Below are 115,343 nucleotides of genomic sequence, written 5' to 3' on the forward strand. Positions count from 1 at the left end.
CCTCCGACGGTCAGCCGGACAGCAGGGGAACATGGGTCAATTCTCAGTGGAAATTTATACACTCCCCGGGTCACATCTCAGTGCAACTCAACACATAACTTCTGCTGGAAGTCTGTTAGCAGCACCGTGCGCCCATTTATCGTCACCTCATGCGCGGCGGCCGACGCGAGTTCTTCAACGATAAGAGCGAAGGGGAGGCTAGGCTGTGCAGATTCAACGTCTGCACGCGTACCAATGGATGGGAAGTTTCCAAGACGCATGAGCACGACGCGCAGGGCTTGGTCCAAAGGCACCTGTTCGGTGCCAAACAGATCGTAAGCACAAGTCGCTATTCTGAAGGCTGCGCGTCGATGATCTACCATTTCCGAACACGCTAGGATAGCCGCGGAACGCATCAATCGCGTAGCATCCGCAATGTCCGCGGGGCCGTCGTCGACGCCGCTTATCTCTTTGGTGAGCCACGCGAGCTCGATGCGAAGCGATGCGTCGTGAAAGCGGGGATTTTCCCAAATTTTGTCAGCCAGTTCCTGCATCATGGCAGCCAGCCAATCCGAGCTTGAAAGAGGTCGCGAAAGTCTTGGACGGCTGGAAGTGGGAAGAAGAAGAGCTCCACATCCTGAGAGCCCAATCCTGCCGCCTCGAACACAGCGGCGACCTTTGGAGCCACCACTTGAAGCTGCTCCCTAGCCAGCGATCGGAAGGCATCCTCGGCGCCCAGGTCGCCAGCGGCGCTGGCCTTTTGAAAACCATCGAAATCAAAGCCGATCAGGCAGGTGATAACGTCTTTTCGCTCGTTATATTCCTCCTCATGCGGATCCAGATATCGCAGAAGGGCATGCTTGGCGTCAGCGTCCAACCCTGTGAAATCAATATTTCGCTGAACAAGTTGCAGCTCGTGGTCAAGTTCATCCGGCTTCAAAGATTTTGCGATCGATTTCGCGGCGGCGGTTAACGCTGCGCCGACGTCACCGTACATTTTCGCCTCTCCCCAGTAGAGGAATAGCCTCGCTGTCTCAGGGCAGTAGCGAACATGGACCCCGTCCGCGCCGTGAACGGGCATCTGCGGATTGGTTTTCAAGGTCATTTTCGCAATGACCTGTGGGGCGCCTAAAACCCATTCTGTCAGCAGATACAGCAGTAGCTCGCCGGCCTCGCCGTTCCGGTTTGTCGCCTTGTGTGCCTTTATGAAAAGCTTGGTGGCGGAATCGTTGAGTTGTGTGGTTTTAACTAGGAGATCATCGAACGGCAGTGTCGACTGCAGCGCTCTCACTGCGTCGATTTCCTTTCGAGTTAGCGCGAAAGGTGTCAGGTGAAGCCATGCCAGCTCGACCAGTTCCTGAACCGTGGTTTTGCCTTGCCGGAAGGCGGGAAAATGCAGTCGAAGTGTGATGCCTGAGCACTCACACGACACCTCATGCTGCAGCTCCCTTATCCTCGGCCCTAGTTTTGAATAGTCCCGGCGAAGAGCAGCGAGAACGGCATCTAAGTCTGGGTTTTCGGCTTCTACGCTTTTCTGAATCAAAATACCCCCGGTGGATCTTACCCCACCGATAAGCCTAGCGCTAGATTACGATAAAGTAAGTAGAAATTTAGCCTAAGGCGACGCTGCGGGTGGCTGGCAGAGGGGTGGTTCAGAACGCTAGGTTAGCCTAGGACTGCATCGTGGTAACTATGCGAAGGCTGCTCATAGGGCTGTCAACACCAGACTTCGAACGACCATCGTGGAGCAGCTATAGCTCTGCTAAGCGAAACTCGGCTCTTCCGTGGTGGTCGCTGGTAAGCCAACTGACCGGGGGGTCCCATGTTTAGCCGTTCACTGTCACTAGCGGTTCGGTGAGCGAAGGGCGACTTTCAGGGTGGTCAAAAGAGCCGCTGAACGGCGGCTAAGTCGGCGGCAACGGAAGGTACAGTCGCTCCCACTCTGCGTCCAGAATCGCACTGTCACGCTCCGGACCCAACAGTCCCGAATGTCCCAGCCCCGGACGTTCACAATTATTTTGAGACCGCCGTAATTCGCTGAAATCCTTCATTCTGTGGCGGACGATCGCCTGGATGATTTAATGCTTGAGTCATTTATGAGCTCGCGAAAGCGAGCTTGTAGGACTTGGGCGCAGCCAAGATCATTATGAGATTAAAGTGTAGTTAGCCGGGGCGCGCACATTTCTATTTTCATTTTTGCTAAACTGACAGTGCGTCAGGCAATCTTTGGCATTGGCGTTTAAGCTCCCACTTGCTGACCACCGCCGTCGCGATGGCATTGCCTAGTACGTTCGTGGCCGTGCGGCCCATGTCCATGAAGTGATCGACGGCAAGGATGAAGGCGATGCCTTCCACCGGCAGGTCGAACTGCCCCAGCGTCGCCGCGACGACGACCAGCGATGCGCGGGGTACGGCGGCGATGCCCTTGCTGGTCACCATCAGCACCAGCAGGATCGTGATCTGCGTCATGATCGGCAGGTCGATACCGTAAGCCTGCGCGATGAACAGCGTGGCGAAAGTGGCGTACATCATCGAACCGTCGAGGTTGAAGCTGTACCCCAGCGGCAGGATGAAGCTATAGATGCGCCGGGGTACGCCGAACCGGTCAAGCTGCTCGAGCATCTTGGGGTAGGCGGCCTCTGACGACGCGGTGGAGAAGGCCAGCAGCACCGGTTCGCGCACATAGCGCAGCAAGGCGAATATCCGCCGTCTCAGAAACAGACTGCCCGCGCAGATCAGCAGCAACCATAGAGAACCCAGCGCGAGGTAGAACGATCCGACAAGCCTGCCGAAAGTGACCAGCACGCCAATCCCTTCGGTGGTCACCGCTGCCGCCAGCGCGCCGAATACGGCCAGCGGGGCCATCCGCATGACATAGCCGGTGACTGTCAGCATCATCTTCACCATCGCTTCGATCAGCGTAACGATGGGCTTGCCGTCCTCTCCGATCGCGGTGAGCGCTACGCCCACGAAGATCGAGAAGACGACGATCTGCAGGATCGAGTTCTCCGCCATTGCCCCGACCATGGAGGTGGGGAAGACGTGCAGCACGAAGTCGCGGAAATTCAGCGCCTGCGCATCGACCGCTGCCGCGCCGCCGGTGCGGATCAGATGCAACCCTTCGCCGGGAGCCAGCAGGTTCACCAGAACAAGGCCCAGCGCCAGCGACAGGAGGCTGGCCGTCAGGAACCACGCCATCGCCCGCCCGCCTATGCGGCCCAGCGCCTTGCTGTCTCCCATATGCGCCATGCCTGCCACTAACGTGGAGAACACCAGCGGGGCGATGATCATCTTGATCAGATGCAGGAACACATCGGCAAGAAGGTGGAAGTAGCCCGCGACCTCCTTAGCCGTTTCGGGCGTGTCGCCGACAAGTTGGTTTGCGGCAAATCCCGCGCAGACGCCGGAAACCATCCCGGCGACGATGAAAGTCGTCAGGCGACGTGACATAGGCAATTCTCTTTGGAAGAGGGGGTGTTCAGAACCCAAAAAAAGACCCGGTTCCACCGAAGTGGGCGGAACCGGGGTCAGGATGGGTCCGGTCAGTTCTTTGCGGCAGGGGCGTTGCGGTAATCCAGCGAAGGCGCCTTATCGCCGAGCAGCGAGTGGTAGACGAAGTCTGCACCGCGCCGTTCGTCCAGTTCCTTCTTCGCTGCGGCCAGCGTTTCCGGGCTTTGGAACAGCTGCGCGGCAGTCAGGGCCAGAGTCTTGCTGGCGACTTCGGCGCCCTTGGTGCCGATGCTGGTGCCGCTGGCGGCAACGGCCTGCCAGCTATGCGGCGGCGTACCGGGCACCCAGGTGCCGGTAGAAAGGCCCGCGGTGGGCGTGGTGTAGCTGACGTCGCCGACGTCCGTGGAGGCGGACATGATCTCGCCGCTGGAATAGGGCGCGACGCCCGATGCCTGCTTGCGGCCACCCTTTGGCAGCGTGGTGGCGATCTTGTCGATGAACGCCTGTTCCTCAGCCGTGAATGTGGGCAGCGGAACCTGCTTCAGGTTGTCGTACATCATGTGGCCTAGCGTATCGTTGGGCAACAGATCGAAGGTGCCGCCGATCTGGTCGTATTCCACGGTGGTGCCCGTGCCCAGCGCGGCGCCTTCAGCGGCCTTCTTCACGCGCTCCATGATATCGGAGACCTGCTGCTGGTCAGGGTGACGCACGTAGTAATAAACCTCTGCCGTATCCGGCACGACGTTGGGCGCCTTGCCGCCATCGGTGATGACGTAGTGAATGCGCGTTTCCTGCGGAACGTGTTCGCGCATCATGTTGACCATGTTGTCCATCGCCTCCACCCCATCGAGTGCGGAGCGGCCACGCTCGGGCGCAGCGGCGGCGTGGGAAGCGAGGCCGTGGAAGCGGAACTTGGCGCTGACGTTGGCAAGGGCATGGCCCTGCATCGCGCTATAGCCATCACCTGCGTGCCAGTGCAGCATGGCCGAAACGTCCTTGGTCAGACCCGAACGCACGAGGAAGACTTTGCCCGAACCGCCTTCTTCGGCGGGCGCACCGTAGACGCGCAATTCGCCCTTGATGCCGTGAGCGGCCATCCAGTTCTTGGTGGCGATGGCAGCCGCCACCGAAGCCGCGCCGAACAGATTGTGCCCACAGGCATGACCGGCGATACCGTCGATCACATGACGTTCCGGCTCTGCCGCCTGGGCAAGCCCCGGAAGGGCATCGTATTCGGCCAGAATGCCGATGACCGGACCGTCCCCGTTCTTGTAGCTGGCGATGAAGGCGGTTGGCATTCCAGCGACACCGGCAGTCACCTTGAAGCCCGCAGCCTTCAGGTCCTTTTGCAGCAGGCCAGAGCTTTTCGTCTCCTGAAACCCGACTTCGGCCCAGGACCAGATCTGCAGCGCGTTGCGCGCCATCGCGGGCGATCCGCGATCGACTTCGGCAAGGATCGCCTTGCGGTCGGCATCGGCCAGCGGTTCGGCCAGAGCGGGGGTGGCGGCCAGAAGTGCGGAAAGAGAGAGCAAGGCGGTACGAAGGCGGGTTTTCATCGGGCTACATCCTCGTCGAAAGGGCACATCGAAAGAGTTCCTGCGCGGATCTGAAGGCGATCCGCGCAGGTGGTCAGGGGATCAGCGCTTGCCGAACGACATGCGCAGCTGGGCACCGAACACGCGCGGCTCATTGTAGACGAGCGTGGTCGACGTCACCGAAGGCGTGACGACGCCACCGGCAGCAGCATAAGTTACGTCGAAGAGGTTGCGCACGAAGAATCCGAGGTCGATGCCACGATCTTCGATGTTGTTGAAGTCCAGCTTCAGGTTGACGGTGTCGTAAGCCTTCTGGATGCCGTTGGTGTCCAGCGGGCGCTCCACGTACCAGACCTTGGTGCTGTGGAACCAGTTGGCGTTGAACACCATCTCGGCGAAGTTGCCCAGATAGGTCGCATAACGCGCGCCGCCGCCGATGGTCCACTTGGGCGTGTACGAGAATTTGTTGTTCACCGGGTTGTTGCCCAGCAGCGGGATGAAAGCCGCTGGTGCGTCGTACTCGTCGTACTTGGCATCGGTGTAGGCGCCGAAGCCGGACAGCGTGAAGCCGCTGGTCGGCGTGATCGAGAAGTCGAACTCGGTGCCCTTGATCGTCGCCTTGGCGGCGTTGATGATCAGGCTGCCGGGATCGTTGGCGGGGTTGCCGTCACCATCGAAGTCCGCACCGGGGAAGATCGAGCGCTGGATGTTGTTATACTTGCTGGTGTAGGCCGCGATGTTGAAGCGACCCTTCACGCCGCCCAGCTCCCAGCTGCTCTTGATGCCCGCTTCGTAGTCGGTGACCTTTTCCGGCTTGAACGTCTCGAAACCGTCGAAGTAAGGCGACATGCCGCTCTGGTTGAACCCTGCCGAGCGGTAGCCGCGACGGTTGGTGATGTAGAGGAACAGGTCGTCGTTGACCTTATAGTCGAAGCCCAGAGTCCAAGTCGGCGCCTTGGAGCTTTCCGAACCGGTCTTGCCGCCGCGCGCGGCGCAGGCGTCAGGGCCGATGCGATTCGCCGTGTCCAATGCCGCGACCGAGCAACCGCTGGACTTGTCCCAAGTGTAGCGGAAGCCGCCGTTGAAGCGCAGACCTTCCGCGAAACCGCCGAAGGCATAGCCGATCTGGCCGAACAGCGCCTTGCTGCTGGAGGTGTTGTAGTTTTCGTTGAAAGTGAAGGTGCGGCCCGGAATCACGGCGGAGTAAGTAGCGCTGCCGTTCACGCCGGTCGGGTCGCTCTTGAGGTAGAAGGCGCCTACGATCCAGTCCAGACGATCGTTCAGCAGTGAGCCGAGGATCTGGAACTCGTTGGAAAGCTGCTCGACGTCGGTGCTGGAAACGCCGTCATAGAGGCGCAGATACGTGCCATCCATGTCGCGGGCCGCAGCAACCTTGCTGCGGCGATAGCCGAAGATGTCCTTGAAGGTGACGTCGCCCACTTCCAGTTCGGTGGTGTTGGCCACGCCCCAGAAGGTGCGGTGCGAATAGGGAACGATGCTGGTGCTGACATCGCGAACGCCTGCGGCCTGCTGTTCTGCAAAGGCAATGTCGATGTCGCAACCGGCCACGCCGCAATCGAAGTACGGACGGTTCGCAGCCGTGCGCGCAGTGCCGCCACCGCTGACGGCAGGGTTCGGGTAGACGCCGTTGAGCACGGTGCCAGTGCCGTTTTCACGGGCGCGATACCAGTCGAAAACGGTGGTGTTCTTCAGCCCGTTGATCGGCTCCAGCAGCAGCGAGGCGCGGAAAGCGTCGTTGTGGCGATCGTCAAGGTCGCCGCCGAGGCCGTGGTTCTTGGTGTAACCGTCACGGCGCGCGATCTGGCCTGCAACGCGCAGCGCTACGTGATCGGCCACGATCGGCAGGTTCACCGCGCCTTCGAAGGTCGTCTCGTTGTAGGAGCCGAGCGTGATCTGGCCGTAGCCTGCAAGGTCGTAATCGGGCGCGACGGGGTACAGCAGCAGCGCGCCGCCCGTGGTGTTGCGGCCGAACAGGGTGCCCTGCGGACCCTTCAGGACCTGAATCGAGCTGATGTCGAACGTCGGCACGATGCTGCCCTCGTTCGGCAGCGGCACGTCGGCAAAGTACGTCACGACCGAAGGAGCCGACGCGCCTGCCGTCGCGCGGCGCTGGCCGCGAATGACGATGGAGGGCGTATCGCGCGAGGTCTGCGGGGCGACGTTCAGGCCCGGCGTCGTGTACGTCAGGTCCTGCGTGCTGACGACGGCCTTTTCGCGCAGCATTTCGGAGTTGAACGCGGTGACCGAGACGGGGACGGTCTGGGCGCTTTCCTCACGGCGGCGCGCGGTGACGACGATATCGCCGCCGGGCTGGTCGAGCGATTGAGCCTGCGCTTCCGACTGGGCATTGGCAGGCGTGGCGATGGCGAGAACGGTGGACGCGAGAAGCAGAGCCGACAGGCTGCGACAGGTCATTTTTTGTTACCCCATGTTTATGTCGACCTGTCCCTGATTTGCAGGCCGATATGTGCAAGACGCAGCCGATCGCGGATCATTCGCTTTGTATGAAAAAATATTCCGGGTGACGGCGATGGGGCGCGGCGGCTAAGGAAGCCGGGCATTCGACACGGAAGGCCGGACTCATTTTCTCGCTTCGCAGGACATCGCCGAACAGGCAGGAGCAGGCTCGTACCCACGCTCCGGACTTGTCTTCGCATGTGCCTGCCTTGCGCCGGTACATCGCCAAGCGTGCGCAGCCGGGGGATGTGGACGATCTGGTGCAGGACGTGCTGGTGCGCATGCATGTGCGCGGGCAGGCCGATCCCGTCGCCAATGTGGAAGGCTATCTGTTTCAGGTTGCCGCCAGCGTCCTGACGGACCGCGCCCGCCGCGATACCGTGCGGCATCGCGGTGCCCATCACGAATTGACCGAAGCCGTCCATCCCATCGACGAACTGACGCCCGAACGTGTGCTGCGCGGGCGTGAGGATGTGGACCGGCTGGCCAATGCGCTTGAGGAAATGCCCGAGATGACGCGCGATGCTTTCGTGCTCCATCGGTTCGAGGAAATGTCCTACGACGCGATCGGGGAGCATCTGGGCATCTCGAGCAGCGCGGTGGGGCGCCACATCATGAAAGCGGTGCGGTTTCTGGCGGCGAGGGATCTGCCGTGACCAAGGCGGTAGACCCCCGGCCTTTCGACGCGCACGCGCTGGAAAAGATCGATTCCCCCGAAGCGACGGCGGCGGCCTATTTCAGTATCTTCCGCTCACCCCGCGCGACGGAGCGGGATTACGAAGACTTCGAAAGCTGGCACGCCCGTGACGAGGCGAACCGCATCGCGTGGGCCAGCGTCGAGCGGGCGTGGGAAGGCTCTGCCGCGATGCGCACCGAGGCGCGCGTTCTGGAAATCCGTGAGCGTGCGCTGGCCAACCGCCGTGGCCGCAAGGCGTGGGTACGCCCTGCGATGGCGGCCTGTCTGGCGCTGGCGCTGGTCGGCGGCGTGGTGGCTGTTCAGCGGCACCGCGAAGCCTCTGCCCCGGTGGCGCAGGTGGTTGCCGATAGCCTTGTCATCTCCACCGGTGTGGGGCAGCAGAGCACGTTCCGCATGACGGACGGCTCCGTGATCACCGCCAATACCGCCACCGCGCTGACCGTGGCGGAAAGCGATACGCGCCGCAGCACCACGATCCGCGAAGGCGAGGCATTCTTCGAAGTCGCCAAAAACCCGCGCAAGCCGTTCACGGTGACGGCGGGCGGAGTGACGGTGACGGCACTCGGCACCCAGTTCGCAGTGCGCACGGTCGGGGGCAGGGTGGACGTAACGCTCGCCGAAGGGCACGTCCGCGTCGACATGACCGCAGCCGATGGCCGTGCCGCGCAGTCCACGGTGCTACAGCCCGGACAGGAACTGGTCTGGAACGGTCGCAGTTATCGCACCGCCGCGGTGGAAGTGGAGCGTCGGCTTGCATGGCGCAGCGGCGTTATCGATTTCGACCGCGTGCCGCTGGCGCAGGCCGTGGCGGAGATCAATCGCTACAGTCCGCAGGAGATCATCGTCTCCAGCCCGGCGATCGCCGGCCACCCCATCAGCGGCACGTTCCGCATCGGCGTGACGCGCGGTTTCCTTCAAAGCCTGGAACTGGCAGGGGTCGCGCGCGTGGAGAACGAAAGCGCTACCCGCGCAGAGCTTGTCGCGCCGTAAACGGCGTTTTTCACTCAAAACTGTAGCGAATACGCACGCCGATCGTGCGCGGCGGCCCCGGAATGATCGTTGCGGCGGTATAGGCCGGGTTCAGCGTACCGCCGCCGCTGGCGTAGAAACGGTCCGTCAGATTGCGCCCCCAAAGCTCGAAATCGACAGGAATCTCGCCGGGTTTGCGCCATGTCACGCTGGCGCCCAGCAGTCCGTAGGCGGATTGGCGGGCGAAGGCTTCGGTGGGCCGCTCGGTCAGACGGACGCTGCTAACGTAGGCATAATTGGCGCTTAACCCCACGCTACCGAGTGCTTGTGGCAGCATGATCTCGTGTGACAGTGCCAGCGACCCACTAAAGGACGGCGTGTAAGTAAACCGGTTGTGCAATGGGTCGCTACCCAGCAAAGCAGTCAGCGCAGCAGGTGCATCGATCCGGGTATAGCGCGCATCGATCCACGATCCGGTCAGCGTCAGGTGAGTCCGCACCCCCAGATCGAGCGAGAGGTCACCGTCCAGCCCCACAATCCGGGCTTTGGCGCTGTTGATGTAAAGCGTCAGCGGATCGGTCGCCAGATCGTCGTCGCCATCGAAATTGACGTCGGGAAACAGTGCGCGCTGCACGTCGTCATAGAGGCCTAGGTAACCCGCCACGGCATACGAACCGCTGATTCCGGCCAGATTGATGCGCCCTTTCGCCCCCAGTTCGAAGTCCGTCAGCGTTTCAGGTTTGAAGGTCTGGAAACCCGTCAGCGTCCCACCCAGCGCAGGCGTATTGTAGCCACCGGACCGGAAAGCGCGGCGACTGGTGAGGTAGACGCTATGCTCCCCGAACTTGGAGGTCAGGGCCAAAGTCCAGGTCATTCGCCCCGACCGGGCCTGCGCGCTGGTGCCTCCTTCATCAAGGCATTCCCGCTCGGACAGCGGCGCGGCGGTGGCAGACCGCAAGGCGCAACCGCTGCTCCGCTCTCCCGTGTAGCGCAGCCCCGCATCGGCGGTGGTATGCGCCGCTATCGGCATGGTGATCTGCCCGAAAATGGCAGCGCTGCGGAACGTCTGGTAACTGACCGCGTGCGACGGAGGGTTGTCTGGCCGGGTCAGGCGAGAGACGGTCTGGACCACCGGCCCGTCTGGCGCGCTCTCCAGATAGAAAGCTCCGGCAATGTAGCGCAATTTCCCGGTGCGGCCCTGAACCTGAAGTTCTTCGGTCCATTGCCGCAATTGCGCGGAACTGATGGAATCGTTGATCGGCAGCGGCGTCCCGTCGCCGTCGAGGGCATAGTTCATGCGGGTCGTGCGAAGGCCGACGATGTTGCGGACCAGAAGATCGCCGTCGCCGTATTCCGTCACGTTGCCAATGCCCCGGAACCGGCGCTGGAATTGCGGAGCTACGCTGGACTGCGACGTGCGCTGCCCCAGCGTTTTCTGCAAATTGAGGTAACTGTCGATGTCGCAGGCCCCGGCGCCGCAGTCGAAGTAAGGCGCGTTCTGCGCATTGCGCACGCTGCCGCCGCTGTAGACCCCGGTGAGGATCAGTGCTGCGCCCAACTCGTCAGCGTTCAACAGATCGAACGTCGTCGTCGAGCGCAACGGACCATCGGGATCGAACCGCAGTATGGCTCGCATCGCATCGCTGTGGGCGGTGTCGGTGCGCTCACCGGAATGCAGCCGAGTATAGCCGCTCCGCCGCGCCCGCTGGCCGGAAACGCGAAGGGTCAGGCTTTGTGAGAGAGGCACTTCAACGGCGCCTTCCAGCCGGGTCAGCCCGTAATCTCCCGCCTCACCCTCGATATAGGACGGCACACCAGAGCTGGGCTGCACTGACCGCAGCAGGACTGCACCGCTTGTCGCATTGCGACCGAACAGAGTGCCTTGCGGACCGCGCAGCACTTCTGCCGATGCCATATCGAACAAAGGCGAAAGCGCGGCCTGATTGGGCAGGGGCACTTCGTCCTGATAGACCAAGAGCGGCAGGCGATTTTCGTCGCTGATCGATCGGCGCTGGCCGCGCATCACCAGAAGCGGAGTGGCGCTGCTGGTCTGCCCGGTAGCGACGAAGCCGGGGGTGATCCGTGCCAGATCGGCCAGCGTTCGGACCGCTCTCTGTTCCATCGCCATACGGTCGAGGTGATTGACCAGCAGCGGCACATCCAGATCGCGCTCCGGACGGCGACGCGCGGAAACGAGGATTTCCGGTGCATTCTCGACCGGAAGCGAGGACGCCCGCTGTGTTTTGCGTATGCCCGGTTGGACTTTGACGATTAGGTAGACGCCGGGCGCCACGGCGCGGATGGATAGCCCCATGCCCTCGATCATCCGGGCGAGCGCTTCGTCTGCCGGAACGTGGCCATGGACGGCGTGAGTGCGTCGCCGCTCCGCTCCCGGCGCGTTCAGCAGGACTTCGACTGCAGCTTGCCGCCCCAGAATGGCGATTGCGCGGGACAGCGGCTGCGCTGGAACGTCCAGCTCAGGCGCTTGCGTTCGCGCACTGACCCCCGACGAAGTAAGAACTGCGACCGCACCGATGGCTTTCGCGATGCAAGCACGCAACCCGATGTTTTCCCGGCAATTGAATTATAGAATTTCCCTGTTGGCGCGACGCTATCGGGCTTGCCGCTTCGCTTCAAGGGAAAGCCAAGGCAGCGGCCAAAAAACCACCTTAGTTTTCTAAACGATCTATCCGACTGCATAATCCTTAGGCAGATATTTTCCTGGCGTTCGATGGATTAGCTGGCCCAGAGAAAACCGTCGTTCGCGATCATCAGCACGAAACGCCGCTCAGTCTCACGACCTTCTGACCGCTCTCGTCCCAAAGCTGGTCATTCAAGTCGACTTTTTATCGATGAACGGCAGAGAAATTTTGACGGGGCTAGCCGGAGCTGAGGGACAACCTGTGTTCCGTTTTGCAGTGTTCCCGAATGCCGAATGCGCTTCGCTAATGTTGAGTGTGATGGAAAATTATGAGACAGAATGAAACAACTAGACAGTCAGAAAAATATCCTTCAATCATGTCCTGGCGCCGGACGAATTATGTTGTTTGAGTGCGAGTGGTTAGATGTGTGGGAATTTAGTCTGGGCTTGGATTAAAAGTGAATTTGTATCAAAGTGTTAATACTTAAAATACAAATCCCACCCTCTCCGCCAAGAGCCACTGCGACGCGCAGTTACCTACAACGACATCGGTATTCGCTGCAAGGCCGCTTCCGCGACATGGTCCCGGTGCGTTTGCCGGCGGAGATGCGGCATTATTCGGCACCTAGGTCCCTCAGCATGACGATATGACCTGGCGCGTGCTTCGTGAAGGCAGGCGGGGGTGCCGCCTTTCGATGTCGCTGGGCGCTTGCGGGAAATCGTGCTATCGGGGCGGCGCTGATGTCGCTCTAAACGGATATTGGACCGTTCAGTCGGCTTCCTCGTTCCATAGTCGCTGCAAGAGCCAGGGGCCGCGTCCTGTCGACGTTGGTCTTTCGACGCTACGAACAAGGATCGGTCCATGATCTCCGGCAACGCTGGGTTTTCAATGCAGAGCTTCATGGCCGCTGCGGTCGATCGGTCGCCGGCGTGATCTCGCAGCTGCAGGCATCAGCGGCACTTTCAACCGAGCGCGGCGCGTCTGCGCTTTCGCTAACCACTTTCAAATCGGGTAAGGCATAATGGCAGCATACAAGGAACCAGGGGTTGAGGCCCGCCGCAAGGCCGCGAACGAGGCGCGCGCGAAAGCGCTTGCAGCCTTGAAGGCGAAGCCGCCGATCGATCCGGCCGTCCAGGCGGAACGCATCGCCAAGGCAGAGGCCCGCGAACAGGCCCAGGCCGAGAAGCGCAAGGCGGACAAGGAAAAGCGTGAACGCGCCGCAGCGCTCAAGGCCGAGCAGGCCGCCGCAGCAGCACCGCCGACCGAAGCAGAGCGCAAGGCCGCTCGCGATGCGCGATATGCAGCGCGCAAGGCACGCCGGAACTGACACGGTAAATGCATGATTTTTCCCCGTGCGGCACCGGAGCTTTCCGGTGACCGCCGTCAGTCTTGATCTTCTTCCCGGCGACGAACTGATCGACGTTGCCCATGTCCCGAACGGAGACCGCTTGCGGCTTGTCCGCAATGGCGAGGATTTCGTCATCCTGCTCGACCATCACGAGTTGATGAGCACGGACCTCTACGCATCGGAAGAAGCACTGGCGACGATGGCCTGCGAGCGCATGGGCGTACGCCCGGCGCCGCAGTGGCTCATCGGGGGCTACGGCATGGGCTTCACCCTGCGGGCCGCACTGGCGGTGCTGGGCGAGGACGCGAGCGTGACGATCGCCGAAATCGTGCCGGAAATCATCGCCTGGGCCAGGGGACCGATGGGAGCCTGGACCGGGGGATGCCTGGACGATGATCGCGTCCGGCTCGTCCAGGACGATGTCGCCATCCTGATCGACGCGGCGGATTGCGCTTACGATGCGATCCTTCTCGACGTCGACAACGGCCCGGAAGGGCTGACGCGCCGGGTCAACGACTGGCTCTATTCGTGCAGGGGCCTCCAGTCTGCGATGACGGCGCTCACGCCCGGGGGTATCCTGGCCATATGGTCGGCCACGCCCGATGCCGAATTTGCGGCGCTGCTGGTCCAGATGGGGTTCGCGGTGACGGTCGTGCCCGTGGAAGCGCGCACCGGCGACACGATCGGCGGTGACGATCTGGAGCACGTCATCCTGTTTGCCCAGAAGGCGGCCTGAACGCTCGTTTGAAAATGCCCATGCGGGCATTTCACGACCCGGCAGCCTTATGGCCGCATCGGCATTTATGCTGGACGAAAAGCGTGCAAGTCATGCACGCAAGTTCGACCTGTGCAGACGATGAGGATGAAGCAATGGCCATGAGCACTTCTCGCCGCTTTCTCTATTCGGGCCTTGCCCTTCTTGCCGGTGGAGGCCTGGCGCTGCCCGCCAGCGCCCAGGCAAGTCTCGAAGGGGCCGGGCAGACTTCCACGCTCGATTGCGGCGGCGGTACCGCCGAGATCACCGGGTCGCAGAACCGCGTCACCGTTGAAGGGGCATGCACTCGTCTCGTGGTCGAAGGATCGGGCAATGTCGTCACGGCCGCACTGGCCGAGAAGGCCACGATCAGCGTGGTGGGCAGCAGCAACCGGATCAGCTGGCGCGCGCCGGGCAAGGCCGCGCCGAGGGTAAGCAACACCGGTGTGGGCAACAGCGTCAGTCGCGCCAACTAGGCCGGGCAGGCAGCGCGCGGAGTGAGGGCCGACAGCTCAGGCTCCGGGCTGGTGTTTCCGAACATTTCCCGCATGTTTCAACAGCATGCTGAGCGATAAATATTCCAGCCAATCCGCTATTGCGAGTGACTCGCGATAGCGGATTGGCTATCCGCCCCTGCGAATCAGGGAGCGACCCAGTGAAAACCAGTCTGTTGAATTCTGTCGGCGCCGTGGGCGCCGCCATCTTTTCCTTATGCCCGGCGCAGGCCTGGGCCGACGAGGCGGCCGATGCCGCAAACGAGCGAGGGCCGGAAATCGTCGTCCTCGGCAAGAGCTATGGCGAGGAAGTCGGCAAGATGGTCACGCCGCTCAAGGACATTCCCAATACCGTCACGCTGGTCGACCGGGAGCAGATCCAGGCGCAGAACCTCTTCACGCTGGAAGATGCGCTCACCGCCACGCCCGGCATCACCGTCACCGGCGTCGGCAGCGAGGATCCCTCCTACATGTCTCGCGGCTTCGCGATCAGCAATTACCTGATCGACGGCACGCCGACCCTGTCTTTCGGCTTCCCCTCGGTCGTCCCCGACCTGTTCGCCTATGACCGGCTCGAAGTGCTGCGCGGTCCCGCGGGGCTGTTCAGCGGTTCCGGCAATCCGGCGGGCAGTATCAACCTGGTGCGCAAGCGTCCGCTGGACGAGCTGAAGCTGCAGGGCTCGCTCGGCTATGGCAGCTACCAGAACTTCCGCGGCGAGATCGACGTCTCGGCGCCGCTGGCAAAGGGCGTGGCCGTGCGTGCAGGCGCCATGGTGCAGGACCAGGACCAGTTCTTCGACGTGGCGCATCGCAACCGCGTGACCGCGTTCGGCGTCGGCAAGATCGATATCGGCGAGCGTACGACTTTCACCTTCGGCGCTACTTACGACCGTTTCAAGCCGGCCATCCAGTCGGGCCTGCCGGGCCTGATCGGCGGGGCGGACGGCAGCGACGGCCAGTTGCTCGACATTCGCCGCTCCACTTACCTCGGTGCTGACTGGAACCGCTTCAAGTCCGACATCTGGTCAGCCTTCGCGGACATTACTCACGAAATCAGCGACCGCTGGACGATCCGCGCCAGCGCGCTCTACACCGACGTCGAGCGCGTCGACGTCTACAGCTATATCGGCAACCAGCCGATCACGGAAACCAACGGGCTTACGAACCATATCGCCTATCGCGGCGACAGCTTCATGAAGTCGCATTCGTTCGATTTCAACGCCGTGGGCAGCTTCCCGGCTTTCGGGCGCGAGCAAACGCTGATCCTGGGCTTCGACTATCAGGACAGCTCCTATCAGTCCTACGGCACGCGCCTTTCGAACTATGCCCGGATCGACGTCTACAATCCGGTTTCCCCGCTGGAGCCGCCGCTGGATCCCTACAAGCCTTCGCCCCCTTACCCGGTGCAAGGCGGCACGGGACAGACGGTCACGCAGAACCTGAGCGCAAGCGACACGCGGATCGCGCAGTTCGGCGCCTATGGCCAGATGCGCTTCAGCCCGGTCGAGGGCCTGACCGCGATCGGCGGCGGACGCCTGACCTGGTGGGATACCGATACCCAGACCCTGCTGCCGACGCTGGGCCGCAAGGGCGGCTATTCCATCGACGCGCGCTTCACGCCTTATGCCGGCCTGGTCTGGGATGCGACGCGCGAATGGAACATCTATGCCTCCTATGCGGACAGCTTCACGCCGCAGGCCGCGCCCGCGGGCAGGACCCGTCCCGATGGCCAGCAGGTCGAGCCGCTGGTCGGTGCGCAGTACGAACTGGGCACCAAGCTCTCGCTGATGAACGACCGGCTTCTGCTTTCCGCGGCGGCGTACCAGATCGAACAGACCAACCGCCTGTTCAACGATCCTGACGATGCCGGTGTCGTGCTGCAGATCGGCAAAGTCCGCGCGCGCGGGTTCGAGGCCGAGGCGGCCGGGGAAATCCTGCCGGGCTGGCGCATCAACGGCGGCTACAGCTATACCCGCACCAAGTATCTCGAAGACGCCAACGCCAGCTTCGAAGGCCTGCCGCTGGTGCCGATCATTCCGAAGCACTCAGTCAAGGTCTTCACCAATTACAAGGCGCCGGCAGGCGCGCTGGCCGGGCTCAGCCTGGGCGGCGGCCTGACCTGGTTCAGTTCCACTTATGGCGGCAATCCGGCAACCTTCAACGCAGCCGGCGCGCTCGTCACCCGCTCTTCCATCGTGCGGCAGGGCGCCTATGCGGTGGTCGACTTGCGCGCGGGCTATGAGTTCGACGAGCGCATCTCCCTGTCGGTCAACGTCAACAATGTGCTCGACAAGACGTATTATGCGCGCATCTCCTCCACCGGACGCGGCAACTATTTCGGCACGCCGCGCACGGTCTTCGCCACGCTTCGCTTCGCCTATCCCTGAGCCCATCCTTCAACAAGGAGTTCGATCATGAAAGCCAAGTACCTGGCCCCGCTAGCGCTGGCCATTCTCGCGCCGTCCGTGCAGGCCCACGAGGTCTGGATCGAACGCGACGGCACCGGTCCCGCGCGGATCTACCTGGGTGAACCCGAGGAAGTCCTTCCCCCCGAAGGCGATCCCGAGTTCGACCATCTCAAGGCGCCCAAGCTCGTCCCCGCCAGCAAGGCGCCGATGACGCGCAAGGCCGGCTATCTCGAAGTGGCGGTGCCTGCGGGCGACGTGCGCGCGCAGGATGACAGTGTCTTCGATCCCTGGGGCGAAGAAGGCAAAAAGGAAGCCGTGGCCTATTACGCCCGCGCCGGCCGCGCCGATGCCCGCGCGGTCATGCCCTTCGAAATCGCCCCTGCCAGTGCCGGAGCCGATCGCTTCGTGGTCGTGCGTGACGGCAAGCCCGTGGCCGGGGCCGAAGTCACGGTGATCTCGCCGGACAAGTGGAAGAAGTCGCTCAAGACCGATGCCCAGGGCGTGGTCGCCGTGCCGGTGCGCGGGAAGGGGCGCTATCTGCTGACGGCCTCGCAGAAGGATGAAGGCGCCTTCGAAACCTCGGTCGGCAAAGTGGCCGTGCTGCACCGCATCGCCACGACCAGCTTCCTGGTCGATTGACCGGAACGACAAAAACGCCGCGGGGAGGCTTGCTCCCCGCGGCGTTTTTCGTCGTCAGGCCTTTCCGCCGGAGCGGAAACGGCGCCGAAGGAAACCTAGATTTCGTGACCGATGCGCTGTTCGGTCATGATCTTCCACCCGGTCATGAACAGGGCGCCGGCGAGCGGGCCGATCACGATGCCGCTGAGGCCCACCAGTTCGATCCCGCCCAGCGTCGTCACCAGCACCAGCCAGTCCGGAATGCCGGTGTCCCGGCCCACCAGCATGGGCCGCAGGACATTGTCGGCCAGGCCGATGACCAGCACGCCCGAACCGACGACCACGGCGCCCTGCCAGATCGCGCCGGTGGCCAGGAGGTAGACCGCGACCGGGGCCCAGATGATGGCCGGGCCGATGGCGGGCAGCAGGGCGGCAATGGCCATGAGCAGGCCCCAGAGCAGGGCGGCGGGCAGGCCCACGATGGCGAAAGTGATGGCGCCCAGCGCGCCTTGCGCCAGGGCGACCAGGCCGCTGCCCTTGATCGTCGCCCGCACCACGATCACGAAACGCTCCGACAGGCGGCGCGCCACGTTGAGTTCGAGCGGGAGCGCGCGCACCACGGCAGGGCCGATCTTCTCGCCGTCGCGCAGCAGGAAGAACGTCACGTAGAGGCCCACGCCGAAGGCGAGGATGAAGGACGCGGCATTGGCGCCGATCGCCAGCGCGCGGCTGGCGATCACGCTGACGCTGTTGCTCACCGCCTCGCTGATGCGGGCCTGGGCGCGCTCGAAGGAGTTGAAGCCGAAGCCGTCGATCTGTTCCTGGATCCGGAAGGGAAGGGCGTCGTGGATCTTCTGGAAATATTCCGCGAAGTTGATCTGTCCGTCGCGCATCTGGGCGTAGACGCCGGCGGCCTGTTCGACGACCAGGCTGGTGATGATCAGCGCCGGGATCACGACCGCCACGGAAATGACCAGCAGCGTGAGGGCCGCGGCAAGGTTGCGGCGCTCGGGCCAGCGGGCGAGCAGGCGCTGGAACAGCGGCTGGAACAGCAGCGCGGCCAGCGCGGCCCAGAGCAGGGCGCCGATGAAGCTCGACACCACGAGGGTGAGGGCGATGGTGATCGCGGCCAGGAAGAGGATCAAGCCCCCGTTCTCGACGCGCGCCCGGTTCATGGTCATTTCTGGAATTGCCCCTGTCGAAATTCGTCACGCGTCGAAACGCGCCGTTCCGCGCTTTGCTCCGCCGCCTTGCCGCCTGTCAATTCAGGCAAGCGGCAACGGCGGGCGCGTCAGGCATATTTGTACGGACCGCCGCTGGCGAGCGCGGCCTGATAAGCGGGGCGGGCGTGGATCCTGTCGAGCCAGGCCATCGTCGCGGGCCGGGCATCGTCCAGCCCGCCACGGCTGCGCGCGGCTTCCAGCGGGAAGCTCATCATGACATCCGCCGCGGTGAATGCGCTGCCGGCGAACCATTCGCGGCGCGACAGTTCCTGCTCCACGAAGTCGAGGTGAACGTCGATCATCGGTTGCAGCCGCTTCTGGGCATGGCGCCCGAGGATAGGGATCTGGCCGAGCACCAGCTTGACCAGTAGCGGCGGCATAAGCGAACCTTCGGCATAGTGCAGGAAGTGGCGATAGTGCAGCGCATCCTCGCGGTCCTGCGGCGGGCCAAGGCGGCCACCGGCCTTTTCCGTGAGATATTCGATGATCGCGCCGGTCTCGGCGACCGTGCGGGAGGCCTGCCCTGCGCCTCCGTCCTCGACAGGCGCGTCATCGACGATCACGGGCGATTTGCCGAGCGGATGGACTTTGCGAAGGCTGGGGGGCGCCAGCATCGTCTTCTCGTCGCGCTTATATCGGCGGACCGCATAAGGCAGCCCCAGCTCTTCCAGCAGCCAGAGGACACGCTGGGAGCGCGAGTTTTCAAGGTGATGGACAGTAATCATGCCGGACGTAACGCGGAAACCGGCAACAAGGTCCCGGGAGCGGGCCTTTGAAAGGGACAAGGCCCGCCTGGCGCCATCGAAATGGAGCGCAGGCGGCCTTGTAAGGGGTCAGGGCTTTTCGGTGCCCGGAGCGCCCGGCTTCGGCGCCTTGCCGTCTTCGATGCGGCCTTCGTTACGAAGATCGCGGCCTTCCTGGGCCTTTTCCTGGCTTTCGGGCGACTTGCCGTGCTCGAAGGCTTCTTCCTTCACGTAGCCGGCGGCTTCCTTTGCTTGGCCCTTGATGCTCATTTCTCTCTCCTGGCGTTTCTGGTCACGAAGGACCGTGACCATAGGAAAGCGCGCGAGAAGCCGATTGGCTCCTGTGGGCATAAGTGCTCAGACCAGGCCGAAACCGCGCGCCGCCCACACCGGGCCGGCATGCCCGCTGGCCGGGCCGATCCTCAGAGCTGCGCGGCGTAGAGCGCGGGCCGGCCTTCGACATTGGCGCGATAGACCAGCCAGCGCCCATCCGGCGTGAAGTGCTCGTTCGGCTCCAGGGTATAGCCCTGGCGGGAGAGGTCGACGATCCTCTCGCTTTTCAGCGATCCGGTCGCGATCAGGCGGTCTCCGTCCAGCGTCTCGGCGGCTTCGGGGGAAGGGTCCGGCACGGGGCGGAACAGGCTGATGAACTTGCCCGCATCGTTGCCGTCCCCGGCGACGACCGTGCCGTCCGGGGATGTGAGGTAGTGGTAGGATCCCTGGTCGGCCGCGACCTTGTACCAGGTGCGGCGTGCAGGACCTTTCGCCGCATCCCGGCCTGCGCCGATCTCGTGGCGGGCGAGCCAGAGCATGCCGCCGCGGGGCATCTGCAGGTCGTACCAGATCGCCTTGCCGTCGCTCGACCAGTATTCGTGCCCGGCGATCTCGCCCTGCATCGTGCGGTGGTGGATCCGGGTGAGATCGCTGCCGTCGGTGCGGATGGTCCAGATGCGATCGACCTTGTGCCAGGGCCCCTCGTGGCAGAACATCATCAGCGCCGGATCGGTGGGGGAGAACTGGACGTGGTTGAGCCAGTCGGTGGCGCGGTGAATGCTGCGGCTGGCGCCCGTGGCGATATCGAGCGTGAAGATCTCCATCGGCACTTTCGCGGCCAGCCGGGCGTCCATCCAGCGCGCCTTGGCTTCGGCGAAAGGCAGCGGGCGGCCCTGCGCGTCGGTACCGGAATAAGTCGGTGAGCCGGTCTTCGGATCGCGCCGGCCCTGCGCGGCGATCGCCGGCGGCGGAGGCGCCAGTTCGCGGTGGCCGGCGAGCAGCGTATCGTCGGCATTGATGGATTCGATGCGGCCGCCGGGCATGCTGGCGACCTGCCGCGACTTGCCGGTGTCCAGGTCCAGCATCCAGACGGTGAAAGGTCCCTCGCCATCGTCGCTGCCGGCCGGGCGGGTGGTGTAATAGGCCGTCGCGCGGGTATGGCCGGTGAAGAGCAGGCGGTCCACCTTGCCCCGGAACACCAGCCTGGTGGACCAGTCGCGGGTGGAGGCCGTGCGAATGCCTTCCGGCGTCAGGTAGACCATGCGGTCCCCGCCGGGCGTGAAGGCGTTGTAATTGAAGTAGAGGCCATAGACGCCGGGCCGGTCGTCCACCCGGACGATGCGGTGCCCGGTGACCGGATCGACCCATTCGCGCGGGCCGGGTCCAGCCGATGCCGATGCCGATCCCGATCCCGATCCCGATCCCGATCCCGATCCCGATGCTGACGCTGGCGCTGACGCCGCGAATATCAGGGCGGCGCCCGCTGCGCCCGCCACGAGTGCCGACAGGGCTCTGTTCATCCTCATCTCCGTTCCATTTTGCGAAGTGGAATACCGGATATCGGGATCATGGCAAGCGTCGCGCCGGTGAGAGGCGGGCCGAAAAGGGTCCGGCCCCGGTCGTATTTGGGGACGACCGGGGCCGGAGGCTGGGCGGAAGGAACGCCGTGCGCCTTGGGGGCGCGGGGTTGGGGTGGGGCGGCGTTCCTTGCGCGGCCACCGGACCGGCTGGGGCGCCGGTCCGGTGGCCGTTTCCAGCCTTGCTCAGGCGTGGGCGATCACCAGCCGATGGTGACCGATCCGCGCAAGGCGAGGTCGACATGGCCGTGGCGATCCTCGGCCGAGAGTTCGCCGCCCATGGTCAGGCCCAGCGTGCCGCCCACTGCGCGCAGGCGGGCGAACCAGCCGCTGGTGGCCTCGTCGCCGTCGAGCGTGAAGTTCTGGCCACCGGCGAAGTGGGCGGTGGTCGATCCGATGCCGCCGCTGACGATTTCGCGCCAGCCGCCCTCGGTCTCGACGCGGAACCAGTTCTCGTCGCGGCTCTGCATGCCCATGAAGTCGATGCCGAGGGTCAGGCCGCCGTTGACGCCCAGTTCGTCACTGGTGCGCGAAGCCACCGTGAGGTCGAGCGCCTTGCCGCCGCCGTTCTCGGTATAGCCGTCTTCCTTCAGGCGCACGTAGTCGACCGAGACGGCGGGACGGTAGAAGAAGTGGCTGCCGCCGCCCTCCCACGAGGCGCCGCCCGCTGCGGTCACGAACGTGCCGTTCCACTTGCCCTTGATCGTGCGGTTGACGTTCTCGGTACCGATCGCGCCGATGAACTGGCGCTCGCTGTCGTAGTTCGAACGGCCCACGGAGGCGCGGCCGAAGCCCTGGACCGCGCCGAACTGGCCGCGCCAGTGACCGGCGAATTCGAACGAGTTCGACTTGATCTCGCTGGTGCCGCCGCTGGTGTGGCGGTTCCACAAGTACGAGAACGTGCCGCCGAACCGGCCGAGCCCGGTGAGGTACTCCGCGCCCAGCGACATGGCGTAGCCTTGCAGGTTGTAGGCCGCGGTGCTGCCCGCGTTCTTGTCGCTGCCCCAGAACGAGAGGTTCATCGTCGTGCTGAACCGGCCTTCGCCCCAGACCGGGTTGACCGGGTCCATGAGCTGGCGCGCGAGCGTGCGTGCGCCGAGGCTGATGCCTTCGAACGCACCGCCCGCGTGGTCGGGCAGCATCTGGCCCACGCTCTGGCGGAACTGGTCGCCATTGGTGATGCCCAGGAACACGTCCTCGATCTTCTCGTCCTGGCTGAGGGCTGTGAAGATCGCATTGTAGGCCGTCGCCTGAGAGCGGTTGAGGCCCAGTTCGGCCACGGTGCGGCGGGCAATGTCCACCACCAGGGTATTGGCAGCGGCGGTATCGTTCAGCGTGGCCTTGAACATGTAGGGCACGAGATCGGTCGCGGCCTTCAGCGTGTCGCGGCCCTGGATCGTGCCGGCAGTGAGCACCTGGTAGCTGCCTTCGGCGGTCGAGACGTCGGCCAGCTTGATCGAGAGCTTGGCCCCGTCCGCGAAGGAGGCGGTACCGGCGACGTTATAGGCCGAGCCCTGGCCCGGTGCCTTGTTCAGCGTCACCGCAAGGACGCCGTCCTTGCCGACTTCGAGCGACCCGATCGAAGCCGGCGTTTTCACGTCGAGCGTGCCGCCGGTGATTTTGACCGCGAGATTGCCGGCATTCGCCAGCGCGCCCGAGAACACCGAAGTGCCTGCAAGGGCGAGCGTATCGGTGCCGCCGCCGAAGTCCGCCGTGCCGACGAAGCGCGACGATCCCGCCAGGGTCATGCTGTCCGATCCGGCGCCGAATGTGACGTTGCCGGTCTGCACGGCATCGCCCGAAAGCGAGAGGGTGTTGTTGCCGCCGCCGAACGCGACGTTGCCGGTCACCGTGCCGTCGGCGATGTCGACCACGTCGTTGCCGCCGCCCAGCAGGATGTCGCCGACGATCGAGGGGGCGGTGAAGCCCGCGCCCACCTGGGTCTGCTTCACCGTCACGCTGCCGGCCGCCCTGGAGAGGTCGATGGCGATGTTCCTGCCCGATCCCGCCTTGGCGCCGGTGGCCGAGATGGCGCCGCTGTTCTCGACGAGGGCCAGCGTGCCGCTGGCATCGCTGATGGCGGTGGCCGAACCGTTCTCGTTGACCGCGGCTGCCTTGATCGTGCCGGAGTTGCGCAAGATGGGGAGGCTGGCGCCGGCGTCGATGCGGACGGCGACGGCCTGGGCGCCCGAGGCGCTGATGGTGCCGGCGTTCTGGATCAGCGGCGTGCTCGCCCCCGCGCCGAGGCGCAGGGCGGTGGCGGCGGCGTCCTTGGAAGTCGCGGCGACCGAGCCGTTGATGCCGATCCCGCCCGCGATGGTCACGTTGCCGCCAAGGCCGCCGATGGCCAGGCCGTTGCCGTCGATGCCGGTGTAGAGGCCGTGCCCTTCGACGGTGCCGTCGATCTGGAGGCCGTACTTGCTGGCCGTGGCCGCAACCGGGCCGATGGCGATATCCCTGCCGGTCGCGCCGATCACCATGGCTGGCGCCTTGCCGTAGCTGGAGACCTTGGCCGCGCCTTCGGCGGCGTCGGGAATGCCGTCGCCATCCTCGTCGGCATTGTTGGGATCGCTGTCCTTGGGCGCCACGGCCAGGACGATGCCGCCGGTCACATTGCCCGCAACGACGATCGCGGAGCCGCCCTGCAGCAGGTCGTCGGCGTCGAGCTTGGAAGGATCGGCGGGCGGGGTAGGATAGCGGTAGCCGGTCGAGACGATCGAACCCTGCACCACCATCGCGCCGTTGACGTCGCCGCCGAACTGCGCGCCGATGGCGTTCTTGCCCTGGGCCTGGACCGAGCCGGCGAGGCGGACGTTGCCGTCGATCTGGCCGGTCTTCACGCCGATCGCGTTGTCGCCCAGCACGCTGGTCTTGCCGTCATGGGTGAAATTGCCGGTGAGCTTGCCGCCCAGCGAAACGCCTGCGGAATCGTTGCCCTCGATGGTGATCGTGCCGCTCTGGGTGATCTTGCCGATGTGATCGCCTTCAGTGCGGATGCCGATCCTGTTCGAGCCGAGCGCGAAGGGACCGTCGAGATCGCCGTCCTTGTCGTCGTCGGTCGGGGTATAGGGCTCGTCCAGCGTGATCGTGCCGGTGTTGACGATGTCGCCCGTGGTCCCGGCATTGGCGACGATGCCGCGCGCGCCGTTGGCATTGGTGACGGTCAGGGCGCCGGCATTGGCGACGTTGTTGTTGCTGTCCATCGTCACGGCCGTGCCGCCGGTCAGCACGACCGAGCCGTCCTTGGTCACGTTGATCGCGTCGGCCGCACCGGCCTTGATCGTCGAGGTGAGCAGCGGCGTGGTCTTCTTGGTCGTCACGTCTTCGGCGTGGGCGGCAGTCGCCAGTGCGAAAAGCGCGGTGGAAGCAAGCAGGTAGCGAGGCATCTTCGTCCCTTCAGGTCGTATTGACACCTGAGACGGAGACACTCGCCGGCAGCCTTGGAAAAAAGTTTCGCTTCCCGTCTGCGCTTGCCCCGCCCGTCAGCAGGGGAGGCGGGATTCCGGCGATGGCCGGTGCGCGGATCGTGCCGTCAGAACTGCGCGTCGAGACCCAGGCGCAAGGTGCGCGGACGCAGCGGCGTCACCTGCTCGCGGCCGGTACTGAACGGCGTGCCGAGCGAGAAGCGGTTGCCCTGGACATCGGCGAGGTTGGTCACGCTCAGGGTGAGGCCGTAAGCGGGCGTGCCGAAGCGCATGTCGAACCCGCTGTCGACGTAGTTGCCTTGGGGTGCGCCCAGTTCCGGCCCGATGCCGAGGCGCGAGCGGCCGATGTAATTGACCCAGCCGTTGGCGTTGATGGCCCAGTCTCCGTCCCGGAACCCGCCAAGCTCATGCGTCCATGCCAGGGCCGAATGGCCGGCGAACCGGGCGATGTTCGGCACCTGCATGCCCCGCGCGGACACGTAGCGCAGGACGTCAGCCCGCGAGAGCGTGGCCGCTGCCAGGCCGACCGGCGCCAGCACGTATTGCACCAGCGCCGCGGACGGTTCGTCCACTTTGCTCTCGTTCCAGGTCGCGCCCAGTTCCACGCGCAGGCCGGGCGCGAGCAGCACGCCGCCCGAGATGCTGGCGGACCAGACGCGGCCGTCGCCGATGTTCGCCGTGCTGGGCAGGCCGGAGCCGTCGATGAAGTCCGCCTGGATGTCCCGCCAGCGCGTGTAGGAAAGGCTGAGCGCCATGTCGAACGGACTGGCGCCGGCGCGGCCGTGGCGGGCACCGACTTCGAACGTGCCGGTGCGGTCGCTCTGGAAACGGCGCACGGCATTGCTCTCGATCGCGAAGCCGCCGGGGCGGAAACCCTCCTGGTAGCGCAAGTAGAGCGAATCTTCCGGCGAGAAACGGGCGTTCAGCGCGAAGGAGGGCAGGAAAGTGCTCATCGTGCGCTTTGCCGTCACGCCTGAGGCGGCGAGCGCCATGGTGGTGGCCATGGCGATATCCTCCCCGTCGCCGCCGAGCCGCGAGCGGGTGAGGCGGCCGCCGCCGGTCGCCGTCAGCGGACCGGCCAGATGCAGGCTGGCCTCGCCGTAGAGCGTGAATTCGTCGATGGTGTTGCGCACCCCCGTCGCTGCCTTGCGCACCGAGAAGGCCGGGCTCTGGAAGTCGCGATTGAGGGTGGTGCGGTTGTGGGTGTAGCTGGCGCCGAGCAGCCAGCCGAAGCCGTGCCGCTCGCTCTGCCAGAGGCGCGTTTCGTGCACGATCATGCGGGTATCGTTGGTCTGCGAGAACAGCCGCGGATCGCCGCCGGGCTCGCTGGCGTCATAATGCTCGTGCAGGTCCTGCGCGACGATCCCGGTGGTCGACCGCAGATTCACCGCGCCGATCCGGCCCGAGACCACGAACTGGCCGAGGGCATAGTCCGCCCTTGAGCCTTCGGGCACCCGCGCCGAGCTTTCCAGCGGCTTGCCGTCCCGGTCCGCATATTGGCTGTCGTCGGCCTCAGTGGTCTGGGCCAGCGCGAGCAGGTCCATCGTCCAGTCGGGCGCGATCCGGGCGCGCAGGGCCACTTTGCCGCCCAGCACGTTGGAACGGTTGACGTTGGTACGGCCGAGCAGTGGCTTGTCGATGTACCCGCCGGAGGTGGAGCTGTCCAAGGTGGCACGCAGGGCCACGCTCTCGCCCGCGAGCGGCAGATTGACCGTTGCACTGGCATCGGCACCGGGCGTGCCGTGCTGCGTCAACGAGCCGCCCAGGATCACCGTGCCGCCCGTTTCCCCCATGACCGGGGCATGAGGCACCAGACGGATGATCCCGCCCAGGGAGCCGGCGCCGTAGAGCGTGCCCTGCGGTCCTTCGAGCACTTCCACGCGGGCAAGGTCGGACAGGCGAAGGTCCGGGTCCGGCGCATTGTAGGTCAGCCGCATGTCGCCCAGGTACTGGCCGACGGTGGCCTGGGTCGGGCCGGTGAAGCTGGAATCGGCGATGCCGCGGATGAACAGCTTGTTGCGCCCGCTGCCGAGATGCGTCGAGGACACGGTCGCCAGCTGGCGGGTCAACTTCTCCGTCCCGCCCACGCCGCCCGATTCCAGCGCCTTGCCGTCAAGGATCGCGAGTTGGCCGGGCACATCCTCCACCCGCAAGTCGCGCTTGGTGGCCTGGACGACGATCGGCTCGCCGCGCGTTTCGACAGGGGCGGAGGGCGCTGCGGTTCGGGCTGCCTCGCGAGGCGGGCGGGCGAGGGGCGCTGCGGGCCGCGCGGCTTCGAGCCGCCAGGCCGAGGGACCGACCGGAACGGCGCGTGCCCCGGCCGCGCGGGCAAGCCGGTTCAGCGCCTCGGCCACGGGCATGCGCCCCCGCAGTGCGGGGATCGGGCGGCGGGCGATCGCCGGATCGGCGATGACGATGCTGGTGCCGGTCTGGCGCGCCAGTTCGACGACGGCTTCGCTCGCCGTGCCGGCGCGCGTCAGCACGTCGGCATCGCGCGCCAAGGCAGTCGCAGGCATGGCCGCGAGGGCCGCCAGAAGCCACGCCGCACCCTTCACGATCAGCGCACGCCGATCACCCAGCGCGGTTCGGCGCCGTCCGGCCGTTCGGCGCGGACCTCGACGCCCAGCAGCGGGCCGAGGGCGGCAGGGTCCTTGCGCAGCGGTGCCACCAGCAGCGAACCGGAAACCTGCCGCTCGGCGCTGCCGGGCGCCACGCGGTAGTCCACGCCTGTCGCGCGGGCGAGATCGGCGGCCACGGCGCCGAGCGCGGTATCCTGGAAGGTCACCCGCCCGCCCCGCCATTCGCCCACTTGCTCCGGCGCGATCTTGCCCAGCGTATAGTCGCCGGACCGGCCGCGCCGCTGGAGGATCTCGCCCGGGGCGATGCGCAGGTCCTGCGCTTCGGGATTGAACTGGACGGCGCCTTCCGACACCGCCACGCTGAGGTCGCCGCTCTGGCTGCGCACGTCGAAGACGGTGCCGACGTCGACGAGGGTGTCCTTGCCCACCGTCACGCGGAACGGCCTGGCCTCGTCGTGGCGGACGGTGAAGAGCGCCTGGCCGCTTTCGAGCCGGGCGAAACGCGGGTCCTTGCGGTCGAACGCCATCGCGGTGCCGCCGGCAAGATCCACCCGCGTCTGCGCGTCGAGCACGACGGTGCGGACCTGGCCCGGTGCGGTCTCGATTCGGTAGAGGTCGCGGCTGCCGGCCTGCCACATCCACAGGCCCGCGACGAGCGCCAGCGACGCGGCCAGCGCGCCGCCGATCCACGGCCGCGCCGACCGGCGCGGCGCGGCGCCTGTCGGAACGGGCGCTTCGCCTCCATCGTCATTGGCCGGCGCGGCGGCGATCAGTTCGGTCCCGTCCAGAACGGACGCGGCGATCCGGTCGTAAGCGGCGGCATGGGCGGGGTTCTCGTCGAGCCAGCGCGTGAAGCCTTCCCAGTCCTCGAAGGCCGGATCGCCGGCGCGCACGGCCCAGTCGAGCGCCTCCGCCCGGATCTTGTCGTCTTCACTCATCGCGCGCTCCTTCTGCGGCGAAGACGGAGACGATGGGCGACGGCCTTGTTGTTCCGAGGCTGCCGGTCCCAGGCTCGTCGGTCTCAGGCCTTTCGGTCTCAGGCCTCATCGCTGCGTTCCTTCCATTGGGCGAGCGCCCGATAAGCGATGCGCAAGTCGCTTTCCACGGTGCTGACGCTGATGCCGAATGCGGCCGCGATCTGCTTCTGCGCCATGCCGTCTATCCGGTGGCTGCGGAAAATGGCCGAGACGCGCGGGCCCAGGCTTTCGAGCAGGGAGAGCACGCGCCCGGCTTCCTGCGCGGCGGCAAGGCGGCGTTCGGCGGAAGGTTCGGGCGAGGCGCCGGCGTCGTCTGCATTCGCGTCCGTCCAGTCGCGCTCACGCGTGCCGGATTGCCGGGCGGAGCGGAAGCGGTCGATCATCAGGAGGTCGGCGGTGCGGAACAGATAGGACAGCGGCGAGGCGACAGGGCCGGGGCTGCTGCGCGAGATCTTCAGCCACACTTCCTGGACGATGTCTTCCGCCGAATCCCCGGCGCCGCGCGCGCGCAGGAAGTGCAGCAGCTTGTCCCGATTCTCGAGAAAGGCGGCTTCCAGGCCCGATCGGGAGGGGGAAGGGGGTGAGGAGGGAGGCATGGTCGCGGTTTTCGCGGCGACAGATAGACTGTCCGCAGCCTCGGGGAAAGCCTCTGGCGCGCAAGGCCGGCGGGTGCGCGGCCCGGGCGCTGGGCCGTCCCGTCAGCGGTGCGCGGCGGCGGAAGCGCGGGATTGGATGGCGCGATCGGTGAACAGGGCCAAGGCCGCCATGGCGCCGCCGGTGAGGCCCGCGGTTCCCATGGCGATGATGACCGGCTGCGCCATGTCGGCGAAGCGGTTGGCGCGGTCCTGGAAGGGTTCGAGAAGGCGGGTCATGGCAGGGTCTTTCGCGGCGTTGGTGGCGAGATCTGTTTCCTCCCTTTCGGCCGTTCAGGGTATTGGGATAAGTTGGTTCGTCTTGTTCCAGTTTCTTGAAGGGTCGCGCCTTGCCTCGCGTCGACGGCGCTGCACGTCAACAGATGCGCGCATGTGTGCTATTGCAAGTCGATAGCAATAATAGTAGTCGCGCCGCTATGTTTGCCGCTGCTGCCTTGCTCCCGGTTCCGATCGATGCCTCCCGCGTCGCCGCACCCGGACGTGGCCGCAGCAGGCGTCTTTCATGCGGAGCGGCGCATGGTGCGTTGAGAGTATTCGCGCCGCAGGCCGCGCAATGTGCGACACTGGCTTTCCCGGATGCCGGGCCAAGTCTGGCTTTCGGGCGTGAAAATGCAATTGCGTTGCAAGCCCGGCGAACCGGGCTACTAGGCGAAACCTCCAAGCCCATGATCCCTTTTCGCCTCTCCCGGCACCGGGCGCTTGCGCCTGCGATTGCATCTGCTATGCGCCGCCAGCGCGCGCATGGCGTGCGGAGGGGCGGCGGCTCAGTCGGTTCCGTAGCGATGCGGAATGCTTCCGGCCCCGCTGAAAGCCTTGACTCTGCGGGCTCGCGCCTGTTTGGGCCCACATGTGAGCTTAGCCACTCTACCACCCGAGGAATGAATTGATGAGCGACGGTCAGGCCGTGATGCCCACTCTTGAACCCACGACGGCCCTTTCGGTCGAGGAAGTTCTCAGCGTCCGCCACTGGAACGAGCACCTGTTCAGCTTCACGATGTCGCGCCCGGCATCGTTCCGCTTCCGCTCCGGCGAGTTCGTCATGCTCGGCCTCCAGGGCGAGAAGCGCCCGCTGCTGCGCGCCTATTCGATCGCCAGTCCTTCGTGGGCCGAGGAAATCGAGTTCCTCTCGATCAAGGTGCCGGACGGCCCGCTGACCTCGCGCCTGCAGCTCGTGCAGCCGGGCGACCAGATCTATCTCGGCCGCAAGCCCACCGGCACGCTCGTCACGGACGCGCTGCTGCCGGGCAAGCGCCTGTTCATGCTTTCGACTGGCACCGGCCTCGCGCCGTTCATGTCGCTGATCCGCGACCCCGACGTCTATGACCTCTATGACGAGATCGTCGTCGTCCACTGCGTCCGCCGCGTCAGCGACCTGGCCTACCGCGAGGAACTGGAAAGCCAGCTGGCCGAAGATCCGCTGGTGGCCGAGCAGGCGCTGGTGCAGCTGACTTATGTGCCCACCGTCACGCGCGAACCCTTCCATACCAGCGGCCGCATCGGCGCGCTGGTGGAAAGCGGCCGCATGTTCGAAGGTCTGAAGGGCGATGCGCGCTTCAACCCCGAGACCGACCGCGTGATGCTCTGCGGCTCGATGGACATGATCAAGGACTTCTCGGCCGACCTCGAATCCTGGGGCTTCACCGAGGGTTCGAATGCCAAGCCGGGCGACTTCGTCATCGAACGTGCGTTCGTAGGTTAAGGAAGCCCCGGCTTCTTCCGTGGCTGTCACGCTTGGTCTATGATCGAGCGTGACACTTTACGGACGGCAGGGTGCTACCTATATACCGACCGGTATGAAATGTTCGGCCCCCACTACGACTCGCGGTCGTCCGCGTGAGTTCGACCCCGAAGAGGCGCTGACGGCGGCGCTTCGGGTGTTCTGGCAGCGCGGCTACGAAGGCGCGTCGATGGCCGAGCTGACCGAGGCCATGGGCATCACCAAGCCTAGCCTCTATGCCTGCTTCGGCAACAAGGAAGCGCTCTTCAAGAAGGCGCTCGACCTCTATGAGCGCGACAAGCTGGCCTATGTCGGCAAGGCGCTGGAAGCCGCCACCGCGCGCGGCGTGGCCGAGCGGCTGCTGGAAGGGGCGATCACCACCCATTGCGGCGGCAGCGATCCGCATGGCTGCCTGGGTGTGATGTCCACCGTCACTTGCACGATGGAAGATCCCTCGATCCGCAACTTCGTCACCGAACGTCGGATCGCCACCGAGGAAGCGCTCATCGAACGCTTCGAACGCGGGAAGACCGAGGGCGATCTGCCCGACACGGTCGATCCGCGCTGCCTGGCCCAATGCCTGACCACGGTGCTCCAGGGCATGTCCGTCAAGGCCCAGGGCGGTTCCTGTGCGCAGGAATTGAAGGGCGTCGTCGATACCTACCTGACGATGTGGCCGGGCCGTTAAGCGGCTTAAGCGCCGAATTCGCGCGCTTTCCCGGGTCATCCTGAACGTGTGTCAGGATGACGCCGCGTAAACGGGCCCTTCGAAAAAATCTCATTCAACCGGCGTTCAGGCCTTGAAATGAGCACTTTCGAACAAATCTTACCAAGCGGTACAGAAAGTCGCTTGACGGGATACTGCACCGCAATATATACCGCTTGGTACAGAACGAGGTAACCCGACTCGCCGCTTGAGGGAGTAGCGGGGGCCAAGTTCCCAAGGGTCCGGTCAACCGGGCCTCCCCTCGGTGCCGCCTGTCCCCGCAGGTGACTCCTAGAATACGAACCTGTGCAGAAGACGTTTTCGGAAGTGCGATTCCGGGGAGTGTCCTTCTGCGTCTCAAGACTTTCCGACGCCCCTTGCGCCGGAGAACCCCGGCGCGCGCCCTTTTTCCCCTCCTGTCCCGAGGGCGCGTGCCGGGCACTTTCCAGGGAGCACGAATCATGGCCTTCATCGACTTTTCCGATGCGGCGCTCCAGGCGCTGCCCGTAACCCGCCCCATTCCCGAGACGCCCCTTGGCGCCGTGTCCGAAATCCTCTCGCGCTTCGAGCGCAGGATCGTCGAACTGGCGCGGGGAGATGGTCTCGAAACGCTCCGGCCGCAGCGCAAGCGCGGCTGGTTCGCCCGCCTGATCTTCGGCCCGCAGCCGCCTTCGCCCACGCTCGCCAACGAGGAGCTGGAAGCGCTGCGCCGCCTGGCGGTCCAGGCCTGGCATCATGGCTACACGCTGCCCGCTTCCGTCATGAAGGAAGCCCGCGCGGCCGGCCACAGCGAAGCCAAGATCGGCGCCGTCATCGATTTTATCGGGCGCTCCCGCGCCCCGTTCCGGAGGCTTGCCGCGTGAATTTCCCCGTATCCCCAGAAACCCTCGCCGCGGCGGAAGCGGAAGCCGAGCTTCCGCGCAGCCGCCCGCGAGGCCGCCCGTCCCGCGGGCGCCAGGCCGCCATTGCCGCCATCGCGCTGGTCGCGGTGGCGGGCATCGGCTGGAAAACCTTCAGTCACTCCGAAGCCGACGCGGCGCCGATGGCGCCTGCCGTCGTCCAGGCCGCCAATCCGCTGATGCGCGACGTGACCGAGTGGGACGACTATGTCGGCCGCTTCGCACCCAGCAAGTCGGTGGAAGTGCGCCCGCGTGTCTCGGGCGCGATCACGCAGCTGTTCTTCAAGGACGGCGATTTCGTCCGCGAAGGGCAGCCGCTGTTCACCGTCGATCCGCGTCCTTACCGCGCCTCGCTGGCCGAGGCGCAGGCCGAAGTGGCCTCCGCCCAGAGCGCGCTCGTCCTTGCGAAATCGGACTATGCCCGCGTCGCCGGCTTGAAGGGTGACGAGGCCATGGCCGCCAGCGAAGTCGACCAGCTTCGCGCCAAGGTCCGCGCTGCCACTGCCGCGCTCGCAGGGGCCGAGGCCCGGGTGCGCCAGCGTTCGCTCGACGTCGAGTTCGCCACCGTGCGCGCCCCGATCTCGGGCCGGATTTCCGATCGCCGCGTGGACGTGGGCAACCTCGTCTCGGGCGAGAACGGCACCGGCGCCACGCTGCTGACCACGATCAATGCCGTCAGCCCGATCTACTTCACATTCGATGCCTCCGAAGCGCTGTTCCTCAAGACCCAGCGCGAGAAGGCCGAGCACAAGGACGCCGCCAACGTCCAGGTCCGCCTCCAGGACGAGGCGGCCTATCGCTGGAACGGCAAGCTGGACTTCACCGACAACGGGCTCGACCCGCGCTCGGGCACGATCCGCGTGCGCGCCGTGCTCGACAATCCCGATGGCTTCCTGACGCCGGGCATGTTCGGCAACATGCGTCTGGCCGAAGGCGGCACGGTCAAGGCCATGCTGGTGCCCGACGATGCGATCCAGTCCGACCAGGCGCGCAAGGTGGTGCTGACGGTGGGCAAGGACAGCGTGGTGGCGGCCAAGCCGGTCGAACTCGGCCCGCTGGTGGACGGCCTTCGCGTCATCCGCTCGGGCCTTGCCCCCACGGACCGCGTCGTCATCTCCAACTACCAGGCCGCCATTGCCGGCGCCAAGGTCAATACCCGCCGCGGCCAGATCGCGGCGGACCCCAAGGCGGCCAGTGCCGTCTCCGGTCCCAGCGCGCCCGTTGCCGCGCAGGCCACGCTCGCCAACTGACATTCACCCATCGGGGGAGCGGTCCTCGACCTGAGTGACCGCTCCCCGTGACAGGGGCATATTCCCATGCGATTTTCCCGGTTCTTCATCGACCGGCCGATCTTCGCAGGCGTCATCGCGGTGATCCTCACCGTGGTGGGTGCGCTTGCGTTCTTCGGCCTGCCGGTCAGCCAATATCCCGACATCGTCCCCCCGACGGTGACGGTGACCGCCCAATATCCCGGCGCTTCCGCCGAAACCGTCGCCGACACCGTGGCCGCTCCCATCGAGCAGGAAATCAACGGCGTCGACGACATGCTCTACATGTCCTCGCAGTCGACCGGCGACGGCAAGGTGACCATCACCGTCACCTTCAAGATCGGCACCGACCTCGATGCCGCGCAGGTTCTCGTGCAGAACCGTGTCGCCATTGCCGAACCGCGTCTTCCCGACGCGGTGCGCGCGATGGGCGTGGTGACGCGCAAGACCTCGCCCGAATTCCTGATGGTCGTGAACCTGCAGTCGCCCGACGGCACGTTCAACCGTGACTACCTGTCGAACTATGCCCTCACGCAGGTCAAGGACCGCCTCTCGCGCCTGAACGGCGTGGGTGACGTGCAGCTGTTCGGCTCGCGCGACTACGGCATGCGCATCTGGATCGATCCCACCAAGGCCGCCGCCATGAACCTGACGGCGGGCGAGATCGTCGCCGCGCTCAAGGCCCAGAACGTGCAGGTCTCCTCCGGTGCGATCGGCGCGCCGCCGTATGATCGCGGCAATGCCTATCAGGTCGGCGTCGAGATGCAGGGCCGCCTGACCACGCCCGAGCAGTTCGGCGACATCGTCGTGCGCACCGATGCCGAAGGCCGCCAGGTCCGCGTGCGTGACGTGGCGCGCGTGGAACTGGGCGCGCAGGACTACACCACCAACACCTACCTTTCCGGCAAGCCCACGGTGGTGATCGCCGTGCTGCAACGTCCGGGCTCGAACGCGCTCGACGCCGCCAAGGCCGTGCGCGCCGAGATGGACGACGTGGCCACGCACTTCCCCAAGGGCCTCGAATACTCCGTCATCTACAATCCCACCGAGTTCATCGGCCAGTCGATCGACGCGGTGTACCACACCCTGTTCGAGGCGGTGATCCTCGTCGTCCTCGTCATCCTCGTCTTCCTCCAGAACTGGCGCGCCGCCGTCATTCCGATCATCGCCATCCCGGTCTCGCTGGTCGGCACCGCGATCATGCTCGCGGCGGTCGGATACTCGCTCAACAACCTCTCGCTGTTCGGGCTGGTGCTCGCCATCGGCATCGTCGTCGACGACGCGATCGTCGTGGTCGAGAACGTGGAGCGCTACATCGAGGAGGGCATGTCTCCGCTGGAGGCCGCCCGCCGCTCGATGGACGAAGTGACGGGCGCGCTGATCGCCATCGTCCTGGTGCTCTGCGCGGTCTTCGTGCCGACGCTGTTCATCACCGGCATGTCGGGCCAGTTCTACAAGCAGTTCGCCGTCACCATCACCACCGCCACGGTGATCTCGCTGGTGCTGTCGCTCACGCTGTCTCCGGCCCTGGCGGCGATGCTGCTGAAGGAACGCCATGCCCTGCCAGAGGGCGCCCCGCGCTGGAAGCGGACGCTGCAAGGCGCCGCGGACAGGTTCAACCACGGCTTCGAACGCATGAGCGAGGGCTATGCCCGCCTTACGCTCACCCTGGTGAAGCGCCCGGTGAAGATGATGGCGGGCTATGCCGCGCTCATCGCCGCCACCGTGGGCCTGTTCTGGGCGACGCCTGCGGGCTTCATCCCGAACCAGGACCAGGGCTACTTCCTCGCCGCGATCTTCCTGCCGCCGGGCTCCTCGCTCAACCGCACGGACGAAGTGACGCAGGAAGTCGCCAAGCGCATCCTGCCGGTGAAGGGCCTGCGCGGCGCGGTGATGTTCGCCGGCTTCCACGGTCCCTCGCAGACCGCCGCGCCGGACGCCGCCGCCATCTACTTCCCCTTCAAGAGCTTCGAGGAGCGGAAAGCTCTCGGCGTGACCTATGAAGGGATCATGGCCCAGGCCCAGGCCGCGATGCAGGGCTACGACAAGGCGCAGGTCCTGCTGATCCCGCCGCCGACCATCAACGGCATCGTCCCCCCGGGCGGCTACCGCATGGTCGTGGAGGACAAGGAAGGGCGCGGTCTGGCTGAGCTTCAGAAGGCTGCCGGCGCGCTGATCGCCAAGGCCAACCAGGCCCCCGAACTGAGCCAGGTCTATACCTTGTTCACCATGAACACCCCGCGCGTCTTCGCCGACGTCGACCGCCGCAAGGCCGACATGCTGGGCGTCTCTCCCGCCAAGGTCTTCGAGGCGATGCAGGTCTATCTCGGATCGTCCTACATCAACGATTTCAACCTGTTGGGACGCACTTATCGCGTCACCGCGCAGGCCGATGCCGAGCATCGCGGATCGACGGCGGACATCGCCAACCTCCAGACCCGCTCGGACTCGGGTGCGATGGTGCCGGTCGGCTCGGTCGCGACCTTCAAGGACCAGACCGGACCCTACCGCGTGGTGCGCTACAACCTGCACCCGGCGGTGGAAATCGACGGCAGCTACGGCAAGGGCTACTCCTCGGGCCAGTCGCTGGCGACGATGGAGAAGATCGCAGGCGAAACCCTGCCTTCGGGCTACGGCACCGAGTGGACGGGTATCGCCTATCAGCAGGCCACCGCAGGCAATACCGCCGGCGTGGTGTTCGGCATGGCCGTGCTCTTCGTCTTCCTGGTGCTCGCCGCCCAGTACGAGAGCCTGACCCTGCCGCTGGCGATCATCCTGATCGTGCCGATGTGCCTCTTCGCGGCGATGCTCGGCGTGAATCTCAGGGGGATGGACAACAATATCCTCACCCAGATCGGTCTGGTCGTGCTGATTGCCCTTGCCGCCAAGAACGCGATCCTCGTGGTCGAATTCGCCAAGCAGGCTGAAGAGGAACGGGGTTATTCGCCGGTGGAGGCAGCCGTCTACGCGGCCCGCACCCGCCTGCGCCCGATCCTGATGACCTCGCTGGCCTTCATCCTCGGCACGGTGCCGCTGGTGATCGCCAAGGGTGCGGGCGCTGAGCTTCGCCAGGCGCTGGGCACGGCGGTGTTCTTCGGAATGACCGGCGTCACCGCCTTCGGCCTGTTGTTCACGCCTACCTTCTATGTCGTCTGCCGCAAGCTGGCGGCCTCCCTGCGGCGCAAGCCTGCAGCGGGTCATCACGCCAGCCACGCGGTCGTGCCGGCGGAATGAAAGGACGCAAGATGTCCCTGAATATCAAATCCCTGGTCGCGGGACTTCTCGCCGCGACCACCCTCTCGGCCTGCGCCGTCGGACCCGACTATGTCGCGCCGACGCCGCCGGCCCAGGCCGCGGCGCCCTTCGTGGGCGTCCAGACCGCCGAAGTCACGGCCGCCGCGCCGGACGATACCTGGTGGCGGCTCTACAACGACCCGGTGCTTGACGGCCTGGTGACCGATGCCCTGGCCGCCAATACCGATGTGCGGGTGGCCGTGGCGCGGATCGAGAAGGCCCGCGCCAGCCTGCGCGGCGCCCGCTCGGACCGCCTGCCGCAGACCGACGTCAGCGCCAGCGGGACATATGGCCGCGTTTCCGAAGCGCAGGCTCTTCCCGGTTTCGATCGGGAAGGGCGCCGCGTGGATGGCCAGCTTGCGGTCAGCTACGAACTCGACCTGTTCGGCCGCGTTTCGCGCGGGGTCGAGGCCTCCCGCGGCGATCTCGGCGCCGCGCAGGAGGATGCCGATGCGGTGCGGGTGACGGTCGTCGCCGATACCGTGCGCGCCTATGTCGATGCCACCAGCGCCGCCGACCAGCTTGGGGTTGCGCAGCGCACGGTGGAGCTGCTCGACCGTTCGGCGCGCATCACCAATGCCCGCTTTGAGCGCGGCCTCAACGAGAAGCTCGACGTGATCCGCGTCACTCAGCTTCGCGAGCAGCAGGCGGCGATGATCCCGAGCCTTCAGGCTGCCCGCGATGCGGCGCTGTTCCGCCTCGCGACCCTGACCGGGCGCACTCCGCAGGACCTGCCCGAGGCGGCGCGGACCCGCACCACCACGCCGGACGTGAGCAGCCCGATTCCCGTGGGAGACGGCGCCACCCTGCTGGCGCGCCGTCCCGACGTGAAGGCGGCCGAGCGCCGTCTTGCGGCGGACACCGCCCGCGTGGGCGTGGCCACGGCCGATCTCTATCCCAAGATCACGCTGGGCGGATCGATCGGCACCACGGCAGTCGGCGCGACCGACATCTTCGGCGGCGGACCGCTGCGCTGGCTGCTCGGGCCGATGATTTCCTGGGCTTTCCCCAACCAGGAAGCGATCCGTTCGCGGATCGGCGGGGCCAAGGCCGATGCCAAGGCCGATCTTGCCAGTTTCGACGGCACCGTGCTGCGCGCGCTGGAGGAAACCGAGACGGCGCTTTCGGCCTATCGCAACGCTCTGCTGCGCAAGGCGCGCCTCGCCTCGGCCCGGGATGCGGCGGAGCGGGCGGCGAACGTCAGTCTGGCGCGCGAGACCAGGGGTCAGATCGATGCGCTCGACGTGCTCGACGCCCAGCGCACGCTGGCCCAGTCCGAAGCCGACTATGCAGCGGCGACCCGCGCCGTGGCCTTCGCGCAAGTGGACTTGTTCCGGGCGCTGGGCGGTAGCTGGCAGGAAACCTGACGGGCTTCGCGGCCCAAACGAAAGGGGGCGGCAAGGTGATGCCTTGCCGCCCCCTTTTCGTATCGGCCGTTACGGTCAGCGCGAGCCGAACGCGTAGCGCACGTTGATGCCGAATTCGCGCGGGGCCGTGGTGGTCACGCCGGTATACGTGCTCGTGGCCGTGGCGCCCGTCGGGCCGGTGAAGACCGGGCGGCCGGTGGCGGGGTTGAACTGGCCCGCGAAGCCAAGCTGCTGATAGGCCGTGAACAGCGGGTTGGTGCGGGTGAGCGTCTTCGTCGTGTCGAAGACGTTCTTGGCGTAGAGACCGATTTCCCATGCCCCGTCGCCCGAGCGCAGGCCCGCGAAGAGGTTCACCAGGGCATAGTCGCTCACGTCGTCCCAGGCGTTGCCGGGATCGCCCTGCGACTTGCCGGTGTAAGTCAGGAGGCCGCGAAGGTAGGCATCGTTGCCGCCGAAGGCCGGGAACGAATATTCGCTCTGCACGGTGGCCGAGAAGGGCGCCATGAACGAGGCCCGCTGCGAGACGTTGCAGGCGGCGATGTTGTTGGCGCCGACAGCGGCCTGGAGGTCCGCCAGCGAGGGCGCGCTGGTGGTCGCATCGGGCACGCCATCGCCGTCCAGATCGTTGCACGGCACGCTGCCGCCCTTGATCTTGCCCAGCGAGTAGCTGGCCGAGGCGTTCAAGGTCCAGCCCTGCGTAATGTCGAACGAGACGTCGCCTTCGACACCGTTGACCTCAACCGGCACGGCGCCGACGAAGTTGAAGTTGTTGACCTGCTGGGCCAGCCCGGTGACCGCACCCGTGGTGGGATCGCGCAGGGCGACGGTGTTGACGTAGAACACACCCGAACCCGGCACGCGGTAGGGGTAGTTCTTGAACTTCTGGTGGTAGCCGGTGAGGTTGAAGCGCAGGCGGCCGTCCATGAGCGTGGACTTCAGGCCGATTTCATAGGATTCCGAGGTTTCGGCCGGCAGGTGAAGGAACGAGTTTTCCAGCGGCGAAGGGGTGATGTTGAAATCGCCCACGACATTGATGCCGGGCCGCCAGGAGCTGCCGGTGGCGGCGTAGATCATCAGGTCAGGCGTGAAGTTGTGCTTGATCGACCCGCTGTAGATCCACTTCTTCGCCTTCTGCGCATTGTTGGAGATCGTGGCGCCGTTGACGATCAGCTGGCTCTCGTCCTTGTAATCGATATGACGCGCGCCCCCCGAGATTTCGGTAGCATCGCCGATATGCACGGTGAGGTTGCCGAAGATCGACTGTTCGTGAGTCTTGCCCTGGCTGGTGATCGGCGTCTGCACGACTTGCGCAATGCCGCCGCCGAAGGCCGCGGGCAGGGCCACGATCGTCGGGTTGGTCAGGTCCGTATGCGGCTTGTTGTGGCTGTCGAAGAAGCCGGCCACATAGTCGACCATGCCGAACAGGCGCGCTTCGTTCTGCAGCCGGACTTCATGCGATTCCGAGGTGGAGCGGGTATCGGTGATCTGGTCGACATTGCCGGCAAAGGCGTTGCCCTTGTCGAAGTTCTCCGTCGAGTGGATCTTCTGGGTATAGTACTGGCCCTGATAGATCAGGCGCTGGCCCCAGCCGCTGGCTTCCGCGCGCCAGTTGTAGACATCGAAGGCCTGGTTGACGAGGCGCGGGCTCTCGTAGTTCGAGAGGCGGTCCTTCGACGAGATGTAGACCGGGCTGGGTGTGGCGTCCGGATTGACCTCCGAGAAGGAGGCGATCTGGTCGTAGCTGCGCTGGTCGCGGTCGAGGCGCTGGTACATGCCTTCGAAGCGGAGCCAGTCGGTGGGCGTGACGAGGCCGGAAATACGGCCGCTCTTGGTGCGCGACCAGGGATCGCGGTTGGTGTAGATCGAGCGGACGCGGTCCAGCTCGTTCTCATCCCAGACGCCGGCGGCGCGGATCGCGGCGATGCCCTCGATCACGGGGATGTTAAGGCCGGCCTTGATGTTCTGCGTGCCGATGTCGTTGGCCGTCATGTCCACGAAACCGCCCAGCGAATAGAGGTCGGGCTTCTTGGTGGTGACGGTGATCGAACCCGAGGGCGAGGCGCGGCCGCGCAGCGTGCCCTGGGGGCCGCGCTGCACTTCGATCTGGCCGATGTCGTACATCTGCTGCAGCACGATGCCGGCAGTGATCGGCGCGTCGTTCATGTAGAATTCGACGGTGGGGTTGTTGCCGCTGGCGTTCACGTCGAAGTTGACGCCGCGCATCTTGGCGTTGCCGCCGATGCCGTTGGCATTGGTGTCGAGCTGGAGACCCGGCGCCAGCGTCGAAACTTCCTTGAAGTCACGCAAGTTGAGCTTGCCGATCTCGTCGGCGGTGACGGTGTCGATCACGGCGGGAACGTCCTGCACGTCTTCGTCGCGGCGACGGGCCTGGACGATGATGACGTTGGCTTCGTTGGCCGACACCGCATCGGGCGCTTCCTGGGCCAGGGCAGGGGCAACCCACCCCAGGCCGCACATACCCGACAGGCCCGCCGAACACAGCATCAGCTGCTTGAACGCACGCATTGACTCTCCCTCCGATTTCTTTGCTCTTGATTGGGAGAATGGGTGCTTGCGCGAGGCCCTTTTTGTCAAATGAAATGGCTTCATTTCTGACAAACTACGGCATGGCGTTATTTGAACACTCGCCCAAATTCTCGCGAAGCCGCTGAAATCGCCCGATTCGCTCTTGTGCCGGGGTCTGGTCGGGCTTGGGAGATTGTCCGCCGCAACGAAAAGGGGGCGCCGAAGCGCCCCCTTGCCGATCGATAGGGTGGCTGGCCGCCGAAAGCGGCCCGCCATGGGCAGCCGATCAGTTACGGCTGGCCAGTTCCTTGTTCAGCCAGAGCGCCGCCAGGGTGGCGATCGCGCCGGAGAGCAGGTAGCCGCCCGAAGCGATCAGGCCCCAGTGGCTGGACAGCAGCAACGCCGCCAGCGGGGCGAAGCCGGCGCCGAACAGCCAGGCCAGATCGCTCGTGAGCGCCGAGCCGGTGTAGCGATGCTCGCTGGCGAAGGCCGAGGCGACGACGCCCGAGGACTGCCCGAAAGCGAGGCCGAGCAGGATGAAGCCGATGATCATGAAGGCGATTTCGCCTGCCGGACCGGCATCGAGGAGCTGCGGCGCGAAGCCCGAGAACACCGCGATGGCGACGGCGCAGCTGCCCAGCAGGTTACGGCGTCCGAAGCGGTCGGCAATGCGCCCCGAAGCGATCACCGCGACGACGCCGAAGGCGGCCGCGAGCGCTTCGATCAGCAGGAAGCTGATCGGCGAATCGGGCGTGAAGAGGAACACCCACGAGAGCGGGAACACGGTGACCATGTGGAACAGCGCGAAGCTGGCGAGCGGGGCGAAAGCGCCCAGAACGATGGTCTTCCACTCGTTGCGGAGGGTGGCGCCGACGCTGACCGGCTGAAGGTCGCGGCTGGCGAACAGGTTCTCGAACTCTTCGGTGACGACGATGCGAAGGCGCGCGAAGAGCGCGACGACGTTGATCGCGAAAGCCACGAAGAAGGGATAGCGCCAGCCCCAGTCGAGGAAGTCGGCGGCGGGGAGGGCGGCGATCATGAAGGCGAAGAGCGTGGAGGCCACGATCAGGCCGAACGGCGCGCCGAGCTGCGGGATCATCGCATACCAGCCGCGCTTGTGCTCGGGCGCGTTCAGCGCGAGCAGCGAGGCCAGGCCGTCCCAGGTGCCGCCAAGGGCGAAGCCCTGGCCCAGACGGAACAGGCAGAGCAGGACGATCGCGGTGTTTCCGGCCGATTCATACGAAGGCAGGAACGCGATCGCCGCGGTGGAGCCGCCGAGCATGAACAGTGCGATCGTCAGCTTGGTGCCGCGGCCATAGGCGCGGTCGACCGCCATGAAGATCAGCGAGCCGAACGGGCGGGCCACGAAGGCCAGCGCGAAGACCGCGAAGGAATAGAGCGTGCCGGTCAGCGCGTCGACGAAGGGGAAGAACAGCTTCGGGAACACCAGCACCGAGGCGATGGCGTAAACGAAGAAGTCAAAGAACTCCGACGTTCGGCCGATGATCACGCCGATGGCGATTTCACCGGGCGACGGCTGGTGATGCTCCTTGAACGTCGGCAGGCCCAGGGCTTCGCGGGGCTGGGGGATGCTGGTCATTTCGATTCTGCGGCCTTCGTTTCGGGTCCGCGCGCGGCCGGCCCTGGATAAAGCCTGCCGGATGCGGACGAATCAAGGCGGGCGCGCGAAACGCCCGGCTACATGGTGAGGCCCTATCGTCATTGATGGCCGTCAAGGGGATTGGACAAAATGTCCTATGTTCGCACTCGCGGCATGAGCCTAGGCGCTCCACCCATGCGCCCACCCGAGTCCAGACCGAAGCCGCGGCAGCTGACCGCGCTCGCCAAAGTCCTTGCCGCCTTGTCCCTGACTGGCGCGCTTTCCGCTTGTAACACCGTCGTGCTGAACCCGGCCGGCGATGTCGCGCGTCAGCAGGGTGACCTCGTCGTCATCTCCACGCTGCTGATGCTGCTGATCATCGTCCCGGTCATGGCTGCGACGGTCCTGTTCGCGTGGCGTTATCGCGCGTCGAACAAGGAGGCTGTCTATCAGCCGGACTGGGATCACTCGACCCAGCTCGAACTGCTGATCTGGACGGCCCCGCTGCTGATCATCATCTGCCTGGGTGCGCTGACCTGGGTGACCACCCACCTTCTCGATCCCTACCGCACCATCGGCCGCATCGACGCCACCACCCCGGTAGCCGCCAATGCCAAGCCGCTGGAAGTCGAAGTCGTCGCGCTCGACTGGAAGTGGCTGTTCATCTATCCCGAGCAGGGCGTGGCCACCGTCAACGAGCTGGTCGTGCCGACCGGCCGTCCGCTCCAGTTCAAGATCACCTCTTCGAGCGTGATGAACTCCTTCTACGTGCCCGCCATGGCCGGCCAGATCTACGCGATGCCGGGCATGGAAACGCGCCTGCACGCCGTGGTCAACAAGCCGATCGAAACCGTCGGCTTCTCGGCCAACTACTCTGGCGCCGGCTTCTCCAACATGCGCTTCGCCACGCATGCCGTCACCGAGGCGGACTTCGCCAAGTGGACGGCCGACGTGAAGGCCGGTACGCCTGCCACGAACGGCGAGACCGGCGGCAATCTTGACCGCGCCGCCTATCTCGAGCTTGAAAAGCCGAGCGAGAAGGTCCCGGCCACGCGCTACGCCACCGTCGCGCCCAACCTCTACGACGCGATCGTCGACATGTGCGTCGAGCCCGGCAAGATGTGCATGAGCGAAATGATGGCGCTCGACGCGCGGGGCGGCCTCGGCAAGGCCGGCATCCGCAACGTCGAGATGCTCGCTTACGACAAGCACGGCCGCGAAGCTGCAGCCACGGCCAATGCCAACCCGAACGCGGCCATCCAGCGCGAGCTGGCCTGGGTTCGCGCGCTCTGCCGCCAGATGCCGGGCTCCGCGCCCGACAAGACGGTCAAGGCGCCCGCCAACCTGCGTTCGCTGACCGGTGCCGGCATGGCGGCCCCGCAGTCGCTGCCGCTCTTCGGCAAGGACGAGCAGGCGCTCTCCGCACCGAAGGGCGAGCCTGTGGCCGCCAACGAAGCCGCGCACTCCTCTCAGATTTCCCGGAACTGATAGAACAATGGAAGTTGTAGACCATTCGCACTGGAGCCCGCTATTGGGCCGCCTGTGGTGGGACGCCATGCCACAGGAACCGATCGTGCTCGCCACGTTCGTCGTCGTCGCCCTTGGCGGCGCGGCGCTGGTGGCGGCGCTGACCTACTTCAAGCTCTGGGGCTATCTCTGGAAGGAGTGGTTCACCAGCGTGGACCACAAGAAGATCGGCATCATGTACATGATTCTGGGTCTCATCATGTTCCTGCGCGGCTTCGCCGACGCGGTCATGATGCGTATCCAGCAGTCGATCGCCTTCAACGGCAACGAGGGCTACCTCAACGCCCATCACTACGACCAGATCTTCACCGCCCACGGCGTGATCATGATCTTCTTCGTGGCGATGCCTTTCGTCACCGGCCTGATGAACTACATCGTGCCGCTGCAGATCGGCGCGCGAGACGTCAGCTTCCCGTTCCTGAACAACTTCAGCTTCTGGATGACGACGGCAGGCGCCGTGCTGGTCATGGCCTCGCTGTTCATCGGTGAGTTCGCGCAGACCGGCTGGCTGGCCTATCCGCCGCTGTCCAACCTGGCCTACAGCCCGTGGGTCGGCGTAGACTACTATATATGGGCCTTGCAGATCGCCGGTGTCGGCACCTTGCTCTCGGGCGTCAACCTGATCGCCACCATCGTCAAGATGCGCGCGCCGGGCATGACTATGATGCGCATGCCGATCTTCACCTGGACCGCGCTCTGCACCAACATCCTGATCGTCGCCGCCTTCCCGGTGCTGACGGCCGTGATGACCATGCTCACCGTCGACCGCTACCTGGGCTTCAACTTCTTCACTAACGACTTCGGCGGCTCGCCGATGATGTACGTGAACCTGATCTGGATCTGGGGTCACCCGGAAGTCTACATCCTCATCCTGCCCCTGTTCGGCGTCTTCTCCGAAGTCACCGCCACCTTCAGCGGCAAGCGCCTGTTCGGCTACTCGTCGATGGTCTACGCGACGCTGGTCATCACTATCCTCTCGTACCTCGTCTGGCTGCACCACTTCTTCACGATGGGTTCGGGCGCGAGCGTCAACTCGTTCTTCGGCATCACCACGATGGTGATCTCGATCCCGACCGGCGCGAAGCTCTTCAACTGGCTGTTCACGATGTACCGTGGCCGCATCCGGTTCGACCTGCCCATGATGTGGACGGTGGCCTTCATGCTCACCTTCACCATCGGCGGCATGACCGGCGTGCTCCTCGCGGTGCCGCCTGCCGACTTCGTGCTCCACAACTCGCTGTTCCTGATCGCCCACTTCCACAACGTCATCATCGGCGGCGTGCTGTTCGGCATCTTCGCGGCGATCAACTTCTGGTGGCCCAAGGCCTTCGGTTTCCGCCTGAACGAATTCTGGGGCAAGGTCAGCTTCTGGCTCTGGGTCCCGGGCTTCTGGTTCGCCTTCATGCCGCTCTACATCCTCGGCCTGATGGGCGTGACCCGCCGCATGCGCGTGTTCGACGATCCGTCGATCCAGATCTTCTTCATCATCGCCGCCTTCGGCGCCCTGATGATTGCAGGCGGCATCGGTGCCATGCTCGTCCAGTTCGCCGTGTCGATCTGGAAGCGTGAGGAACTGAAGGACGAAACGGGCGATCCGTGGAACGGCCGTACCCTGGAATGGTCGACCTCGTCGCCGCCGCCGGAGTACAACTTCGCCTTCACGCCGATCGTCCACGACATCGACGCCTGGGAAGACATGAAGCGCTGCGGCGTGGAGCGTCCGACCACCGGCTACCGTCCGATCCACATGCCCAAGGGCACCGGAACGGGCCTGATCCTGGCCGGCCTGTCGACCGTCCTCGGCTTCGCGATGATCTGGTACATCTGGTGGCTCGCAGCCGTGTCGTTCCTCGGCGTGATCGGCTACGCGATCTTCCATACCTTCAACTACAAGCGCGATTACCACATCCCGGTCGAGACGGTCGAAGCGACCGAGGCCGCGCGTACGCGCCAGCTTGCAGCCGCAGGAGCCTGATCGATGACTGCGACTGCAATCAAGACGGAACTGTCCCAGCCGCAACTTCAGGCCGCCTTCTACGACCTGAACGAGCACGACCATCCCGAAGGCGGCAGCACCATGCTGGGCTTCTGGATGTACCTGATGAGCGACTGCCTCATCTTCGCGATGCTGTTCGCCGCTTACGGTGTGCTCGGCGGCAGCTTCGCGGCAGGGCCGGGACCGAAGGACCTGTTCGAACTGCCGCTGGTGGCGGTGAACACGGCGATGCTGCTGTTCTCCTCGATCACCTACGGCTTCGCCATGCTCGCCATGGAAAAGGACAAGAAGGGCGCGACGCAGCTCTGGCTGCTCGTGACCGCCGTGTTCGGCGCCTCGTTCCTCGCGATCGAACTCTACGAATTCGCCAACCTCATCCATGAGGGCGCGACGCCGATGCGCTCGGGCTTCCTCACCGCGTTCTTCTCGCTGGTGGGCACGCACGGCCTTCACGTCACGTTCGGCCTGGTCTGGCTGTTCACGCTGGTCGTCCAGATCGGCAAGAAGGGCCTGATCCCGGCCAACAAGCGCCGCCTGATGTGCCTTTCGCTGTTCTGGCACTTCCTCGACGTGATCTGGATCGGCGTCTTCACCTTTGTCTATCTCATGGGAATGCTGTGATGAGCGACCACGTTCACCCCAACCACCATCTCGACGACGATCACGGCAGCCACGGTTCGCTCCGCGACTACGTGATCGGCTTCATCCTCTCGGTCATCCTCACCGCCATTCCGTTCTGGCTGGTGATGACCGGCGCGATCGCCGACAAGTCGACCACGGCCCTGGTCGTCATGGCTTTCGCCGCGGTGCAGATCGTGGTCCACATGATCTACTTCCTGCACATGAACACGAAGGCCGAGAACGGCTGGACAGTCATGGCGCTGATCTTCACGATCGTCATTCTCGTGATCACGCTTTCCGGCTCGCTTTGGGTGATGTACCACCTGAACCACAACATGATGCCGATGACCGCCCACGACATGGGCCAGTTGCCCTGACTCTCGTCGTGATCGAGGCGAAATGAACGATACCAACCTGACCGAAGCAATGCGGACAGTAACGGATCAAGCGGAAGCGCGGCGGCCCTGGGGGCTCGCCGCGTTTCTGTTGCTGGCCTTCGCGATGTTCGCGGCGCTCGGCGTGTGGCAGGTGCAGCGCATGCACTGGAAACACGCGCTGATCGCCCGTGTCGAGGCCCGCATCCATGCGCCTCCGGTCGCAGTTCCTGACGATGCGCGCTTGAACGACGCCGGCGCGACCGGCGAGGGCAGACGCGATCTCGATTACCTGCGGGTGAGGATTTCCGGCAGCTACGAGGCGGGGGCAACCTCGCTCGTGCGGGCGGCCACCGAACTCGGCACCGGCTACTGGACCATGACGCCGATCAGGACCGCCGAGGGTCGGCAGGTCTGGATCAATCGCGGCTTCGTGCCCGCCGGTACCCGGCGGGAGGCCGCTGCGGCCACGACCCCGCCGGGCCCCGTCGAAGTAACCGGCCTGCTTCGCCCCACCGAGCCGGGCGGCAGCGTGCTCCAGTCCAACCAGCCCGCCGCCGACCGCTGGTATTCGCGCGATGTGAAGGCGCTGGCGCGGGTGCGCGGGATCGGCGCGGTCGCACCGGCCTTCATCGACGCGCAAGTCGAGCAGGCCGCCCCGGTGGAGGGCCTGCGCCCGGTACCCGGTCTCACCCAGGTCCACTTCCCCGACAGCCACCTGAGCTATGCGCTGACGTGGTTCGCCATGGCGGCCATGTCGGTCATGGCGCTGATCTTCGTCTGGCGGCGCGGGCGATGGACCGCCTGATAGAGCTGTTCGCCCCGCACGGACTGCCCGGAGGATCGGCCAGCCGCGCCAATGTCGTGCTGCTCACCCAGCTTCGCTGGACGGCGGTCTTCGGCCAGCTGGCGACGATCGTGATCGTGTCGCAAGGGCTGGGCGTCAAGCTGGAGCTGGCGCCGCTGCTGCTGGCGCCGCTGCTGCTGATCGTGGTCAACCTTGCCTCCGCCAGCGTGGTGCTGCGGCGGCGGGACTTCACGCAAGGCGAGCTGTTCTCCGCGCTGATGGTGGACGTGATCGCGCTCTGCTGGCAGCTTTACCACAGCGGCGGCGCGACCAATCCCTTCACTTTCCTGTTCCTGCTCCAGATCGTGATCGCCGCGGTGATCCTCGACTTGCGCTGGAGTTCGCTGGTCGCGATCAATGCCTGCCTCTGCATGCTGCTGCTGACCTATTTCTACGTGCCGCTGCAATTGCCCGAGCGCTACGCCCAGCATCCCTTCGAACTCTACATCTACGGCAGCCTGTTCTGCTTCGTGCTGGCGGCGGTGCTGCTGATCGTCTTCGTGGCGCGACTGGACTTCACACGGCGCGAGAGCGACGCCAAGATCGCCGCGCTGCGCCAGCAGGCGGTGGAGGAAGACCATATTATCCGCATGGGCCTGCTCGCATCGGGCGCGGCGCATGAACTGGGCACGCCGCTGTCGTCGATCTCGGTGATCCTGGGCGACTGGGCGCGCCAGCCGGGCATTGCCGACGATCCCGACATGGCGGCCGACCTCGCCGACGTGCGCCGCGAATTGGCGCGCTGCAAGAACATCGTCAGCGGCATCCTGATGTCGGCCGGCGAGATCCGCGGCATCGACCCGGCCGTCACGACCCTGCGCGGCTTCCTGGGCGAGATCGTGGAGGAATGGCGCGCCCGCATGCCCGGCGAACTGCGCTTCATCGACCGCATCGAGGAAGACCGCTCGATCGTGTCCGATCCCGGCCTGCGGCAGGTGATCGGCAACGTGATCGACAATGCCGTGGAAGTCTCGCCCGGCCTCGTCGTGATCGAGGCGCGGGTGGACCATGGCGGGCTGGTCCTGACCGTCAGCGATCGTGGACCCGGCTTCGCGCCCGACATGCTGCCGCGGGTCGGCCAGCCTTATGCCTCGACCAAGGGGCGCGACGGCGGGGGGCTGGGGCTGTTCCTGGTCGTCAACGTGATCCGCAAGCTCGGCGGCAAGGTTGCGGTCGACAATCTCGCCGATGGCGGGGCAAGGGTGCAACTTGCGATTCCCCTTGCTACACTGGCCTACGAGCCCAGGAAGGGCGAGGATACAGCCGGGGCATGATGACGGAAACAGTTGCGAACGAGCCCGGCGGTGCCAGCTTGCTGATCGTCGAGGACGATCCCACTTTCGCGCGCACCTTGCGCCGGTCCTTCGAGCGGCGCGGCTACCGCGTCAGTTCGGCGGGCAGCCCGGACGAGGCCGAGACGCTGAGCGTGGACGAAGTCTTCGATTATGCCGTGGTCGATCTCAAGCTCGGGGCATCCTCGGGGCTGGCCGTGGTGCAGTCTCTCCACGCCCGCTCGCCGGGAACCCGCATCGTCGTGCTGACAGGCTATGCTTCGATCGCGACCGCGGTGGAGGCGATCAAGCTCGGCGCCTCGCACTATCTGGCCAAGCCTTCTAACACCGACGACATCGAGGCCGCCTTCACCAGCGGCGAGGGCGATGCGAGTGTGCCGGTCGACGGCCGGCGCAGTTCGATCAAGACGCTGGAGTGGGAATATATCCACCGCACCCTCGTCGAATGCGAATTCAACATCTCCGAGGCCGCCCGCCGCCTCGGCCTCCATCGCCGCACGCTCGCGCGCAAGCTGGAGAAGCGGCAGATCTAGGGCGCGTTGATCGCGTCGCGGAACCGGGCTCGCCGTCCCGGCCCTTTCAGGTTCCGTTTCTCGACAGCAGCAGCAATCCGTTCGGCGGGAGGGCGGCCAGGAGAGCGGCGAAGTCGAAGCCGCCGCAGGGTCCAGCAGGGCCGACGAGAGGAACACTGAATGACGGACGAACCCGCTTCCTCCCTGCCGCTGGCGCGCATGCCGGCCATCGATCCCCGCGCCCTGATGACCTTTCGCATCGTCTGCGAGACCGGCTCGATCAGTGCCGCCGCGCGGATGCTGAACCTTTCGCAGCCCTCCGTCTCCAACACCATCGCCCTGCTGGAGCGGCGGCTCGGCGTCGTCCTGTTCGAGCGGCGGCGTGGCGGCATCGTGCTCACCCGGGAGGGGGAAGTGCTGCGCCGCCCGGCAGAGGCCATGGCGCGGCTGCTGTCCGACGCGGTGAGCGATGTCGAGCATGCGCGCCATCGCATAGCGGGGCCGCTGCGGATCGGCGGCACGCCCGGTGCACTGCTCACGCTGCTGCCCGGCGCGATCTTGCGCGTCGAGCAGGCCGTGGGCGACTTTGCGCTGAGCGCGGTGGAGCGGCCCGACGAGCAATTGCTGGACATGTTGCGCAAGGGTGAGATCGAACTGGCCTTCGTCACCACCCGCATCCAGAACGTGCCTTCCGATGTCGAGGAAGTGACCTCTGCCCGCGATCCCTTCGCGCTCATCGTCGGTCCGCGCCATGCGGACCTGGGCGACAGCGTGTCCCTGCGCGATGTCGAGCATTATCCCTGGGTCCTGCCCGAGGCGCGCGGCGCCTTTCGCCGGCAGGTCGACGCGCTGTTCATCGCCGCGGGCGTCTCGGTGCCGCGCACCACGATCCGCTGCGATTCGCTGCTCACCACCCGCGCCATCGTGCGCGAGACGGACCGCGTCACGGTGCTTCCGCGCACGGTGGCGCTCGACGGCGCATCCGACGGATCGATCCGGGCCATCGCCATCAAGGAAGCCGTGTTCGAACGCAGCGTCGGCGTGCTGCGCCTCGCTCGGCGGAGGCTCTCTTCTTTGGCGGAAGCCATGCTGGAGGCCTTGCCCGTCGTTCCATAGTTTGCGCCTATGGCAAATAGAAAACTCATTATTTTACTTGAGGGCCAATAGGGGGCAAAACCTCTCTCAAGCCGGCAACCGGCCGAACGACAAAGCGCGGGAGAGAGAGCGATGCGGACCCTGATCCGCCAGGTTTCCATTTTCGACGGCACCGGCTCCGCGCCGCAGGCCGGTGCGGTGCTGATCGAGGGCGAGCGCATCCAGCGCGTGGCCCTTGGCGCAGACGCGCTGGCGGGGGAAGCGGCCGACACCGTGATCGATGGCCACGGCATGACGCTGATGCCCGGCCTGGTCGACTCCCACACGCACCTCACCTGGGGGTCGTCGGTCGAGAAGATCTATCACCAGTTCATCCTCCCGGCCGACGAGCTGAAAGTCGCTGCCTGGCGCAATGCGCGGGTGCTGCTGGACCACGGCTTCACCTCGATCTACTCGGCCGGCGCGCTGGGCGACATGATCGAACCGGAACTGGCGCAGGCCATTGCCGCCGGCGAGACGCCCGGGCCGCGCATGGTGCCCTCCACCCTCGAACGCAGCCCGGAAGGCGATGAAGGCATCGACACCGGCGACGTGTTCAACGGGCGCGGGCCCGAGGCGATGCGCAATTTCGTGGCCTACTGCAAGGACGAGGGCGTCCAATCGATCAAGCTGGTGGTTTCCGGAGAGGACGCGCTCAAGCCGAACTCGGCGATGGACGTGCTCTACACCCGCGAGGAACTGGAAGCCGCCGGAGAGGCCGCGCGCGATGCCGGCCTGTGGATCGCCGCGCATACTTATTCCCCCGAGGCCATCGGCCTCGCGCTCGATGCCGGCGCGCGCGTGCTCTACCACTGCTCCTTCGCGGATGACGCCACCGTCGATCGCATGGCGGCCGACAAGGACAAGTTCTTCTACGCACCCGGTCCCGGCGTCTCCATCGCCGCGATCGAGGCCAATCCGCCGCCGCATGTCGACATGACGCACATGAAGGCCAGCGCCAACGTCCGCATGGGCCTGGAAGGCAAGCTGGTGCCCGAACTCAAGGCACGCGGCGTGCGCATCCTGACCGGCGGCGACTATGGCTTCCCGTTCAATCCGCATGGCCGCAACGCCCGCGATCTGGAGCACTTCGTCCAGCATTACGGCTTCACGGCTGCCGAGGCGCTGCGCTCCGCCACCCAGTATGGCGGCGAGCTGATGGGGCTTGAGGTCGGGCTGGTGAAGGAAGGCTGGCTGGCCGACCTGCTGCTGGTCGACGGCGATCCCACGGCGGACGTCGCGATCCTGCAGGACAAGGACCGGCTGAAGATGATCATGAAGGGCGGCGTGCTCCATAAGGCGCCTGCCGAGATCGAACCGAGCTGAAGACCAGGTTTATTAAGGGCTTACAAGATGTCGTACGACGTGGTTGTCGTAGGCTGCGGCCCTGTGGGCGCGCTGGCTGCGAACCTTCTCGGCCTGAAAGGGCTCAACGTGCTGGTTCTCGAACGGGAACTGGAACACTATCCGCTGCCGCGCGCGGTCCATCTCGATCATGAGATGATGCGGCTGTTCCAGTCGGCCGGGGTGATCGATCGGGTGGAAGGCGACATGATCGCCACCGACGGCCACCTGCATGTCGGCGCCGACCACGGGGTGATCCGCTACATGGGCACCGTGGGCAAGCCGCGCCCGTTTGGCTGGGCCAACGACTACTTCTTCTACCAGCCCGAACTCGAAGCGCACTTGCGCGAAGGCTTTGCAGGCAGGGACAACGTCGAACTCGTGCTCGGCGCTACGTTCCTCGGCCTGACGCAGGACGAGCGCGGCGTCACCGTCGACTATAGCGAAGACGGTGAAACGCGCAGGGCCTCGGCCCGCTGGGTGATTGCCTGCGACGGCGCCCGCAGTTCGGTCCGCAAGGCGCTGGGCGTCGGACTGGACGATCTCGATTTCGAGGAGCCCTGGCTCGTCGTCGACGCCGAGGTCGAAGGGCCGGTCGCGTTCCCGCCGCTCTCCGGCGTGCCCGAGGGGGCGGACCTCCAGCGCCTCTCGGTGATGATGTGCGATCCCTCGCGCCCCGCCACCGTGGTTCCCGGCCGCCGCGACCACCGTCGGTGGGAGTTCATGCTGCTTCCCGGTGAAGACGATGTCGCGATGTCGGCACCGGATAAGGTGGCCGAACTCGTCGGTGCGTGGATGGCCGATGTGCCGCACAGGATCGTGCGCGCCGCGACTTATCGTTTCCACGGCCTCGTCGCGCACCAGTGGCAGGTCGGGAACGTGTTCCTCGCCGGTGACGCCGCGCACCAGACGCCGCCGTTCTTCGGGCAGGGCATGTGCCATGGCCTGCGCGATGTCGCCAATCTGGCGTGGAAGATGGACGCAGTGGCCAACCACGGCGCCGACGCTGCGGTGCTCGATAGCTACCAGCCCGAGCGCGACCCGCATGTCCGCGCGGTGATCGGTGCTGCCGTTGCCGCCGGGCGCTACATCTGCGAACTCGATCCCGCCGAGGCCTCTGCGCGCGATGCCCGCATCCGCGAGGAAGCGCGGCAGAAGTCCGGCGAGACCGCGCATGACCTGATCCCGGCGATTGCCGAGGGCGTGGTGCTGCCCGGCACGACCGGCGCGGGTGCGCGCTTCGTGCAGCCGGTGCTCGCCGATGGCCGCAAGCTCGACGACCTTACCGGCGGCGACTGGCGCCTGTTCGTCCGCGACGATGCGGTGCCGGGCAGCGTAGAGGGCGTAACCCGCATCGCCGCCAGCACCTTGCCGGACAATGGCGCGGTGACCGCATGGCTGGATGACCACGGCGTCGATGCCGTGCTGATCCGCCCCGACCACTACGTCTTCGGAACCGCCAGCCACAGCGCCGAAGACCTGCTTGCCGCCCGCGCGGCGCAGCTTTTCAGCCATCAGGAGCTTGCCGCATGACTCTCACGCTGGCTCAGGCCCAGACCATCGTTACCGCCACGCTTGCCGAAGCGCGCGCCCGGGGTGCCAAGCAGCTCGCGGTGATCGTGCTCGACGCAGGCGCCCACCCGGTCGCCTTCGCGCGCGAGGACGGGGCGAGCCTCTACCGCTTCGATATCGCCAAGGCCAAGGCCGAAGGCGCCGTGGGCATGGATGCGGACACCGCCGTCCTGGCCGAGCGGGCCAAGGGGAATCCGGTGTTCTTTCAAAGCGTCACCGCTGCCGTCGGCGGCCGCATCGCGTTCTCCCCGGGTGGGGTGGTGATCCGCGATGCCGCCGGCACTTTGATCGGCGCCGTCGGCGTCAGCGGTGACACCGGCGAGTGTGATGCCGACTGCGCCCGCGCCGGCATCCGCGCGGCGGGGCTCTCTCAGGAGACAGAAGCATGAAACTGCGCAGCATCGAACTGGCGCTACCCGATCCGGCCGCCGCCGCCGCGTTCATGACCGAAATCTGGGGCATGGCCGCCGCTGAACCCAAAGGCGATACGCAGTACCTGCGCGGCTCCGGCCCGTTTCCCTACCTCGTCGCGTTCGAGAAGTCGGAGGACGAATTCGTCCGCTCCACCACGTTCGTCTGCACCGCCGAGGAACTGGAAGCCCTGAAAGCCCGCGTCGCTGCCGCCGGATGGACTGCCAGCCCGACCACCAGCGAAGATCTCGGCGGCGGGCAAGGCGTGCTGGTCGAACTGCCCGAAGGCACGATCCTGCGCTTCCTCGTCGATGCTACCGAAGTCGAACCGATCGCCGGGCGCGATCTGCCGGTGAAGCTCACTCACGTCGTTTTCAACGCCGCCGATGCCGAAGCCTGCGGCGATGCGGTAGAGGATGTGCTGGGCTTCCGCGTGTCGGACCGCACCAAGGGCATGGTCTTCGTGCGCTGCAACGACAGCCACCACTCCACCGCCTTTGCCCGCGCCGGCTTCGCCTCGCTCAACCATGTCGCCTTCGAGATGGAGGACATGGACGCGGTGATGCGCGGTATCGGCCGCTTGCGCGATCATGCGCTGGTGCCCGCCTGGGGCCCCGGCCGCCACGGGCCTGGCGCCAATGTCTACGCCTACTTCATCGCCCCGTTCGGCCCGGTGATCGAATTCTCGACCGCCGTGGAGAAAGTGCCGGAGGACTACAAGGTCGGCGCGCCGGACGACTGGACTTGGCCTGCGGGTCGCATCGACCAGTGGGGCATCTCCGACAAGGATTTCGATGGCCTTCGCCGCGCCGAGGAACGCTTCCGCTTCCGCCGCGACTGGGAAGCCGCACCGCTCTGACTATTTGACCGCCACCGCGCGAGACGCGGGGGCAGGGGAGACTACGCATGAACCGTTACATCAGCTTCGAACGTCCCGATGGCAGCAAGAGCTTCGGCCGCCTCGAAGGGGACAAGGTGATCGATCTCGGCGCATCCGGCGCGGACGCATGGCTGAAGGACGTGCTGGCAGGCGACCTTGCCGCGCTGCCCGCGACGGGCGCGTTCGCCGCGGATGCCGTGAGCCTGCTGCCGGTCGTGCCGAACCCGGAAAAGATCCTCTGCGTCGGCCTCAACTACGCCAGCCACGTTGCCGAAACCGGCCGCGAGCAGAAGGAACACCCGGCGATCTTCACCCGCTGGGCCGACAGCCTGATCGCCGATGGCGAGCCTATGGTCCGCCCGCCCGAAAGCGAACGCTTCGACTACGAGGGCGAACTCGCCGTCATCATCGGCAAGGGCGGCCGCCGCATCGCGCCCGAGAACGCATGGGAGCACGTTGCCGGTTTTGCGCCGTTCAACGATGGCTCGATCCGCGACTGGCAGCGCCACAACATCCAGTTCACGCCGGGCAAGACCTGGCCCGGCACCGGCGGCTTCGGCCCTTCGATGGTGGCCGCTTCGGACGTGGAAGACCTCGCCTCGCAGCGCGTGCAGACCCGCGTGAACGGCGAACTGGTGCAGGACCAGCCGGTGTCCGACATGATCTGGGATATCCCCACGGTCATCGCCTATTGCTCGACTTTCACCGACCTCAAGCCCGGCGATGTGATCGCCACCGGCACCCCGGGCGGCGTCGGCGACAAGCGCAAGCCCCCGCTCTACCTCAAGGCCGGCGACACGGTCGAAGTGTCCGTGGGCGTGATCGGCACCCTTTCCAACCCCGTCATCGACGAGACCTGACGGGTCGCATCCATAAAATTGGCCATAAAAACCGGCTATAAACAATCAGTTTGGGGAGAGACCAATATGAACACCATCAGCAAGTTCAGCCTGCTTTCCGGCATCGCCCTGGGCGCCGTCAGCGTTTCCGCCCAGGCCCAGGAGGCCCCTCAGGCCGCCGCGCCTCAGGCAGCCGAGGCCCCGCAGGTTTCCGGCACCGACATCATCGTCACCGCCCAGCGCCGCGCGGAGAAGGTGACCGAGGTTCCTATCTCGATCACCGTCGCCAATGCCGCGCAGCTTGAGCGCCAGCAGGTCAACACCGTCAATGACCTGGCCCGGATCGCCCCAAGCCTCGAAATCCAGCAGGCCCCCGGACAGAACACCGGCGGCGGCGGCTCGGTCCGCGGCATCGGCACGCAGACTTTCTCGCCTGGAGCAGTCGCCTCGGTGGGCGTGGTGGTCGACCAGGTCAGCCAGGGTAACGCGAACATCTCGGACCTGTTCGACATCGCCCGCGTCGAAGTGCTCAAGGGGCCGCAGGGTACGCTGTTCGGTTTGACGACTTCTGCCGGCGTTATCAACATCACCACGAACCGCCCGGAATTCGGCGCCTTCTCCGCTCGCATCCGCACCGAACTGTCGGATGCCGGTACTGCCGGTTCCAAGTATGGCAACCAGGTCGTGCAGGGGCTGGTCAACATTCCACTCGCCGCGAATGCGGCGCTGCGCGTCTCGGGCGTCGCCAACTTGCGGCAGGGCGTGAATCGCAATGCCACCACGGGTGAGCTTAACGATACCGATCGCTACGGTGTGCGCGGGCGACTGCTCTGGGAGCCCAGCGATCGCGTCACAGTCAACCTGATCGGCGATTATTCCCAGACGCGCTACGAGAACGGCGGCGATTTCTTTACTTTCGTCAAGACCGGCGGTCCCGGCACGTTCCTCGGCGGCGCGGGCTTCGATCCGGTTGGTATCACCGACCGACTGGCGAGCTGCGGCGTGACGCCGGGTGAGGGCAATCGCAACTACTGCACCGATGAAAGCTATGTCGGAAAGAGCAAGAACTACGGCGGTTCGGTCCAGGTCGATTACGAAGCGGATCCGTTCACGCTGACCTCGATCACTGCCTTGCGCAAATCGAGCGAGAGCGGTTACGGCGCCGCCTCCAACGTATTCCGCGGCGATCCGCTGGAGCTTCAGGTCCATAACGATCCCGTCAATCGCGACCTCAGCCTGTTCACACAGGAATTCCGCGTAAGTTCCGCGGCAGGACAGCCAATCGAATATACCGCCGGCGCCTTCTATTCGAACCAGAAACAAACGCGCGATCCGGAGACCGTTCGCGTTACCCTCATTCCGGCGCCGAACGTTGTCATTCCCATCGTAACCACCACGACGCCGCAATTGACCATCCGCGACGAATCGCTGGCCTTCTTCGGCCAGGTGACCGGCCATGTCAGCGACCAGTTCCGCCTTATCGGCGGCGTACGCTACACGACCGACCGCCTGTCGCTCGATTCTTTCGACACCGCCGGAGCGGTCTCCGATCGCACTGTGCTGGACGTGGCCAAGTGGTCATGGCGCCTGGGCGCGCAATACGACATTACCGGCTCGACGATGGCCTACGCCACGGTTTCGCGCGGGTTCAAGGGCGGCCAGATCGCGGTTCCCACTGCAGCCAGCCCTTACGTGGTCCTGCCGGAAATCCCCACGTCCTACGAGGCCGGCGTCAAGTCGACGCTGTTCGGTGGCTGGGTTGCCGATCTCAGCGTGTTCTACATGAAGATCGACAACTTCCAGGCGCAGAGCTGCACGGTCGATGCCAATGCCATCATCTCGTGCGACCAGACCAATATCAACGGCGTGAAGACCCGCGGCGCCGAACTGAACTTCTTCGGCAAAGTGTTCGACGGCCTCTCGCTCAACACCGGCTTCATCTATTCGAAGGCTACTTATCCGAAGAACTTCCTCGGCACCGACGGCACCGATATCGGCGGCAGCCAGTTGGCCTATGCGCCGCGCTACAAGTTCACGCTCTCGGGCCAGTACGACATGCCGTTGGGCGAGAACTTCGGCGGGTTCCTGGCTGTCGACACCGTTTGGAAGTCGCGCATTCGCTACGAGGCCAATTCGGTCGCGGATACGACCTTCCGGCCGCACTGGCTCGTCGGTGGGCGGATCGGCGTAAAGACCGCGGATGATCGCTACACCGTCGCGGTCTTCGCACGGAACCTGTTCAACGTCCACGAACCTTCGCTGATGCAGAGCGACTTCCCCTATAACGGTGCCGAAAATATCGGCGCGATCTACGGGCCTCAGTCCTACCGGAACATCGGCATCAGCCTCGACGCCAAGTTCTGATCGGGAACGCCGGGCGCGGCAGCGGCTGCGCCCGGCACCATTTCTGCGAACGAGAAAGGGCAATATGCAGAGGCATTTCAATCCCGATCGCCTGCTGCGACGCGAGCAGCTCCTCAGCGCGGCGATCAATGCGGTGCTGAGCGCGGCCTTCTTCGCGCTGGTCTTCGGTATCGGTGACCGCGCGCTTACCATGGCCGCGCCCGACAGCTTCGCGCTCGATTTCCTGCCGCAGGGGGCGATGGTCTCGCTCATGGCGTCGCTCGTGCCTGCGCTCGCAATGCGCGGCCGCCTGCGCAAGAGCGATTTTCTCCGGCAGGGACGCGACCCCTCCGGTGGCAGGATCGTGGCCGCTACCGCAAAGGGCGTCTTACTCGGCCTGTCCAGCGGCGCGCTGCTTTTCGCCCTGGCGCGGCTGGGGCCTCTGGCACATGTACCAAGCTACCCGGCGCTGGCCTTCAAGATCCTCTACGGCGCGGGGCTGGGTGCCGTCTGTACCCGATTGGCGTTGACCGGCCTGTTCGAAGGCGTGTTCAGGGAGCGAACGACATGAAGGGCACGATTGCGCAGCTGGACACGCGGCTGGGGCCGGATGTCGTTGCAGCCGTCCGTGCGCTTTACGAGCCGGAGCAGGCGCCCCTCGCCGCCGAGATCGCGCCGGTCGCGCTCGACTGCGCCTATGGTCCCGATCCCCGCAACCGCCTCGACCTCTATGGCCAGGGAGGCGATCCCCGTCCGGTCGTGCTGTTCGTTCATGGCGGGGGCTTCCTCGTTGGCGACAAAGGTGGACAAGCGGGCGCCGGCGAAAGCGGTTGGACCAATGCCCATGTCGGGCGCTGGGCGGCCGCGAACGGGCTGATCGGCGCGGTGATGAACTACCGCCTCGCGCCTGCGCACATGTGGCCTTCGGGCGCGGAGGACGTGAGCCTCGCGGTCGAGTGGCTGCGCGCGAACGTGGCCGGGCATGGCGGCGATCCGGACCGGATCTTCCTGCTCGGCACTTCGGCGGGCGCGGTCCATGTCTCGGCCTTTCTGAAAGCGCGCGAGGATCACGGCAAGCTGGTGCGCGGGGCCGCGCTGCTTTCGGGGCTCTATGGGTTCACACCGCTGGATGAGCGCGACATGCTCTATTACGGCCCGCAGGATTGCTACGACTTGCGCATGCCGATGGGCGCGGTGATGGCGACCAGCCTGCCGCTCATGGTCGCCTGCGCCGAGTTCGACCCGCCGCGCTTCCAGGCCGAATGGGCCAGCCTCCTGCAAGCCCGCCTCGGCCGCCACGGCCATCTGCCGCGCGCGCACTACGCCTCCGGGCACAACCACTATTCGATGGCCATGCATCTCGGTACGTCCGACCGCCGGCTGTCCGACGAACTGCTTTCCTTCTTCGCCGACCATTCCTGAGGGGCATCCGATGACCAAGATTGCGAATCTCGACCGCCGAAGCCTGCTCGCCGCTGGAGCACTTGCCGCCGCCGCGCCGGTCATGGCACGCGCCGCCGCGAAGCGTCCAGACCCGGCCTTCCCCAAGGGCTTCCTCTGGGGCGCGGCCACCGCGCCGCACCAGATCGAAGGCAACAATGTCGCGTCCGACCTCTGGTTCGTCGAAAACCAGAAGCCGACCATCTTCGCAGAGCCTTCGGGCGACGCCGTGAACAGCCTGGAACTTTGGGCGACCGATCTGGATATCGTGAAGTCGCTGGGCCTCACCTCCTACCGCTTCGGCGTGGAATGGGCGCGGATCGAACCGGAGAAGGGCCTGTTCTCGCAGGCCATGCTCGATCACTACAAGCGGATCGTCGAAGGCTGCCACGCCCGCGGCCTGGCCCCGCTGGTGACTTTCAACCACTTCACCGCGCCGCGCTGGTTCAGCGCGCAGGGCGGCTGGAGCAACCCGGAATCCGCCCAGCTCTTCGGCCGCTACTGCGACAAGGTGGCTCGCGCGATCGGTGCCGACATCGCCATGGCCATGACGCTGAACGAGCCGAATATCCTGCTCATCCTCAAGAACATCCTGCCCCCGCCGGTATGGGACATGCAGCGCCAGACTCTGGAGGCCGCCACCAAGCGGCTCGGCGTCGAGCGTTTCCTCTGCGCCAATGTCGCCGGGCGCGAGGACGTGGATGTCATCGTCCGGGGCCAGATGGCCGGGCACAAGGCCGCCCGCGCCGCGATCAAGGCCGTGCGCGGCGATCTGCCGGTGGGCTTCACGCTCTCGGTGCTGGACGACCAGGCTTCCGGCAAGAACTCGATGCGCGACAAGGTCCGCGCCGAGCTTTACGGCGACTGGCTGGAGATCGCCAAGGGCGACGACTTCATCGGCGTGCAGAACTACGAACGCGCGGTCTGGAACGACAAGGGCCGCCTGCCCGCGCCGGATAGCGCCGATCGCAACTGGTCCGGCACCGAAGTCTGGGCGCCGTCGCTGGCGGGCGCGGTGCGCTATGTCCACGCCGCGACCAAGGTTCCGGTGCTGGTTTCCGAACACGGCGTCGGCACCGAGGACGATACGCTGCGCGCGCGCTTCATTCCAGCGGCGCTCGAGGGGCTGAAGCAGGCGATGGACGACGGCGTGCCGGTGCTTGGCTACATGCACTGGTCGCTGCTGGACAATTACGAGTGGATCTTCGGCTACAAGCCGCGCTTCGGCCTGTGCAGCGTGGATCGCACCACGTTCGCCCGCACGCCCAAGCCGAGCGCTGCGGTGCTGGGCGGGATTGCGAAGCGGAATTCACTTTGAACGCCTGCACTTCGTAATCGGGAGCGCAGCGAAGCAATCCAGGGCGGCTCGGCGCGGCTCTGGATTGCCGCGTCGGCTTCGCCTCCTCGCAATGACGAGGAACATGGCATGCTGCCTTATCGGGCTGGCGTGCCATTTTCGTCAGGAGACCATCGAACGCGGCGCCGCCCGCAACGGTAAGCCGCGCACCAAGCCCGCCAAATTCCGAGGGCCTGGGGGATCATCCCCCAGGCCTTCTTCCTGCCTTCAGGCTATAATCACCTTCACCCCGAGATCCCGCAGTCGATCCGCCATGTCCTGCGGGATCCCTTCATCGGTGACGATGGTATCCACTTCGTCCAACCCGCAGACGATCGCGCCCGACGAGGAGCGGAACTTCGAGCTGTCGACGAGGAGCACGACTTCCTCCGCACGGTCCATGAACCGGCGCTCGGCGGCGACCAGGATCACGTCCTGTTGCATCACCCCCTGCGGGCCTACCGCCGCCGCGCCCATGAACAGCTTGGGCGCGTGGAAGCGCGGCATCGAGTCTTCGCCCGCCGGGGCCAGGACGATGTTCTGCTCGCGAAACACCGTGCCCGAGGGCAGCAGCACGCGCGTGCCCGTCTGGGGAAGCAGGGCGTGGACGATGTGCAGCGAGTTGGTGAGCACCTGCATGTCCAGCCCGTCGAGATAGGGGCACATCTGGAGCGTGGTGGTGCCCCCGTCGATCATGATCCCCTCGCTCGGCCGGCAGAGCCTGGCCGCGGCGCGGCCGATGGCCTGCTTGGCGGGCAGGTGCTGGGTGATGGACTGCTCGAAAGGCGTGCCCGCCAGACCCAGGGGGTTCTCCGGCTTGTCGTCTTCCGGCAGCTTGGCGCCGCCATGGACGCGCTGGATGCGGCCGGATTCCTCCAGCCGCGTCAGGTCGCGCCGGATCGTTGCGGGCGAGGCGTCGAGCTGGGCTTCGAGAGCGCGATAGCTCACGAAGCCCGTGTCGGCGACGGCCTCCAGTATCAGGCGTTCGCGTTCCTCGGCGTGCATGCGACTTGTGCTTCCTTCTGGGGAGCCAGGCCGGGATTGGCCTGTTCCGCTTCGAGCTGTTCCAGCGACTTGCCTTCGTTGCGAGGCGCCCAGAGTGCGCCGATGATCCCGCTGATGACAAGGAAGCCGGTAAGAATCCAGGCCAGGTTCGTAAAGCCCGTGGCATTGAGCATGGGCACGAAGAAGCTGAACACGCCCAGGGAGATACGCACGATGGCGAAGCAGACGCCCTGCGCGGTGGAGCGCAGCATCGTCGGGAACATCTCCGAGCTCCAGAGCTGGAAGAAGCTCTGCGCGCCGAAACCGCCGCCGAACTGGAGCAGGAACACATAGAGCAGGGCCACCGGGATCGTCAGCGGCAGGATGGCCAGGAGCATCATGCCCGCGATCTGGATCACGGCCGAGATGATGAACAGCGTGCGCTGGTTCACCTTGTCCGACAGGCGCATGAACACGAACGTGACCGAGATCATGGCGACGAAGAACGAGACCGCCTGGATGGCGACGCTCTGCGCCTGGGTGGCCGCGCCCATGGTGCGCAGGATGTAGGGGAAGAAGAAGCCGTTGGTGCCGGCCCAGAGGTTCCAGAACCCGTACATGCCCACGAGGCCGAGGATCGAAGTGAGATACTTGCCCTTGAACAGCGAGGAGAAGGGCGGGCGCTTCACGTCCGATTTCTGCGCCTCCACCCAGCGCTCCGATTCCTTCATCTTCGAGCGCAGCAGGGTGAGGCCCAGCGCGATCACCACGAGATGGGCGAAGACGATCCGCGCGCCCAGCACGCCGAGCGAGGTTAGCGCCAGGCTCATCAGCAGGACCACGACCGGGCCGAGATACCACAGCGCCTGCGCCACGCCGGAATGCTTGCCGCGCTTGTTGTCCGGCGCCTGCTCGGCGATCAGCGACCAGCTGGCGGGAATGTCCGCGCCCACGGCGAGGCCGACGATCAGGAAGCCGACGACGATCATCCAGGGCGCCACCGCGAAGACCAGCATCGACATGCCGAGCGCGTAGATCAGCATGTCCCACTGGTAGATCTTCTTGCGGCCCAGCTTGTCGCAGAGCCAGCCCCCGATCAGCGCGCCCACGCCCGCGCCGATGGCGTTGGGGCCGAAGGCGGCGATCAGGCCGACGAAGTCGTTGGAGAGGTGATAGCTCTCCTGCCACAGCGCGAGCGCGGCGGAGCCGGCGACGATCGAGCCGGCGTCGATATAGTTGGCAAGGCCGGCGAGTATGGTGTTGCGCCAGTTGTCCTCTTGCTCTGCGGTTTCCGTCATTGTCAGGTCCCTCCCGCCAGGATCGTTCTGTCGATCTCTGCGATTTTCGTCGTGCCGGTGAGCGCCATGGCGACGCGCATCTCGGCCTCGATCAATTTGAGCATCTTGGTGACGCCGGCTTCGCCGCCTGCGGCAAGCGCCCAGGCCCAGGCCCGGCCGAGCAGCACGCCCTTGGCGCCGAGCGCGAGCATGCGCACCACGTCGAGGCCGGAGCGGATGCCGCCGTCGGCCAGCACGGTCATGCGGTCTCCCACGGCGTCGGCGATGGGCGGCAGGGCGCGGGCGCTCGACAGCACGCCGTCGAGCTGGCGGCCGCCGTGGTTGGAAACGACCAGGCCGTCAGCGCCAAGCGCGGCGGCTTCCTTCGCATCCTCGGGGTCGAGAATGCCCTTGATGACCAGCGGCCCCTTCCATTCCGAGCGGATGAAATCGAGATCGCGCCAGTTGATCGAAGGGTCGAAGTTGTTCCGCATCCAGGCGAAGAAGTCCTCGATGCCGGTCCGTCCCTGAAGCACCGGGGCGACATTGCCGAGCGTGTGCGGGCGGCCGTGGATGCCGACGTCCCAGGCCCATGCGGGCCGCGCGGCAGCCTGCGCGAAGCGCCAGGCCGCGCCTTTCAGGCCGCCGGTTCCGGCCAGGCCGGTGTGATAGTCGCGGTAGCGGCTGCCCGGCACCGGCATGTCGACGGTGAAGACCAGCGTGGAACAGCCCGCCTCGACTGCTTTCGCCAGCAGGTCCTTCATAAAGGCGCGGTCGCGGATCATGTAGAGCTGGAACCAGAAGGGCTTGGCCGCCGCCGATGCCACTTCGCCGATGGTGCAGGCGCCCACGGTGGAAAGCGTGAAGGGAATGCCCGCCTTATCCGCCGCGCGCACCGCCTGGCACTCGCCGCGCCGGGCGTTGAGGCCGGCAAGGCCGATCGGCGCGAGCGCGACCGGCAGGGCCAGCTTCTGGCCGAACAGCTCGGTCGAGAGGTCGAGCTGCGACACGTCGCGCAGCACCCGCTGGCGCAGGGCGAGGTCGGCGAGGTCGGAGACGTTCCGCCGCAAGGTGGCTTCGGCATAGGAGCCGCCGTCGATATATTCGAACAGGAAGCGCGGCAGGCGGCGGCGGGCGGCCTCGCGGAAATCGGGGATCGAGGCGGTGATCATCAGGCAAGTTCCCGCATATGCGCGCGCCATTTCGCGCGGTAGGCGGCAAGATCGCCTTCGAGCGGCGCGACCCGGCGCAGGCCGCCTTGCGCCTGCAGCAGCGGATTGATGAGCCGCAGGGCGCCGAACGACACGTCGTTATGAGCGTTGGCCACATAGACTTCGGTGTCGGGGCGCAGTGCCGCCAGAGCGCGCACGAAGACTTCGGCATCGGCGAAGCGGCCCTCGATCAGCAGCCGCTCCTTCGAGCCGATCAGGTCGAGCGAAGTATCCGCCACCATTGCGGCATAGAGGCAGATCGCGGCGCGGCGGGCGTACCAGGTTCCCGCCCATTCCTCGGGCTTGTCGACCCATTCGGCGGTGCCGTGAGGGAAGGGGCCGAAGCCCGGCGCCAGAGTGGGCATCATCATCGTGCCGCGCGCGAGCAGGCCGGGCACGGCCTCCATGAGCCGGGGCTGGTCGGGGCGGATGTCGACGCGGCGGGTGTCGATCTGGATGATCGATTCGATCTCGCGCCCGCCCATGAAGCGCGCGGAAGGTACCGGCCAGCCATAGGCGTCGACATTGACCAGGGTGTCGCGCGCCTCGGGCAGCGCGGCGATGGAGAACGTCTCGGCGGCGAGGCGCATGGCGATGAACCAGGTGCCGGTGGAGAGAATCGTGGCTTCCTGCCGTGCAATCTCGGCGAAACCGCGGGCGGCGAGCAGGGCGGCGTTCGAATCGTGGAGGCCCGCGAGCACTTGCGCCGTGGCGGGCAGGCCGGTTTCGGCGGCGATATCCGCGCGGAGAGTGCCCACCACGTCGCTCGCCTTGACGACCGGCGCGAAGCGTTCGGCCCAGCCGAACCGTTCGGACATGGGCGAGAACCGGGCATCGGCGGGGCACCAGAGGTCGGTGTGGCAGCCCAGGCTGGTCACTTCGCTGGCGGTGCGGCCGGTGAGGAACCAGGCCCAGTACTGCGCCCAGGGCACCAGCGTGGCGCGGGCCATTTCCTCGGGGAACCGCCGCGACATCCAGTAGACCTGCGTGCCCAGATTGAGACCGTCGGGCAGGGCAGGCGAGCCGGTAAGCGTGAACGCGTCACGCTCGCGGCGGTAGTCCGCCATCACGTCTTCGGGAATGGCCTGTTCGTAGTCGAGCGGGGGGAACAGCAGGCCCCCATTGCCATCGGCGCCGTCCAGCGCGGCGAAGCCTGCGCCGTGCGCCACGGGAATGATCGCTTCCACCGGATGGCCCGACCAGCCGCGCAGCGTGGCGCGCAGCCATTGGCCGATACCCTCGACATCGAGAACGCGCAGACCGTCCTGCTCGCAGGCGGCGTTGGGGCGCACCTGACGGTCGAGCATGCGGCCGCCCCGCGTCCACAGCGTCAGCTTGCTGAGGGTCTTGCCGATATCGACGACGATGAATGTACCCGTACCCGTCATGGCTCTCCAACCATCCTCAATCCCGAATGCGTTCTGACCAATTATGATTGACTTTGGTGATCGAACGTGATCGTTTTGTAGCGAAACAGATTGCTCATGCAAGCACGAATTGGTAGAGGATGACTATGGATACCATGACCGCTTCCCGCCCGGCTGCGATGCCGCCCGCGATACCTTTTGCCGTTCCGACCAGCCGCTGGGACGACTCGGTGGCGGCGACGCTTTCGCCCGAGCAGTTGCTGCTCTACCGCTCCAACCTGCTCGGTTCCGACCTTACCGTCACCAACTTCGGCGGCGGCAATACTTCGGCCAAGCTGACCGAAATCGATCCGCTGACCGGCGGCGAGGTGGAAGTGCTGTGGGTCAAGGGTTCGGGCGGCGACATCGGTTCGATGAAGCTCGACGGTTTCGCCACGCTCTACCAGGAAAAGCTGCTCGGCCTCGAAGCGCATTACGCCGGGCCTGAAGACGACGACAAGATGGTCGGCTACCTGCCGCACTGCACGTTCAACCTCAACGGCCGCGCCGCCTCGATCGACACGCCGCTGCACTCGCTGCTGCCTTTCGCGCATGTCGATCACGTCCACCCGGATGCGATCATCGCGCTGGCCGCCAGCTCGGGCGGCGAAGCGGCGACTCAGGCGATCTGGGGCGGCAAGATCGGCTGGCTCGGCTGGAAGCGTCCGGGCTACACGCTCGGCGTGCAGCTGCGTGACTATGTGGCCGCCAATCCGGGCGTGGAGGGTGTCATGCTCGCCGGCCACGGCATCATCTGCTGGGCCGACAGCGCCAAGTCCTGTTACGAGCACACCGTCGAACTGATCGCCGATGCCGCGAAGTACCTCAATGCCAAGCTCGGCGAAAAGCCGGCCTTCGGCGGCAGCGCCTACGGCACATCCGAAGACCGCGCCGCCATTGCCGCCGATCTCATACCGCGCCTGCGCGGACTGATGACCGGCGCTCGCCGCAAGGTCGGCCATTTCTCGGACGATGCCGAGGCGCTGGAATTCGTGAACTCGGTGGAGTTCGAACGTCTCGCCGAGCTGGGTACTTCGTGCCCCGATCACTTCCTGCGCACCAAGATCGCTCCCCTGACGCTCGACCCTTCGCGTCTTCAGGACCAGGACTATCTGGCTCAGAAGATTGCCGATTATCGCGACATGTATGCGGCTTATTACGAGCGCTGCAAGCGTGGGAACTCGCCTGCGATGCGCGATGCCAACCCGGTGGTCGTGCTGGTGCCGGGCGTGGGCCGCATGACTTTCGCCACGGACAAGACCACCGCCCGCCTCGCCGGGGAATTCTACGGCAACGCCATCAACGTGATGCGCGGCGCCGAAGCCATCGGCGATTATATCGCGCTGGACGAGCAGGAAGCGTTCGACATCGAATACTGGCTGCTTGAGGAAGCCAAGCTCCAGCGCATGCCGGCGCCGAAGCCCCTGGTCGGCCGCGTGGCGCTCGTCACCGGCGGTGCGGGCGGCATCGGTGCCGCCACGGCGGCGCGGCTGATGGCGGACGGCGCCTGCGTGCTGCTGGCCGACCGTGACGCCGATGCCGTCGAGGAAGTACGCGCCGGTTTCGCCAAGCAGTTCGGCAAGGACGTGGTCCGCGCCGCCGTCTGTGACGTGACTGACGAAGCGCAAGTCTCCGACGCCTTTGCCGTCGCCGCGCGCGAATTCGGCGGGCTCGACATCCTCGTCGCCAATGCCGGCATCGCCTCCTCGGCCCCGATCGAGGAAACCACGATCGAACTGTGGAACCGCAACTACGACGTGCTGGCGCAGGGCTACTTCCTCACCAGCCGCGCCGCCTGGCCGCTGCTGAAGGGCATGAAGGAGCAGGGCGGTACCTCGGTCGTCTTCATCGGATCGAAGAACGGCGTGGCGGCGGCCACCAATGCCTCGGCCTATGCTTCGGCCAAGGCGGCGGCGAACCACCTTGCGCGTTGCCTCGCTCTGGAAGGCGCACCGCATGGCATCCGCGTCAACGTCGTCAACCCCGATGCCGTCATCAAGGGCAGCAAGATCTGGGACGGCGACTGGCGCAAGGAACGCGCGGGCGCCCACGGCATCGACACCGGCAAGGAACTGGAAGAGCACTATCGCAACCGCTCGATGCTGAAGCGTGACGTGCTGCCTTCGGACATTGCCGAAGCCGTCTATTTCCTCGCGGGAGACCAGTCGGCGAAATCGACCGGCAACATGATCAATGTCGATGCGGGTAACGCGCAGGCGTTCACGCGCTAAGAGATATGTATCGGGGGAAGGCGCGAACCGGCGCGTTCCCCCGCACGGGCTAGAGGATAGAAGAATGAGCAGACTGCCGATTTCGGATGAACTGATCGCCGAAGCCAATGCCCGCGCGGCGGACGCGCTGGAGGACGAATACGCCTCGCTCGGCCGCAAGCTGGAGCGTTCGGGCATCGCCATCGACGCGATCAAGGACAAGGTCGCCGCCTTCTCGGTCGCGGTCCCCTCGTGGGGCGCGGGCCGGGGCGGTACTCGCTTCGCCAAGTTCCCCATCGCGGGCGAACCGACCAATATCCACGAGAAGCTGGAAGACTGCGCCGTCATCAACCAGCTTTCGCGCCTCACCCCGCGCGTCTCGCCGCACTTCCCCTGGGACAAGGTGAGCGATTACAAGGCCCTGCGCGAAGAAGCGGCCAGCCTCGGCCTCGGCTTTGATGCGGTGAACTCCAACACCTTCCAGGACCAGAAGGACCAGGCCCACTCTTACGCCACCGGTTCGCTCTCCTCGACCATCGAGGCGACACGCCAGCAGGCCGTCGAACACAATATCGAATGCATCGAGATCGGCCGTCAGCTCGGCTCCACTGACCTGACCGTCTGGGTGGGTGACGGCACCAACTTCCCCGGCCAGCAGGACCTCGGCCGCAGCCTCGACCGCTATCTGGACGCGGCCGCTGAGGTCTATGCCGCGCTGCCGGACGACTGGCGCATGCTGCTCGAACACAAGATGTTCGAACCGGCATTCTATTCCACCGTCATCAGCGACTGGGGTTCCTCGATCCTCGCCGCGCAGGAACTGGGCCCCAAGGCAAAGTGCCTGGTCGACCTGGGCCATCACGCGCCCAACGTGAACATCGAGCAGATCGTGGCCCGCCTCCACCGCTTCGGCAAGCTGGGCGGCTTCCACTTCAACGACAGCAAGTACGGCGACGACGACCTCGATTCCGGCTCGATCAACCCGCACCAGCTGTTCCTGGTGTTCAACGAACTGGTCGAGGCCGAACTGGCCCCGCGTGACGGTTTCAAGCCCAGCTACATGATCGACCAGTCGCACAACGTGACCGACCCGATCGAATCCATGCTGTCCTCCGCCGAAGCCATCGGTTCGTGCTATGCCAAGGCGCTGCTCGTGGACCGCGAGGCGCTGCATCTCTCGCAGGAAGCCAACGACACGATGATGGCCTTCCAGGCGCTGCGCCGGGCCTACAATGTCGATGTCAGCCCGATCCTGGCCAAGGCGCGCGTGGAGGCGGGCGGTGCGGCGGATGTGCTGGGCGCCTACCGCGAAAGCCGCTGGCGCGACCGCAAGGCGCAGGAACGCAAGGCCGTGGGCCTGGGCGCCGGGATCGTCTGAGACTTCACACTACCTGAAAATACCGCCGGGACAGGGGCAGCAAGCCTCCCCGGAAACCTCTCCTCGCCGGGACATCACGTCCCGGCGGCGAGGGCAAAAACAAAACTAAAACAATCACAACGATAAATCCGACAACCATCTGGATCCGGGAGGGACTATGCCGATCCATTCACTTCGTACCGTGCTGTGCTCCGCAACTGCACTGGCCGCGACGCTTGTCGCCGTGCCGGCCCTTGCGCAGGAACAGGGGCCTGCCCCCGCTGCAACATCTGCCGAACCGTCCGCCGCCCCGCTGGAGGACCAGTTCCGCGATCCGCCGGGTTCCGCCCGCCCGCGCGTGTGGTGGCACTGGATGAACGGCAATATCTCCAAGGACGGTATCGCCAAGGACATGGCCTGGATGAAGCGCGTCGGCATCGGCGGTCTCCAGAACTTCGACGCCAATCTCCAGACCCCGCAAGTGGTCGACCATCGCCTCGTCTACATGACGCCCGAGTGGAAGGACGCCTTCCGCTTTGCCGCGCATGAGGCGGACCGCCAGGGCCTTGAACTCGCCATCGCCGCTTCGCCCGGCTGGTCGGAGACCGGCGGCCCTTGGGTGCAGCCGCAGGACGGCCTGAAGAAGCTGGTCTGGTCGGAGACCTCCGTGGCGGCGGGGCAGCGTTTCTCCGGCAAGCTGGCCGCGCCGCCTTCGGCCACAGGCCCATACCAGGCGCTTGGCGCCGCGCTTTCGATCGAGGAAATGATCTCCGGCCATCCCGCCCCGCCGGGTCCGTCCTACTACGGCGAGGTGGGCGTCTTCGCTTTCCCGGAGGCCGCCGAGCCCGCTCTGGCGCTGCCGCGCGCAGCCGATGGCCTGGGCAATGCGCTTTCCGCCGCCGCGCTTTCGGACAGCGATATCGGCAAGGGCGTGACGCTCGCCCGCAAGGAGGGCGAGGCGCCGAGCCTGCGGCTGGACTATGCCAGGCCCGCAAGCATCGGTTCTGCGACCATCTTCGTGCCTGAGGTGACGGTGCCGTTCGCCGGAGCCGCTTTCACCGGCACGCTGGAATCGAGCGCCGACGGCAAGGCATGGACGCCGATCACCACGCTCATGCTTGGCGCGGTGCCGACGACCGTCAGCTTCCCCACCGTCACTGCCGCGCATTTCCGGCTGGTGCTCAATCCCCGCAAGCCTGACGGCGGGCTCGGCTCGCCGGCGCCGGGCATTGCCATGGGCGGGCTGTTCGACGGCGTCGGCGCGATGCTGGCGAAAAAGCCGCTGATCGTGGGCACTTTCGCGCTTACCGCAGGGGCGAAGGTCGACCGTTTCGAGACCAAGGCCGGCTTCGTGATGAGCCGCGACTATTACGCCCTGGAAGAGCCGAAGGACGGCGCCACCGGCGTTGCGCCTGACGGCGTGTTGGACCTGACGGGCAAGCTCAAGGCCGATGGTACGCTCGACTGGCAGGCCCCGGCGCTCCCCAAAGGTCAACGCTGGCGGGTGCTGCGCATGGGCTATTCGCTGCTCGGCACCACCAACCACCCAGCACCGCCCGAGGCGACCGGGCTGGAGGTCGACAAGTTCGACGGTGACGCCGTGCGCCGCTATCTCGATCACTACCTTGGCCTGTACAAGGAAGCCGCCGGGCCGGACATGATCGGCCAGCGCGGGGTGCGCGCGCTGCTGACGGACTCGATCGAAGTGGGCGAGGCGAACTGGACGCCGAAGATGCTGGAGCAGTTCCAGCGCCTGCGCGGCTACGACGCCCGGCCTTGGCTGCCCACCCTGACCGGCGTGCTGGTCGGCTCGCGGGCGCAGGCGGACAAGTTCCTCTACGATTATCGCCGCACACTGGCCGACCTGCTGGCCAGCGAGCACTATGGCACAGTCGCCAAGGTAGCGCATGAAAACGGCCTGAAGGTCTATGGCGAGGCGCTGGAGGACAAGCGCCCGATGCTGGGCGACGACATGACCATGCGCAGCCACACGGATATCCCGATGGCCGCGATGTGGACCTTCCGCGATGAAGGCCCGCGCCAGACCCTGATCGCCGACATGAAGGGCGCCGCCTCGGTCGCGCATCTTTATGGGCAAAACCTCGTCGCGGCGGAATCGATGACCGCCTCGATGTCGCCCTGGGCTTTCGCGCCTAAGGACCTCAAGCGCTTCATCGACATGGAGTTCGTGAACGGGGTCAACCGCCCGGTTGTCCATACCTCGGTGCACGTTCCGGTCGACGACAAGAAGCCCGGCCTCTCGCTCTTCATCTTCGGCCAGTATTTCAACCGGATGGAAAGCTGGGGCGAGATGGCGAAACCCTGGGTGGACTACATCTCGCGCTCCTCGCTGCTGCTTCAGGCCGGGCGCAACGTGGCGGACGTCGCCTATTTCTACGGCGAAGAAGCGCCGCTGACCGGGCTTTATGGCGACAAGCCGGTTGCCGATGCCCCGGTTTCGCATGCCTACGATTTCCTGAGTGTCGACGCGCTGACCGGGTTGCTTTCCAACGACGGCAGCGAAGTCGTCGCGCCCAGCGGGGCGCGGTACCGGGCGATCTACCTCGGCGGTTCCTCGCAGCGCATGACGCTGGGTGCACTGAAGAAGCTGGCCGCACTCGTCGAAGGCGGGGCCACGGTGATCGGCGACGCGCCGACCGCGACGCCCAGTATGATGGGGGGCGCTGCGAGCGTCAGGGACGGCGAGTGGTCGGCACTGGTGGCGAAACTCTGGCCCGGCAGCGGCGATGCCACGGTCGGCAAGGGCCGCGTAATGGCCGGCAAGGATGTGGAAGGCGCCCTGAAGACGCTGGGCGTGGCCCCGGACTTCCGGTTCACCAGCACGCAGATGGGCGCCGGCACGCAGGCGGGTGCGAAGATCCCCTTCGTCCACCGCCGCGACGCGCAAGGCGAAATCTATTACCTCTCCAACCCCCAGGGTGCCCAGTCCATCGAGGCGCACTTCCGCGTCACCGGCAAGGCACCGGAACTCTGGCATCCCGAGACCGGGACGAGCGAGCCGGTCGGCTACCGGATCGAGAACGGCGAAACCATCGTGCCGCTCTCGCTGGTCGAAGGCGATGCCCTCTTCGTGGTGTTCCGCAAGGCCGCCGCGAAGCAGAGCCTGACGCTCCCCGCCCGGCCGGCGCAGACCCTGGCCTCGCTCGATGATGGCTGGACCGTGCGTTTCCAGGCGGACCGCGGCGCGCCGGCCTCGATCGAGATGGCGAAGCTGGCTCCGCTCGAACGGAACGCGGATGCGGGCGTGAAGTACTTCTCCGGAGAAGCGACGTATTCGCGCAGCTTCACGCTGCCCAAGGGTGCCAAGGCCGGGCAACCGCTCTGGCTCGATCTCGGGCAGGTGGGCGATCTGGCGGAAGTCACTGTGAACGGAAAGCCGGTCGGCGCGGTCTGGCATGCGCCTTACCGGATCGACGTGGGCAAGGCGGTGAAAAGCGGCAGCAACACCATCGAGGTGAAAGTGGCCAATCTCTGGGTCAACCGGCTGGTCGGTGACGCTCAACCGGGCGCCAAGGCGATCACCTGGACGGCGATGCCGACGTATCGCGCCGATGCGCCGCTTCGGCCTTCGGGGCTGATCGGGCCGGTCACTCTGGGCAAGTGAGGAAGAGGAAGTCCTGGGGGATCATCCCCCAGGACTTGGGAATGTCGAACTTGCGCGTTGCAGGGGGGCGATGCTCCCCTGCTTTTCCTCTAGTCTTCACTCCCATGCGCATGCGTGGACTTGTCCAGACGCGGCCGGTGCCCCGTCATCCGCAGATAGAACCGCGAGAAATACGAAGGGTCGGAAAAGCCGAGTTCGTTGGAGACCTGCACGACGCTGGCATTGGCGAAGCAGAGCAGCCGCTGCGCTTCCAGGGCGAGCCGGGCGTGGAGCAGTTCCTGCGGTGAGCAGCCCAGCTTGGCGCGACACAGGCGGGTGAGGGTGCGCGTGGTCATGCCCAGCCGCTCGGCGTACCAGCCCAGCGGCAACTGGTCCCGAAAGTGCAGTTCGACGAGGTGGCGCAAGTGCGAAATGCGCTGGTCGCCGCTGCCCTCGTCCGCCGCTTCGTCTTCCGGCAGCAGCGAACGCAGCACCGCTTCGGCCATCGACAGGAACAGCGCGTTCGGCCGCCGCCAGTCCTGCGGGATCGCCAGCATCTCGGCGCAGAGGAATTCCACCCGCTTCACTATTTCTACCGGCGTCGGCGCGAAGCGGCCATGGGTTGCGGCGTGGAGCAAGGGATCGCCGGAACTGCTTCGCCGCTCCGCGAAACCGCTGCTGAGCATCAGCACATAGCCGATCGTCTCGGGCCGGAAGCGAAAGCCATGGATGCTGCCGGCGGGAATCACGATGTGGCAGGGGGCCTCCAGCGTCTCGGTCGTGTCGTCTATGGTGAGCGTGACCTGTCCCTTCGATACCAGCATGACCTGTACTCCGCGGACATGGCGATGCGGGGCGATTTCCCAGTCATGCAGGGAACTTCGCGCGGCGATCGTCTCGATATGCCCGAATTCCGGTGAGCTATCGGGGATGTCCTCCCCGTAGAGGACATAAGAGGGAACGGGCCGGGCTGCTGTCATGGCGTGTCTCGAAAGTACCGTAAGAAAGGCCGTCCGGTGCATTCCGCCAACCCGCGCGTCCTGTCAATCCGGATGGCGAAGCGGTGCTCCCCGAAGTTTCGGCGAGAGAGCCCGCAAGGCATGGATTGGGAGATAGCGATCATGCGCACTCAAGTAGCCATCGTCGGCGCCGGACCGGCCGGACTCCTGCTCGGGCATCTGCTGCGGGCCGAAGGCATCGACTGCGTCGTGGTAGAGCGCCAGACCGGCGACTACGTGCTTTCGCGCATTCGCGCCGGTGTGCTCGAACAGGGCACGGTCGCGCTGATGGAGCGCCTCGGCCTCGATGCGCGCATGAAGGCGGAAGGGCTGCCGCACGACGGCTTCAACCTCGCCGATGGCGAGCGTCTGATCCGCATCGACATCAAGGCGCTCACGGGCAAGCAGGTCATGGTCTATGGCCAGACCGAACTGACCCGCGACCTGATGGAAGCGAGCGAAGAGCGCGGGCTTGAGGTGATCTACCAGGCCGCCGATGTCGCGCTGCACGACATCGAGAGCGACGCACCTTACCTCACTTACACGGCAGGGGGGGGCGGAGACGGCGCCGAGCACCGCATCGACGCGCGCTTCATCGTCGGCTGCGACGGTTTCCACGGCCCCTCGCGCGCGGCGATTCCCGCCAGTGTCGGCCAGACTTTCGAGCGCGTCTATCCCTTCGGCTGGCTCGGTATCCTGGCCGACGTGCCGCCCTGCAATCATGAGCTGATCTACGCGCACCACGAACGCGGCTTCGCGCTCGCCTCGCAGCGCAGCCACACGCGCAGCCGCTACTACATCGACGTGCCGCTGACCGAGAAGCTGGAGGACTGGAGCGACGACCGCATCTGGGATGAACTGGCGATCCGTCTCGGCCCGGACGCTGCCGCGCATATCACTCGCGGCCCCTCGATCGAAAAGTCCATCGCGCCGCTGCGCTCGTTTGTTTTCGAACCGATGCGCCACGGCAGCCTGCTGCTTTGCGGCGATTCCGCGCATATCGTGCCGCCGACCGGCGCCAAGGGCCTGAACCTTGCCGCCAGCGACGTCTATTACGCCTGCGAGGCCCTGACCGGTTTCTTCCAATCGGGCGACAACGATGCCGTCGCGGGCTATTCGGCCAAGGCGCTGCGCCGGGTCTGGGCTTCGGAACGGTTCAGCTGGTCGCTGACCAAGCTGATGCATCGCTTCCCCGAAGACGGTCCGTTCGAACGCCGCATGCAACTGGCCGAACTCGATTACATCGCGTCGAGCGAACACGCGCGGAGGGTGATTGCCGAGAACTACGTCGGCTTGCCGGTCTGACAACAGGCGGGAGAAAGGCCCGGGGCGTGCCCCGGGCCTTTCCGAACAGACCCGGCGCGCGGTTATTGGCAGGGCGCGGCCTGCCGCTACCCACATTTTGTCTTTCCAGACGGCACCAATGGTATTGCGGATGCAGGGGGTCACAGATCTCCTGCAATTTCTTCTTTTCGCAACCTTCGACAACCCAAAGCACTTCCATGCGTTTCGGCAGCGTTCGACCGAAATGCATTGAGGGGACAACGGGAAATGGTTCGGAAAGCGGCTGGAGGCCGGGAGGTCGTCCACAGCGGCCGGATTGATGCGTTTTTGCCCCTTGGCACAAGAAGTTGGTGGCTTCGCATGCGCAGCACGATTGCCTCTGCGGACATTGCTGCTATCGCAGCCCATGTGCGAAACCACACTGTCTTGCGCCGCGGCGGCGGCCCCCTCGTACTGGTCCTGGCCTGTGCGCTGGCCGGGTGCGCCACGTCTGCCGTGCCGGAAACCCACACCAACCTGACGATCGCGCCCGCGGTCGAGGCGCCTGCCGATGGCGACTGGTGGAAGAGCGGCGGTGATCCGCTGCTCATCAACCTCATCGAGCGCGGCATTGCCGCCGATACCGATCTGGCCTGCCGCGCCGCCCGCCTCCACACCCAGGAGGAGACCGACGCGGCCGCTTCCCGGCGGCTGGCGGGCAAAGTGCGCGCGCTGGTCGGCAAGGACCAGTCGTCGGAACGCGACGCGGCGCGCATGGCCTGGGCCTATGCTTATGCGCAGGCCCGCGCCGACCGCGCGACCGAAGTGGCGCTCGCCTATGTGCAGGTGCGCCGCCTGCAGCAGATCCTCGTCCTGCGCACCGAGCGGCTCGACCAGTTCCGCGACAATGCCGTGATCGCCGAATTCCGCCGCCAGGCCGGTCTGGTGACGGCCATCGACGGCGGACTGGGCAACAGCATGGCCGGCGTGGTCGATGCCGACGTGGCCGCCACCCGCGCGCGTTTCGATGCCGCGCGGGCCAATCTCGCCGGTTTGACGGGGATGACCGATACCGAATTGCTGACCGCGCTGGGCGAAAGCGCACCGGTGCCGGCGCTGGCGCCCGGTGCCGCGCTGCCCGCCGACGCACCGCTCCACCGCGCCGATCTCCTGGCCTTGCAGAGCCGCCTCGAAGCCAGCCTGGCGCGCGATTCCATCACTCAGGCCCAGCTCGACGCCGCGCGCGCGGCGCCGGAAGACGCGGAGACCGCGCCGGCCTTGCGAGAGGCCCTGCAGAAGCTGGACAAGGCCGAGCAGGGCGCCCGCGCCGAGATCGCGTCGCACCGTCAGGCGATGGCGGCGTTCGACGCCCGCCAGTCCGGGCTGGACGATACCGCGGCGCAGGCCAAACGCGCCGTCACCGATGCCCGCGCCGCCTACAAGGCCGGTTTCGGCGATTTCGCGACGCTCTATGTGGCCGAAGCAGCCGCCCTGGCCGCCGACGAGGCCCGCGTGGGCCTGAAGGCAGACCGGGCCGCGGCGATCATCCGCCTGCACAAGCTGGAAGGCGGGGGCTGGTCGGCCGCCGATCTCGATCCGCCGATGGGGACTGCGGCCTGTGACTGACGCCGAAGCGGGTGCGCTCGATACTTTCCTGGGAGCCGGCGCCCGGCGGGGCCGGGGGCATATGCTCAGCCTCGCGCTGCTCACGGTGGCGGCGATTGCCGCGATCCTGCTGCTCGTGCGGTTCCTGAGCGGCACGGATTCTCCTTATTACACCGCCATGGTCGAACAGGGCGACGTGGTTCCGCTCGTCTCCGAACGCGGCACCATCCACGGCAGCGGGGAAGTGGTCCTGGCCGCTGCGCTCGATGGCACGGTCTCGGCCGAGGGCGTGCCGGCCGGTGGGCGGGTCGAGGAGGGGCAGGTCCTCGCCACGATCGACGCCGAGCCGCTGCGCAGCACGATGGCGGCGGATCGCTCGCTGGTCTCGGCCGCCGAATCCGACCTTGCCGCCGCACGCGCCGCGCGGGAAGACGCGGCGGGGCGGCTGGGCCGCTTCGAGGATGTATGGCGCCGCTCCGGCCACCGCGTTCCCGCCATCAATGAACTGGAGACCGCCCGCGCCGCCGTCGACCGCGCGACGCGTGAGGTTTCGGCAGCGGAATCGCGCCTTTCCGCGGCCAGGAGCAGCCTCAAGGCCCATAGCGAGACATTGGCCGCCGCCGTGGTGCGCGCACCGTTCTCGGGCTTCGTGGTCGATCGCAATATCAGCACCGGCCAGCGCGTGCGCAGCGGCATGCGCCTGTTCACGCTGGCCGCCAGCGACGAGACGCTGGAGATCGAGGTTCCCCTCGCCAAGGCGGGCAATGCCGAGATCGGCACCGGCACGCTCGCCCGCGTGCGGCTGGATGCGATGCCGGACGCAGTGCAGCAGGCCACGCTTGCCCGCGTGCTGGTGGACCGCGCCGATGCCCCGGGATCGCGCCGCGCGGCCTTCACGCTGGAAAAGCCCGCCGAAACGGTGCGCCCCGGCATGGCCGCCACGGTGGAGATCGCCTTGCCGGCGCGCAAGGGCGTGATGCTGGTGCCCGATGCCGCCCTGACGTTCGAACCCGAGAACTCGGCCGATCGCAGCAGGGCGCGCATCTATCTCGTTTCCCCGGACGGAGAACCGCGCCGGGTCTATGTTTCCACGGGCGCCGGCGATGGCAAGCGCACCGAAGTCTTCGCCAACGATCTCAAGCCGGGCGACGAAGTCATCATCGGATGGCGCAACCCGCCGGGCAAGTGATCGCGCGAAACAATAGAGGGACCCCTGCTGCGCAACGAAACTTTGGTTTCGTCTATGCGTATTGACCGCATGAACCGAACGAACATGAGGGGCGAGAGCCCAGAAGTGGGGCTGGAAGCCGGCGTTCCCGTTACGGAACGCTCGCTGGCTCGTCGTGAATTTTCCGGGCTCCTGGCGCTGATGGCGGGTCTTGCCGCCTTTCCGCGCCTGGCCGAGGCTGCGGTGCAACCCAAATTCGCCGCGCCCAAGCCGTTTTCCTGGGACATCCTGGTAGAGCAGGCCCGCGCGCTGGCCGCCCGTCCCTGGGCCGAGCCGCAGACCTCGCCCCACGCCGTGGCCGACTTCGATGCCGTGGGCAAGCTGACATATGGCCAGGCCCAGGCGCTCGGCGGCAATGTCCGCCTGTTTCCAACCGCGCGCGGCACGTCGCCCCATGCGGTGAAGCTGCATCTGGTGGAGAGCGGCTCCGCGCGCGAGTTGATCGATGCCCGGGGGCTGTTCGTGGGCGGCAAGCAGGGCGATCCCGCCGGTTTCCGCGTGATGACCGCCGACCAGCATTCGGACTGGATGGCCTATCTCGGCGCTTCCTATTTCCGCGCGTCCGGTTCGCGCGATCAGTACGGCCTTTCGGCGCGCGGCATCGCCGTCGACACGGGACTGCCCAAGGCGGAGGAATTTCCCTCCTTCACGGCCTTCTGGATCGAGAATCTCGGCGCCGACCACGTCCGCATCCATGCACTGCTCGACGGACCGAGCCTCACCGGCGCCTATGCCTTCGATTGCCGCAAGGGCGCGTCCGGCGCGGCGGTTACGCAGGACGTAAGGGTCTCGCTCTTCTTCCGCCGCGACATCGAGCGGCTGGGCGCGGCGCCCATGACCAGCATGTTCTGGTACGACCAGTCCGATTCCGCCAAGCGGCGAGACTGGCGCCCGGAGATCCACGATTCCGACGGTCTTGCGCTCTGGTCCGGCAGCGGCGAGCGCATCTGGGTGCCGCTCTCCAATCCCTCGGTGAACCGCACCAATGCCATGCGCGCGGACCATGTGAAGGGCTTCGGCCTGCTCCAGCGCGACCAGGCCTTCGACCATTACCAGGACGACGGGGCCTTCTACGATCGCCGTCCTTCGCTCTGGATCGAACCCCAGGGCGACTGGGGCGCCGGCACCGTGATGCTCTACCGCATGCCCACCGATGCCGAGACGCAGGACAATATCGCCGCCTTCTGGGTCTCCGACCAACCCGCCAGGGCAGGGCAGAGCCGCGACTTCTCCTATCGCCTCACCTGGACCTCGCAGGACCCCAGTGTCGCCACGGGTGCAGGCGCGGCGGCGCGCTGCGTCGATAGCTGGCAAGGTGCGGCGGGACGACCGGGCGACACGCCGACAACGCAGGAAGCCCGCAAGTTCGTGTTCGATTTCGAAGGGCCCGCGCTGAAGGGCCTGACGCGCGACAGCGGCGTGACGGCGGACACCAATCTTCCCGCCAAGGCTCTGCTCCACTCCGCCGCCTATCCGGTGGCCGGGCAGGAGGGGCGTTGGCGCGTGACGCTGGACGTGCGGCCTTCCGCTGTCCCCTCGCCCGAATTCAGGGTATATCTGAAGCGCGGGGAGCAGGCGCTCAGTGAAACGGTGATCCAGGGAGTCCAGCCATGAACCGCGCCTTGCATCCGCTCCCGCCCGAAGCGCCGCTGGCCATGCCGGTCCAGGATCTCGACGGGATCGCGCCCGGCACCATCGCCGTGCCGACCAGCCCGCACGGCATGCTGGTCAAGCGCCTGCTGCTGATCGCGCTCACCGCCACGATCGGCCTGGCCGCTTCCAGCGAAGTGCGTTTCGCGTTCTCCCGCGACGGGCTGGACGTGATCGAAGTAATCCTGTTGCTGTTCTTCGTGCCGCTGTTCTGCTGGATTTCCTTCGGCTTCGTCACGTCCACCATCGGTTTCCTGCAGCTCATCAGCGGCAAGCATCCCGGTTTCACCGCGATCCCCAGCCCGGCTTCCTCGCTGCGCCATCGCACGGCCGTGCTCATGCCGGTCTACAACGAAAGCGTGGAAGCCACTTTCGGCCGCGTCCGGGCCATGACCAATTCGATCGCTGCCTCGGGCGCGGCCGAATGGATCGATTTCTTCGTCCTCAGCGATTCCAACGCCTTCCACGGCAAGCGCGAGGAAGCGGCCTGGCGCGAGATCGCGGCGGAAGCGCCGATCAACGTCTATTATCGCCGCCGCGAGAAGAACATCGCGCGCAAGCCGGGCAATATCGCCGAATGGGTCCAGCGCTTCGGCGGCGCTTATGAGAACATGCTGATCCTCGATGCCGACTCGCTGATGAGCGGGGATGCCATCGTCGGCATGGCGGCGATCATGGAGGAGCGGCCCTCGATCGGCCTGCTCCAGACCGTGCCGATGATCATCAATGCGCAGACCGTGTTCCAGCGCTGGATGCGCTTCGCCAGCGAGGCGTACGGGCCGATCGCCTCGGCCGGGCTGCTCTGGTGGTCGGGCGCGGAATCGAACTTCTGGGGCCATAACGCCATCGTCCGCACCCGGGCTTTCGCGGATTCCTGCGGCTTGCCGGAACTCCCGGGCAAGCCGCCGTTCGGCGGGCACATCCTCAGCCACGACATGCTCGAATCCGCCTTGCTGCGCCGCCGCGGCTGGGCCGTGCACATGGTGATGATCGACGGCAGCTACGAGGAATTCCCGCCCACCATCGTCGATCACGCCATCCGCGACCGGCGCTGGATGCAGGGCAACCTCCAGCACATGCGCCTGCTCGACGCCTCTGGCCTGCACTGGGCCAGCCGCCTGCACCTGCTGATCGGCGCCTCGGCCTATCTGACCTCGCCGGGCTGGCTGCTGCTGCTCATCACCTCGATCGTCCAGGCGGCCGCCAGCAAGGGCGGGCAGCTCCTCGGCGTCGGCACGCCGCCGAGCGTGCTCTGGCTGACCGTGCTGCTGCTGTTCGGGCCGAAGCTGATGGGCACGATCTGGGTCCTGGCCGACCGGACGCGTCGCCGCAGCTTCGGCGGCTTCGGCGGCGTTCTGCGCTCGGTCGCGCTGGAAGTGCCGCTGGCGATCCTGTTGGCGCCGGTGACCATGGTCATGCAGGTCAAGGCGCTGTTCGGCCTGGCCCTGGGTATTCCCGCGCACTGGAACACGCAGGAGCGCGATGCCCGCCGCATTTCCGTGCGGGAGGTACTGCCGGATCTGAAGGAACACATCGCGCTCGGCCTGGTCTTCGCGGCCACGGCCTTCATTGACCCGGTGACGGCGCTCTGGCTCTCGCCGCTGACGCTGGGCCTGCTAGCCTCGCCCTGGCTGATCAGCCTGACGTCGAGCCAGCAGATCGGCGAGCGGGCGGAGCGGCACGGCTATTTCCGCGTTCCCGAACCGACGATCGACGATCCCGTCGAACATGCCAATGACGATGTGGAAGAAGGCGGCACGCCGCCGCTGGTAATCGGCTAAGCCCCCTTGCGTCGTCCCGGATGGGGTCCGGGACGACGATCAGGCGCTCGCCCTGGCCAGTCTGGTCGGAAGCTCCGCGCGCAAGTGCGCCACCAGCGCGCTCACTTTGGGCGAAAGGTGGCGCCGCTGGGGATAGACCGCCCAGATCGGCTCCTCTTCCGGAGCCAGCGCGGCAAGCACGGGCTCCAGCCGCCCCGTCGTGACGTGATCCCCCAGGTAGAACGCCGGCAACTGGCACACGCCCATGCCGGCCAGCGCCGCTTCGAGCAGGGCATTGCCGCTGTTGCAGCGCCAGCGCCCTTGCGGCCGAAAGGTCTTGCCGCCCCGGAAATGCCACTGCACCGCCGAGCCCACGAGGCATTCGTGGCGGGAAAGCTCCGCGATATCAGCAGGGCGCCCGTGCGCGTCGAGGTAGGCAGGGGAGGCGAGGGTGACCAGCGCGCGCGATGCCACCCGTGTCGCCACCAGCCGGGAGTCTTCGAGGTGCCCCGTGCGGATCGCCAGATCGTAGCCCTCGGCGATCAGGTCGACGAGGCCGTTGTCGAGGTCCAGCGTCACCGAAATCGCCGGATAGGCCTGCGACAGTTCGCGCACCAGCGGCGCCACGAACTTCTCGCCCAGCGCATAGGAACACGTCACCCGCAGGTGCCCGCGCGGCTCGCCTTGCGCGGTGATGGCGGCGATGGCCTCGTCGCGCTCCTCGATCAGGCGGCGGCAGGTTTCGAGGAAGATCTGCCCCGTTTCCGTCAGCCGCAGCGAGCGCGTGGTGCGGTGCAGGAGCTGGACCTGCAAGCGCGCCTCCAGCCGCGCCAGCGCCCGGCTCATATGCGTTACGGAAGCGCCATAAGCCTCGGCCGCCTGGGTGAAGCTGCCGAGCCGCGCCACGATCACGAACTCCTCGATCCCGTCCCACTGGCCGAGCATCATTGTCCCCGTATGGTTATAATCCTTTTCAGACTGGCCGCTTTATCACAGCAAGGCGCGGTCCTACAAAGGCCTTCAGAGATTTAGGAGCATACCCCATGAAGACCCGCGCCGCCGTCGCCTTCGAGGCCAAGAAGCCGCTCGAAATCGTTGAACTGGATCTGGAAGGCCCCAAGGCGGGCGAGGTCCTGGTCGAGATCATGGCGACCGGCATCTGCCACACCGATGCCTATACGCTGGACGGTTTCGACAGCGAGGGGATCTTCCCCAGTGTGCTCGGCCACGAAGGCGCGGGCATCGTGCGCGAAGTGGGCGCGGGCGTGACTTCGGTGGTGCCGGGCGATCATGTGATCCCGCTCTACACCCCGGAATGCCGCCAGTGTAAGTCGTGCCTTTCGGGCAAGACCAACCTCTGCACCGCGATCCGCGCGACCCAGGGCAAGGGCCTGATGCCGGACGGCACCACGCGCTTTTCCTACAAGGGCCAGCCGATCTACCACTACATGGGCTGCTCGACCTTCTCGAACTTCACCGTGCTGCCGGAAATCGCCGTCGCCAAGATCCGTGAAGACGCGCCGTTCCAGTCGTCCTGCTACATCGGTTGCGGCGTCACCACCGGCGTCGGCGCCGTCATCAACACCGCCAAAGTGCAAGTGGGCGATAATGTTGTGATCTTCGGCCTCGGCGGCATCGGCCTCAACGTGATCCAGGGCGCGCGGCTTGCCGGCGCGAACAAGATCATCGGCGTGGATATCAACCCTGACCGCGAGGAATGGGGTCGCCGCTTCGGCATGACCGACTTTCTCAACACCAAGGGCATGAGCCGCGAGGACGTGGTCGCCAAGATCGTACTGATGACCGACGGCGGCGCCGACTACACCTTCGACGCCACCGGCAATACCGAAGTGATGCGCACCGCGCTGGAAGCCTGCCATCGCGGCTGGGGCACCTCGATCATTATCGGCGTGGCCGAAGCGGGCAAGACCATCGAGACGCGCCCGTTCCAGCTCGTGACCGGCCGCAACTGGCGCGGCACCGCGTTCGGCGGCGCCAAGGGCCGCACCGACGTGCCCAAGATCGTCGACATGTACATGACCGGCAAGATCGAGATCGACCCCATGATCACCCACGTCATGGGCCTGGAAGAGATCAACACCGCCTTCGATTTGATGCACGAAGGCAAGTCGATCCGCTCGGTCGTCGTGTTCTGATGGAGACGGTTTCGACCGCCAAGGCGTTCGGCGGGGTGCAGGGTGTCTACACCCACGCCTCCGCCGAGACGGGTACGCCGATGACCTTCTCGGTCTTCGTGCCGGACGTCGCTTCTGGGCACGCTCCGGGCGCGAAGCTGCCGGTGCTGTGGTTCCTCTCGGGCCTCACCTGCACTCACGCCAACGTCACCGAAAAGGGCGAATTCCGCCGCGCCTGCGCCGAGCACGGCGTGATCCTCGTCGCGCCGGATACCAGCCCGCGCGGCGATGACGTGCCGGACGACGAAGGCTACGACTTCGGCAAGGGCGCGGGCTTCTACGTCGATGCGACGCAAGAGCCGTGGAAGGCGAACTTCCGCATGCGCTCCTATCTGGAGATCGAACTCCCCGCCGTGATCGCCGAGCACTTCCCCGCCGACATGGCGCGGCAGGGCATCACCGGCCACTCGATGGGCGGCCACGGCGCGCTGACGATCGCCTTGCGCGATCCCTCACGCTTCCGTTCGGTCAGCGCCTTCGCGCCGATCGTCTCGCCGCTCTCCTGCCCCTGGGGCGAGAAGGCGCTGACGGGCTATATCGGGGCGGACCGGGCGGCCTGGCGGGAATACGACGCCTGCGCGCTGATCGAGGACGGTGCGCGTCTGCCGGACCTGCTGGTGGATCAGGGTACGGCGGATGGCTTCCTGGAAGGGCAGCTCAAGACTTACCTGCTGGAAGAGGTCTGCGCCGAGGTTGGCCAGCCCGCGACGATCCGGATGCAGGAGGGGTACGACCATTCGTACTACTTCATCTCCAGTTTCATGGCCGAGCATATTGGCTGGCATGCGGAAAGGCTGAAGTAGAAGGGAAGACCCGGGGGATGATCCCCCGGACCCTCGGAATGTCGACCTTGCGCGCGCAGACACGTCGTGCGCTCCTAGCGTTGGAGGCTTTAATGTCTTCCGACGCAAGCGGCGCGCAAACCGCGAGTGCGGGGCGCGCCGATACGTTTCCGCTGTCGAGCGCCCACCACTCTTTCGTCATTGCGAGGAGGCGAAGCCGACGAAGCAATCCAGAGCGGCGCAAGACCCCCCTGGATTGCTTCGCTACGCTCGCAATGACGAACCTTGTGATCTGGCCTTAAACCTCTTCCGGCCAGTACAACCGCATCGGATTGGTCACGAGCAGCTTCTGCTGAAGCGCTTCCGTGGGCGCGATGCGGGGGATCATATCGACGAGGTGGCCGTCGTCGGGGATGTTGTCCTGCATGTTCGGGTGCGGCCAGTCGGTGCCCCAGATCACGCGGTCCGGATAGTCCGCCACCAGCGGCGCGACCGCTTCGGCGAACTTGTCCCACGGGTCGTTCGTGGGGTCGAGGCGGTCGGGGCAGGTGGCCTTGAACCAGATGTCCTCGCGGCTGTCGAGCAGGGTGCGAAACGCCTTCATGTCCACGCCGTCGGGGCCTTGGGTCACGTCGGGGCGGCCCATGTGGTCGATGACGACCGGCACCGGGATCGCGTCGATGAAGGCGCGCATTTCGTCGAGGATGTCGGCTTCGAAGTAGATCACGACATGCCAGCCTTCGGGGAGGCGACCGGCGACTTCGAGGAACTTGTCCTTCGGGGCATCGTCGACGAGGCGCTTCAGGAAGTTGAAGCGGATGCCGCGAATGCCGCCTTCGTGCAGCTTCGCGAGTTCCGCGTCCGAGATCGCGGGATCGACCACGGCGACGCCGCGCGCTTTTCCATCGGACTTGGCGATGGCGTCGAGCGTCGCGGCATTATCGGTGCCGTGGCAGCTGGCCTGCACGATCACGTTGCGGGCGAAGCCCAGGTGATCGCGCAAAGCGAAGAGCTTGTCCGGCCCGGCGTCCTCGGGGAGGTACTTGGCCTTGGCGCTGAACGGGAACTCAGCCATCGGGCCGAAGACGTGGCAATGCGCGTCAACGGCGCCTGCGGGCGGGGTATAGAGCGGCTTGCTCGGGGCCGCGTGCCACGAGGTGATCCGCTCAGACATACTTGAGGCCTTCCTTTTCAAGGCGCTCACGCATCTTGTACATGTCGAGGCCGAGCACGCCGGCAGCCAGCTTCTCGCGCTTTTCACCTTCGTTGGCTTCGCGGGCCTGCGCGGCGGCGAGCACTTCGGCGGCCTTTTCGCGCGGCACCACGACCACGCCGTCATCGTCGGCCACGATCACGTCGCCGGGGTTCACGGCGGCATTGGCGCAGACGACCGGCACGTTGACCGAGCCGAGCGTGTTCTTGACGGTGCCCTGCGCGTAGATCGCCTTGGACCAGACCGGGAATTCCATCTCGGTCAGGTCGCGCACGTCGCGCACGCCCGCGTCGATGATGAGACCGCGGCAGCCGCGCGCGATGGCGCTGGTGGCGAGGAGATCGCCGAAATAGCCGTCCTCGCAAGGGCTGGTCGGCGCGAGCAGGAGCACGTCGCCTTCCTTGAGTTGCTCGATGGCGACATGGACCATCCAGTTGTCGCCCGGAGGCGCGCTGATGGTCACGGCCGAGCCGGCGATGCGCGCGCCGCGATAGATCGGGGTCATGTAGCTGGCGAGAAGGCCGGTGCGGCCCTGGGCTTCGTGGACGGTTGCGACGCCGCACTTGGCGAGGCCGTCGATCACCGCGGGGTCGGCCCGCTCGATGTTCTGGACGACGATACCACTCATCACGTGCTCTCCTGCATTATCAAAATTTCAGGCCGTCATTCTAGGACCCCAGCCGCAGGAAAGGCGAAGGGGATTGGCCTGAGAGGATATTAGTTCTGGCTAATCGTGGTTTCGGCGGGGTCCTGATCCGGCCCTTCCTTGTCGGGCACGTTGCGCATCCAGTCGGCCAGGCGGGCCATGACATCGTCGATGGCGGCGCGGGCCGCTTCGTCGGCCACCGTCTCGGCCAGGGCGCCGCGCATGCAGAGCAGCCAGGCGTCGCGCGCGGCGGAGTCGATCGCCACACGCATATGGCGCTGGCGCATGCGCGGATGGCCGCGCACCGGGGAGAACAGCGCCGGTCCGCCGAGCCATTCGGAGAGGTAGTCCTTCAGCACCTGCCCCAGCGGCGCGAGGTCCTGCGGGTGCATCGCGCGGATCGTGCGCGCTTCGGCCAGCGCGTCCATGCGGGCGTAGAAGCTGTCGACAAGAGCGTCGATGGTCGGCGCGCCGCCGATGCGGTCGTAGAGGCTGGTCTCGGTCATGGTCGGGGCGTCATTCGGGCATTGCGGGAAGGTGCGCAAGGGTCATGGGGAAACGGGCGACGGCGTTCAGGCTCCTGCCAGATCGTCGCCCAGGCCCACCTGCTTGCCGCGCGTGATATAGACCTTGTCGCCGACCTTCGTGGTGGCGAAGAGCTTGGCCGCGAAGTCCACCGGCATGCCGACGCAGCCGTGGCTGGCGTAGCCCAGTTCGACCTTGGACCCGTGAAGCGTGATGCCGTCGTTGGTCAGCCGCTGCATGTAGGGCATCGGCGCGCCGGTGTAGATGTTGGAGACGTGGTCCTTGTCCTTCTCGGTGATCGGGAAGACGCCGAGCGGGGTCGGCGTGTCCTCGGTGCCGAGCAGGACGGCGGTCGTGCCGATCTCGTAGCCGCCCCGGAATACCGAAAGCACCCGCGCGTCGAGGTCCACGGTCACGACGATCGGACCGGCGGGAACTTCCGCTTCGTCCCAGTGCCAGTCGCCATATTTGATGGCGCCCTCGATCGGCAGGATGCGCTTGATGACGAAAGGCTCGTCTTTGGGCGGTGTGGAGGGCTGGGCGGAGGGCTGCGTGGAGGTCTGGGCGGCAGGCGCAGGCGTCCTGGCCGGGCTGGCGGCGGCGATGCGTGCAACCGGGGCGGCCGGCTTCGAGGACGACAGCGCGAAGACGCCGACGATCACGGCAATCGCAAGCACGCCGGAGGCGAGTAGGAGGCGGGCATTCACGGGAGGATTTGTCCTGTCGGTTCGGCGGCTTTCACCATTTCAACATTGCGGAAAGCCGCCGCGATTGCCAGTCCGCTGCGGGCGCTGTCCCGCAAGGGGACTGACGAGGGACGGAAGTTAACGTCCGGCCGAATGTCGAAGGGGCCGGGTCGGCATCGAGGGCGCCTAATCAGAATAACGCGGGAAGCGTCAGTCTTCGTCCTGACCGCCCTCGTCCTGACCGCCCTCGTCCTGACTGCCTTCATCCTGACTGGCCTCATCCTGACCGGCTCCGTCCCGCGCCATGATCCCTTCGCGCAGGATCGAATTGGCAAGATCCGCCAGTTCCTCCGGCGTGCCGTCGTTCGACCAGACGGCATAACGCAGCCCGAGGAACACGTTCATGCCCATGATCGCCCAGGCATGGGCCTCGCCCAGCCCCTCGCGCAGTTCGCCTTTGCGGGCGCCCTCGGTCAGGCGCTCGCGGATGCGGCGGGCGGTGGATTCGTAGTGGATGCGGAAGCTGGCCGGATCGACGAATTCGCTCTCGTCGATGATGCGGTAGATTTCCTTGTGCTCGCGGGCGAAGCGCAGGAACGCTGTGAGCGCGGCCTTTTCGGCGTCGAGCGCGGGCAGGGGCTCTTCCAGCGCCTCACGGGCGGCATGGCGTACCTTGCCGGAGAGATCGTCTACCAGAGCACGGAAGATCTCGTCCTTGGAATCGAAGTAGGTGTAGAAGCTGCCCAGCGCGGTGCCGGCGCGGGTGGTGATGCCGGTAATCGAGGCTTCGTGAAAGCCGCGCTCCCCGAATTCGATGGCGGCAGCGTCCAGCAGTTTCCGCAAGGTGCGCCGCCCGCGCTCCGTGCGCGGGACCTTGGCCGAAATGGCCGGCTCGGGTGCGCTGTCCCGGTGGGCCGAGGGCGATGGCTTGGCGCTATCTGTGGTCACGAAAGCACAGTTAGACCCTCATCGAGCCCGTGGCAAATCTTCAATGTTGAAAGACGGTTCATGTTTCAATATGGAGGGCGGACAAGATAAAGGTTCATTGGGAGTTTCAGCGATGCACAAGGCGCGTAACGGCGGCATGGGTTCGAGCTATCTGGCGCTTGCGGCCGCGATCGGGGCGGCTGCGTTTGGCCTGGCCGAACCGGCCCTTGCCCAGGACGCCAGCCCCGACCGGCCCGCTGGCCAGCCTGCCGCTCCAGCCGCCGCACAGGACCTTGGCACCGGAGAGATCGTCGTCACCGCCCGCCGCCGCGAGGAACGCCTGGTGGACGTGCCGATCGCCGTGACCAGCTTCAGCGGAGACCAACTGGCCAAGTCCGGCGCGCTCGACATCACCGACATCGCGCAGACCACCCCGAACGTGACGCTGGAAGTCTCGCGCGGGACCAACTCCACCCTGTCCGCCTTCATCCGCGGCATCGGCCAGCAGGATCCGGTGTCCGGCTTCGAGCAGGGCGTGGGCATCTATCTCGACGACGTCTACCTCAACCGCCCGCAGGCCGCCGTGCTCGACATCTACGACGTGGAGCGCATCGAAGTGCTGCGCGGCCCGCAGGGCACGCTTTACGGGCGCAACACCATCGGCGGCGCGGTGAAGTACGTCACGCGCGAACTGCCCGACCATTTCTCGCTCAAGCTGCGCGGCACTTACGGCACTTACGACCAGGCCGACGGCGTGCTGACCGTTTCCACCCCGATCACGGACCTCGTCCGCGTCGGCGGATCGGTGGCACGCCTTTCGCGCGGCGGCTTCGGCAAGAACCTGACCACGGGCGAGGAGAACTACAACAAGGACATCTGGGCCGGGCGCGGCACGGTCGAGATCGGCGGCAAGGGCCAGCCCGTGCTGATCCGCATCTCCGGCGATTATTCGCGCGACAAGTCCAACTCGCGCGGCGGCCATCGCCTGATCCCTGGCATGGTCTCGGGCACGCCGGTGCTGGACGACGTGTTCGACAGCCAGGGCGGGCTGGTCGATCCCAGGCAGGACGTGAAGGCTTACGGCCTGGCCATCAACGCCAGCGCCGAGCTGACGGATGCCCTGACGTTCCGCTCGATCAGCGCCTGGCGCAAGGACAAGAGCGCCTCGCCGATCGACTTCGACGCCTTGCCCGCCATCGATGTCGACGTGCCGGCCTTCTACAACAACGAGCAGGTCAGCCAGGAATTCCAGCTGCTCTACGACAACGGCAGCTGGCTGCAGGGCATGATCGGCGCCTATTACCTGGGCGCCAAGGCGGACACGGCCTTCGACGTGCGCCTGTTCACCACCGTCAACGGGCTGACCGCCTATACCCAGGCCGACGTCGACACCAGCACCTGGGCCATCTTCGGCGATTTCACGTTCGACTTCACCGACCAGCTCAGCCTCGCGGTCGGCGGCCGCTATACCTGGGACGAGCGCAAGGCGCAGATCCTGCGGCAGAACTACCTCGGCGGCGGCTCTCCGGTGTTCGGCGGGCTTGGCGTGGCTTTCGGAGCGCCCGGCACCGACTTCTCGGGCAAGGCGGTGTTCAAGAAGTTCACCCCGCGCGCCTCGCTCAGCTTCAAGCCGACACCGGACCACAACCTCTACGCCAGCTTTTCGCAGGGCTTCAAGGGCGGCGGCTTCGATCCTCGCGGCGTCGGCGTGAACGCGCCGGACACCAATGGCGATGGCATTCGCGAAGACAGCGAAGTGGCCGACTACCTCAGCTTCAAGCCGGAATCGGTGGACAGCTACGAGGTCGGCTACAAGGGCAACCTGTTCGGCGGCGGCCTCTACCTGGCGCTGGCGGCCTTCCACATGGACTACAAGGACGTGCAGATCCCCGGCTCCTCGGGTTGCACGGTCAACGGCATTCCGACTTTCTGCGGTGTCATCACCAATGCCGGCAAGGCGAAGATCGACGGCGTGGAGTTCGAGGCCAATGCCCGGCTCGCGCAGAACCTGGCGACTTCGGGAGACCGCGTGAACCTGTCCGGTTCGGTGGGCTACATCAATGCCCGCTACAAGGAATACATCACCCAGATCGCGGGCCAGGGGCCGGTCGACGTGGCGGAGTTCCGCAAGGTCCAGAACACGCCCAAGTGGACCAGCAGCGCGACCCTGGCCTACAACGCGCCGGTGGGCGAAGGCGACGTATCGTTCAACACCACGCTGTCCTACCGCAGCAAGACCTATCAGTTCGAGATCCCGAACCCCTATATCGACCAGAAGGGTTATACGCTGCTCGACGCCAGCCTGGTCTATACCGCGCCCGGGGGCCGCTGGAGCCTGGGCGTCCACGGCAAGAACATTCTCGACAAGGAATACAAGACTTCGGGCTATACCTTCATCGGGGCCGACCCGGTGACGGGGGCGATCCTGCGCAATCCCGCGGGCGGGTTGATCCCGACCCTCGGCAGGGAGGGTACGCTGACGGCATTCTACGGCAATCCGCGCCAGGTCTTCGTTACCGGGACGCTGGAATTCTGATCACGCCGGGCGGGCCTCGTCCGGGGAAGACGAGGCCCGTCATCCTGCCATCGTTCGGCCCGGCATGGGGTGAAAGGACAAGGCCCGCCATGGAATACCGCCTCCACCGCTACCGCAGCGCCTGCGGGAGGCTCGAACTGGCCGCGCGGGACTATCCTGCGCACGAGGTCGGCGCGCCGGACCTGCTGCTGATGCATGGCCTCACCCGCAACAGCGCGGATTTCGAGCCGCTCGCCGCGCACCTCGCCGGGCGTTACCGGCTGATCGTGCCGGACCAGCGGGGCAGGGGGCTTTCCGAATGGGACCCGGACCCCGCGCAGTACCGGCCCGATGTCTACGCGCAGGACATGCTCGCGCTGCTGGACGGGCTCGGCATCGCGCGGGCCTGCCTGATCGGCACGTCGATGGGCGGGCTGATGGCCATGGTGATGAACGCCCTGCGGCCGGATCTCGCCAGCGGCTTCGTGTTCAACGACATCGGCCCCGTGCTGGACCCGGCCGGGCTGGCGCGCATCCAGGGCTATGTCGGGCCGGGCGGCACGATGACATCGTGGAAGGCGGCGGCGGCGCGATGCCGCGCGGTCAACGGCGTGGCGTTCCCGGATTTCGGCGGCCCGGACTGGCTGGCCTTCGCCCATCGGACCTGCCGCGAAAATCCGGACGGCACCGTGTCCTTCGCCTACGATCCCGCGATCGCGAAGAGCATCGACGGTGACGATCCGCAGACGGTTCCCGCCGATCTCTGGCCCTTGTGGGACCTGCTGGAGGGCGCGCCCGTGCTGGTCGTGCGCGGGGCGCTCTCCGATCTCCTTTCCGCCCAGACCGTGCGGGACATGGCGCAGCGCCATGCGGGGCCGTTCGCGGCGGTCGAGGTGCCCCGCGTGGGCCATGCGCCGATGCTGGACGAACTGCCGGCTCTGGCTGCGATTTCCGCCTTCCTGCGCGAGCATGTCCCGTCGTCGCGGGCTTGATCCGGCAGGCCCTGACGCCTTCAGGCCCGGGTCTTCCGCGCGACGGGGCAACAGGGCATCTTGCCGGAGAGCGGGCTGTTCGCCGATGGTGGTCCCGGATCCCGTCCGGGATGACGAAAGAGACTGACGATGCACGATAACCTCTCCCACCGGCAATCCACCGGAACTGCCCGCAGGTCGGCCTCGCCCCGGCTGGTGCTGGCGATGCTGCTGCTGGTCTATATCTTCAACTTCGTGGACCGCCAGATCCTGGCGATCCTGGCCGCGCCGATCCAGAAGGACCTGGGCCTCGACGATGCGCAGATGGGCATGCTGGGCGGCCTCGCCTTCGCCATGCTCTATTCGACGCTGGGAGTCCCGCTGGCCTGGCTGGCCGACCGGACCAGCCGGTCCTGGGTCATTACCGGTTCCATGGTGGTCTGGAGCCTGTTCACCGCGCTGTGCGGCGCGGCCACCGGCTTCTGGCATATCTTCCTCGCCCGGCTCGGCGTCGGTGTGGGAGAGGCGGGCGGCGTGGCGCCGTCCTATGCGGTGATCGGCGATCACTTCCCCAGCGAGCGGCGGGCTTTCGCGCTTTCAGTCTATTCGCTGGGCATCCCGCTCGGTTCGGCGGCCGGCGTGCTGGCCGGAGGCTATGTCGCGGCGCGGGTGGACTGGCGCGCGGCTTTCGTGGCGGTGGGCCTTGCCGGCCTGCTGATCGCGCCGCTGTTCAAGTTCGTGGTTCGGGACCAGCCCCGCCCCGCGCCGGGCATGGCACCGTCCGTGCGCTTCGGGGAAGTGGCCGCGCTGCTTGCCCGCAAGCGTGCCTTCTGGCTGCTGAGCTTCGGCGCGGCTTCCAGCTCGATGCTGGGCTATGGCCTGGCCTTCTGGCTGCCCAGCCTGCTCCAGCGCAGTTTCGGGCTGGACCTCGTCCAAACATCCTGGTTCATCGGCGCGGTCCTGCTGATCGGCGGGACCGTGGGGGTGCTGGCCGGCGGCCTCCTTGCGGACCGGCTCGGCCGCGCCGACCGCGCCTGGTACGGGCGGGTTCCGGCCATGGCCTATGTCGTGGCCGTGCCGCTGTTCGCGGGCGGGATCTGGACCTCCAGCGTGCCGCTCGCCTTCGTGCTGTTCCTGCTGCCGCAGGCGCTGGCCTATGTCTGGCTCGGCCCGGTGACGAGCGCGGTCCAGCACCTCGTCGAGCCGCCCGCCCGCGCGACCGCTTCGGCCCTGTTCCTGCTGATCAACAACCTCATCGGCCTGGGCGGCGGAATCTACGCACTCGGCGCGCTGTCCAAGGCGCTGGCGCCGGTCTATGGCGCGGAATCGCTGCGCTATTCCATGCTCCTGGGCCTGGGCCTCTACTTGCTCGCGGCCCTGCTGATGAGCCTGGCCGGACCCGCCCTGCGGCGCGAATGGGTGAACGAGCGCTGATCCTCCATCCCGGCGGTCCCGGCCGGGAATAGTCGGCCAGCGGATGGGCAAGACCGTCGAAGTCCGTTGCGCCGCCTCCGGCAATTGCCGATAGGACTCCACCGGCCGAAAGCCGTCGCAGCCGCGCGCGGCCGCGCGAACTGTTGGGGACGAGAACGTGACGCGCACCGAAACGCAATTCGAACCGGACACTCCGCCGGATGGCGCGCTGGAACGCTGGTTTGCGCTGAAGGAACGGGGAACCACCGCCCGCACCGAAGTCCTGGCGGGCATGACGACCTTCCTGACGATGGCCTATATCGTGCTGGTGAACCCTGCGATCCTGGGCGCGGCGGGCATGCCGGTGGCCTCGGTGGCGGCGGCGACCTGTTTTGCGGCGGCTTTTGCCTCCATCCTCATGGGGCTGGTGGCCAATACGCCGCTGGCGCTGGCGCCGGGCATGGGGCTCAATGCCTATTTCAGCTTCACCGTGGTGCAGCAGATGGGCGTGCCCTGGCCGGTGGCGCTGGGCTGCGTGTTCCTGTCGGGCGTGGCCTTCCTGGCACTGACCGTCACGGGCGTGCGGCAGCTCATCATCGCCGCGATCCCGCACTATCTCTTCGCGGCGGTGGCCGGGGGGATCGGCCTGTTCATCGGCTTCGTGGGGCTGAAGAGCGCCGGCATCGTGGTTGCCGATCCGGCGACTTTCGTCGCGCTCGGCAACCTGAGGGAGCCCGGCGCCATGCTGGCCCTGTTCGGACTGGTGCTGATCGGCGCGCTGTCCGTGTGGAACGTGCGCGGCGCCATGCTGATCGGCATTCTCGCCACGACCGCGCTCGGCTGGCTCTGCGGCATGGTCTCTGTCCATCCCGAACCCTATTCGCTGGACGCCCTGACCGGCACGGCCTTCAAGCTGGACCTCGCCGGCGTCTTCGGGCTTTCGGGCAGCCATGGGCTGGGCCTTTTCGAGATCCTCTTCGTCTTTCTCTTCGTCGACCTGTTCGACAATATCGGCACCCTCGTGGCCGTGACCAAGCGGGCCGGGCTGATGGACGGGCAGGGGCGGATCCCGCGCCTCAACCGTATTCTCGTGACTGACGCCGCGGCCACCATCGTCGGTTCGATGGCCGGGACAAGCACGGTGACCAGCTATGTCGAAAGCGCGGCAGGCGTGCAGGCGGGCGGGCGCACCGGCCTGACCGCGGTGGTGACCGGCCTGCTGTTCCTCGCCACCCTGTTCGTGGCGCCTTATGCCCAGGTCATTCCGCTGGCGGCGACTGCACCGGCGCTGATCATCGTTGGCGGGCTCATGTTGCTGCCGCTGACCGAAGTGGAATGGGAAGACCCGCTGGCGGCGATCCCGGCCTTCCTGACCGTGGCGATGATCCCTTTCACTTTCTCCATCGCCAACGGCCTGGCGTTCGGCATCACCGCCCATGCCTTGCTCAAGCTGGTGCGCGGCACGATCCAGCGGAAGGACTGGTTCCTGCTGGTTCTGGCGCTGCTTTTCGTTGCTCGCTTCGCCTGGCTGGCGGGCGGGTGAACGGGGCGTCACGCGGTAAGCGGCGCGTCGGCGCTCGCCTTCGTGCCGTTCGCCCGCTAGGACAAGGCGGATGATCCAAGCCTTTCGCGCCGAAATCCTCTCCGTTTCCCATGACCCCCAGGACGATCCCGCCGCGATCCGTCACGAGCCCGACGGGCTGCTGGTGGTCGAGGACGGGGTGATCGCCGCGCGCGGGGCCTATGCCGAACTGGCCGGACGCTACGGGCAAGTGCCGGTGGAGACGCTGCCCGGCCTCGTCGTGCCGGGGTTCGTCGACGCCCATGTCCACTACCCCCAGACCGACCGCATCGCCGCGCATGGCGAGCAATTGCTCGACTGGCTGGAACGCCACATCTTCCCGGCCGAAAAGGCCTTTGCCGACAAGGCCCACGCCGATGTCGTGGCGGCCTTCTTTCTCGACGAATTGCTGAGGAACGGCACGACCAGCGCGCTGGTCTATCCCACGGTCCACGAACAGTCGGTCGATGCCCTGTTCGAGGCGGCGCTGGCGCGGAACATGCGGATCGTCTCCGGAAAAGTGCTGATGGACCTCGGCCCCGAAGGGCTGCGCGACACGCCCGCGTCGGGCCGGGCCGGAACCGAGGCGCTGATCCGCCGCTGGCGCGGCCGGGGGCGGCTGGGCTATGCCGTCACGCCGCGTTTCGCGCTGGCCTGCTCCGACACGCAGCTTGCCGATGCCGGTGCGCTCCTGGCCGAGCATCCCGAGGTGCTGCTTCACACCCACCTGGCCGAGAACTTGCGCGAATGCGCGGAAGTGGCGGCGCGCTTTCCCGAAGCGGCGGACTACCTCGACGCCTACGACCGCTTCGGCCTCGTCACGGACCGCGCGGTCTTCGCGCATGGGGTGCACTTGTCGGAGAGGGCCTGCCACCGGCTGGACGAAAGCGGGGCGGGGATCGCGGTCTGCCCCAGTTCGAACCTGTTCCTCGGTTCCGGCTGCTTCGATTTCGGGCAGGCAGACCGGCACGGCCTGCGTCTGGGCCTCGGCACCGACGTGGGGGCCGGCACGACGTTCTCGCTGCTCCACACCCAGGGCATCGCCTATCAGGCGGCGCAAATGAAAGGCACGGCGCTCGACCCGTTCCGCGCCCTCTGGCTGGCGACCGGGGGAAGCGCGGCGCTGCTCCACATCGGCGACCGCGTGGGGCGGCTGGACGTGGGGCAGGAAGCCGATTTCGTGGTGCTGGACTCCTGCGCAACCCCGCTGCTCGCGCGCCGCACCCGCGACGCCGGACTTGCAGAGCGGCTCTTCGCGTTGCAGGTGCTGGGCGACGACCGCGCCGTGGCGCGCACTTATCTGCTGGGCCGCTGCGCCTGGAACAGGGACAAGACATGACCGATCTCGACAGCTTCATCGCCGGCCTGCCCAAGGCCGAGCTTCACCTCCACATCGAAGGCAGCCTGGAGCCCGAACTCATGTTCGCCCTGGCCGAGCGCAACGGCGTGTCGATCCCCTTCGCCACGGTGGAAGAAGTGCGTGCCGCCTACGACTTCTCGAACCTGCAGGACTTCCTCGACATCTATTACGCGGGCGCCAACGTGCTGCTGACGCGGCAGGACTTCCACGACCTCGCCGCCGCCTACTTCGCCCGTGCGGCGGCGGACGGGGTGGTGCACGCCGAACTGATGTTCGATCCTCAGACCCACACCGACCGCGGTGTGCCCTTCGCCGAAGTGATCGAGGGCCTGCTCTCCGCCATGGAGGCCGCCCATGCCGAGCATGGCATGACCAGCAGCCTGATCCTCTCGTTCCTGCGCCATCTCTCCGAGGAAGCCGCCTTCGCCACTCTGGCCGAGGCGGAACCCTGGCTCGACCGGATCGAGGCCGTGGGACTGGATTCTTCCGAAGTCGGCCACCCGCCCGAGAAATTCGCGCGGGTCTTCGCCGCCGCGCGCGAAAAGGGCCTCAGGATCACCGCCCATGCCGGCGAGGAAGGCCCGCCCGCATATGTCCATCAGGCGCTCGACCTGCTGGGCGTCCACCGCATCGATCACGGCAACCGCGCGCTGGAAGACCCCGCGCTGATCGCGCGCCTGGTTCGTGAGGAAATGACGCTGACTGTCTGCCCGCTCTCCAACCACAAGCTCTGCGTGGTGGACGACCTGGCCGATCACCCGATCGACGCGATGCTCGCTCACGGCCTCAAGGCCACGATCAGTTCCGACGATCCGGCCTATTTCGGCGGCTACGTGGCTGACAATTACCGCGCCGTCGCGGCGGCTCGAGGTCTGGGCAAGGCAGCGCTGGGGACCTTGGCACGCAACAGCTTCACCGGCTCGTTCCTGCCGCCCGAGGCCGTCGCGGCCAATCTCGACCGGCTGGAAGCCTATCTGGAGGCGCATCGCTGAGGGGGCCGGACTGGCAGGCGGCCCTGGCGGCGAGCGGCATTCTCCTGCGGCTCGCCCGGTTCGATCCGCATGTCGCCGGGACATTCCCGCTCGGCCTGGCGGTTCCCGGCAGCGACATCGACGTGCTCTGCCATGCCCCCGATCCCGACCTGTTCGCCGCGGCCTTGTGGGCGGAGTGCGGACGTTTCGAACGTTTCGCCATGTGGCAGTGGCGCAAGGCGGACCGCCCGGTGGTGGCCACGTTCTCGGTGGAAGGGCTGCCATTCGAGATATTCGGCCAGGCGCGGCCGGTCGCCGGGCAGCACGGCTGGCGCCACTTCACGGTGGAGCAGCGGCTGCTCGGCCTAGGCGGCACGGCGTTCCGGGACGCGGTCCTGGCGGCGCGGAGGGCAGGCGCGAAGACCGAGCCCGCCTTTGCGCAAGTGCTCGGGCTGGAGGGCGATCCCTACCGCGCCATGCTGGACCTGGCGGAGATGGACGACGCCGGATTGCTGGAGGTCATGAAGCCAGGGGGAAGCCCCGGGGCATGACCCCCGGCTTCAGGCCAGGCGTTCGGGCACCGAAAGCGCTTCCTCGACGATGCTTTCGCGCGTGCCCACCGATTCCCAGGGAAACACGAACCAGCGCTTGTCGTCGGTACGGTCGATCACTTCGGCCCAGAGGTCGACGCCGACCTTGGAACTCTTGTTGTTGATCACCACCGCGAAGCGCAAGTTGCCGTGGTCGCAGCCGCCTTCGGTCAGCTGGCTGCGGATATATTCGATGGTGCCGCCGGTGTCGTTGATATCGTCCACGAACAGCATGCGCGTGCCATCGGCGCTCATCGCCGCGACTTTCGCCAGAAGTTCGTCGGCGAAGCCGGGGATCTTGGACGAATGGTCGATCGACAGCATCGGCAGCGACAGCTGGTGCGAGATATAGACGGCCGGAACCAATCCGCCGCGGCCGAGGCCGATGACGAATTCGGGCTTCCACTCGCCCTGCTGCACCTGCCGTGAAAGCTGGCGAACCTTGGCAAGGAAGTCTTCGTAATACTCGAGATAATGGAGCTGCGGCTCGGAAGCTTCACTCATGCGGGGCAAATCCTGAACGCGAATGTGGGGAGGAAGCTGCTCCGGTTACCGCGTTCTTGCGAAATCCGCAATCGCGCGATGCCGCCTGGGCTTCCCGCAGAGGCCGGGCGGGGCCTAAGCCGTTGAAGCAGCATGGCCAAGCGCGGCAAATCCGTGCTCGAATTCGCCGATCACCAGGTTCGCGGCATAAGACGGCGTGCGGGCCGAGGCCGTGCAGAGCGCGAGGGTCATCGGCCGCAGCAGCGAATCGGAAATGCGGGTGAAGGCCAGGCTGCCCCGCTGCACGTCGGTGCGGACATCCAGCGAAGTGAGCACGCCCACCCCGGCACCCTGCGTGACCAGCGCGGTGATCATCTGGATATTGTCCGAACTCGCCTTGCGGGTCAGAGCGATCCCGGTCGCCCCTTCCAGCACGGCGATCTGCTGATAGACCGCCAGCGGCTCTGCCGGGATGATCATCGGCTCGTCCGCGCAGATCGAGAAGCGCGCCTCGGGCAGGGCGGCGAAAGGATGGCCGGGCGGCGTGACGAAGCCCAGCACCACTTCGGTGAAGGCGCGGACCGAAAGGTCGCGGTAGGACTGCGGCTCGAACAGGATGCCGCAATCCACCGATCCGTCGATCACCGCCCGCCGCACCGCGTCGTTGCCCAGCACCTTGATGCCCAGGGTGATGCCCGGATAGCGCTGCTGGATGGCGTGGAGCGTCGCAGGGACATGGCCCGTCGCCAGGGCATCGATCACCGCGATGTCGACGTGGCCCCGCTTCAATCCGCGCAAGTCCTCTATCCGTCCGCGCAGGCTGGCCATGCCCTGCTGCCAGTGGGCGCCGGAGGCCATCATCATCTCTCCGGCCGCGGTGAGCCGCAGGCCGGTGGGCAGGCGCTCGAACAGCGGGAGGCCCAGTTCGGCTTCCACGTTCAGGATCTGCCGGTCGATGGCGGAGGCGGACACGTTCAGCTCGTCGGCAGCCTTGCGGATCGAGCCGAGGCGGCCGACCGCCATGAAGTAGCGCAGGAAACGGGAAAATGCCGGCATCGGGACTGTCTGGACCTGCTCTAATTTTTGCAACGCTGCGTCAAATTCATTGCGTTTGATCGCATCGTGTCAGCTCTTTACCTAATGGGCAACACCGAAACGTGCGAACGCGCTGGCGGCGGCTGCTCTCCCAACGAGGCCGCTGCCAGTGCGCGAACCGCATGACGGTAGGGGGCGCTTCTCCGCATTTGGGGGTAAAAAGGGACACCCGGTTCGGGAGCGCCCCCGCTCGGTGCTGTCTCGTACAGGCAGGCCCGTTACCGGGCGGCTTGTGCGGACACCGGGTGTGACGCGTGCGCCAGTCAGGGTGCCAAGTCAGGGTTCAGGGCAAGACAGGATATTCACGGCCGACACGGAAAGACCCGGTCGGCATAGAGACAGCCGGCGGGCGCTATGAGGGCGCCGCACCGGATTGACGGGCCAGGGAGGGAAGGCTGGCGGAGACGATCTCCAGCGTCGCCGCCAGTCGTTCCTCCGCCTCCGCCGGAAATTCCGCGCCGCGTATCAGGCCCAGTCTGCGGCTCAGGCCATAGCCTGCGATCTCCGCCGTCGCCGTTCCCGCAGGAGCCAGCGACAGGGGCGCCACCGTCACGCCAAGGCCGGCCGCAACCATGCGCATGCAGCGGTCCTCGTTCTCGCTGCGCAAGGCGAAGCGCGGGCGCACCCCGGCATCGGTGAAGAAGCGGCTGGTTTGCTGAAGCACCTCGCAGGACCGCCTGGCGATCATGATGTCCCCGGCGATGTCCTGCGGCGCCACGAGCGACGCCCCGGCGAAGCGGTGCGTCTCCGGCATGACCAGGACGTAGGGCTCCTCCAGCAATGTGCGGGCGCAGGGGCCTTGTTCGTCTTCCCCCAGCAACGTCAGCGCCAACTGGATCTTGCCGCTGCCGAGTTGCCCGCGCAAATCGCGGTCGTCCCCCTCCACCAGTTCGATCCCGAAGTCCCCGGCCAGTTCGCGGGCGAGCCGCTCCAGCAGCGGGCCGGACACGCTCGGGATCACCCCCAGCTTCAGGTCCGGCCACTGCTCCTGCATGGGCCGGCCGAACTGGTCCGCGCGGCGGAAGCCGGCTTCGAGGTCGCGGGCGATCGGCAGGAAGGCGCCCCCCGGCTCGGTCAGGCGGACATGGCGCCGGTCGCGCACGAACAGCGGCGATCCCACCAGGCGTTCCAGTTCCGCAATGCTGGTGGAGACCGTCGGCTGGGTGACGTGGAGCCGCGCCGAGGCCTGCTTGAAGCTGCCGGAATCGGCAACGGCCAGGAAATGGCGGATATGCGCGCGCTTTATCATTGGGAAAATTTATCGAACTGGGCGGGAAGTTTCAATTTGTTTGGCGGGAGCCCGGTCGCTAACTTGCGGGTTAACGAAAGGCGCCGGAGAGCGGCGCTCGAAAAGATTGGGACTAGGGCATGAAGGCAACCCCGGATTTCGACTTCGCGCTGGGCGAATCGGCGGAGATGATCCGCGAGAGCGTGGCCCGTTTCGCCGACGAACAGATCGCGCCGCTTGCGGCCAGGGTCGATGCGGAGGACTGGTTTCCGCGCGAACTCTGGCCTGCCATGGGCGAGCTTGGCCTGCACGGCATCACCGTGGAAGAGCAATGGGGCGGCACCGGGCTGGGCTATCTCGAACATGTGATCGCGGTGGAGGAAGTCAGCCGGGCCTCGGCTTCGGTCGGGCTGTCCTACGGCGCGCACTCGAACCTCTGCGTGAACCAGATCCGGCGCTGGGGGAACGAGGCCCAGAAGGCCAAGTACCTGCCCGGCCTGATTTCCGGCGAGCATGTGGGCAGCCTGGCCATGTCCGAAGCGGGGGCGGGGTCCGACGTGGTCGGGATGAAGCTGCGGGCCGACGCCGTGCCGGGCGGCTTTCGCCTGAACGGCACCAAGTTCTGGATCACCAACGGTACTTACGCGGAAGTGCTGGTCGTCTACGCCCGCACCGATGCGGAGGCAGGCTCCAGGGGGATCACCGCCTTCCTGATCGAGAAAGGCATGGCCGGCTTCTCCATCGGCCAGAAGATCGACAAGATGGGCATGCGCGGATCGCCGACGTGCGAACTGGTGTTCGACGACTGCTTCGTGCCTGAAGAGAACGTCATGGGCCCGCTGAACGGCGGCGTGAAAGTGCTGATGAGCGGGCTCGACTACGAGCGGGTGGTGCTGGCGGGTCTGCAGATCGGCATCATGCAGGCCTGCCTGGATACCGTGATCCCCTATGTGCGCGAACGCCGCCAGTTCGGCACCGCCATCGGCACGTTCCAGCTCATGCAGGCCAAAGTGGCGGACATGTACGTCGCGCTGCAGTCGGCGCGGGCCTATGTCTACGCCGTCGCGCGGGCCTGCGACGCAGGGCAGACCACCCGGTTCGACGCGGCCGGCGCGATCCTGCTCGCCAGCGAGAACGCCTTCCGCGTCTCGGGAGAAGCGGTGCAGGCACTGGGCGGGGCCGGCTACACCAAGGACTGGCCGGTCGAGCGCTATCTGCGTGATGCCAAGCTGCTCGACATCGGCGCCGGTACGAACGAGATCAGGCGCATGCTGATCGGGCGCGAATTGATCGGGGGATAAGTCCGCCGGTCCTCACCGCGCCCGCTCAATGAGGAGCGCCGGAGGGAAGTGCGCTTCCCTCCGGCACGCGCCCCGGAGCCGGGCCTCCCTCCGCGTCGCCGCTCAATGCCGCTGGTTCTTCGCTTCGACCGGTTCGCCGGGGAAAATGCCGGCAATGGCCATGGCCGCGCCGAGCTTCGAGAGCGTTTCCAGCACGTCGCCCACGCTGTCTTCCGAAACCACCAGTTCCAGCGTGGCGCGCGTCTGCTGGGGGCCGCGGTCGCGCAGCGAGGTGATGAGTTCGAGAATCACCGCCTCGTGCTCGGAAACATGGCTGCAGGCCATCGGACAGAAGGCGAAAGTCTCCAGCGCATCGCGGTTGAACAGCAGCATGGCCCGGTGGAACGGCTGGAGCCCGCCGATCATCCGCCACTTGGCGAAAGCAGGGGCCAGTGCCTGCGCAGGGCATTGCCGGCGCGCCAGCGTCGTGACCCAGGCGCGCATGGACCAGACGAGGAAACGGCACCCCTCGTCGAGCGAATTCAGCGGGCGATCGACGTACTGATACATGCCTGGTTCTCCATGGGCTTGTATTTGAGAATGATTATCATTAGCTATGTCTACGCAGCTTGTCTTGCCCGTCAAGCCTGCACCAAGGACCTCGGGCCGGCGCTTGTCATGGGGCGCCCGCCTGCCCTTCCTGTCGACTGGGCCGGGGCGATTTCACGCACCACGCGAGAAACCGCCCCGGCCCGTTTTTTTCAGGAAAATCCCCAACTTATCCCGCCGTTATCCCGGAGTTCTGCCGCGCTTGTCCACAGGCGCCGCCGGATCCGCCGCCGGTGAACCGTGCGAAAAACCCGGCGATATTTTCCACGAGAAAAGGCCGCCGCTCGGGGAGCGACGGCCTTTCGAAACACGCAGTGATTCGCCGTGATTCGTTTCGCCGATTCGCGGACTATCGGCGTGCCGAATCCCGCGAATCGGGATCAGCGGTAATCGAAACCGCCCTTGGGCTGAATTTTCAGGGAATTCTGCTGCATCGCCGTCATCAGATAGGCGCCGACGAGCATGGGCAGTTCCAGCATCTGCTTTTCGTCCCAGGTCCGAGCGAGCGTGTTCCAGGTCTCCTCGCCCAGGCAGTAATCGGCGAGCAGTTCCTCGACCGCGCGCAGCATGGCCGATTCGTGTTCGGTCCAGCCGGGCGCGGCAGAGCCTGCGATCACGCGTTCGAGGTCCTCGGCAGTGATGCCGAAGGCCTTGCCGATATCCACATGTTCGCACCATTCGAACGGCGCGCCGGCGAGCAGGGCCAGGCGCAGGATCATCAGTTCCCGCTCACGGCCGGGTATCGCGCCTCTGGCGGCCAATTCGATACCCAGCACCATCTGCCCCTTGAACATGCCTGGATGGCGCAAGGTGATCAGGCTGACGTCGGGGAAGGGGCGACTGTCGGGGATATGGAAGGCCGCGCGGATCGCGTCGACCTGCTCCTGTCCCTCCGGGCTCACTTCGTCGAGCCGCAGCGGCGCATAGCGCGGCCCTCCCGCAATCGTCTGCGCCTCTCGCGCGGCGGCATCGAAGTCTACGGGGCCGCTGGTTACTTCACCCATCTGTCATCACCTGTGGTTCTTCCGAAAGTTGTTCAAGCGGCTTCGCTGAAGGGCGCCCAGCGCTCCATGTGCGCCAGATAGTCGCCGAAATGGCCGCGCACCGCTGCGGGATCGAGCCCGAAGCGCGCCGGATCGGGCTTGGCCATGCGGGGCTCGCTCTCGTTCGATGCCCACCATGCCGCCATTGCCCGTGCGAACTCCGGAGAGACCGGCTCTCCCAGCCAGGCATAGAGTTCGCGCACTTGCCCCAGCGGGTCGCGCAGCATGGCGCGGAAGTGGATGTCGTGAAAACGGTGGTCCCCGCCGCCATCGCGAAAGGCGATCGCCCGCCGCATCGCCTCGGACCAGGTCCGAAGGTTGAGATCGCCGAGATAGGCATGGTCGGTCCGGTCGGTGAACTTGCCGATGATGTCGGCATAGACCGTGGCCACGGACAGGATCACGTCGCTGGGATCGCGGTGAGTCATGACGAAGCGGGCATCGGGAAACGCCGCCGTCAGCGCATCGAGATAGAGCATGTGCGTGGGCGCCTTGAGCCGCCAGGGCCGCGCCGGTTGCCGCCATTGCAGCAGCTTCAGCACACGCTTGTGATAGGCGTAAGTCTCGGTCAGGTCGGCTTGGAGGAGCCAGTCCGAATAGCGGGGAACCTGGGCGAAAGCCTGGAATATCTGGCTCTTGAAATCGAGCGCCATGATGTCCTGGCACTCCATCGCGCCGTCGATCCCGCTTGGCGTGCGGCGGCCGCCTTTCAGCGTCTCGTCGGCGCTGCTGGCGGAGACGCCCCGGCGGGGATCGGGTCCTTCGACAGTGCCAGGCGGCGGACAGGGGCGGCTGCTTTCCCAGACCCTGAGGTAGCGGATCGCCGGGTCGCTCGCGAGCAGGAACGACAGCGCCGAGGAACCTGTGCGCGGCAGGCTGACGCCGAACAGCGGTGCGCGGATCTCCTCGTCCGCGATCTCGGGATGGCGGCGATACCAGTCTTCGATTTCCAGTCTTTGCCTGAGATGCAGGACGATGCGTTCCGCCAGGGCGCTTTCGCCCAGCGCATTGAGGCCGGCCTCGCGATCGAGGGAATCGACCAGGATTTCCAGGCCCTCGCGAAAGCCGTCTGCGCCGAAGTCGTCGAGCCCGGCTTCGCGCCTGGCCCTGTCGATCAGCGTCCGATGGCTTTCCATGGCATTCTCCCGCTGTCCGGTTCTGGCCGGATCTGGAAGCGCACTATGCTTGGGCAGCGGTACCTGCGCCAACCGCCGTGGCGATGAAACGAGCGCTCGCCGGCGCCGCGCCGCGCGAGATCGTCAGCCGCGGGCCGCGCGGATCGCCGCGCCGCTGGCGAAAGGGGCGATGGCCAGCAGGACCAGGCTTGCCGCCGCGGTCAGGGCCAGTCCGCCCGTGCCGCCGCTGCCGAGGCTGCCCGCGCCGAAGATCAGCACCGGCACGGCCATGGGGATCATCAGCAGCCCCCCCAGCGCCGCGCCGCCGCGCAGGCCGGCCGTGAGTGCGGCAACCGTCACCCCCAGCGCGGCGAGGCCCGGCGTACCCGCCAGCAGCCCGATCTCGACCAGCATGAGCCTCTGCCCGTCCAGCCCGAGCAGGGCGGCGGCGGGCAGGGCGGCCAGCATGAGCGGGGGGCCGAAGCTCAGCCAATGGGCGAGCACCCGCACCGCGATCACCAGTTCCTCGGAGATGCCGCGCAGCGCCCACTGATCGAACAGGCCCATCTCGATGTCGGGCTCCACCAGGCGGTCGAGCGGCAGGATCGCGGCCAGCAAGGCGGCAACCCAGATCACGCCGCCGCCGGTCCGCGCCAGCAGCGGCGCATCGGGGCCGACGGCGAAGGGATAGAGCATCGCCACCGAGAGGAAGAACAGGATCGGCAGCAGCGCCCCGCCGCCGCGTCCGCCCAGCAGCAGGCGCGTGAGGTCTCGCTTGAGGAGGGGCCGGATCCTGACGCTCATGCCGCGTGCTCCGCAAGGGCGAGGGTTGCCATGCCCGGCAGCGCGAAAGGCTGGTGAGAAGCGATCACTGCAATGCCGCCCTTGCTGCAATGCTCCGCCGCCAGTGCCTCGACCAGGGCGACCGCATGGCTGTCGAGCCCGTTCAGCGGCTCGTCGAGCAGCCAGATCCGCGCGTCCTGGCCGAGCAGGCGGGCAAGGGCGGCGCGCTTCTTCTGCCCCGTGGACAAGTAGCGCACCGGCACGTCAAGCAGGCCCGAGAGACCCAGGCGGGCCATGTGCCGATCTTCGCCATTCCCGTCCATCTGCTGCCAGAATGCCAGGGCGGAGCCGAGCGTCCAGCCCGGATCGAGCGCCGGGCGTTCGTCCACCAGGCCGATGCTGCCTGCGGTCGTCACGGCGCCGGAAAAGGCCGGGGCCAGGCCGGCCAGGATACGCAGCAGGCTGGACTTGCCGATGCCGTTGCGCCCGGTCACCTGCAGTGCCTCGCCGGCATCGAGCCGCAGCGAGACGCCGCGAAACAGCAGCCTGTCGCCGCGCCGGCAGGCGAGGTCGTCGATGGCGATGGAGGCCCCTTGCATGGGGTGACGCGATAGTGGAAAGCCCCCCCAGTGCCAAGCTGGCTGCATCTTTACGGAGTCGCCCATGCCGATTGCCCGCCTTACCGACGCCGAACGCGATGAAGCGCTGGCCGCACTGCCCGGCTGGGACTTGCGCGAGGACGGCCTCGCCATCGTGCGCAAGCTGAAATTCGCGGACTTCAACGAGGCTTTCGGCTTCATGACCCGCGTGGCCATCCAGGCCGACAAGGCCGACCATCATCCTGAATGGTTCAACGTCTACAACCGCGTGGAGATCACGCTGACCACCCACGATGCCGATGGCCTGAGCCGCCGCGACCTGGAACTGGCCCGCTTCATCGACGCGGCCGCCCCGCGCGACTGATTCGGCTCCCGTGAGCCCGCCTGCCGAGCAACCTTTCCTGACGCGGCCGCTCTCGGTCGTGCTGGACTTCGTGCGCTTTGGCGCGGCGCTGCTCGTGGCCATCGGCCATGCGGTGCAGCTCGGGCTTTATCACGGCTGGTTTCCCTTCGGCGTGCGCATGCAGCACTACTGCGTGATCGTGTTCTTCGTGCTTTCGGGCCTCGTGATCAGCACGTCCGTGCTGAGCGGCCGGTCCAGCCTGCCTCGTTACGCCGTGGCGCGCCTGTCGCGCATCCTGCCGGTCGCGGTGCCCTCGCTGCTGTTCGGCACGCTGGCGGCCTATGTGCTGGCGGGGCCGATGCCGGTGCGAATGGACAATTCCCCCGCGGAAGCGCTGGAAGTGACGAAGCAACTGCTGGCGCCGCTGGCTTTCCTCAGCGCCTGGCCGGGGGTGGCCGGGCCGGTCTGGAACCCGCCCTATTGGTCGCTTTGCTACGAGGTCTGGTACTATGCGATCTTCGCATTGGCCGTGTTCCTGCGGGGCTGGCCGCGCGTCCTTGCGGTGGCGCTGGGCTGCGCGGCGGCGGGCGGGGCCATTCTCCTGCTGATGCCCGTCTGGCTGATGGGGGCGGCGCTGACCCATGTTCGCACCGCCCGGCGCCTGCCCCTCGCGGCTGCGCCCGTCGCGATCGTGGCAGCCTGCGCAATGGCGCTGTTCCTGTTCCGGATCGATCACGCGGTGCTCAATCCCCTGCTCAAGGCGTGGTGGCCGGGCGATGCCGAATGGTCGCAATGGGCGTTGTCGGACCTGCTGATGGGCCTGGCCATGACCCTGGCGCTGGTGGCCGCGCGTCCGCTGGTGAACCTGCTTTCCGCGCCGATCCTGCGTCTCGACGGAGCCGCCCGGACGCTCGCCGGCTTTTCCTTCACGCTCTACTTGTTCCACTGGCCGCTGATCCAGCTGCTGCGGTCCTGGGGGATCGAGGCCGGGCGCAGTTTTCCGATGTTCGCGGCCCTGATCGCGCTGATCGTGCTGGCCTGCGCGGGAATATCGATCCTGACCGAACGGCAGTCCCCGCGCCTGCGCCGGTGGATGGAAAGCCGTTTTCTGGGCGAAGCGGGGCTACGGAAGGCGCCCCTCTCCGTTTAGGGCGCCGCTTAAAGGGCCGGGTTGTTGTAGCAGTGCCAGGTGAAGATCGCCGCGGCGCCGCGATGGGGGCGCCAGGCTTCGGCCAGTTCCCGCGCTTCCTTCTCGCTGGGACGCGCTTCCAGGCCGAGGATCTTGTGCATGCCGGCCTGCACCGCAAGGTCGCCGGCCGGCCAGATGTCCGGGCGGCCTTCCGCGAAGAGCAGATAGATTTCCGCGGACCAGCGGCCGATGCCCTTGATGCGCACAAGCTGGGCGATTGCCTCCTCGTCGTCCGCGGGCAAGTCGTCGAAGTCGAGCGTGCCGGCGATCACCAGTTCGCAAAGGCTGCGCGCATAACCCTGCTTCTGACGCGAAAGCCCGCAGCCGCGCAGGGCTTCGAATTCGGCGGCCAGCAAAGTTTCGGGCGCGATCCCTTCGCCCAGCAGGTCCTCGAGCCGCTGCCACACCGAAGAGGCCGCCGCCACCGACACTTGCTGGCCCACGATGGTGCGCAGGAGCGTGGCGTATCCGGTAGGGCGGATGCGCGGTTCGGGGTAGCCGGCCGCATCCAGCGCTCGGGCGATGGCGGGCTCTCGCCCCGCAATCGCGTCGAGTCCCAGTTTCAGTGCGCCAGCGCTCAAGCCCATAGTTCGATTACCTTGCAAAAGGGGATTGCAGCCATTAGCAGCCGGCCCCAAAGGCCGAAACCAGCATGTTATGATACATGCAGTATCAAAGAGGATCGACGAGAATGCCGCAGATCATCGTCATCAATCAATCGGGCGAAGAATCCACCGTTGAGGCCCTTGAAGGCCGCACCCTCATGGAAACGATCCGCGACAGCGGTTTCGACGAGCTTCTGGCCCTCTGCGGCGGCTGCTGCTCCTGCGCGACCTGCCACGTCCACATCGATCCCGCCTTCGCCGACAAGCTGCCGGCCATGAGCGAAGACGAGAACGACCTGCTCGACAGCTCGGACCATCGCAACGAATACTCGCGCCTGTCCTGCCAGGTGCCGATCACTTCGGTGCTCGAAGGCTGCAAGGTCACGATCGCGCAGGAAGACTGATTCTGCGATGACCTGACGCTCCGGCAAGACGGCCTCCGGGCCGTTTTGCGCGGGCACCGGCCCGCGTTCCATCGGACCTCCCCTCCGGGATGGATTCTTGAGGGAGCCGAGGCGGAAAGCGGGAAGGCGCCGCGGGCCGGGCCGCGAGACGGGCACGAGAAGGGGAGCAAGGCGAATGGCCTGCTCAAAAAACTCCGCAAATCATTTGCGCCTTTCGGTCTGACTTCCTACCTGTGCCGCCATGACTGCACCGATCCCCCAGCGCTCCACTCTCGACCTCATCGGCAACACCCCGCTCGTCCTGCTCAAGGGACCGAGCGAAGCGGCCGGATGCGAGATCTGGGGCAAGTGCGAATTCGCCAACCCCGGCGCCTCGGTGAAGGATCGCGCGGCCTTGTGGATCGTGCGCGATGCCGAGGCGAAGGGCCTGCTCCAGCCCGGCGGCACGATCGTGGAAGGCACGGCGGGGAACACCGGCATCGGCATCGCGCTGGTGGCCAATGCGCTGGGCTACAAGACGATCATCGTCATGCCGGAAACGCAGTCGCGCGAGAAGATGGACACGCTGCGCGCGCTGGGCGCCGAGCTGGTCCTGGTGCCGGCCGCGCCGTTCTCGAATCCCGGCCACTTCGTCCACACCTCGCGCCGCCTCGCCGAAGAGACGCCGGGCGCGATCTGGGCCAACCAGTTCGACAATATCGCCAACCGCAAGGCTCATATCGAAAGCACCGCGCCGGAAATCTGGCAGCAGCTGGACGGCCGGATCGACGGCTTCACTTGCGCTGCGGGCACCGGCGGCACGATCGCGGGCACCGGCCTCGGCCTCAAGGCCTTCGACGAGAACATCACCATTGCGCTCACCGATCCGCACGGCGCGGCGCTCTACAACTACTATGCCCATGGCGAGCTGAAGGCCGAAGGCTCGTCGGTCGCCGAAGGCATCGGGCAGGGGCGGATCACCGCCAACCTCGAAGGCGCGCCGATCGATACCCAGTTCCGCATCTCGGACGAAGAGGGCCTCGAATGGGTCCGCCGCCTGCTTTCGGAAGAGGGGCTCTGCCTCGGCCTCTCCTCGGGCATCAACGTGGCGGGCGCCGTGGCGCTGGGGCGCAAGCTGGTGGCCGAAGGCAAGGCCGACGCGCGCGTCGCCACGATCCTGTGCGACACCGGATTCCGCTACCTCTCCTCGCTGTTCAATCCGGAATGGCTGGAATCGAAGAACCTGCCCGTCTTCCCATGGCTGCGATCCTGAGGTAAACGGTCTGTCGATGGCAGGACACATTCCGCCTACAATGGTTGAACCGATCACCGCACCGCAGCACTTCGTGCCGCCCACTGCGCGCGAGCTGCGTTCGCAGGCCGTTCACCGTCTCCAGGTCGGACTTTTCGGCCTTTGCGCGATGCTGCTCATCGTGGGCTTGGCGAACATCATCAACGATCGCACCCGGCTGATCGATACTTCCGATCCGATCCAGCAGGTCGTTGCGGTCGATGCCAAGCCGAAGAAGGCGTCCAGCGATCCGCTCGCGGACATCGGCGTGGTTCCCGCCGCCGATCCCAGCCCCTCGGCTCCGCCCGCGCCGATGACGGATCCCGAAGTAACCGGCGCTCCGGTAGACGGCCAGTAAGCTGCGCCCAGCGCTGACGCTTCTGGCTGGCGCGGCCATGCTCGCGGCCACACTCACGAGTTGCGGCGATTCGGCGGCGCCGCGCCGCGATCGCGCCATTGGTCTCTATACCAGCCTGCCCATCGTCTGGGGCGAAAGCGGCGATGTGCGCGAATTGCTGGCGCCTGAGCGCGCCCGGCACTGGGCGCTTGCGCCGCTGGATGAGGCAGGCCGCCTGACCCCGCTCGACACGCTGGCCGGGCCGAACGGGCGATTGCCGCTCCCCTCGGGCGCGCTACTGGTACTGGCGCAGCCCCGCCCGCTTTCGCCGCAGGAAAACGTGGCGCTGGACCGCTGGGTGCGCGAGGGCGGGCATCTGCTGCTGTTCGCGGACCCCATGCTGACCATGCCGTCGCGCCACGCGCTGGGCGATCCTCGGCGGCCGCAGGACATGGTGCTGCTCTCTCCCATCCTGGCGCACTGGGGATTGGCGCTGGAGTTCGACGCGGGCCAGAGGGCCGGGGAACGCCTGGTCCAGACTTCCGCCGGGCCGCTTCCGGTCGACCTTGCGGGCCGGTTTCGCGCATCGGGGAATTCCGGGGAAGGACCATCGTCCTCGGGAATTTCGGGGAAAGCGGGGAGCGATGGGGACGGCGCCGTGTCGGCGGGAAAATCCGGGACCGGCGGGAAAAGCGGGGACGAGACTGCCTCCTGCCTTTACGAAGCGGATGGGGTTCTGGCGCGATGCAGGCTGGGAAAGGGCCGGATCCTGGCCATTTCCGACGCAGCCTTGCTGGAGGACCCCGAAGAGGTGCCCTCGCTGGACTTGCGGCGTAAAACGTTTGCCAGGCTCATCGAACAGGCAAAAAGTGGGGATTGACGGGCAGGCCCGGGATCGATGCGGATATAAGGGAAAATCCGCGTAAAATCAGCGCTATCCATGGTTTCGCAGGTCCTAACGGAACGGGACCTGGGATGACCCGTGCCTAAAATCCGAAGAAATCCGCCGATTAATTCCCTCTGATCCCCACATTTCCCTTTAATCCCCAAAATTCCCGTTATAAAAGCATTGTCAATCGGAATGGCTGAGACTCGCCGTGTGCTGCTTGCAGTACCGGAACCCTGCCGCGTGAGCGCGTGGCGGGAGGGGTTGCTGTCATGCCCGAGAGGCAACCTTAGGGGCGAACAGGGACCATGGCTGGGCAGCCATACATCTACAACGGACAGGGCTTCTCGCTGCTACGCGACAAGAACCGTTTCGTGCTGCCCAATGCATTTCGCGGCACTGTGCGCGAATCGAGCGGCAAGGACCTGCTCTGCCTGACCACCCATGACCGCTGGCCCTGCCTCGTCGGCTTCGGCCTCTCGCGCATTCAGGATTTCGAGCAGGAAATCCGCGAGCAGCAGGAAATGGCCGTCCGCGCGGGCAAGGACTTCGACGCGGAAAAGCGCGCCAGCGACATTTACGCCTCCTACGAAGTGCCGTTCGACGGCAGCGGCCGTTTCGTCCTGCCCGACGATCTCGGCGCGCTCGCCAATGTCTCCGACCAGCTCTACTTCCGCGGCAATGGCCGATTCTTCACGGTGTGGAGCCCGGAAAACCTCAACACGATGGACGATAGCTGGAAGGCGGCACAGACCGCCTGTGGCAGCCTTGCGGCCAAGGAACTTCAGAAAGCTTCGAAGAAATGAGCGCCTCTCGCACCATACCCGAGGGCGTTCCCCACGTTCCGGTGCTCCTTGAGGAGGTCGTCGCCGCCCTGAACCCCCGGGGCGGCGACGTCATCGTCGACGGTACCCTGGGCGCGGGAGGCTATACCCGCCGCCTGCTCGATGCGGGGGCGACGGTTCATGCCTTCGACCGGGATCCCGATGCCATTGCTGCAATCGTGGATAACCGCGAAAAATGGCCGGAGCTGGACGCCGTTCCGCCCCGCCTCGTGTTGCACGCCCGGCGCTTCTCCGAAATGGTCGAGGGCCTTGCAGAAGCGGGAGTCGACAGCGTGGACGGCGTCGTCATGGATATCGGCGTGTCCTCGATGCAGCTCGACCAGGCGGAGCGGGGCTTCGCGTTCGGCGCCGATGGCCCGCTCGACATGCGCATGAGCCAGTCCGGGCTTTCCGCCGCCGACTTCGTGAACGAGGCGGACGAGGCGGAGATCGCCGACGTGCTCTACCTCTATGGCGAGGAACGCCAGTCGCGCCGGGTGGCGCGGGCGATCGTGGCCGCGCGGCCCATCGCGACCACGGGCGAACTCGCCAGCGTGGTGCGCAAGGCCGTGGGCTACAATCCCAATTACAAGGGAGCGTCGGCGCCGAAGGATCCGGCGACGCGCAGCTTCCAGGCGATCCGTATCCATGTGAACGGAGAGCTGGACGAACTCGACGCCGGGATGGAAGGGGCCGAAACGCTGCTGCACGCCGGGGGGCGGCTGGCGATCGTGACCTTCCACAGCCTTGAGGACCGCAAGGTCAAGCGCTTCCTGCGCGATGCCGCCGGCCAGGCCCAGAGCACTTCGCGGCACCTGCCGCAAGTCGCTTCGGGATCGCAGGCGACGTTCGAACATGTGGCGAAGGCGGTGCGGCCCGGGGAAGCGGAACTTGCCGCCAATCCCCGTTCCCGATCCGCAACCCTGCGCGCCGCGGTGCGCACGGAAGCCTCACCCAGAACGACTGGCCCCACGAAATCGGCCCGGAACGGCCGCGAAGACCCCAGGAGCGCCGCATGAACCTCACTCGCGATCGCGTCCATTCGATCGGATGGATTTCCGTGCTGCTGGTCTGCGGGGCGCTGACGATCGGCCTGACGCTGCGTGTCAACGCGGTGAAGAGCCAGGTTCACGATACCGAGAAGCGGATCGTGTGGGTGCAGCAGGACATCAACTTCCTGGAAACGGAATTCCAGACCCGTTCGAACCAGCAGGCGCTCAAGGAACTGAACGACGTCGAGTTCGGCTACAAGGCGCCGACCGCGGGCCAGTACATCGAGGGCGAGCGCCAGCTTGCCGCGCTGGGCATGCCGGTGGGGCCGGGTGCGCCGGCGCCGATCCGCTATGCCAATGCCGACAAGACCGGCGAGGGCACCCAAGCGGAGGGCGGCAACGGCGGACTGCTGGCCATGGTGTCGCCGGTCTCCGGCGCCACGGCCGCTGCCATCGCCCAGGGCGAAGCCAAGGGCGCGGGCGGCAAGAACCGCGATCCCGAGCGTGACCAGATGGCGCGCGATGCCGCCGCGCTGGGCAGCCGCCTGGCGCGCATCGAAGTGGCGGAGGCCGCCCAGCAGTGAACGCTCCGGCCTTCCCGATCGGAGCGATCCCCACCACGGTTTCCACCGGCCGGCGCAAGCTGTTCAACGTCCGTCAGCAGTCGCTGCTGACGGCGAAGATGCGCACGCTCTGGATTCTGGGGGTGTTCACGCTCATCGGGCTTCTGGCCTTCTTCCGCATCGTCTACCTGGGTGTGACCGGTCCGTCCGTGCGCGGAGGCGACCTTTCCGACTTGCTGATCCCGCAGCGCGGCGAGATCGTGGACCGCAACGGCGTGCCCCTCGCGCGCGAATTCCGTACTTATTCGCTCTGGTTCAACCCCAAGGCGATGACCGAGGGATCTTCGCTGGTCCACACCCCGGCCGAGATCGCCGATGGGCTGATCCGCATCTTCCCCGATCTCGACCGCGCCGAACTGATCGCCAAGCTCTCGTCCGACAAGCCGGGCTACTTGCGCAAGTCGATCCTCCCGGAGGACGCCAACAAGGTCCACGCCCTGGGTGAGCCGGCGCTCGAATATCCGCAGGAAGCCACGCGCTTCTATCCGCAAGGGTCCATGGCGGCCTCGGTGCTGGGCTATGTCGATACGTTCGGCAAGGGCCAGGTCGGCATGGAAGAGGCGTTCGACAAGCAGCTTACCAGCCCCGAAGGCCGCGAGACCCCGGCCGTGCTCTCGATCGACTTCCGCGTGCAGAGCGCGCTGGAAGACGAACTCGGCAAGGGCATGGCGCTGAGCAAGGCCAAGGGTGCGGCAGGCGTGATCCTCGATGTCGACACCGGGGAGATCCTGGCGCTGGCCTCCTTGCCCTCGTTCGATCCCAACCACGTCCAGCCCAGCGACCTCGTCATCACCGAGGAGCAGGCCAAGGCCGGAGACGTGCCGCGCGGCTTCAACCGCGTGACCAACCAGGTCTATGAACTCGGCTCCACCTTCAAGCCGATCACCGTCGCGGCCGCACTCGATGCCGGCACGATCACCGACTTGCGCCGCCGCTGGCCGGCCACGCCGCTCCACGTCGGCAAGTTCACGATTCACGACCTGCACAACTACGGCAGCTCGCTCAACGTGCTGGAAACGCTGATCCATTCGTCGAACACGGTCACCGCGCATATCGCGGACGAACTCGGCGGCGAGCGGCTCAAGAAGACGATGGAATCGCTGTCGATGAACCAGCGGCCTTATGTCGAACTGCCGGCGCGCGGCTTCCCTCTCTGGCCGCGGGGCGAGTGGCCGCGCCTGCGCACCATGACGGTCGCCTATGGCCACGGTATCGCGGTCACTCCGCTGCATCTGGCCAATGCCTATGCCGCGCTCGTCAACGGCGGCATCTGGCGCCCGACCACCCTGAAAAAGCTGGAGCCTTCGCAGGTTCCGGCAGGACGCCGCGTGTTCACCGCCGCCACGAGCGCCCGCATGCGCCAGCTCCTGCGCATGATCGTGTCCTACGGCACGGGCCGCAAGGCCGACGCGCCGGGCTTCCGCGTGGGCGGCAAGACCGGCTCGGCCGAAAAGCCCGGCGTCGGCGGCTATCGCAAGCACTCGCTGGTGGCGACGTTCGCCGCGGCTTTCCCGATGGACCGCCCGCGCTATGTCGTCATTGCCATGATGGACGAGCCGCAGGGCACGGAAGCCACCTCGTTCCAGCGCACTGCGGCCTGGAACTCGGCACCGGTGATCCAGCGCGTCGTCCCGCGCATCGGCCCGCTGCTGGGCGTCATGCCCGACGAAACGCGCGACATCGACATTTCCGACCTCAAGCCCCTGATCCCCGCCGGAACCGCTGAAGAGTGAGCCTCGAAGAATGAAATTGACTGCCCTCTGCGCCGCTGCCGGCATCCCTCTTGCCGAGGGTTCTCTTTCGGCCAGCAATCTTGCGGGCAGTGCAGACGAGACGGGCAATGTCACCGGCTTTGCCATCGACCACCGCAAAGTCGCGCCCGGCACGGTTTTCGGCGCTTTTCGCGGTACGAAGTTCAATGGCGAGGACTACATCGCCGCCGCCGTCAAGGCCGGCGCCATTGCCGTGGTGGCGCATCCCGATGCCAAAGTCGAAGGCGCCGTCCATTTCGCCGATCCCGAGCCGCGCCGCCTGTTCGCGCGCCTCGCCGCGCCGTTCTT

The 115,343-nt window shown here is 66.2% G+C and carries 96 protein-coding genes (1 of these 96 running past the window's edge); 59 read left to right on the plus strand and 37 right to left on the minus strand.

The window, feature by feature from the left end; genetic code table 11:
* Positions 1 to 77 precede the first annotated feature (77 nt).
* The 5 genes from EDF58_RS00005 to EDF58_RS00025 all read right to left on the minus strand — a co-directional run bounded on the left by EDF58_RS00005 (position 78) and on the right by EDF58_RS00025 (position 7,400).
* Entirely contained in the window at positions 78 to 536 is a 459-nt protein-coding gene (locus tag EDF58_RS00005; RefSeq protein WP_132261608.1) for a hypothetical protein, read from the minus strand.
* Positions 533 to 1,522, minus strand: a complete 990-nt coding sequence (locus tag EDF58_RS00010) for a DUF1837 domain-containing protein (RefSeq protein ID WP_165921298.1) — start codon at positions 1,520 to 1,522, stop codon at positions 533 to 535. Before EDF58_RS00010 ends, EDF58_RS00005 begins: the two co-directional genes overlap by 4 nt.
* 656 nt (positions 1,523 to 2,178) lie before the next feature.
* Positions 2,179 to 3,429: a dicarboxylate/amino acid:cation symporter gene (locus EDF58_RS00015; protein WP_132261612.1), complete on the minus strand. Its 1,251-nt coding sequence runs from the start codon at positions 3,427 to 3,429 to the stop codon at positions 2,179 to 2,181.
* 92 nt (positions 3,430 to 3,521) lie between these two features.
* Entirely contained in the window at positions 3,522 to 4,985 is a 1,464-nt protein-coding gene (locus tag EDF58_RS00020; RefSeq protein WP_132261614.1) for an amidohydrolase, read from the minus strand.
* A gap of 81 nt (positions 4,986 to 5,066) precedes the next feature.
* A complete protein-coding gene (locus EDF58_RS00025) occupies positions 5,067 to 7,400 on the minus strand; it encodes a TonB-dependent receptor (RefSeq protein ID WP_132261615.1) in 2,334 nt (777 codons plus the stop codon).
* Between the two features lie 230 nt (positions 7,401 to 7,630).
* On the opposite strand from EDF58_RS00025, the gene EDF58_RS00030 reads away from it, so the two are divergent.
* Positions 7,631 to 8,098 (plus strand): sigma-70 family RNA polymerase sigma factor, encoded by a 468-nt coding sequence (locus EDF58_RS00030; protein ID WP_243653996.1) that lies wholly within the window; start codon positions 7,631 to 7,633, stop codon positions 8,096 to 8,098.
* Positions 8,095 to 9,129 (plus strand): FecR domain-containing protein, encoded by a 1,035-nt coding sequence (locus EDF58_RS00035; RefSeq protein WP_132261619.1) that lies wholly within the window; start codon positions 8,095 to 8,097, stop codon positions 9,127 to 9,129. Before EDF58_RS00030 ends, EDF58_RS00035 begins: the two co-directional genes overlap by 4 nt.
* A 10-nt stretch (positions 9,130 to 9,139) precedes the next feature.
* On the opposite strand, the gene EDF58_RS00040 is transcribed toward EDF58_RS00035, so the two are convergent.
* Complete coding sequence (locus tag EDF58_RS00040; protein ID WP_132261620.1) at positions 9,140 to 11,434, minus strand: TonB-dependent receptor; 2,295 nt, start codon at positions 11,432 to 11,434, stop codon at positions 9,140 to 9,142.
* A gap of 1,337 nt (positions 11,435 to 12,771) precedes the next feature.
* Here EDF58_RS00040 and EDF58_RS00045 point away from each other — a divergent pair.
* The 5 genes from EDF58_RS00045 to EDF58_RS00065 all read left to right on the plus strand — a co-directional run bounded on the left by EDF58_RS00045 (position 12,772) and on the right by EDF58_RS00065 (position 17,393).
* Positions 12,772 to 13,077 carry a DUF6481 family protein gene (locus tag EDF58_RS00045; protein ID WP_132261622.1) on the plus strand — a complete coding sequence of 102 codons (306 nt, stop codon included), beginning with the start codon at positions 12,772 to 12,774 and terminating at the stop codon, positions 13,075 to 13,077.
* 46 nt (positions 13,078 to 13,123) lie between these two features.
* Positions 13,124 to 13,834, plus strand: coding sequence for a spermidine synthase (locus EDF58_RS00050; RefSeq protein WP_132261623.1), 711 nt, complete (start codon positions 13,124 to 13,126; stop codon positions 13,832 to 13,834).
* Positions 13,835 to 13,974: 140 nt separating this feature from the next.
* Positions 13,975 to 14,328 (plus strand): DUF3060 domain-containing protein, encoded by a 354-nt coding sequence (locus EDF58_RS00055; RefSeq protein WP_165921299.1) that lies wholly within the window; start codon positions 13,975 to 13,977, stop codon positions 14,326 to 14,328.
* Positions 14,329 to 14,507: 179 nt separating this feature from the next.
* The gene (locus EDF58_RS00060) at positions 14,508 to 16,733 is read left to right on the plus strand and encodes a TonB-dependent siderophore receptor (RefSeq protein ID WP_243653997.1); all 2,226 of its coding nucleotides are present in this window, start codon (positions 14,508 to 14,510) and stop codon (positions 16,731 to 16,733) included.
* A 27-nt stretch (positions 16,734 to 16,760) separates the two neighbouring features.
* A complete protein-coding gene (locus EDF58_RS00065) occupies positions 16,761 to 17,393 on the plus strand; it encodes a DUF4198 domain-containing protein (RefSeq protein ID WP_132261626.1) in 633 nt (210 codons plus the stop codon).
* Positions 17,394 to 17,488: 95 nt separating this feature from the next.
* On the opposite strand, the gene EDF58_RS00070 is transcribed toward EDF58_RS00065, so the two are convergent.
* From EDF58_RS00070 to EDF58_RS25745, 9 genes are all read right to left on the minus strand, one after another.
* On the minus strand, positions 17,489 to 18,553 hold the full coding sequence (locus tag EDF58_RS00070) for an AI-2E family transporter (protein ID WP_132261628.1): 1,065 nt from the start codon (positions 18,551 to 18,553) through the stop codon (positions 17,489 to 17,491).
* A gap of 110 nt (positions 18,554 to 18,663) precedes the next feature.
* Positions 18,664 to 19,320 carry a glutathione S-transferase gene (locus EDF58_RS00075; protein WP_132261629.1) on the minus strand — a complete coding sequence of 219 codons (657 nt, stop codon included), beginning with the start codon at positions 19,318 to 19,320 and terminating at the stop codon, positions 18,664 to 18,666.
* A 108-nt stretch (positions 19,321 to 19,428) separates the two neighbouring features.
* Positions 19,429 to 19,608 (minus strand): hypothetical protein, encoded by a 180-nt coding sequence (locus EDF58_RS00080; RefSeq protein ID WP_132261631.1) that lies wholly within the window; start codon positions 19,606 to 19,608, stop codon positions 19,429 to 19,431.
* 152 nt (positions 19,609 to 19,760) lie between these two features.
* Positions 19,761 to 21,131: an oligogalacturonate lyase family protein gene (locus tag EDF58_RS00085; RefSeq protein WP_207912778.1), complete on the minus strand. Its 1,371-nt coding sequence runs from the start codon at positions 21,129 to 21,131 to the stop codon at positions 19,761 to 19,763.
* Between the two features lie 257 nt (positions 21,132 to 21,388).
* Positions 21,389 to 24,574, minus strand: a complete 3,186-nt coding sequence (locus EDF58_RS00095) for an autotransporter domain-containing protein (protein ID WP_132261634.1) — start codon at positions 24,572 to 24,574, stop codon at positions 21,389 to 21,391.
* A 146-nt stretch (positions 24,575 to 24,720) separates the two neighbouring features.
* Positions 24,721 to 27,129: a TonB-dependent receptor gene (locus EDF58_RS00100; RefSeq protein WP_132261636.1), complete on the minus strand. Its 2,409-nt coding sequence runs from the start codon at positions 27,127 to 27,129 to the stop codon at positions 24,721 to 24,723.
* 41 nt (positions 27,130 to 27,170) lie between these two features.
* Positions 27,171 to 28,130 carry a FecR domain-containing protein gene (locus EDF58_RS00105; RefSeq protein WP_132261638.1) on the minus strand — a complete coding sequence of 320 codons (960 nt, stop codon included), beginning with the start codon at positions 28,128 to 28,130 and terminating at the stop codon, positions 27,171 to 27,173.
* A 98-nt stretch (positions 28,131 to 28,228) separates the two neighbouring features.
* Positions 28,229 to 28,765, minus strand: coding sequence for an RNA polymerase sigma factor (locus tag EDF58_RS00110; protein ID WP_132261640.1), 537 nt, complete (start codon positions 28,763 to 28,765; stop codon positions 28,229 to 28,231).
* Positions 28,766 to 28,867: 102 nt separating this feature from the next.
* Positions 28,868 to 29,041, minus strand: a complete 174-nt coding sequence (locus EDF58_RS25745; protein ID WP_165921300.1) for a hypothetical protein — start codon at positions 29,039 to 29,041, stop codon at positions 28,868 to 28,870.
* Between the two features lie 667 nt (positions 29,042 to 29,708).
* Here EDF58_RS25745 and EDF58_RS00115 point away from each other — a divergent pair.
* From EDF58_RS00115 to EDF58_RS00140, 6 genes are all read left to right on the plus strand, one after another.
* Positions 29,709 to 30,521, plus strand: coding sequence for a ferredoxin--NADP reductase (locus EDF58_RS00115; protein ID WP_132261641.1), 813 nt, complete (start codon positions 29,709 to 29,711; stop codon positions 30,519 to 30,521).
* 94 nt (positions 30,522 to 30,615) lie between these two features.
* Positions 30,616 to 31,227 (plus strand): TetR/AcrR family transcriptional regulator, encoded by a 612-nt coding sequence (locus EDF58_RS00120; RefSeq protein ID WP_132261643.1) that lies wholly within the window; start codon positions 30,616 to 30,618, stop codon positions 31,225 to 31,227.
* Positions 31,228 to 31,706: 479 nt separating this feature from the next.
* Positions 31,707 to 32,108: a hypothetical protein gene (locus EDF58_RS00125; protein WP_132261645.1), complete on the plus strand. Its 402-nt coding sequence runs from the start codon at positions 31,707 to 31,709 to the stop codon at positions 32,106 to 32,108.
* Entirely contained in the window at positions 32,105 to 33,394 is a 1,290-nt protein-coding gene (locus EDF58_RS00130) for an efflux RND transporter periplasmic adaptor subunit (protein WP_243653998.1), read from the plus strand. Before EDF58_RS00125 ends, EDF58_RS00130 begins: the two co-directional genes overlap by 4 nt.
* Before the next feature lie 66 nt (positions 33,395 to 33,460).
* The gene (locus EDF58_RS00135) at positions 33,461 to 36,646 is read left to right on the plus strand and encodes a multidrug efflux RND transporter permease subunit (protein ID WP_132261646.1); all 3,186 of its coding nucleotides are present in this window, start codon (positions 33,461 to 33,463) and stop codon (positions 36,644 to 36,646) included.
* An 11-nt stretch (positions 36,647 to 36,657) separates the two neighbouring features.
* Positions 36,658 to 38,073, plus strand: a complete 1,416-nt coding sequence (locus EDF58_RS00140; protein WP_165921301.1) for a TolC family protein — start codon at positions 36,658 to 36,660, stop codon at positions 38,071 to 38,073.
* Between the two features lie 75 nt (positions 38,074 to 38,148).
* Here the strand turns inward: EDF58_RS00140 and EDF58_RS00145 are convergent, their stop codons facing one another.
* Both EDF58_RS00145 and EDF58_RS00150 read right to left on the minus strand, forming a co-directional pair.
* Positions 38,149 to 40,599: a TonB-dependent receptor plug domain-containing protein gene (locus tag EDF58_RS00145; RefSeq protein WP_132261650.1), complete on the minus strand. Its 2,451-nt coding sequence runs from the start codon at positions 40,597 to 40,599 to the stop codon at positions 38,149 to 38,151.
* Positions 40,600 to 40,885: 286 nt separating this feature from the next.
* A complete protein-coding gene (locus EDF58_RS00150; RefSeq protein ID WP_132261652.1) occupies positions 40,886 to 42,199 on the minus strand; it encodes an MFS transporter in 1,314 nt (437 codons plus the stop codon).
* Between the two features lie 195 nt (positions 42,200 to 42,394).
* On the opposite strand from EDF58_RS00150, the gene cyoA reads away from it, so the two are divergent.
* From cyoA to EDF58_RS00235, 17 genes are all read left to right on the plus strand, one after another.
* Positions 42,395 to 43,687 (plus strand): ubiquinol oxidase subunit II, encoded by a 1,293-nt coding sequence (gene cyoA / locus EDF58_RS00155; RefSeq protein WP_132261653.1) that lies wholly within the window; start codon positions 42,395 to 42,397, stop codon positions 43,685 to 43,687.
* A 7-nt stretch (positions 43,688 to 43,694) separates the two neighbouring features.
* Positions 43,695 to 45,701 (plus strand): cytochrome o ubiquinol oxidase subunit I, encoded by a 2,007-nt coding sequence (gene cyoB / locus EDF58_RS00160; RefSeq protein WP_132261655.1) that lies wholly within the window; start codon positions 43,695 to 43,697, stop codon positions 45,699 to 45,701.
* Positions 45,702 to 45,704: 3 nt separating this feature from the next.
* Entirely contained in the window at positions 45,705 to 46,343 is a 639-nt protein-coding gene (gene cyoC, locus EDF58_RS00165) for a cytochrome o ubiquinol oxidase subunit III (RefSeq protein ID WP_132261656.1), read from the plus strand.
* Positions 46,343 to 46,720: a cytochrome o ubiquinol oxidase subunit IV gene (cyoD, locus tag EDF58_RS00170; RefSeq protein ID WP_207912780.1), complete on the plus strand. Its 378-nt coding sequence runs from the start codon at positions 46,343 to 46,345 to the stop codon at positions 46,718 to 46,720. The genes cyoC and cyoD overlap by 1 nt, the downstream gene beginning before the upstream one ends.
* A gap of 22 nt (positions 46,721 to 46,742) precedes the next feature.
* Positions 46,743 to 47,525, plus strand: a complete 783-nt coding sequence (locus tag EDF58_RS00175) for an SURF1 family protein (protein ID WP_243653999.1) — start codon at positions 46,743 to 46,745, stop codon at positions 47,523 to 47,525.
* Positions 47,513 to 48,838, plus strand: a complete 1,326-nt coding sequence (locus EDF58_RS00180; protein ID WP_132261660.1) for an ATP-binding protein — start codon at positions 47,513 to 47,515, stop codon at positions 48,836 to 48,838. The genes EDF58_RS00175 and EDF58_RS00180 overlap by 13 nt, the downstream gene beginning before the upstream one ends.
* Complete coding sequence (locus EDF58_RS00185; protein ID WP_132263983.1) at positions 48,838 to 49,389, plus strand: response regulator transcription factor; 552 nt, start codon at positions 48,838 to 48,840, stop codon at positions 49,387 to 49,389. The genes EDF58_RS00180 and EDF58_RS00185 overlap by 1 nt, the downstream gene beginning before the upstream one ends.
* Positions 49,390 to 49,548: 159 nt before the next feature.
* Complete coding sequence (locus tag EDF58_RS00190; protein WP_243654000.1) at positions 49,549 to 50,484, plus strand: LysR family transcriptional regulator; 936 nt, start codon at positions 49,549 to 49,551, stop codon at positions 50,482 to 50,484.
* Positions 50,485 to 50,595: 111 nt separating this feature from the next.
* Entirely contained in the window at positions 50,596 to 51,828 is a 1,233-nt protein-coding gene (locus tag EDF58_RS00195) for an amidohydrolase family protein (protein WP_132261662.1), read from the plus strand.
* Positions 51,829 to 51,855: 27 nt separating this feature from the next.
* A complete protein-coding gene (locus EDF58_RS00200) occupies positions 51,856 to 53,379 on the plus strand; it encodes a bifunctional 3-(3-hydroxy-phenyl)propionate/3-hydroxycinnamic acid hydroxylase (RefSeq protein WP_132261664.1) in 1,524 nt (507 codons plus the stop codon).
* Complete coding sequence (locus EDF58_RS00205) at positions 53,376 to 53,807, plus strand: heme-binding protein (RefSeq protein ID WP_132261666.1); 432 nt, start codon at positions 53,376 to 53,378, stop codon at positions 53,805 to 53,807. The genes EDF58_RS00200 and EDF58_RS00205 overlap by 4 nt, the downstream gene beginning before the upstream one ends.
* Entirely contained in the window at positions 53,804 to 54,688 is an 885-nt protein-coding gene (locus EDF58_RS00210; protein ID WP_132261668.1) for a VOC family protein, read from the plus strand. Before EDF58_RS00205 ends, EDF58_RS00210 begins: the two co-directional genes overlap by 4 nt.
* A gap of 47 nt (positions 54,689 to 54,735) precedes the next feature.
* On the plus strand, positions 54,736 to 55,569 hold the full coding sequence (locus EDF58_RS00215; protein WP_132261669.1) for a fumarylacetoacetate hydrolase family protein: 834 nt from the start codon (positions 54,736 to 54,738) through the stop codon (positions 55,567 to 55,569).
* A 66-nt stretch (positions 55,570 to 55,635) separates the two neighbouring features.
* Positions 55,636 to 57,912, plus strand: a complete 2,277-nt coding sequence (locus EDF58_RS00220) for a TonB-dependent receptor (protein ID WP_132261671.1) — start codon at positions 55,636 to 55,638, stop codon at positions 57,910 to 57,912.
* Between the two features lie 64 nt (positions 57,913 to 57,976).
* On the plus strand, positions 57,977 to 58,462 hold the full coding sequence (locus EDF58_RS00225) for a hypothetical protein (RefSeq protein ID WP_132261673.1): 486 nt from the start codon (positions 57,977 to 57,979) through the stop codon (positions 58,460 to 58,462).
* On the plus strand, positions 58,459 to 59,313 hold the full coding sequence (locus tag EDF58_RS00230; protein ID WP_132261675.1) for an alpha/beta hydrolase: 855 nt from the start codon (positions 58,459 to 58,461) through the stop codon (positions 59,311 to 59,313). Before EDF58_RS00225 ends, EDF58_RS00230 begins: the two co-directional genes overlap by 4 nt.
* 10 nt (positions 59,314 to 59,323) lie before the next feature.
* The gene (locus EDF58_RS00235; protein ID WP_132261677.1) at positions 59,324 to 60,649 is read left to right on the plus strand and encodes a family 1 glycosylhydrolase; all 1,326 of its coding nucleotides are present in this window, start codon (positions 59,324 to 59,326) and stop codon (positions 60,647 to 60,649) included.
* A gap of 246 nt (positions 60,650 to 60,895) precedes the next feature.
* Here EDF58_RS00235 and EDF58_RS00240 read toward each other — a convergent pair whose 3' ends face one another.
* Genes EDF58_RS00240 through EDF58_RS00255 form a run of 4 tightly spaced genes read right to left on the minus strand, consistent with a single transcriptional unit; the run spans position 60,896 to position 65,527 of the window.
* Complete coding sequence (locus EDF58_RS00240) at positions 60,896 to 61,672, minus strand: DeoR/GlpR family DNA-binding transcription regulator (RefSeq protein ID WP_132261678.1); 777 nt, start codon at positions 61,670 to 61,672, stop codon at positions 60,896 to 60,898.
* Complete coding sequence (locus EDF58_RS00245) at positions 61,645 to 62,949, minus strand: MFS transporter (protein WP_132261680.1); 1,305 nt, start codon at positions 62,947 to 62,949, stop codon at positions 61,645 to 61,647. The genes EDF58_RS00240 and EDF58_RS00245 overlap by 28 nt, the downstream gene beginning before the upstream one ends.
* Before the next feature lie 2 nt (positions 62,950 to 62,951).
* Positions 62,952 to 64,100 (minus strand): FMN-dependent L-lactate dehydrogenase LldD, encoded by a 1,149-nt coding sequence (gene lldD, locus EDF58_RS00250; protein ID WP_132261682.1) that lies wholly within the window; start codon positions 64,098 to 64,100, stop codon positions 62,952 to 62,954.
* On the minus strand, positions 64,100 to 65,527 hold the full coding sequence (locus EDF58_RS00255; RefSeq protein ID WP_132261684.1) for a carbohydrate kinase: 1,428 nt from the start codon (positions 65,525 to 65,527) through the stop codon (positions 64,100 to 64,102). The genes lldD and EDF58_RS00255 overlap by 1 nt, the downstream gene beginning before the upstream one ends.
* Positions 65,528 to 65,661: 134 nt before the next feature.
* Here EDF58_RS00255 and EDF58_RS00260 point away from each other — a divergent pair, with 134 nt between their 5' ends.
* The 3 genes from EDF58_RS00260 to EDF58_RS00270 all read left to right on the plus strand — a co-directional run bounded on the left by EDF58_RS00260 (position 65,662) and on the right by EDF58_RS00270 (position 72,737).
* Positions 65,662 to 67,776, plus strand: coding sequence for a bifunctional rhamnulose-1-phosphate aldolase/short-chain dehydrogenase (locus tag EDF58_RS00260; protein WP_243654001.1), 2,115 nt, complete (start codon positions 65,662 to 65,664; stop codon positions 67,774 to 67,776).
* Between the two features lie 64 nt (positions 67,777 to 67,840).
* Positions 67,841 to 69,133 carry an L-rhamnose catabolism isomerase gene (gene rhaI, locus EDF58_RS00265; protein ID WP_132261687.1) on the plus strand — a complete coding sequence of 431 codons (1,293 nt, stop codon included), beginning with the start codon at positions 67,841 to 67,843 and terminating at the stop codon, positions 69,131 to 69,133.
* 157 nt (positions 69,134 to 69,290) lie between these two features.
* Entirely contained in the window at positions 69,291 to 72,737 is a 3,447-nt protein-coding gene (locus EDF58_RS00270) for a glycosyl hydrolase (RefSeq protein ID WP_132261689.1), read from the plus strand.
* Between the two features lie 89 nt (positions 72,738 to 72,826).
* On the opposite strand, the gene EDF58_RS00275 is transcribed toward EDF58_RS00270, so the two are convergent.
* The gene (locus EDF58_RS00275) at positions 72,827 to 73,696 is read right to left on the minus strand and encodes a helix-turn-helix domain-containing protein (RefSeq protein ID WP_132261691.1); all 870 of its coding nucleotides are present in this window, start codon (positions 73,694 to 73,696) and stop codon (positions 72,827 to 72,829) included.
* Positions 73,697 to 73,837: 141 nt separating this feature from the next.
* Here EDF58_RS00275 and pobA point away from each other — a divergent pair, with 141 nt between their 5' ends.
* The 5 genes from pobA (at position 73,838) to mdoH (ending at position 81,241) form a co-directional block, all read left to right on the plus strand.
* The gene (gene pobA, locus EDF58_RS00280) at positions 73,838 to 75,019 is read left to right on the plus strand and encodes a 4-hydroxybenzoate 3-monooxygenase (RefSeq protein ID WP_132261693.1); all 1,182 of its coding nucleotides are present in this window, start codon (positions 73,838 to 73,840) and stop codon (positions 75,017 to 75,019) included.
* Positions 75,020 to 75,358: 339 nt separating this feature from the next.
* Positions 75,359 to 76,603, plus strand: a complete 1,245-nt coding sequence (locus EDF58_RS00285) for a TolC family protein (protein WP_132261695.1) — start codon at positions 75,359 to 75,361, stop codon at positions 76,601 to 76,603.
* The gene (locus EDF58_RS00290) at positions 76,596 to 77,771 is read left to right on the plus strand and encodes an efflux RND transporter periplasmic adaptor subunit (RefSeq protein WP_243654002.1); all 1,176 of its coding nucleotides are present in this window, start codon (positions 76,596 to 76,598) and stop codon (positions 77,769 to 77,771) included. Before EDF58_RS00285 ends, EDF58_RS00290 begins: the two co-directional genes overlap by 8 nt.
* Positions 77,772 to 77,855: 84 nt before the next feature.
* A complete protein-coding gene (locus EDF58_RS00295) occupies positions 77,856 to 79,424 on the plus strand; it encodes a glucan biosynthesis protein (protein ID WP_132261697.1) in 1,569 nt (522 codons plus the stop codon).
* Positions 79,421 to 81,241 (plus strand): glucans biosynthesis glucosyltransferase MdoH, encoded by a 1,821-nt coding sequence (gene mdoH / locus EDF58_RS00300; RefSeq protein ID WP_132261699.1) that lies wholly within the window; start codon positions 79,421 to 79,423, stop codon positions 81,239 to 81,241. Before EDF58_RS00295 ends, mdoH begins: the two co-directional genes overlap by 4 nt.
* 39 nt (positions 81,242 to 81,280) lie before the next feature.
* On the opposite strand, the gene EDF58_RS00305 is transcribed toward mdoH, so the two are convergent.
* On the minus strand, positions 81,281 to 82,168 hold the full coding sequence (locus EDF58_RS00305) for a LysR family transcriptional regulator (protein WP_132261701.1): 888 nt from the start codon (positions 82,166 to 82,168) through the stop codon (positions 81,281 to 81,283).
* A gap of 95 nt (positions 82,169 to 82,263) precedes the next feature.
* On the opposite strand from EDF58_RS00305, the gene EDF58_RS00310 reads away from it, so the two are divergent.
* Positions 82,264 to 83,376, plus strand: a complete 1,113-nt coding sequence (locus tag EDF58_RS00310; protein ID WP_132261703.1) for an S-(hydroxymethyl)glutathione dehydrogenase/class III alcohol dehydrogenase — start codon at positions 82,264 to 82,266, stop codon at positions 83,374 to 83,376.
* Positions 83,376 to 84,218, plus strand: coding sequence for an S-formylglutathione hydrolase (gene fghA, locus EDF58_RS00315; RefSeq protein WP_132261705.1), 843 nt, complete (start codon positions 83,376 to 83,378; stop codon positions 84,216 to 84,218). The genes EDF58_RS00310 and fghA overlap by 1 nt, the downstream gene beginning before the upstream one ends.
* Positions 84,219 to 84,495: 277 nt before the next feature.
* On the opposite strand, the gene EDF58_RS00320 is transcribed toward fghA, so the two are convergent.
* The 5 genes from EDF58_RS00320 to EDF58_RS00340 all read right to left on the minus strand — a co-directional run bounded on the left by EDF58_RS00320 (position 84,496) and on the right by EDF58_RS00340 (position 88,152).
* A complete protein-coding gene (locus tag EDF58_RS00320; RefSeq protein ID WP_132261707.1) occupies positions 84,496 to 85,371 on the minus strand; it encodes an amidohydrolase family protein in 876 nt (291 codons plus the stop codon).
* The gene (gene ligK / locus EDF58_RS00325; protein WP_086491799.1) at positions 85,364 to 86,038 is read right to left on the minus strand and encodes a 4-carboxy-4-hydroxy-2-oxoadipate aldolase/oxaloacetate decarboxylase; all 675 of its coding nucleotides are present in this window, start codon (positions 86,036 to 86,038) and stop codon (positions 85,364 to 85,366) included. The genes EDF58_RS00320 and ligK overlap by 8 nt, the downstream gene beginning before the upstream one ends.
* An 89-nt stretch (positions 86,039 to 86,127) precedes the next feature.
* On the minus strand, positions 86,128 to 86,562 hold the full coding sequence (locus EDF58_RS00330; protein WP_132261709.1) for a group II truncated hemoglobin: 435 nt from the start codon (positions 86,560 to 86,562) through the stop codon (positions 86,128 to 86,130).
* A gap of 66 nt (positions 86,563 to 86,628) precedes the next feature.
* Positions 86,629 to 87,288, minus strand: coding sequence for a L,D-transpeptidase family protein (locus EDF58_RS00335; RefSeq protein ID WP_132261711.1), 660 nt, complete (start codon positions 87,286 to 87,288; stop codon positions 86,629 to 86,631).
* A 189-nt stretch (positions 87,289 to 87,477) separates the two neighbouring features.
* The gene (locus EDF58_RS00340; protein ID WP_132263988.1) at positions 87,478 to 88,152 is read right to left on the minus strand and encodes a TetR/AcrR family transcriptional regulator; all 675 of its coding nucleotides are present in this window, start codon (positions 88,150 to 88,152) and stop codon (positions 87,478 to 87,480) included.
* A gap of 175 nt (positions 88,153 to 88,327) precedes the next feature.
* Between EDF58_RS00340 and EDF58_RS00345 the strand changes: the two genes are divergently transcribed.
* The 7 genes from EDF58_RS00345 (at position 88,328) to EDF58_RS00375 (ending at position 97,536) form a co-directional block, all read left to right on the plus strand.
* Complete coding sequence (locus tag EDF58_RS00345; protein WP_243654003.1) at positions 88,328 to 90,730, plus strand: TonB-dependent receptor; 2,403 nt, start codon at positions 88,328 to 88,330, stop codon at positions 90,728 to 90,730.
* 89 nt (positions 90,731 to 90,819) lie between these two features.
* The gene (locus EDF58_RS00350; RefSeq protein WP_132261713.1) at positions 90,820 to 91,701 is read left to right on the plus strand and encodes an alpha/beta hydrolase; all 882 of its coding nucleotides are present in this window, start codon (positions 90,820 to 90,822) and stop codon (positions 91,699 to 91,701) included.
* Positions 91,702 to 91,830: 129 nt separating this feature from the next.
* A complete protein-coding gene (locus EDF58_RS00355; RefSeq protein WP_132261715.1) occupies positions 91,831 to 93,114 on the plus strand; it encodes an MFS transporter in 1,284 nt (427 codons plus the stop codon).
* Between the two features lie 157 nt (positions 93,115 to 93,271).
* Positions 93,272 to 94,636 carry an NCS2 family permease gene (locus EDF58_RS00360; protein WP_132261716.1) on the plus strand — a complete coding sequence of 455 codons (1,365 nt, stop codon included), beginning with the start codon at positions 93,272 to 93,274 and terminating at the stop codon, positions 94,634 to 94,636.
* 70 nt (positions 94,637 to 94,706) lie between these two features.
* Positions 94,707 to 95,993, plus strand: coding sequence for a guanine deaminase (guaD, locus tag EDF58_RS00365; RefSeq protein ID WP_132261718.1), 1,287 nt, complete (start codon positions 94,707 to 94,709; stop codon positions 95,991 to 95,993).
* The gene (locus EDF58_RS00370) at positions 95,990 to 97,006 is read left to right on the plus strand and encodes an adenosine deaminase (RefSeq protein ID WP_132261720.1); all 1,017 of its coding nucleotides are present in this window, start codon (positions 95,990 to 95,992) and stop codon (positions 97,004 to 97,006) included. Before guaD ends, EDF58_RS00370 begins: the two co-directional genes overlap by 4 nt.
* A gap of 23 nt (positions 97,007 to 97,029) precedes the next feature.
* Positions 97,030 to 97,536: a DUF4269 domain-containing protein gene (locus EDF58_RS00375; RefSeq protein ID WP_279388314.1), complete on the plus strand. Its 507-nt coding sequence runs from the start codon at positions 97,030 to 97,032 to the stop codon at positions 97,534 to 97,536.
* Positions 97,537 to 97,545: 9 nt separating this feature from the next.
* Here the strand turns inward: EDF58_RS00375 and EDF58_RS00380 are convergent, their stop codons facing one another.
* The 3 genes from EDF58_RS00380 to EDF58_RS00390 form a co-directional block, all read right to left on the minus strand.
* On the minus strand, positions 97,546 to 98,079 hold the full coding sequence (locus EDF58_RS00380; RefSeq protein WP_132261723.1) for a phosphoribosyltransferase family protein: 534 nt from the start codon (positions 98,077 to 98,079) through the stop codon (positions 97,546 to 97,548).
* 114 nt (positions 98,080 to 98,193) lie between these two features.
* The gene (locus EDF58_RS00385) at positions 98,194 to 99,114 is read right to left on the minus strand and encodes a LysR family transcriptional regulator (RefSeq protein WP_132261725.1); all 921 of its coding nucleotides are present in this window, start codon (positions 99,112 to 99,114) and stop codon (positions 98,194 to 98,196) included.
* A 391-nt stretch (positions 99,115 to 99,505) separates the two neighbouring features.
* Positions 99,506 to 100,402: a LysR family transcriptional regulator gene (locus EDF58_RS00390; protein WP_132261727.1), complete on the minus strand. Its 897-nt coding sequence runs from the start codon at positions 100,400 to 100,402 to the stop codon at positions 99,506 to 99,508.
* A 119-nt stretch (positions 100,403 to 100,521) separates the two neighbouring features.
* Here EDF58_RS00390 and EDF58_RS00395 point away from each other — a divergent pair, with 119 nt between their 5' ends.
* On the plus strand, positions 100,522 to 101,682 hold the full coding sequence (locus EDF58_RS00395) for an isovaleryl-CoA dehydrogenase (protein WP_132261728.1): 1,161 nt from the start codon (positions 100,522 to 100,524) through the stop codon (positions 101,680 to 101,682).
* Between the two features lie 102 nt (positions 101,683 to 101,784).
* On the opposite strand, the gene EDF58_RS00400 is transcribed toward EDF58_RS00395, so the two are convergent.
* The 5 genes from EDF58_RS00400 to ccmA all read right to left on the minus strand — a co-directional run bounded on the left by EDF58_RS00400 (position 101,785) and on the right by ccmA (position 105,810).
* A complete protein-coding gene (locus tag EDF58_RS00400; RefSeq protein WP_132261730.1) occupies positions 101,785 to 102,231 on the minus strand; it encodes a hypothetical protein in 447 nt (148 codons plus the stop codon).
* 419 nt (positions 102,232 to 102,650) lie between these two features.
* Complete coding sequence (locus EDF58_RS00405; RefSeq protein WP_132261732.1) at positions 102,651 to 103,274, minus strand: carboxymuconolactone decarboxylase family protein; 624 nt, start codon at positions 103,272 to 103,274, stop codon at positions 102,651 to 102,653.
* 32 nt (positions 103,275 to 103,306) lie between these two features.
* Positions 103,307 to 104,449 (minus strand): sulfotransferase, encoded by a 1,143-nt coding sequence (locus EDF58_RS00410; RefSeq protein WP_132261734.1) that lies wholly within the window; start codon positions 104,447 to 104,449, stop codon positions 103,307 to 103,309.
* 123 nt (positions 104,450 to 104,572) lie between these two features.
* On the minus strand, positions 104,573 to 105,232 hold the full coding sequence (locus tag EDF58_RS00415; RefSeq protein ID WP_132261736.1) for a heme exporter protein CcmB: 660 nt from the start codon (positions 105,230 to 105,232) through the stop codon (positions 104,573 to 104,575).
* Positions 105,229 to 105,810 (minus strand): heme ABC exporter ATP-binding protein CcmA, encoded by a 582-nt coding sequence (ccmA, locus tag EDF58_RS00420; protein WP_132261738.1) that lies wholly within the window; start codon positions 105,808 to 105,810, stop codon positions 105,229 to 105,231. The genes EDF58_RS00415 and ccmA overlap by 4 nt, the downstream gene beginning before the upstream one ends.
* Before the next feature lie 64 nt (positions 105,811 to 105,874).
* On the opposite strand from ccmA, the gene EDF58_RS00425 reads away from it, so the two are divergent.
* Both EDF58_RS00425 and EDF58_RS00430 read left to right on the plus strand, forming a co-directional pair.
* Positions 105,875 to 106,174 (plus strand): 4a-hydroxytetrahydrobiopterin dehydratase, encoded by a 300-nt coding sequence (locus tag EDF58_RS00425; protein ID WP_132261739.1) that lies wholly within the window; start codon positions 105,875 to 105,877, stop codon positions 106,172 to 106,174.
* Positions 106,175 to 106,184: 10 nt separating this feature from the next.
* A complete protein-coding gene (locus tag EDF58_RS00430) occupies positions 106,185 to 107,303 on the plus strand; it encodes an acyltransferase (RefSeq protein ID WP_132261741.1) in 1,119 nt (372 codons plus the stop codon).
* Positions 107,304 to 107,311: 8 nt separating this feature from the next.
* Here EDF58_RS00430 and EDF58_RS00435 read toward each other — a convergent pair whose 3' ends face one another.
* Complete coding sequence (locus tag EDF58_RS00435; protein ID WP_132261743.1) at positions 107,312 to 107,929, minus strand: DNA-3-methyladenine glycosylase; 618 nt, start codon at positions 107,927 to 107,929, stop codon at positions 107,312 to 107,314.
* A gap of 104 nt (positions 107,930 to 108,033) precedes the next feature.
* On the opposite strand from EDF58_RS00435, the gene EDF58_RS00440 reads away from it, so the two are divergent.
* The 9 genes from EDF58_RS00440 to EDF58_RS00480 all read left to right on the plus strand — a co-directional run.
* The gene (locus EDF58_RS00440) at positions 108,034 to 108,351 is read left to right on the plus strand and encodes a 2Fe-2S iron-sulfur cluster-binding protein (protein ID WP_132261744.1); all 318 of its coding nucleotides are present in this window, start codon (positions 108,034 to 108,036) and stop codon (positions 108,349 to 108,351) included.
* 241 nt (positions 108,352 to 108,592) lie between these two features.
* A complete protein-coding gene (locus tag EDF58_RS00445) occupies positions 108,593 to 109,603 on the plus strand; it encodes a cysteine synthase A (protein WP_132261746.1) in 1,011 nt (336 codons plus the stop codon).
* 40 nt (positions 109,604 to 109,643) lie between these two features.
* Positions 109,644 to 109,979 (plus strand): hypothetical protein, encoded by a 336-nt coding sequence (locus tag EDF58_RS00450; RefSeq protein ID WP_132261748.1) that lies wholly within the window; start codon positions 109,644 to 109,646, stop codon positions 109,977 to 109,979.
* Between the two features lie 37 nt (positions 109,980 to 110,016).
* A complete protein-coding gene (locus EDF58_RS00455) occupies positions 110,017 to 110,838 on the plus strand; it encodes a DUF4350 domain-containing protein (protein ID WP_207912782.1) in 822 nt (273 codons plus the stop codon).
* Between the two features lie 314 nt (positions 110,839 to 111,152).
* Positions 111,153 to 111,650, plus strand: a complete 498-nt coding sequence (locus EDF58_RS00460) for a division/cell wall cluster transcriptional repressor MraZ (protein ID WP_132261749.1) — start codon at positions 111,153 to 111,155, stop codon at positions 111,648 to 111,650.
* Entirely contained in the window at positions 111,647 to 112,687 is a 1,041-nt protein-coding gene (rsmH, locus tag EDF58_RS00465; RefSeq protein WP_132261751.1) for a 16S rRNA (cytosine(1402)-N(4))-methyltransferase RsmH, read from the plus strand. The genes EDF58_RS00460 and rsmH overlap by 4 nt, the downstream gene beginning before the upstream one ends.
* Positions 112,684 to 113,244 carry a hypothetical protein gene (locus EDF58_RS00470; protein ID WP_132261752.1) on the plus strand — a complete coding sequence of 187 codons (561 nt, stop codon included), beginning with the start codon at positions 112,684 to 112,686 and terminating at the stop codon, positions 113,242 to 113,244. The genes rsmH and EDF58_RS00470 overlap by 4 nt, the downstream gene beginning before the upstream one ends.
* Complete coding sequence (locus EDF58_RS00475; protein ID WP_132261754.1) at positions 113,241 to 115,016, plus strand: penicillin-binding protein 2; 1,776 nt, start codon at positions 113,241 to 113,243, stop codon at positions 115,014 to 115,016. The genes EDF58_RS00470 and EDF58_RS00475 overlap by 4 nt, the downstream gene beginning before the upstream one ends.
* 10 nt (positions 115,017 to 115,026) lie before the next feature.
* A protein-coding gene (locus tag EDF58_RS00480; RefSeq protein ID WP_132261755.1) for a UDP-N-acetylmuramoyl-L-alanyl-D-glutamate--2,6-diaminopimelate ligase crosses the window boundary here: on the plus strand, positions 115,027 to 115,343 show its 5' portion. 1,183 nt of this gene lie beyond the right edge of the window; 317 of the gene's 1,500 nt are visible here — the first part of the coding sequence; the start codon lies at positions 115,027 to 115,029; its stop codon lies beyond the right edge, outside the window.

Origin of the sequence: Novosphingobium sp. PhB57, assembly GCF_004342985.1 — a bacterium.
GTDB lineage: Bacteria > Pseudomonadota > Alphaproteobacteria > Sphingomonadales > Sphingomonadaceae > Novosphingobium.

Bases quoted from the DNA above. Each gene is read 5' to 3' on its own strand.
- EDF58_RS00245 (WP_132261680.1), bottom strand. From the start codon at position 62,949: ATGACGGAAACCGCAGAGCAAGAGGACAACTGGCGCAACACCATACTC.
- EDF58_RS00070 (WP_132261628.1), bottom strand. From the start codon at position 18,553: ATGACCATGAACCGGGCGCGCGTCGAGAACGGGGGCTTGATCCTCTTC.
- EDF58_RS00455 (WP_207912782.1), top strand. From the start codon at position 110,017: ATGCTCGCGGCCACACTCACGAGTTGCGGCGATTCGGCGGCGCCGCGC.
- EDF58_RS00225 (WP_132261673.1), top strand. From the start codon at position 57,977: ATGCAGAGGCATTTCAATCCCGATCGCCTGCTGCGACGCGAGCAGCTC.
- EDF58_RS00390 (WP_132261727.1), bottom strand. From the start codon at position 100,402: ATGATAAAGCGCGCGCATATCCGCCATTTCCTGGCCGTTGCCGATTCC.
- EDF58_RS00275 (WP_132261691.1), bottom strand. From the start codon at position 73,696: ATGACAGCAGCCCGGCCCGTTCCCTCTTATGTCCTCTACGGGGAGGAC.
- EDF58_RS00180 (WP_132261660.1), top strand. From the start codon at position 47,513: ATGGACCGCCTGATAGAGCTGTTCGCCCCGCACGGACTGCCCGGAGGA.
- cyoA (WP_132261653.1), top strand. From the start codon at position 42,395: ATGCGCCCACCCGAGTCCAGACCGAAGCCGCGGCAGCTGACCGCGCTC.
- EDF58_RS00195 (WP_132261662.1), top strand. From the start codon at position 50,596: ATGCGGACCCTGATCCGCCAGGTTTCCATTTTCGACGGCACCGGCTCC.
- EDF58_RS00220 (WP_132261671.1), top strand. From the start codon at position 55,636: ATGAACACCATCAGCAAGTTCAGCCTGCTTTCCGGCATCGCCCTGGGC.
- EDF58_RS00460 (WP_132261749.1), top strand. From the start codon at position 111,153: ATGGCTGGGCAGCCATACATCTACAACGGACAGGGCTTCTCGCTGCTA.
- EDF58_RS00330 (WP_132261709.1), bottom strand. From the start codon at position 86,562: ATGACCGAGACCAGCCTCTACGACCGCATCGGCGGCGCGCCGACCATC.
- guaD (WP_132261718.1), top strand. From the start codon at position 94,707: ATGATCCAAGCCTTTCGCGCCGAAATCCTCTCCGTTTCCCATGACCCC.
- pobA (WP_132261693.1), top strand. From the start codon at position 73,838: ATGCGCACTCAAGTAGCCATCGTCGGCGCCGGACCGGCCGGACTCCTG.
- EDF58_RS00410 (WP_132261734.1), bottom strand. From the start codon at position 104,449: ATGGAAAGCCATCGGACGCTGATCGACAGGGCCAGGCGCGAAGCCGGG.
- cyoC (WP_132261656.1), top strand. From the start codon at position 45,705: ATGACTGCGACTGCAATCAAGACGGAACTGTCCCAGCCGCAACTTCAG.
- EDF58_RS00150 (WP_132261652.1), bottom strand. From the start codon at position 42,199: ATGACCAGCATCCCCCAGCCCCGCGAAGCCCTGGGCCTGCCGACGTTC.
- EDF58_RS00350 (WP_132261713.1), top strand. From the start codon at position 90,820: ATGGAATACCGCCTCCACCGCTACCGCAGCGCCTGCGGGAGGCTCGAA.
- EDF58_RS00025 (WP_132261615.1), bottom strand. From the start codon at position 7,400: ATGACCTGTCGCAGCCTGTCGGCTCTGCTTCTCGCGTCCACCGTTCTC.
- EDF58_RS00255 (WP_132261684.1), bottom strand. From the start codon at position 65,527: ATGACGGGTACGGGTACATTCATCGTCGTCGATATCGGCAAGACCCTC.
- EDF58_RS00380 (WP_132261723.1), bottom strand. From the start codon at position 98,079: ATGAGTGAAGCTTCCGAGCCGCAGCTCCATTATCTCGAGTATTACGAA.
- EDF58_RS00005 (WP_132261608.1), bottom strand. From the start codon at position 536: ATGATGCAGGAACTGGCTGACAAAATTTGGGAAAATCCCCGCTTTCAC.
- EDF58_RS00400 (WP_132261730.1), bottom strand. From the start codon at position 102,231: ATGTATCAGTACGTCGATCGCCCGCTGAATTCGCTCGACGAGGGGTGC.
- EDF58_RS00100 (WP_132261636.1), bottom strand. From the start codon at position 27,129: ATGCCTGCGACTGCCTTGGCGCGCGATGCCGACGTGCTGACGCGCGCC.
- EDF58_RS00305 (WP_132261701.1), bottom strand. From the start codon at position 82,168: ATGATGCTCGGCCAGTGGGACGGGATCGAGGAGTTCGTGATCGTGGCG.
- EDF58_RS00435 (WP_132261743.1), bottom strand. From the start codon at position 107,929: ATGGGCTTGAGCGCTGGCGCACTGAAACTGGGACTCGACGCGATTGCG.
- EDF58_RS00310 (WP_132261703.1), top strand. From the start codon at position 82,264: ATGAAGACCCGCGCCGCCGTCGCCTTCGAGGCCAAGAAGCCGCTCGAA.
- EDF58_RS00440 (WP_132261744.1), top strand. From the start codon at position 108,034: ATGCCGCAGATCATCGTCATCAATCAATCGGGCGAAGAATCCACCGTT.
- EDF58_RS00395 (WP_132261728.1), top strand. From the start codon at position 100,522: ATGAAGGCAACCCCGGATTTCGACTTCGCGCTGGGCGAATCGGCGGAG.
- EDF58_RS00355 (WP_132261715.1), top strand. From the start codon at position 91,831: ATGCACGATAACCTCTCCCACCGGCAATCCACCGGAACTGCCCGCAGG.
- EDF58_RS00295 (WP_132261697.1), top strand. From the start codon at position 77,856: ATGAGGGGCGAGAGCCCAGAAGTGGGGCTGGAAGCCGGCGTTCCCGTT.
- EDF58_RS00215 (WP_132261669.1), top strand. From the start codon at position 54,736: ATGAACCGTTACATCAGCTTCGAACGTCCCGATGGCAGCAAGAGCTTC.
- rsmH (WP_132261751.1), top strand. From the start codon at position 111,647: ATGAGCGCCTCTCGCACCATACCCGAGGGCGTTCCCCACGTTCCGGTG.
- EDF58_RS00140 (WP_165921301.1), top strand. From the start codon at position 36,658: ATGTCCCTGAATATCAAATCCCTGGTCGCGGGACTTCTCGCCGCGACC.
- EDF58_RS00135 (WP_132261646.1), top strand. From the start codon at position 33,461: ATGCGATTTTCCCGGTTCTTCATCGACCGGCCGATCTTCGCAGGCGTC.
- cyoD (WP_207912780.1), top strand. From the start codon at position 46,343: ATGAGCGACCACGTTCACCCCAACCACCATCTCGACGACGATCACGGC.
- EDF58_RS00055 (WP_165921299.1), top strand. From the start codon at position 13,975: ATGAGCACTTCTCGCCGCTTTCTCTATTCGGGCCTTGCCCTTCTTGCC.
- EDF58_RS00040 (WP_132261620.1), bottom strand. From the start codon at position 11,434: ATGATCGAGGGCATGGGGCTATCCATCCGCGCCGTGGCGCCCGGCGTC.
- rhaI (WP_132261687.1), top strand. From the start codon at position 67,841: ATGAGCAGACTGCCGATTTCGGATGAACTGATCGCCGAAGCCAATGCC.
- EDF58_RS00470 (WP_132261752.1), top strand. From the start codon at position 112,684: ATGAACCTCACTCGCGATCGCGTCCATTCGATCGGATGGATTTCCGTG.
- EDF58_RS00200 (WP_132261664.1), top strand. From the start codon at position 51,856: ATGTCGTACGACGTGGTTGTCGTAGGCTGCGGCCCTGTGGGCGCGCTG.
- mdoH (WP_132261699.1), top strand. From the start codon at position 79,421: ATGAACCGCGCCTTGCATCCGCTCCCGCCCGAAGCGCCGCTGGCCATG.
- fghA (WP_132261705.1), top strand. From the start codon at position 83,376: ATGGAGACGGTTTCGACCGCCAAGGCGTTCGGCGGGGTGCAGGGTGTC.
- ccmA (WP_132261738.1), bottom strand. From the start codon at position 105,810: ATGCAAGGGGCCTCCATCGCCATCGACGACCTCGCCTGCCGGCGCGGC.
- EDF58_RS00045 (WP_132261622.1), top strand. From the start codon at position 12,772: ATGGCAGCATACAAGGAACCAGGGGTTGAGGCCCGCCGCAAGGCCGCG.
- EDF58_RS00145 (WP_132261650.1), bottom strand. From the start codon at position 40,599: ATGCGTGCGTTCAAGCAGCTGATGCTGTGTTCGGCGGGCCTGTCGGGT.
- EDF58_RS00095 (WP_132261634.1), bottom strand. From the start codon at position 24,574: ATGCCTCGCTACCTGCTTGCTTCCACCGCGCTTTTCGCACTGGCGACT.
- EDF58_RS00450 (WP_132261748.1), top strand. From the start codon at position 109,644: ATGGTTGAACCGATCACCGCACCGCAGCACTTCGTGCCGCCCACTGCG.
- EDF58_RS00425 (WP_132261739.1), top strand. From the start codon at position 105,875: ATGCCGATTGCCCGCCTTACCGACGCCGAACGCGATGAAGCGCTGGCC.
- EDF58_RS00190 (WP_243654000.1), top strand. From the start codon at position 49,549: ATGACGGACGAACCCGCTTCCTCCCTGCCGCTGGCGCGCATGCCGGCC.
- EDF58_RS00015 (WP_132261612.1), bottom strand. From the start codon at position 3,429: ATGTCACGTCGCCTGACGACTTTCATCGTCGCCGGGATGGTTTCCGGC.
- EDF58_RS00230 (WP_132261675.1), top strand. From the start codon at position 58,459: ATGAAGGGCACGATTGCGCAGCTGGACACGCGGCTGGGGCCGGATGTC.
- EDF58_RS00185 (WP_132263983.1), top strand. From the start codon at position 48,838: ATGACGGAAACAGTTGCGAACGAGCCCGGCGGTGCCAGCTTGCTGATC.
- EDF58_RS00120 (WP_132261643.1), top strand. From the start codon at position 30,616: ATGAAATGTTCGGCCCCCACTACGACTCGCGGTCGTCCGCGTGAGTTC.
- ligK (WP_086491799.1), bottom strand. From the start codon at position 86,038: ATGAGTGGTATCGTCGTCCAGAACATCGAGCGGGCCGACCCCGCGGTG.
- EDF58_RS00065 (WP_132261626.1), top strand. From the start codon at position 16,761: ATGAAAGCCAAGTACCTGGCCCCGCTAGCGCTGGCCATTCTCGCGCCG.
- cyoB (WP_132261655.1), top strand. From the start codon at position 43,695: ATGGAAGTTGTAGACCATTCGCACTGGAGCCCGCTATTGGGCCGCCTG.
- EDF58_RS00320 (WP_132261707.1), bottom strand. From the start codon at position 85,371: ATGTCTGAGCGGATCACCTCGTGGCACGCGGCCCCGAGCAAGCCGCTC.
- EDF58_RS00080 (WP_132261631.1), bottom strand. From the start codon at position 19,608: ATGAGCATCAAGGGCCAAGCAAAGGAAGCCGCCGGCTACGTGAAGGAA.
- EDF58_RS25745 (WP_165921300.1), bottom strand. From the start codon at position 29,041: ATGACCCGCCTTCTCGAACCCTTCCAGGACCGCGCCAACCGCTTCGCC.
- EDF58_RS00110 (WP_132261640.1), bottom strand. From the start codon at position 28,765: ATGCCTCCCTCCTCACCCCCTTCCCCCTCCCGATCGGGCCTGGAAGCC.
- EDF58_RS00260 (WP_243654001.1), top strand. From the start codon at position 65,662: ATGACCGCTTCCCGCCCGGCTGCGATGCCGCCCGCGATACCTTTTGCC.
- lldD (WP_132261682.1), bottom strand. From the start codon at position 64,100: ATGATCACCGCCTCGATCCCCGATTTCCGCGAGGCCGCCCGCCGCCGC.
- EDF58_RS00270 (WP_132261689.1), top strand. From the start codon at position 69,291: ATGCCGATCCATTCACTTCGTACCGTGCTGTGCTCCGCAACTGCACTG.
- EDF58_RS00125 (WP_132261645.1), top strand. From the start codon at position 31,707: ATGGCCTTCATCGACTTTTCCGATGCGGCGCTCCAGGCGCTGCCCGTA.
- EDF58_RS00415 (WP_132261736.1), bottom strand. From the start codon at position 105,232: ATGAGCGTCAGGATCCGGCCCCTCCTCAAGCGAGACCTCACGCGCCTG.
- EDF58_RS00075 (WP_132261629.1), bottom strand. From the start codon at position 19,320: ATGATTACTGTCCATCACCTTGAAAACTCGCGCTCCCAGCGTGTCCTC.
- EDF58_RS00370 (WP_132261720.1), top strand. From the start codon at position 95,990: ATGACCGATCTCGACAGCTTCATCGCCGGCCTGCCCAAGGCCGAGCTT.
- EDF58_RS00115 (WP_132261641.1), top strand. From the start codon at position 29,709: ATGAGCGACGGTCAGGCCGTGATGCCCACTCTTGAACCCACGACGGCC.
- EDF58_RS00175 (WP_243653999.1), top strand. From the start codon at position 46,743: ATGAACGATACCAACCTGACCGAAGCAATGCGGACAGTAACGGATCAA.
- EDF58_RS00020 (WP_132261614.1), bottom strand. From the start codon at position 4,985: ATGAAAACCCGCCTTCGTACCGCCTTGCTCTCTCTTTCCGCACTTCTG.
- EDF58_RS00445 (WP_132261746.1), top strand. From the start codon at position 108,593: ATGACTGCACCGATCCCCCAGCGCTCCACTCTCGACCTCATCGGCAAC.
- EDF58_RS00405 (WP_132261732.1), bottom strand. From the start codon at position 103,274: ATGGGTGAAGTAACCAGCGGCCCCGTAGACTTCGATGCCGCCGCGCGA.
- EDF58_RS00235 (WP_132261677.1), top strand. From the start codon at position 59,324: ATGACCAAGATTGCGAATCTCGACCGCCGAAGCCTGCTCGCCGCTGGA.
- EDF58_RS00240 (WP_132261678.1), bottom strand. From the start codon at position 61,672: ATGCACGCCGAGGAACGCGAACGCCTGATACTGGAGGCCGTCGCCGAC.
- EDF58_RS00345 (WP_243654003.1), top strand. From the start codon at position 88,328: ATGCACAAGGCGCGTAACGGCGGCATGGGTTCGAGCTATCTGGCGCTT.
- EDF58_RS00205 (WP_132261666.1), top strand. From the start codon at position 53,376: ATGACTCTCACGCTGGCTCAGGCCCAGACCATCGTTACCGCCACGCTT.
- EDF58_RS00285 (WP_132261695.1), top strand. From the start codon at position 75,359: ATGCGCAGCACGATTGCCTCTGCGGACATTGCTGCTATCGCAGCCCAT.
- EDF58_RS00085 (WP_207912778.1), bottom strand. From the start codon at position 21,131: ATGAACAGAGCCCTGTCGGCACTCGTGGCGGGCGCAGCGGGCGCCGCC.
- EDF58_RS00210 (WP_132261668.1), top strand. From the start codon at position 53,804: ATGAAACTGCGCAGCATCGAACTGGCGCTACCCGATCCGGCCGCCGCC.
- EDF58_RS00385 (WP_132261725.1), bottom strand. From the start codon at position 99,114: ATGCCGGCATTTTCCCGTTTCCTGCGCTACTTCATGGCGGTCGGCCGC.
- EDF58_RS00105 (WP_132261638.1), bottom strand. From the start codon at position 28,130: ATGAGTGAAGACGACAAGATCCGGGCGGAGGCGCTCGACTGGGCCGTG.